Source organism: Serinicoccus profundi, assembly GCF_008001015.1.
Classification (GTDB): domain Bacteria; phylum Actinomycetota; class Actinomycetes; order Actinomycetales; family Dermatophilaceae; genus Ornithinicoccus; species Ornithinicoccus profundi.
The window spans coordinates 563,934-676,474 of the sequence record NZ_CP042862.1 but is presented as its reverse complement, the minus strand read 5'-3'; the positions used below and the strand labels follow the sequence as shown (position 1 = coordinate 676,474).

The 112,541-nt window shown below is 72.6% G+C and carries 109 protein-coding genes, 4 tRNA genes, 1 pseudogene and 1 riboswitch (2 of these 115 cut by a window edge); of the genes and pseudogenes, 40 read left to right on the top strand and 74 right to left on the bottom strand.

Going from position 1 to position 112,541, the window contains the following annotated elements:
• The 4 genes from FA582_RS03210 to FA582_RS03195 all read left to right on the top strand — a co-directional run.
• Positions 1-1,398: the 3' portion of an alpha/beta fold hydrolase gene (locus FA582_RS03210; protein ID WP_010149227.1), read on the top strand. The gene continues 1,335 nt to the left of window position 1, outside the view; the window shows 1,398 of its 2,733 coding nt (coding positions 1,336-2,733); the start codon falls outside the window, past its left edge; the stop codon is at positions 1,396-1,398.
• A gap of 68 nt (positions 1,399-1,466) precedes the next feature.
• Positions 1,467-2,465 carry an NAD-dependent epimerase/dehydratase family protein gene (locus FA582_RS03205; RefSeq protein ID WP_033229491.1) on the top strand — a complete coding sequence of 333 codons (999 nt, stop codon included), beginning with the start codon at positions 1,467-1,469 and terminating at the stop codon, positions 2,463-2,465.
• Positions 2,466-3,076: 611 nt separating this feature from the next.
• Entirely contained in the window at positions 3,077-4,300 is a 1,224-nt protein-coding gene (locus FA582_RS03200) for an acetyl-CoA C-acetyltransferase (RefSeq protein WP_010149229.1), read from the top strand.
• Positions 4,301-4,468: 168 nt separating this feature from the next.
• A complete protein-coding gene (locus tag FA582_RS03195; protein ID WP_010149230.1) occupies positions 4,469-5,434 on the top strand; it encodes a DUF808 domain-containing protein in 966 nt (321 codons plus the stop codon).
• Between the two features lie 193 nt (positions 5,435-5,627).
• Here the strand turns inward: FA582_RS03195 and FA582_RS03185 are convergent, their stop codons facing one another.
• Positions 5,628-5,945, bottom strand: coding sequence for a hypothetical protein (locus FA582_RS03185; protein ID WP_033229464.1), 318 nt, complete (start codon positions 5,943-5,945; stop codon positions 5,628-5,630).
• A gap of 23 nt (positions 5,946-5,968) precedes the next feature.
• A complete protein-coding gene (locus tag FA582_RS03180; protein ID WP_010149232.1) occupies positions 5,969-6,850 on the bottom strand; it encodes a Bax inhibitor-1/YccA family protein in 882 nt (293 codons plus the stop codon).
• A gap of 199 nt (positions 6,851-7,049) precedes the next feature.
• Here FA582_RS03180 and FA582_RS03175 point away from each other — a divergent pair, with 199 nt between their 5' ends.
• From FA582_RS03175 to FA582_RS03165, 3 genes are all read left to right on the top strand, one after another.
• On the top strand, positions 7,050-9,542 hold the full coding sequence (locus FA582_RS03175) for a M14 family zinc carboxypeptidase (protein ID WP_147899731.1): 2,493 nt from the start codon (positions 7,050-7,052) through the stop codon (positions 9,540-9,542).
• A gap of 65 nt (positions 9,543-9,607) precedes the next feature.
• Positions 9,608-9,684, top strand: a tRNA-Leu gene (locus tag FA582_RS03170).
• 15 nt (positions 9,685-9,699) lie between these two features.
• Positions 9,700-10,527 (top strand): uracil-DNA glycosylase, encoded by an 828-nt coding sequence (locus tag FA582_RS03165; protein ID WP_147899730.1) that lies wholly within the window; start codon positions 9,700-9,702, stop codon positions 10,525-10,527.
• 23 nt (positions 10,528-10,550) lie between these two features.
• Here the strand turns inward: FA582_RS03165 and FA582_RS03160 are convergent, their stop codons facing one another.
• From FA582_RS03160 to FA582_RS03130, 7 genes are all read right to left on the bottom strand, one after another.
• Complete coding sequence (locus tag FA582_RS03160) at positions 10,551-11,711, bottom strand: M14 family zinc carboxypeptidase (RefSeq protein WP_010148056.1); 1,161 nt, start codon at positions 11,709-11,711, stop codon at positions 10,551-10,553.
• A 575-nt stretch (positions 11,712-12,286) separates the two neighbouring features.
• Positions 12,287-13,255, bottom strand: coding sequence for a Ppx/GppA phosphatase family protein (locus FA582_RS03155; protein WP_010148057.1), 969 nt, complete (start codon positions 13,253-13,255; stop codon positions 12,287-12,289).
• Positions 13,252-13,890: a DUF501 domain-containing protein gene (locus FA582_RS03150; protein WP_010148058.1), complete on the bottom strand. Its 639-nt coding sequence runs from the start codon at positions 13,888-13,890 to the stop codon at positions 13,252-13,254. The genes FA582_RS03155 and FA582_RS03150 overlap by 4 nt, the downstream gene beginning before the upstream one ends.
• A gap of 24 nt (positions 13,891-13,914) precedes the next feature.
• Entirely contained in the window at positions 13,915-14,457 is a 543-nt protein-coding gene (locus FA582_RS03145) for an FtsB family cell division protein (RefSeq protein ID WP_010148060.1), read from the bottom strand.
• Positions 14,458-14,682: 225 nt separating this feature from the next.
• The gene (gene eno, locus FA582_RS03140; RefSeq protein WP_010148061.1) at positions 14,683-15,963 is read right to left on the bottom strand and encodes a phosphopyruvate hydratase; all 1,281 of its coding nucleotides are present in this window, start codon (positions 15,961-15,963) and stop codon (positions 14,683-14,685) included.
• A gap of 113 nt (positions 15,964-16,076) precedes the next feature.
• A complete protein-coding gene (locus tag FA582_RS03135; RefSeq protein WP_010148062.1) occupies positions 16,077-17,096 on the bottom strand; it encodes a nucleoside triphosphate pyrophosphohydrolase in 1,020 nt (339 codons plus the stop codon).
• Positions 17,072-17,608 carry a hypothetical protein gene (locus FA582_RS03130; RefSeq protein WP_010148063.1) on the bottom strand — a complete coding sequence of 179 codons (537 nt, stop codon included), beginning with the start codon at positions 17,606-17,608 and terminating at the stop codon, positions 17,072-17,074. Before FA582_RS03130 ends, FA582_RS03135 begins: the two co-directional genes overlap by 25 nt.
• A 55-nt stretch (positions 17,609-17,663) precedes the next feature.
• Between FA582_RS03130 and FA582_RS03125 the strand changes: the two genes are divergently transcribed.
• The gene (locus FA582_RS03125) at positions 17,664-18,104 is read left to right on the top strand and encodes a DUF6918 family protein (protein ID WP_029541183.1); all 441 of its coding nucleotides are present in this window, start codon (positions 17,664-17,666) and stop codon (positions 18,102-18,104) included.
• A 77-nt stretch (positions 18,105-18,181) separates the two neighbouring features.
• On the opposite strand, the gene FA582_RS03120 is transcribed toward FA582_RS03125, so the two are convergent.
• Entirely contained in the window at positions 18,182-18,616 is a 435-nt protein-coding gene (locus FA582_RS03120; RefSeq protein WP_010148065.1) for an NUDIX hydrolase, read from the bottom strand.
• 227 nt (positions 18,617-18,843) lie between these two features.
• Between FA582_RS03120 and FA582_RS03115 the strand changes: the two genes are divergently transcribed.
• Together FA582_RS03115 and FA582_RS03110 are read left to right on the top strand one after the other, a co-directional pair.
• Complete coding sequence (locus tag FA582_RS03115; RefSeq protein WP_010148066.1) at positions 18,844-19,299, top strand: hypothetical protein; 456 nt, start codon at positions 18,844-18,846, stop codon at positions 19,297-19,299.
• A 110-nt stretch (positions 19,300-19,409) separates the two neighbouring features.
• Positions 19,410-19,643 carry a YlcI/YnfO family protein gene (locus FA582_RS03110; RefSeq protein ID WP_010148067.1) on the top strand — a complete coding sequence of 78 codons (234 nt, stop codon included), beginning with the start codon at positions 19,410-19,412 and terminating at the stop codon, positions 19,641-19,643.
• Between the two features lie 480 nt (positions 19,644-20,123).
• Here FA582_RS03110 and FA582_RS03100 read toward each other — a convergent pair whose 3' ends face one another.
• The 3 genes from FA582_RS03100 to mfd all read right to left on the bottom strand — a co-directional run bounded on the left by FA582_RS03100 (position 20,124) and on the right by mfd (position 24,564).
• On the bottom strand, positions 20,124-20,534 hold the full coding sequence (locus FA582_RS03100) for a type II toxin-antitoxin system VapC family toxin (RefSeq protein WP_010148069.1): 411 nt from the start codon (positions 20,532-20,534) through the stop codon (positions 20,124-20,126).
• The gene (locus FA582_RS03095) at positions 20,521-20,751 is read right to left on the bottom strand and encodes a FitA-like ribbon-helix-helix domain-containing protein (RefSeq protein ID WP_010148070.1); all 231 of its coding nucleotides are present in this window, start codon (positions 20,749-20,751) and stop codon (positions 20,521-20,523) included. The genes FA582_RS03100 and FA582_RS03095 overlap by 14 nt, the downstream gene beginning before the upstream one ends.
• A 102-nt stretch (positions 20,752-20,853) precedes the next feature.
• On the bottom strand, positions 20,854-24,564 hold the full coding sequence (gene mfd, locus FA582_RS03090) for a transcription-repair coupling factor (RefSeq protein ID WP_010148071.1): 3,711 nt from the start codon (positions 24,562-24,564) through the stop codon (positions 20,854-20,856).
• 134 nt (positions 24,565-24,698) lie between these two features.
• Between mfd and FA582_RS16590 the strand changes: the two genes are divergently transcribed.
• The 4 genes from FA582_RS16590 (at position 24,699) to FA582_RS03070 (ending at position 30,288) form a co-directional block, all read left to right on the top strand.
• Positions 24,699-26,783, top strand: coding sequence for a TPM domain-containing protein (locus FA582_RS16590; protein WP_010148072.1), 2,085 nt, complete (start codon positions 24,699-24,701; stop codon positions 26,781-26,783).
• 117 nt (positions 26,784-26,900) lie between these two features.
• On the top strand, positions 26,901-27,617 hold the full coding sequence (locus FA582_RS03080) for a PspA/IM30 family protein (protein WP_010148073.1): 717 nt from the start codon (positions 26,901-26,903) through the stop codon (positions 27,615-27,617).
• 29 nt (positions 27,618-27,646) lie between these two features.
• Positions 27,647-29,305, top strand: a complete 1,659-nt coding sequence (locus FA582_RS17375; RefSeq protein WP_010148074.1) for a TPM domain-containing protein — start codon at positions 27,647-27,649, stop codon at positions 29,303-29,305.
• Positions 29,306-29,436: 131 nt separating this feature from the next.
• Entirely contained in the window at positions 29,437-30,288 is an 852-nt protein-coding gene (locus FA582_RS03070) for a TPM domain-containing protein (protein ID WP_158640851.1), read from the top strand.
• 78 nt (positions 30,289-30,366) lie between these two features.
• Here FA582_RS03070 and pth read toward each other — a convergent pair whose 3' ends face one another.
• From pth to glmU, 4 genes are all read right to left on the bottom strand, one after another.
• Entirely contained in the window at positions 30,367-30,966 is a 600-nt protein-coding gene (pth, locus tag FA582_RS03065) for an aminoacyl-tRNA hydrolase (protein ID WP_010148077.1), read from the bottom strand.
• Between the two features lie 98 nt (positions 30,967-31,064).
• Positions 31,065-31,763, bottom strand: coding sequence for a 50S ribosomal protein L25/general stress protein Ctc (locus FA582_RS03060; RefSeq protein ID WP_010148078.1), 699 nt, complete (start codon positions 31,761-31,763; stop codon positions 31,065-31,067).
• Between the two features lie 177 nt (positions 31,764-31,940).
• On the bottom strand, positions 31,941-32,921 hold the full coding sequence (locus tag FA582_RS03055; protein WP_010148079.1) for a ribose-phosphate diphosphokinase: 981 nt from the start codon (positions 32,919-32,921) through the stop codon (positions 31,941-31,943).
• Complete coding sequence (gene glmU / locus FA582_RS03050; RefSeq protein ID WP_010148081.1) at positions 32,921-34,477, bottom strand: bifunctional UDP-N-acetylglucosamine diphosphorylase/glucosamine-1-phosphate N-acetyltransferase GlmU; 1,557 nt, start codon at positions 34,475-34,477, stop codon at positions 32,921-32,923. Before glmU ends, FA582_RS03055 begins: the two co-directional genes overlap by 1 nt.
• Positions 34,478-34,569: 92 nt before the next feature.
• Between glmU and FA582_RS03045 the strand changes: the two genes are divergently transcribed.
• The 4 genes from FA582_RS03045 (at position 34,570) to FA582_RS03030 (ending at position 36,867) form a co-directional block, all read left to right on the top strand.
• Positions 34,570-35,178, top strand: coding sequence for a TetR/AcrR family transcriptional regulator (locus tag FA582_RS03045; protein ID WP_033229086.1), 609 nt, complete (start codon positions 34,570-34,572; stop codon positions 35,176-35,178).
• Between the two features lie 38 nt (positions 35,179-35,216).
• A tRNA-Gln gene (locus FA582_RS03040) sits at positions 35,217-35,295 on the top strand.
• Between the two features lie 140 nt (positions 35,296-35,435).
• Positions 35,436-36,308: an aldo/keto reductase gene (locus FA582_RS03035; RefSeq protein ID WP_010148083.1), complete on the top strand. Its 873-nt coding sequence runs from the start codon at positions 35,436-35,438 to the stop codon at positions 36,306-36,308.
• Between the two features lie 55 nt (positions 36,309-36,363).
• Positions 36,364-36,867 (top strand): MarR family winged helix-turn-helix transcriptional regulator, encoded by a 504-nt coding sequence (locus FA582_RS03030; protein WP_010148084.1) that lies wholly within the window; start codon positions 36,364-36,366, stop codon positions 36,865-36,867.
• Between the two features lie 15 nt (positions 36,868-36,882).
• Here FA582_RS03030 and FA582_RS03025 read toward each other — a convergent pair whose 3' ends face one another.
• From FA582_RS03025 to FA582_RS02990, 8 genes are all read right to left on the bottom strand, one after another.
• Positions 36,883-38,772, bottom strand: coding sequence for an ABC-F family ATP-binding cassette domain-containing protein (locus FA582_RS03025; RefSeq protein WP_010148085.1), 1,890 nt, complete (start codon positions 38,770-38,772; stop codon positions 36,883-36,885).
• Positions 38,772-39,785: a 4-(cytidine 5'-diphospho)-2-C-methyl-D-erythritol kinase gene (locus FA582_RS03020; protein WP_010148086.1), complete on the bottom strand. Its 1,014-nt coding sequence runs from the start codon at positions 39,783-39,785 to the stop codon at positions 38,772-38,774. Before FA582_RS03020 ends, FA582_RS03025 begins: the two co-directional genes overlap by 1 nt.
• 77 nt (positions 39,786-39,862) lie before the next feature.
• The gene (rsmA, locus tag FA582_RS03015; RefSeq protein WP_010148087.1) at positions 39,863-40,834 is read right to left on the bottom strand and encodes a 16S rRNA (adenine(1518)-N(6)/adenine(1519)-N(6))-dimethyltransferase RsmA; all 972 of its coding nucleotides are present in this window, start codon (positions 40,832-40,834) and stop codon (positions 39,863-39,865) included.
• 276 nt (positions 40,835-41,110) lie between these two features.
• Positions 41,111-41,956: a TatD family hydrolase gene (locus FA582_RS03010; RefSeq protein ID WP_010148088.1), complete on the bottom strand. Its 846-nt coding sequence runs from the start codon at positions 41,954-41,956 to the stop codon at positions 41,111-41,113.
• A 19-nt stretch (positions 41,957-41,975) separates the two neighbouring features.
• The gene (metG, locus tag FA582_RS03005; protein ID WP_010148090.1) at positions 41,976-43,808 is read right to left on the bottom strand and encodes a methionine--tRNA ligase; all 1,833 of its coding nucleotides are present in this window, start codon (positions 43,806-43,808) and stop codon (positions 41,976-41,978) included.
• A 195-nt stretch (positions 43,809-44,003) separates the two neighbouring features.
• Entirely contained in the window at positions 44,004-45,395 is a 1,392-nt protein-coding gene (locus tag FA582_RS03000; RefSeq protein ID WP_147899729.1) for a hypothetical protein, read from the bottom strand.
• Positions 45,396-45,419: 24 nt separating this feature from the next.
• A complete protein-coding gene (locus FA582_RS02995; protein WP_010148092.1) occupies positions 45,420-45,749 on the bottom strand; it encodes a hypothetical protein in 330 nt (109 codons plus the stop codon).
• Positions 45,742-46,227, bottom strand: a complete 486-nt coding sequence (locus FA582_RS02990; RefSeq protein WP_010148093.1) for a SigE family RNA polymerase sigma factor — start codon at positions 46,225-46,227, stop codon at positions 45,742-45,744. The genes FA582_RS02995 and FA582_RS02990 overlap by 8 nt, the downstream gene beginning before the upstream one ends.
• Positions 46,228-46,338: 111 nt before the next feature.
• Between FA582_RS02990 and FA582_RS02985 the strand changes: the two genes are divergently transcribed.
• The 3 genes from FA582_RS02985 to FA582_RS02975 all read left to right on the top strand — a co-directional run bounded on the left by FA582_RS02985 (position 46,339) and on the right by FA582_RS02975 (position 48,010).
• On the top strand, positions 46,339-46,809 hold the full coding sequence (locus tag FA582_RS02985) for a helix-turn-helix domain-containing protein (RefSeq protein WP_029541193.1): 471 nt from the start codon (positions 46,339-46,341) through the stop codon (positions 46,807-46,809).
• 10 nt (positions 46,810-46,819) lie between these two features.
• Positions 46,820-47,263 (top strand): VOC family protein, encoded by a 444-nt coding sequence (locus tag FA582_RS02980; RefSeq protein ID WP_010148095.1) that lies wholly within the window; start codon positions 46,820-46,822, stop codon positions 47,261-47,263.
• A 135-nt stretch (positions 47,264-47,398) separates the two neighbouring features.
• Positions 47,399-48,010: a DUF4126 domain-containing protein gene (locus FA582_RS02975; RefSeq protein WP_010148096.1), complete on the top strand. Its 612-nt coding sequence runs from the start codon at positions 47,399-47,401 to the stop codon at positions 48,008-48,010.
• A gap of 13 nt (positions 48,011-48,023) precedes the next feature.
• Here FA582_RS02975 and FA582_RS02970 read toward each other — a convergent pair whose 3' ends face one another.
• The 5 genes from FA582_RS02970 to FA582_RS02950 all read right to left on the bottom strand — a co-directional run bounded on the left by FA582_RS02970 (position 48,024) and on the right by FA582_RS02950 (position 52,919).
• Positions 48,024-48,452, bottom strand: a complete 429-nt coding sequence (locus FA582_RS02970; protein ID WP_010148097.1) for a hypothetical protein — start codon at positions 48,450-48,452, stop codon at positions 48,024-48,026.
• A 126-nt stretch (positions 48,453-48,578) separates the two neighbouring features.
• Positions 48,579-49,418, bottom strand: a complete 840-nt coding sequence (gene rsmI, locus FA582_RS02965; protein WP_010148098.1) for a 16S rRNA (cytidine(1402)-2'-O)-methyltransferase — start codon at positions 49,416-49,418, stop codon at positions 48,579-48,581.
• A 62-nt stretch (positions 49,419-49,480) separates the two neighbouring features.
• The gene (locus tag FA582_RS02960; RefSeq protein WP_010148100.1) at positions 49,481-50,227 is read right to left on the bottom strand and encodes a succinate dehydrogenase/fumarate reductase iron-sulfur subunit; all 747 of its coding nucleotides are present in this window, start codon (positions 50,225-50,227) and stop codon (positions 49,481-49,483) included.
• Positions 50,224-52,209, bottom strand: coding sequence for a fumarate reductase/succinate dehydrogenase flavoprotein subunit (locus tag FA582_RS02955; protein WP_029541198.1), 1,986 nt, complete (start codon positions 52,207-52,209; stop codon positions 50,224-50,226). Before FA582_RS02955 ends, FA582_RS02960 begins: the two co-directional genes overlap by 4 nt.
• Before the next feature lie 8 nt (positions 52,210-52,217).
• The gene (locus FA582_RS02950) at positions 52,218-52,919 is read right to left on the bottom strand and encodes a succinate dehydrogenase cytochrome b subunit (RefSeq protein ID WP_010148102.1); all 702 of its coding nucleotides are present in this window, start codon (positions 52,917-52,919) and stop codon (positions 52,218-52,220) included.
• A gap of 120 nt (positions 52,920-53,039) precedes the next feature.
• Here FA582_RS02950 and FA582_RS02945 point away from each other — a divergent pair, with 120 nt between their 5' ends.
• Positions 53,040-54,650: a dolichyl-phosphate-mannose--protein mannosyltransferase gene (locus tag FA582_RS02945; protein ID WP_010148103.1), complete on the top strand. Its 1,611-nt coding sequence runs from the start codon at positions 53,040-53,042 to the stop codon at positions 54,648-54,650.
• Positions 54,651-55,246: 596 nt separating this feature from the next.
• On the opposite strand, the gene FA582_RS02940 is transcribed toward FA582_RS02945, so the two are convergent.
• The 10 genes from FA582_RS02940 to FA582_RS02895 form a co-directional block, all read right to left on the bottom strand.
• A complete protein-coding gene (locus tag FA582_RS02940; RefSeq protein WP_010148104.1) occupies positions 55,247-55,717 on the bottom strand; it encodes a hypothetical protein in 471 nt (156 codons plus the stop codon).
• A gap of 1 nt (position 55,718) precedes the next feature.
• Entirely contained in the window at positions 55,719-56,282 is a 564-nt protein-coding gene (locus FA582_RS16970) for a tetratricopeptide repeat protein (protein WP_010148105.1), read from the bottom strand.
• 7 nt (positions 56,283-56,289) lie between these two features.
• Positions 56,290-57,963, bottom strand: a complete 1,674-nt coding sequence (locus FA582_RS02930) for a PH domain-containing protein (protein WP_010148106.1) — start codon at positions 57,961-57,963, stop codon at positions 56,290-56,292.
• A complete protein-coding gene (locus FA582_RS02925; protein WP_010148107.1) occupies positions 57,960-58,490 on the bottom strand; it encodes a PH domain-containing protein in 531 nt (176 codons plus the stop codon). The genes FA582_RS02930 and FA582_RS02925 overlap by 4 nt, the downstream gene beginning before the upstream one ends.
• The gene (gene argF / locus FA582_RS02920) at positions 58,487-59,491 is read right to left on the bottom strand and encodes an ornithine carbamoyltransferase (RefSeq protein ID WP_010148109.1); all 1,005 of its coding nucleotides are present in this window, start codon (positions 59,489-59,491) and stop codon (positions 58,487-58,489) included. The genes FA582_RS02925 and argF overlap by 4 nt, the downstream gene beginning before the upstream one ends.
• 150 nt (positions 59,492-59,641) lie before the next feature.
• Positions 59,642-59,714: transfer RNA gene (locus FA582_RS02915), tRNA-Ala, on the bottom strand.
• Between the two features lie 61 nt (positions 59,715-59,775).
• Complete coding sequence (locus FA582_RS02910) at positions 59,776-60,792, bottom strand: hypothetical protein (RefSeq protein WP_010148111.1); 1,017 nt, start codon at positions 60,790-60,792, stop codon at positions 59,776-59,778.
• A 110-nt stretch (positions 60,793-60,902) separates the two neighbouring features.
• A complete protein-coding gene (locus FA582_RS02905; RefSeq protein WP_010148112.1) occupies positions 60,903-61,529 on the bottom strand; it encodes a GNAT family N-acetyltransferase in 627 nt (208 codons plus the stop codon).
• Entirely contained in the window at positions 61,526-62,002 is a 477-nt protein-coding gene (gene moaC / locus FA582_RS02900) for a cyclic pyranopterin monophosphate synthase MoaC (RefSeq protein WP_010148113.1), read from the bottom strand. Before moaC ends, FA582_RS02905 begins: the two co-directional genes overlap by 4 nt.
• Positions 61,999-63,297, bottom strand: coding sequence for a molybdopterin molybdotransferase MoeA (locus FA582_RS02895; protein ID WP_010148114.1), 1,299 nt, complete (start codon positions 63,295-63,297; stop codon positions 61,999-62,001). Before FA582_RS02895 ends, moaC begins: the two co-directional genes overlap by 4 nt.
• A 37-nt stretch (positions 63,298-63,334) precedes the next feature.
• Here FA582_RS02895 and FA582_RS02890 point away from each other — a divergent pair, with 37 nt between their 5' ends.
• A complete protein-coding gene (locus tag FA582_RS02890; RefSeq protein WP_010148115.1) occupies positions 63,335-63,964 on the top strand; it encodes a 5-formyltetrahydrofolate cyclo-ligase in 630 nt (209 codons plus the stop codon).
• Positions 63,965-64,012: 48 nt separating this feature from the next.
• Here FA582_RS02890 and FA582_RS02885 read toward each other — a convergent pair whose 3' ends face one another.
• A complete protein-coding gene (locus FA582_RS02885; RefSeq protein WP_010148116.1) occupies positions 64,013-66,697 on the bottom strand; it encodes a penicillin acylase family protein in 2,685 nt (894 codons plus the stop codon).
• Between the two features lie 60 nt (positions 66,698-66,757).
• Between FA582_RS02885 and FA582_RS02880 the strand changes: the two genes are divergently transcribed.
• The 3 genes from FA582_RS02880 to mscL all read left to right on the top strand — a co-directional run bounded on the left by FA582_RS02880 (position 66,758) and on the right by mscL (position 68,458).
• Positions 66,758-67,207 carry an FmdB family zinc ribbon protein gene (locus tag FA582_RS02880; protein WP_141567657.1) on the top strand — a complete coding sequence of 150 codons (450 nt, stop codon included), beginning with the start codon at positions 66,758-66,760 and terminating at the stop codon, positions 67,205-67,207.
• Positions 67,208-67,323: 116 nt separating this feature from the next.
• Positions 67,324-67,890, top strand: coding sequence for an SAF domain-containing protein (locus FA582_RS02875; RefSeq protein ID WP_010148118.1), 567 nt, complete (start codon positions 67,324-67,326; stop codon positions 67,888-67,890).
• Between the two features lie 160 nt (positions 67,891-68,050).
• Positions 68,051-68,458 (top strand): large conductance mechanosensitive channel protein MscL, encoded by a 408-nt coding sequence (mscL, locus tag FA582_RS02870; RefSeq protein WP_010148119.1) that lies wholly within the window; start codon positions 68,051-68,053, stop codon positions 68,456-68,458.
• 102 nt (positions 68,459-68,560) lie between these two features.
• Here mscL and FA582_RS02865 read toward each other — a convergent pair whose 3' ends face one another.
• The 4 genes from FA582_RS02865 to FA582_RS02850 form a co-directional block, all read right to left on the bottom strand.
• Positions 68,561-68,821, bottom strand: a complete 261-nt coding sequence (locus FA582_RS02865) for a hypothetical protein (protein ID WP_010148120.1) — start codon at positions 68,819-68,821, stop codon at positions 68,561-68,563.
• A 1-nt stretch (position 68,822) separates the two neighbouring features.
• On the bottom strand, positions 68,823-72,398 hold the full coding sequence (locus FA582_RS02860) for a DUF4011 domain-containing protein (RefSeq protein ID WP_010148122.1): 3,576 nt from the start codon (positions 72,396-72,398) through the stop codon (positions 68,823-68,825).
• A 71-nt stretch (positions 72,399-72,469) separates the two neighbouring features.
• Positions 72,470-73,738 carry an MFS transporter gene (locus tag FA582_RS02855; RefSeq protein ID WP_010148123.1) on the bottom strand — a complete coding sequence of 423 codons (1,269 nt, stop codon included), beginning with the start codon at positions 73,736-73,738 and terminating at the stop codon, positions 72,470-72,472.
• Positions 73,739-73,792: 54 nt separating this feature from the next.
• The gene (locus FA582_RS02850; protein WP_010148124.1) at positions 73,793-74,137 is read right to left on the bottom strand and encodes a UBP-type zinc finger domain-containing protein; all 345 of its coding nucleotides are present in this window, start codon (positions 74,135-74,137) and stop codon (positions 73,793-73,795) included.
• 71 nt (positions 74,138-74,208) lie between these two features.
• On the opposite strand from FA582_RS02850, the gene FA582_RS02845 reads away from it, so the two are divergent.
• On the top strand, positions 74,209-75,300 hold the full coding sequence (locus FA582_RS02845) for an ABC transporter ATP-binding protein (RefSeq protein ID WP_010148125.1): 1,092 nt from the start codon (positions 74,209-74,211) through the stop codon (positions 75,298-75,300).
• A gap of 8 nt (positions 75,301-75,308) precedes the next feature.
• Here FA582_RS02845 and FA582_RS02840 read toward each other — a convergent pair whose 3' ends face one another.
• On the bottom strand, positions 75,309-76,094 hold the full coding sequence (locus FA582_RS02840; protein ID WP_010148126.1) for a DeoR/GlpR family DNA-binding transcription regulator: 786 nt from the start codon (positions 76,092-76,094) through the stop codon (positions 75,309-75,311).
• Between the two features lie 128 nt (positions 76,095-76,222).
• On the opposite strand from FA582_RS02840, the gene FA582_RS02835 reads away from it, so the two are divergent.
• Together FA582_RS02835 and FA582_RS02830 are read left to right on the top strand one after the other, a co-directional pair.
• Entirely contained in the window at positions 76,223-77,233 is a 1,011-nt protein-coding gene (locus tag FA582_RS02835; protein ID WP_033229089.1) for a Gfo/Idh/MocA family protein, read from the top strand.
• Positions 77,230-78,111, top strand: coding sequence for an SIS domain-containing protein (locus FA582_RS02830; RefSeq protein ID WP_010148128.1), 882 nt, complete (start codon positions 77,230-77,232; stop codon positions 78,109-78,111). The genes FA582_RS02835 and FA582_RS02830 overlap by 4 nt, the downstream gene beginning before the upstream one ends.
• Positions 78,112-78,223: 112 nt before the next feature.
• Here the strand turns inward: FA582_RS02830 and FA582_RS02825 are convergent, their stop codons facing one another.
• The 4 genes from FA582_RS02825 to FA582_RS02810 all read right to left on the bottom strand — a co-directional run bounded on the left by FA582_RS02825 (position 78,224) and on the right by FA582_RS02810 (position 80,108).
• A complete protein-coding gene (locus FA582_RS02825) occupies positions 78,224-78,550 on the bottom strand; it encodes a hypothetical protein (protein ID WP_010148129.1) in 327 nt (108 codons plus the stop codon).
• A 208-nt stretch (positions 78,551-78,758) separates the two neighbouring features.
• Positions 78,759-79,313, bottom strand: coding sequence for a HEAT repeat domain-containing protein (locus FA582_RS02820; protein WP_158640850.1), 555 nt, complete (start codon positions 79,311-79,313; stop codon positions 78,759-78,761).
• A 124-nt stretch (positions 79,314-79,437) separates the two neighbouring features.
• Positions 79,438-79,510: transfer RNA gene (locus tag FA582_RS02815), tRNA-Arg, on the bottom strand.
• A gap of 133 nt (positions 79,511-79,643) precedes the next feature.
• Positions 79,644-80,108 (bottom strand): SRPBCC family protein, encoded by a 465-nt coding sequence (locus FA582_RS02810; protein WP_010148132.1) that lies wholly within the window; start codon positions 80,106-80,108, stop codon positions 79,644-79,646.
• An 87-nt stretch (positions 80,109-80,195) separates the two neighbouring features.
• Here FA582_RS02810 and FA582_RS02805 point away from each other — a divergent pair, with 87 nt between their 5' ends.
• Entirely contained in the window at positions 80,196-80,663 is a 468-nt protein-coding gene (locus tag FA582_RS02805; RefSeq protein WP_010148133.1) for an OsmC family protein, read from the top strand.
• A 43-nt stretch (positions 80,664-80,706) separates the two neighbouring features.
• On the opposite strand, the gene FA582_RS02800 is transcribed toward FA582_RS02805, so the two are convergent.
• The 4 genes from FA582_RS02800 to FA582_RS02785 all read right to left on the bottom strand — a co-directional run bounded on the left by FA582_RS02800 (position 80,707) and on the right by FA582_RS02785 (position 85,691).
• Complete coding sequence (locus FA582_RS02800) at positions 80,707-83,526, bottom strand: AAA family ATPase (protein WP_010148134.1); 2,820 nt, start codon at positions 83,524-83,526, stop codon at positions 80,707-80,709.
• On the bottom strand, positions 83,523-84,797 hold the full coding sequence (locus FA582_RS02795; protein ID WP_010148135.1) for a metallophosphoesterase family protein: 1,275 nt from the start codon (positions 84,795-84,797) through the stop codon (positions 83,523-83,525). Before FA582_RS02795 ends, FA582_RS02800 begins: the two co-directional genes overlap by 4 nt.
• A gap of 106 nt (positions 84,798-84,903) precedes the next feature.
• The gene (locus FA582_RS02790; protein ID WP_029541211.1) at positions 84,904-85,281 is read right to left on the bottom strand and encodes a fluoride efflux transporter FluC; all 378 of its coding nucleotides are present in this window, start codon (positions 85,279-85,281) and stop codon (positions 84,904-84,906) included.
• On the bottom strand, positions 85,278-85,691 hold the full coding sequence (locus FA582_RS02785; RefSeq protein ID WP_010148137.1) for a FluC/FEX family fluoride channel: 414 nt from the start codon (positions 85,689-85,691) through the stop codon (positions 85,278-85,280). The genes FA582_RS02790 and FA582_RS02785 overlap by 4 nt, the downstream gene beginning before the upstream one ends.
• Before the next feature lie 124 nt (positions 85,692-85,815).
• On the opposite strand from FA582_RS02785, the gene FA582_RS02780 reads away from it, so the two are divergent.
• Positions 85,816-87,273, top strand: coding sequence for a hemolysin family protein (locus tag FA582_RS02780; RefSeq protein ID WP_010148138.1), 1,458 nt, complete (start codon positions 85,816-85,818; stop codon positions 87,271-87,273).
• Positions 87,270-88,364, top strand: a complete 1,095-nt coding sequence (locus tag FA582_RS02775) for a hemolysin family protein (RefSeq protein ID WP_147899728.1) — start codon at positions 87,270-87,272, stop codon at positions 88,362-88,364. Before FA582_RS02780 ends, FA582_RS02775 begins: the two co-directional genes overlap by 4 nt.
• A 186-nt stretch (positions 88,365-88,550) precedes the next feature.
• Here the strand turns inward: FA582_RS02775 and FA582_RS02770 are convergent, their stop codons facing one another.
• The 8 genes from FA582_RS02770 to FA582_RS02735 form a co-directional block, all read right to left on the bottom strand.
• Positions 88,551-89,408 carry a C40 family peptidase gene (locus FA582_RS02770; protein WP_010148140.1) on the bottom strand — a complete coding sequence of 286 codons (858 nt, stop codon included), beginning with the start codon at positions 89,406-89,408 and terminating at the stop codon, positions 88,551-88,553.
• A riboswitch (cyclic di-AMP (ydaO/yuaA leader) is annotated at positions 89,406-89,550 on the bottom strand. (Overlaps the previous gene by 3 nt.)
• A gap of 225 nt (positions 89,551-89,775) precedes the next feature.
• Positions 89,776-90,471, bottom strand: coding sequence for an iron-dependent transcriptional repressor DtxR (locus FA582_RS02765; protein ID WP_010148141.1), 696 nt, complete (start codon positions 90,469-90,471; stop codon positions 89,776-89,778).
• A 49-nt stretch (positions 90,472-90,520) separates the two neighbouring features.
• Positions 90,521-91,210 (bottom strand): pyridoxamine 5'-phosphate oxidase, encoded by a 690-nt coding sequence (pdxH, locus tag FA582_RS02760; RefSeq protein WP_010148142.1) that lies wholly within the window; start codon positions 91,208-91,210, stop codon positions 90,521-90,523.
• Positions 91,207-91,605 carry a hypothetical protein gene (locus FA582_RS02755; RefSeq protein ID WP_010148143.1) on the bottom strand — a complete coding sequence of 133 codons (399 nt, stop codon included), beginning with the start codon at positions 91,603-91,605 and terminating at the stop codon, positions 91,207-91,209. The genes pdxH and FA582_RS02755 overlap by 4 nt, the downstream gene beginning before the upstream one ends.
• A 52-nt stretch (positions 91,606-91,657) precedes the next feature.
• Positions 91,658-93,481, bottom strand: a complete 1,824-nt coding sequence (locus FA582_RS02750) for a gamma-glutamyltransferase family protein (RefSeq protein ID WP_010148144.1) — start codon at positions 93,479-93,481, stop codon at positions 91,658-91,660.
• 86 nt (positions 93,482-93,567) lie between these two features.
• The gene (locus FA582_RS02745) at positions 93,568-94,848 is read right to left on the bottom strand and encodes an MFS transporter (RefSeq protein WP_033229093.1); all 1,281 of its coding nucleotides are present in this window, start codon (positions 94,846-94,848) and stop codon (positions 93,568-93,570) included.
• Positions 94,845-95,318, bottom strand: a complete 474-nt coding sequence (locus FA582_RS02740; RefSeq protein ID WP_010148147.1) for a MarR family winged helix-turn-helix transcriptional regulator — start codon at positions 95,316-95,318, stop codon at positions 94,845-94,847. The genes FA582_RS02745 and FA582_RS02740 overlap by 4 nt, the downstream gene beginning before the upstream one ends.
• A gap of 52 nt (positions 95,319-95,370) precedes the next feature.
• Entirely contained in the window at positions 95,371-96,834 is a 1,464-nt protein-coding gene (locus FA582_RS02735; protein WP_010148148.1) for an NCS2 family permease, read from the bottom strand.
• Between the two features lie 18 nt (positions 96,835-96,852).
• Here FA582_RS02735 and FA582_RS16700 point away from each other — a divergent pair, with 18 nt between their 5' ends.
• Positions 96,853-97,143 (top strand): hypothetical protein, encoded by a 291-nt coding sequence (locus FA582_RS16700; protein ID WP_010148149.1) that lies wholly within the window; start codon positions 96,853-96,855, stop codon positions 97,141-97,143.
• A 4-nt stretch (positions 97,144-97,147) separates the two neighbouring features.
• On the opposite strand, the gene FA582_RS02725 is transcribed toward FA582_RS16700, so the two are convergent.
• The 4 genes and pseudogenes from FA582_RS02725 to FA582_RS17480 form a co-directional block, all read right to left on the bottom strand.
• Positions 97,148-97,894 carry a DUF3027 domain-containing protein gene (locus FA582_RS02725; RefSeq protein ID WP_010148150.1) on the bottom strand — a complete coding sequence of 249 codons (747 nt, stop codon included), beginning with the start codon at positions 97,892-97,894 and terminating at the stop codon, positions 97,148-97,150.
• A gap of 5 nt (positions 97,895-97,899) precedes the next feature.
• Positions 97,900-98,301, bottom strand: a complete 402-nt coding sequence (locus FA582_RS02720; RefSeq protein ID WP_010148151.1) for a cold-shock protein — start codon at positions 98,299-98,301, stop codon at positions 97,900-97,902.
• A gap of 98 nt (positions 98,302-98,399) precedes the next feature.
• Positions 98,400-99,431, bottom strand: coding sequence for an ATP-binding cassette domain-containing protein (locus FA582_RS17485; RefSeq protein ID WP_010148152.1), 1,032 nt, complete (start codon positions 99,429-99,431; stop codon positions 98,400-98,402).
• 205 nt (positions 99,432-99,636) lie between these two features.
• Positions 99,637-100,266, bottom strand: a pseudogene (locus FA582_RS17480) (ABC transporter transmembrane domain-containing protein); the annotation flags it as partial.
• Between the two features lie 103 nt (positions 100,267-100,369).
• On the opposite strand from FA582_RS17480, the gene FA582_RS02710 reads away from it, so the two are divergent.
• On the top strand, positions 100,370-100,807 hold the full coding sequence (locus FA582_RS02710; protein WP_010148156.1) for a MarR family winged helix-turn-helix transcriptional regulator: 438 nt from the start codon (positions 100,370-100,372) through the stop codon (positions 100,805-100,807).
• Between the two features lie 114 nt (positions 100,808-100,921).
• Here FA582_RS02710 and FA582_RS02705 read toward each other — a convergent pair whose 3' ends face one another.
• Together FA582_RS02705 and FA582_RS02700 are read right to left on the bottom strand one after the other, a co-directional pair.
• Positions 100,922-102,190 (bottom strand): ammonium transporter, encoded by a 1,269-nt coding sequence (locus tag FA582_RS02705; RefSeq protein WP_010148157.1) that lies wholly within the window; start codon positions 102,188-102,190, stop codon positions 100,922-100,924.
• 172 nt (positions 102,191-102,362) lie between these two features.
• A complete protein-coding gene (locus tag FA582_RS02700; protein ID WP_051125181.1) occupies positions 102,363-103,388 on the bottom strand; it encodes an o-succinylbenzoate synthase in 1,026 nt (341 codons plus the stop codon).
• A 107-nt stretch (positions 103,389-103,495) separates the two neighbouring features.
• Here FA582_RS02700 and FA582_RS02695 point away from each other — a divergent pair, with 107 nt between their 5' ends.
• From FA582_RS02695 to FA582_RS02670, 6 genes are all read left to right on the top strand, one after another.
• Entirely contained in the window at positions 103,496-103,906 is a 411-nt protein-coding gene (locus tag FA582_RS02695) for a VOC family protein (RefSeq protein WP_010148159.1), read from the top strand.
• A gap of 148 nt (positions 103,907-104,054) precedes the next feature.
• Entirely contained in the window at positions 104,055-104,984 is a 930-nt protein-coding gene (locus tag FA582_RS02690) for a 1,4-dihydroxy-2-naphthoyl-CoA synthase (protein ID WP_010148160.1), read from the top strand.
• A gap of 85 nt (positions 104,985-105,069) precedes the next feature.
• Positions 105,070-105,690 (top strand): hypothetical protein, encoded by a 621-nt coding sequence (locus tag FA582_RS02685; RefSeq protein ID WP_010148162.1) that lies wholly within the window; start codon positions 105,070-105,072, stop codon positions 105,688-105,690.
• A 9-nt stretch (positions 105,691-105,699) separates the two neighbouring features.
• Positions 105,700-106,827, top strand: a complete 1,128-nt coding sequence (gene menE / locus FA582_RS02680; RefSeq protein WP_010148163.1) for an o-succinylbenzoate--CoA ligase — start codon at positions 105,700-105,702, stop codon at positions 106,825-106,827.
• An 18-nt stretch (positions 106,828-106,845) separates the two neighbouring features.
• The gene (locus tag FA582_RS02675; protein WP_010148164.1) at positions 106,846-107,124 is read left to right on the top strand and encodes a PLD nuclease N-terminal domain-containing protein; all 279 of its coding nucleotides are present in this window, start codon (positions 106,846-106,848) and stop codon (positions 107,122-107,124) included.
• 11 nt (positions 107,125-107,135) lie between these two features.
• On the top strand, positions 107,136-108,011 hold the full coding sequence (locus FA582_RS02670) for a 1,4-dihydroxy-2-naphthoate polyprenyltransferase (RefSeq protein ID WP_010148166.1): 876 nt from the start codon (positions 107,136-107,138) through the stop codon (positions 108,009-108,011).
• A 26-nt stretch (positions 108,012-108,037) separates the two neighbouring features.
• Here FA582_RS02670 and FA582_RS02665 read toward each other — a convergent pair whose 3' ends face one another.
• The 6 genes in view from FA582_RS02665 to FA582_RS02640 are tightly spaced (each overlapping or abutting the next) and all read right to left on the bottom strand, a layout consistent with a single transcriptional unit that may run on beyond the window.
• On the bottom strand, positions 108,038-108,286 hold the full coding sequence (locus FA582_RS02665) for a DUF4229 domain-containing protein (RefSeq protein WP_029541214.1): 249 nt from the start codon (positions 108,284-108,286) through the stop codon (positions 108,038-108,040).
• Positions 108,283-109,311, bottom strand: coding sequence for a c-type cytochrome biogenesis protein CcsB (gene ccsB, locus FA582_RS02660; protein WP_010148168.1), 1,029 nt, complete (start codon positions 109,309-109,311; stop codon positions 108,283-108,285). Before ccsB ends, FA582_RS02665 begins: the two co-directional genes overlap by 4 nt.
• On the bottom strand, positions 109,308-110,975 hold the full coding sequence (gene resB / locus FA582_RS02655; RefSeq protein ID WP_010148169.1) for a cytochrome c biogenesis protein ResB: 1,668 nt from the start codon (positions 110,973-110,975) through the stop codon (positions 109,308-109,310). Before resB ends, ccsB begins: the two co-directional genes overlap by 4 nt.
• Entirely contained in the window at positions 110,976-111,743 is a 768-nt protein-coding gene (locus FA582_RS02650) for a cytochrome c biogenesis CcdA family protein (RefSeq protein WP_010148170.1), read from the bottom strand. It lies immediately after the preceding gene.
• On the bottom strand, positions 111,740-112,381 hold the full coding sequence (locus tag FA582_RS02645) for a TlpA family protein disulfide reductase (RefSeq protein ID WP_010148171.1): 642 nt from the start codon (positions 112,379-112,381) through the stop codon (positions 111,740-111,742). Before FA582_RS02645 ends, FA582_RS02650 begins: the two co-directional genes overlap by 4 nt.
• Positions 112,378-112,541 carry the final stretch of a histidine phosphatase family protein gene (locus tag FA582_RS02640; RefSeq protein ID WP_010148172.1) on the bottom strand. Its footprint extends 547 nt past the window's final position, so 164 of the gene's 711 nt are visible here — the last part of the coding sequence; its start codon lies beyond the right edge, outside the window; the stop codon is at positions 112,378-112,380. Before FA582_RS02640 ends, FA582_RS02645 begins: the two co-directional genes overlap by 4 nt.

Sequence of the window (112,541 nt, the reverse complement as noted above, 5' to 3'; positions counted from 1 at the left end):
GGAGCCGGTCCGCGCCACGTCATCGGGATCCGGACGGCCCTCGTGCTTGCGGCCGCGACCCGCGTGCCGGGGCAGCGGCTGCTCGTGACCCCCGACGGCAGCACGCTCGACGAGCTGGCCGCCGAGGGCGTGCCGGGCGGTGAGCAGGTCTCGCTGCCGGAAGAGAGCGAGCTCGACCCCGACGCCGACGGTGCGGTGCTCTTCACCTCCGGGGCGACCGGCCCGCCCAAGGGCGTGGTCTACACCCGGCGGCGGCTGGGCGCGCAGGTCGCGCTGCTGCGCGAGGCCTTCGGCTTCGGGCCGCAGGAGCGCTTCGTCGCCGCCTTCGCGCCGTTCGCGCTCTACGGGCCGGCCCTGGGGCTGCCCAGCGCCGTGCCCGACATGGACGTCACCGCGCCACATACCCTCACCGCTGCGGCCCTCGCGGACGCGGTCGAGGCGGTGGACGCGACGATGGTCTTCGCCGCGCCCGCCGCGCTGCGCAACGTCGTCGCCACCGGTGGTGGCCTCACCGACGGGCAGCGTGCCGTGCTGGCGCGGCCCCGGCTCGTGCTGTCGGCGGGCGCGCCGGTGCCGGTCGAGCTGTTGCGCCAGGTCAAGTTGCTGCTGTCCTCGGCGCAGACCCAGACGCCCTACGGCATGACCGAGGCGCTGCCGGTGGCCAGCCTGGACCCGACCACCCTCACGGCGGCCGAGGCGCAGGGCCAGGCGGGGGTGTGCGTCGGCCGACCGCTGCCGCGCGTGGAGGTGGCCATCGCGCCGCTGGACTCCTCCGGCGCGCCGGCCGAGGAGCTCCGCACCGAGGCCGGGGTGGTCGGCGAGATCGTCGTGCGCGGGCCACACGTCAAGGAGCGCTACGACCGGCAGTGGGCGGCGCAGCGGGCCAGCGAGCGACCGAGCGGGTGGCACCGGACGGGCGACGTCGGCCAGCTGGACGCTGCGGGCCGCCTGTGGGTGCACGGCCGTCTCGCGCACGTCCTGACCACGGCGGACGGCCCCGTCACGCCCTACCCGGTCGAGGACCGCGTGCGCGCCGTGCCCGGCCTGGCCGACGTCGCCGTCGTCGGGGTCGGGCCCCGCGGCGCGCAGCTCGTCGTGGTCGTCGTGGTGCCGACCGAGCGCGCAGGGATGCTCACCCGGGTGCGCGGGTCGGCCTCCGGGCCGCGGGTCCTGGCGCCGGCCGGCCTGGCCGAGCGGGTGCGGGAGCGGGCCGGGGTGCCGGTCGCGGCCGTCCTCGTGCGCGACTGGCTGCCGGTCGACGTGCGCCACGCGAGCAAGGTCGACCGCGGCGCGCTGGCGGACTGGGCCGACGGCATACTCCACGGTCGCAGCCTGCGTGAGCGCCTGCCCGGCGCGGCGGGGCGTCCGGTTCGCGCGCCCCGGACGAGAAGCCGTTGATGACCGGGCCGCAGCCACCTGGCCCCCGACCGGACGCAGGGACGACCGACGGGGGCACCCCACCCGAGATGGGCGCTCGAGAGGCCGGCGCTGGCGCCGGACGTCGGGTGCTCGTCACCGGTGCGAGCGGCATGCTCGGCGGCGCCGTCGCCGACCTGCTCGCCGAGCGCGGGTGGGACGTGACCGTCATGCAGCGGCGCACGGCCGGCCGGCGGCACCGGGAGTCGCTCGGGGATATCCGGGACGCCGAGGCGGTCGCTCGGGCGGTCCGTGGTCAGGACGCCGTCGTGCACCTCGCCGCCAAGGTCGACGTGGTCGGCCCCTGGCGCGACTTCGTCGACGTCAACGTGCGCGGCACCCGCCGGGTCATCGAAGCCCTGCGCTCGCAGGGCGGCGGCGCGATGGTGCAGGTCAGCTCGCCGTCCGTGGCCCACACGGGGCGGTCGCTGGCCGGGTCCGGCGCCGGGGCGGCCACCCCGATGCGCGCGCGGGGACACTACGCCCGCACCAAGGCGGCGGCCGAGCTCTTCGCGCTGGAGGCGGACAGCACCGACCTGGCCGTGACCGCGCTCCGCCCGCACCTCGTCTGGGGCCCGGGTGACACCCAGCTGGTGGGTCGGATCGTCGAGCGCGCGCACCAGGGCCGGCTCGCGCTGGTCGGCTCGGGCACGGCGCTCGTGGACACGACCTACGCCGACAACGCGGCCGCCGCGATCGTCGCCGGGCTCGAGCGGATCGAGGTCGCCCACGGCCAGGCGCTCGTCGTCACCAATGGCGAGCCGCGCCCCATCGGTGAGCTCATCGCCGACATCTGCCGGGCCGTGGGTGCGCCTCCCCCACGTCTGCACCTGCCGGCCGGCCTCGCCTGGGGCCTCGGCGCGGTCGTCGAGGGTGCGGTGGCGCTCTCCGAGCGGGTGCCGGGCCTGCCGGCCATCACCCAGCCGCCGATGACGCGCTTCCTCGCCGAACAGCTCTCGACGGCGCACTGGTTCGACCAGCGGCAGACCCGCGAGGTCCTCGACTGGCGGCCGACCGTGAGTATCGACGACGGCCTCACGAGGCTCTGAGCCGCGCGAGTGTCCGGCCCTGGCTCGGTGACGATGGGGGCGCGTGCACCGATCCTCCGCGCCCAACGGCCCTGGCCCGGCGAGCATGGCTGCGCGTGCACCGATCCTCCCCGCCCAGAGCTCAGGGACTCTGGCGAGCCATCGTCAGCTTCGCGAAGGGCACCGGTCTGATCTCCGCACGGGTGCGCGACTGCAGGGGGTATGTCGCGTCATGGGTTGATCTGGCGGCACAACCGGTGCACTCGCTGAGTGTCAGCGGCGTGCACTGAGCCGCGCAGCCTGACGCCGCTGAGGAGGATGGGGGCGCGTGCACTGATCCTCCCCGCCCAACGGCCCTGGCCCGGTGAGGATGGGGCCGTGTGCACCGATCCTCCCCGCGCAACGGCCCTGGCCCGGTGAGGATGGGGGCGCGTGCACCGATCCTCCCCGCGCAACGACCCTGACCCGGTGAGGATGGGGGCGCGTGCACCAATCCTCCCCACCCAACGACCCTGACCCGGTGAGGATGGGGGCGCGTGCACCGATCCTCCCCGCCCAACGGCCCTCGCCCCCGAGGGCGCCGCACCGCTCATCTAGACTCACGGCATACCGCTCGCGTCAAGGAGGACACCATGGCTGAGGCCGTCATCGTCGCTGCCGCCCGCACCCCGATCGGGCGCGCGTTCAAGGGGTCGCTGACCTCCGTCCGCCCCGACGACCTCGCGGCGGGGGTGATCCGGTCGGCGCTGGAGCAGGTCCCGGGCCTGGATCCGCACGACGTCGAGGACCTCTACCTCGGCTGCGCCGAGCCCTGGGGCGAACACGGCTTCAACATGGCCCGCATCGTCAGCGTGCTGCTCGGCCTCGACGACGTGCCGGGCGCGACGGTCAACCGCTTCTGCGCCAGCTCGGTGCAGACGACGCGTCAGGCGTTCCACGCCATCAAGGCCGGCGAGGGTGACATCTTCATCAGCGCCGGGGTCGAGTGCGTGTCGCGGTATGCCGACTTCTCCGGCGCCGGTGGCGGCAAGGAGAGCTGGCGCAACCCGCTGTTCGGCGACGCGGTCGCCCGCACCGAGGCGATGGCCGCGAGCAACGACACCTGGACCGACCCGCGCGCCGAGGGACTGCTCCCCGACGCCTACATCGCGATGGGCCAGACGGCCGAGAACGTCGCCACCTCCCTCGGCATCTCCCGCGAGCGCCAGGACGAGTGGGGCGTGAGCAGCCAGAACCGCGCCGAGGCCGCCATCGCGGCCGGCGTCTTCGAGCGGGAGATCGCGCCCGTCACCCTCGCCGACGGCACCGTCGTCAGCACCGACGACGGGCCGCGCGCGGGCGTCACCCTGGAGAAGGTCAGCCAGCTGCAGCCGGTCTTCCGCGAGAACGGCACCGTCACCGCCGGCAACTGCTGCCCGCTCAACGACGGCGCCGCGGCGCTAGTCGTCATGAGCGACACCCGCGCGAAGGAGCTCGGGCTCACCCCGCTGGCCCGGGTCGTCTCCACCGGCGTCTCGGCCCTCTCCCCCGAGATCATGGGCCTGGGTCCGGTCGAGGCGTCCCGTCAGGCGCTCGCCCGCGCCGGGATGTCGATCGGAGACCTCGACCTCTACGAGATCAACGAGGCCTTCGCCGTGCAGGTCCTGGGCTCGGCCGACGAGCTCGGGATGGACTACGACAAGCTCAACGTGCACGGTGGCGCGATCGCGCTGGGGCACCCGTTCGGCTCCACCGGCGCCCGCATCTCGACCACCCTCATCAACGCCCTCCAGACCCGTGACGGGCAGTTCGGCCTCGAGACGATGTGCGTCGGCGGCGGTCAGGGCATGGCGATGGTCATCGAGCGTCTCTCCTGACCGACCGCACGGTATGACGCCCCTCGCGGCTGCGAGGCTCGCGCGGGCTCCCTCACCGGCCGCCCCCAGCGCACCGACGGTCGGCCAGCGGGCGCGAGATACGGCATACCGGTGCTCCTGCGGGTAGCCTGACGCCGATCTGTTCCACGCACTTTCCGAGGTGACCTCATGGCTGCTGGTCTGGCTGCCCTGCTCGACGACATCGCGGCGATCGCCCGTGTCGCTGCCGCGTCCGTCGATGACATCAGCGCGGCCGCGGGCCGCGCGGGAGCCAAGGCTGCCGGGGTCATCGTCGACGACGCCGCGGTGACGCCCCGCTACGTCACCGGCGTGGACCCCAGCCGCGAGCTGCCGATGATCAAGACGATCGCCATCGGCTCGCTGCGCAACAAGCTGCTCTTCATCGTGCCGGTGGCGCTGCTGCTCAGCATCTTCCTGCCGTGGCTGCTCACCCCGATCCTCATGCTCGGCGGGTGCTACCTGTCCTACGAGGGCGCCCACAAGGTGCTGGAGTGGATGGGGGTGGGCCACGACTCCTCGCACGACGAGCCCGCAGTGGAGAAGGGTCCGGAGGCGGAGAAGAAGGTCACCTCCGGGGCGATCCGGACCGACTTCATCCTCTCCGCCGAGATCATGGTCATCTCGCTCAACGAGGTCGCCGACGAGCCGCTGCTCAACCGGGCGATCATCCTCGTGGTCGTGGCGATCGCCATCACCGCGCTCATCTACGGCGCCGTGGCCCTCATCGTCAAGATGGACGACATCGGTCTCAACCTCGCCAAGCGGGAGTCCGAGGGCGCGCAGAAGTTCGGTCGCGGCCTGGTCAAGGCGATGCCGATCGTCCTCAAGACGCTGTCCATCGTCGGCGTCGTCGCCATGCTCTGGGTCGGTGGCCACATCCTGCTGGTCGGCATCGACGAGCTGGGCTTCCACCCGATCTACGAGTTCGTGCACCACGCCGAGGAGGTCGTCGCGGGCTGGATCCCGGCGATCGCCGGCGCGCTGGCCTGGCTGACCAACACCTTCTTCTCGGCCATCCTCGGCCTCGTGGTCGGCCTGCTCATCGTCGGCATCGTCTCGGTGCTGCCGATCGGCAAGAAGGACGACGAGCACGCCACCGCCGAGGCGCACTGACGCCACTCCACGCCCTCTCCCGGCCAGCCGTTGTCGTCACCGCGGGAAGGGTCCTGCGCGGAGCGCCGAACGTCATCCAGGTGGTCCCACTGACGAGCACGGTCCGCACGAGCGCGGCGGGGGTCGGTGGGGCGGTCGTCCTGACCGAGATCCGCGAGACGCTGGCACTCCTCCTGGATCTTGAGATGCACCCCTAGGGGAGGCTGCGCCGCAGGTCGGTGAGGCGGGCGGCGAGGTCCGGCTCGGCCAGGGCCCCCTGCCGGCCGTCGTAGACCATGACCCGCAGCTGGTCCATGACGACCCCCGGGCCCAGGTCGGGCACCGCTGCGCGGTCCTGGCCGGTCGCATCGGCCACGGCGTCCGCGAGCGCCTGGACCACGGCCCGCACGCCCGGGTATGCCGTGAGCGCGCGGTCGAGCGGCAGCTGCTGCCAGCGGCGAAGCACCCGCTCGAGCTCCGCGTCGATGACAGCAGACGGCCCGCCAGCAGTCGAACTGCCAGCGGGCCGCATACCGGTCACGTCGTGGGGTGGGGTCAGTCGCTGCTCTGGAGGATGGAGAAGAGCCGGAGGAACTCAATGTAGAGCCACACCAGGCTGGCGACGAGGCCGTGACCCAGCAGCCAGGAATACTTCTCCGGTGCGCCGCCGCGGACCGCGCGGTCGATCGAGTCGAAGTCGATGGCCAGGCTGTAGGACGCCAGACCCACGCCCAGGAGCGAGACGAGGATGCCGAGCGGGCCGCTGTAGATGCCCCACTCCCCACCGAAGCCGAGGAGGGAGGCGCCGATGTTGACGAGCAGGAAGACCATGTAGCCCATCGCCGCCATGCCGAAGATGCGCCGCGACTTGCTCGTGACCTTGATGAAGCCGGCCTTCCAGCCGATGAACATGCCGACGAAGGTCGCCATGGTCGCCACGACGGCGGTCGTCACCACCCCGTCGTAGAGGTAGTTGAAGGTGACGCTGACCGCGCCGAGGAAGAGGCCCTGCAGCACGGCGTGGGCCATGATGAGGCCGACGTTGACCTTCTTGCTGAAGCCGATGGCGAAGCTGAGACCCAGCGAGCCGAACATGCCGAGCAGCCAGATGGGCATCGCCACCTCGGGCCGGGGCCCGACGTACATCCAGGTGGCGGCGGCGACGGCGAGCACGACCCCGAAGATCATGAGCGACTTGACGACCACGTCGTCGAGGGTGAGCCGCCCGGTCTGCGCGGGGCCGGCGGGAGCCTGGTCGTACATGTCCTCGAGCTGCCGGTCGGACATGCTCTCGCTCGGGCCAGGCTGGTAGCCCGCGGGGATCGTGGGCTGACCCTGGGGCGCGGGGTAGCCGCCGGGCTGCTGGCTGCCGAAGCCGGCGTAGCCACCCTGGGCGGACTCCCGATCGATGCGGTTGAAGACCGGATTGACGGCCATGGAACCTCCACGTGTGTCTTGGCACCGGGGTCGTGCGACACCGGTGTCTGGTGTTATCAGCATAAACGTGCGAGGCCCACGGGAGATTCCGGATCGTGCGCGACGGTCACGACCGGGACGGGCGGGGCGTGGAGGGCGACCCCTGGCTGCCGGAGCCGGCCTCGGCTATCCTGACCTGCGCCCCACGACGAGGAGAGGTATGTCGCACCGCACCGGCACCGCCGCGCTCACCGGAGCCCTGACCCTGGCCCTGAGCACCGGACTGGCTGCCGCCCCGGCACCAGCCGCGCCCTCCGCCCAGGTCGCCGGCGCGGCCCTGGCCGCCCACCCCATCAGCGACGCGGCCTACCCGCAGCAGGAGCCCCTCCCCGAACCCCCGGTGGACGAGGCGGACGCCGCCCTCAAGCCCGGCCTCACGGCATACCACGACATCTCGCGGCGTCTCAATGCCGCGATGGAGCGCTCGAACCGGGTCTCGGCGCAGGTGCTCACCGAGACGGTCGGCGGGCGGCAGGTCTACCTCGTGACGCTCACGGCCAAGGAGAACGCCAACCAGGCCCGGCGGCAGGCGGACTACCGCGCGCTCATCACCGAGGACCCGGCGGCCGCCGCGAGGGACACCCGCCTGGCCCAGCAGTACAAGACGCCGATCTTCCTCAACGCCAACATCCACGGCAACGAGTTCGAGGGCACCGATGCCGCGCTGCGCCTCGTCGAGGACTACGCGACGAGCAAGGACCCGCAGGTCACCCAGCTGCTCAAGCGCTCGCGCATCCACCTCATCATCTCGGCGAACCCCGACGGGCGGCACGACAACACGCGCCGCAACCAGGCCGGCTTCGACCTCAACCGCGACTTCGTCACCGCGACCCAGCCAGAGACCGTCGCGATCCGCGACGTGCTCATCCACACCCAGCCGCTGCTCATGCTCGACCTGCACGGCTACGTCAACGGCACGCTCGTCGAGCCCACGACGCCGCCGCACGGCGAGAACTACGAGTACGACCTCTTCATCAAGCACGCCTACCCCAACGGCCTGGGCATGGAGGAGGCGATCAACGGCCTCGGCTACGGCGAGGAGGACGGCGTCGACCCCGTGCAGGTGCCGCTGCGCGACTGGGACGAGGGCTGGGACGACTGGCCACCGATCTTCACGCCGCAGTATGCCGCGCTGCACGGCGCGGTCGCGCACACCATCGAGATCCCGTTGCGGGTCAACAACGCCAGCTACGACCTGCCGGCGCAGGAGCTGCGCCGCCGGTCCGCGATCAACACCGACATCGCCCACGCCGCGATCACCGGGACGCTGGAGTATGCCGCGGAGCACCGCGCCGAGCTCCTCGCCGACCACATCGAGATCTTCCGGCGGGGCGAGGCGGGCGAGCCGCAGACCCCGGTCGAGGAGGGGCTCTTCGACGGCGTCATCGGGCCGGAGGACGTCTACACCACCTCCTACCCCCGGGCCTACGTCATCCCGGTCGGTGACGGGCAGCGCTCGGGCCCCGCTGCGGCCCGGCTCGTCGACTTCCTCGTGGCCAACGACGTCGAGGTGACCCGGCTGGACCGCGAGCGCCTCATCGCCGGTCGCTCCTACCCTGCCGGCAGCTACGTCGTCGACCTGCAGCAGGCCAAGCGGGGCATGGCCAACACCATCCTCGGTCGCGGCACCGACATCTCCGACCGCGTCGACGCGATGTACGACATCTCCGGCTGGAGCCACGCGCTGCTCTGGGGCGCCGATGTCGACACCGTCCCCGACGGCGACCCGCTGCGCATCGACGGCGACCTCATCGAGGGCGCCGACCCCACCGGAGCGCTGGCCGACAGCACGACGGGCTGGCTGCTGCCGATGGAGGACCCGGCCGACGTGCAGGCCGCCAGCCTGCTCCTGGAGCAGGGGGTGCCGGTCGAGCTGCTCGCCGACGGCTCGCTCCTGCTGCCCGCGGACTACCCCTGGGCGGCGACCAATGTCGTGGAGTCCGTCGGGGTCGAGCTGGCCGCCGCTCCGGCCGACGCCGCCGGTGAGCCCCTCGAGGCCTTCGACCGGGTGGTCGGCGTCTCGGCCAGCCCCGAGGAGCGCTGGGCGCTCACCGAGATGGGCCTCAGCGTCCGCGAGGTGAGCACCGATGCGCTCAACGAGGGCCTTGACCTCTCCGACCTCGACGCGCTCTACGTCTCCACCGGGCTCGACTGGGCCGACCTGTCCGACGACGCCCGGGCCGAGGTGCAGGACTTCCTCGCCGACGGTGGAGGCCTCGTCGGTCGCGGCATCGCCGGTGCGCGTCTCAACGACGCCGTCGACCTCGTCGAGGCGACCCCCGTCCGGGGCCGTGGTGACGCCAACGGCGTGGTGCGCGTCGACAACGACGAGGCCAGCCCGGTCTCTGCGGCTGCGACGCCGCACTCCTTCGTCTACTCCCCGCTGTGGTTCACCGACCTCGGCGAGGGCGTCCGGGTCGACCAGCGCCTGGGCGACGAGCCGTTGGTCAGCGGTCACTGGCGGGCCACCGAGAGCGGCGAGGGCGGACCCGAGGCGGCCGCCGGCCAGGCCATCGTCGTCAGCGCCGAGTCCGAGGGGTCGCGCGGTGTCCTCCTCGGCACCGAGCCGCTCTTCCGGGCCCACCCCAAGGGGCAGTTCGCCCTCGTGGCCCGGGCTCTGCTCTGGGCCGGGTCCGACGCCGCCGCCGAGTAGGACCGAGGGCGGCCCGGCCCGCCGGGCCGCCCTCGGCTCTGTCGCTGGGCACCCGCCCTGCGTCAGCCCCCGTAGCCCAATCGGCAGAGGCAGCCCACTTAAAATGGGCACAGTGCGGGTTCGAGTCCCGCCGGGGGCACCAGGCAGGATGAGGGGTATGCCGCCGCGCACCGACCCGCACCCGCTCACCGGCGAGCCCTTCCCCTCCCCCGTGCCGGCCGGGTCCGGGTGGCCGCAGGACCCCGCACGGTCGGGCACCCGAGTGGCGCGGTCCGAGGCCGGGGTCCGACGGCTCGCGGGCGGCGCCCGCGACCTCGCCACCCTCGACGCCCGCGTCAGCGTGTGCTCGGCCTGCCCACGGCTGGTGGCCTGGCGCGAGGAGGTGGCCCACACCCGGCGCGCGGCCTATGCCGACCAGCCCTACTGGGGCCGTCCCGCGCCCGGCTTCGGGGACCCGGCGGCGCAGATCCTCGTCGTGGGCCTCGCCCCGGCCGCCCACGGCGCCAACCGGACCGGCCGGATCTTCACCGGAGACCGCTCCGGAGACTGGCTCTACGCCGCGCTCCATCGCGCCGGCTACGCCTCCCAGGCCTCCTCCACCCACGCCGGGGACGGCCTCTCGCTGCGCTCCGTGCGCATCACCGCAGCCGTCCACTGCGCGCCGCCCGGCAACGCGCCGACGGCGAGCGAGCGGCATACCTGCGGCGCGTGGTTGCGGCGCGAGCTGGACGTGCTGGACCCGACGCTGCGCTCGGTGCTGGCGCTCGGCGGCATCGGCTGGGACGCCTTCCTCACCGGTGCCCGCGACGCCGGCTGGCGGGTGCCGCGTCCGCGGCCTCGCTTCGGCCACGGCGCCGAGGCCCACCGGCATACCCCCTCGGGGCGCCCGGTCCGGCTGCTGGGCAGCTACCACGTCAGCCAGCAGAACACCTTCACCGGCCGGCTCACCGAGGCGATGCTCGATGAGGTCATCGCTCGTCTGTGAGCCGGCCGGTCCGCGACCGAGGGTCAGTCGGCGGGCAGGTAGACGCGGTTCGGGATCTGCTCGTAGTCCTCGGCGTCCACGGAGTCGATGCTGTCGTCGGCGACGGCGACCAGCAGACCCTTGAGCCCGATCTCGACCTGCTTGGTGAGGTAGCCGTTGCGCTTCTGACCGTCGTACTGCGTCTGGCTCGAGGTCTCGAAGAGCACCGTGGCGCTGCCACGCAGCGCGAACGACCCGAGCGCGGTGCCCGGCAGGTTGGTGTCCTGCGGGTAGAGCGTCAGGTGACCGAAGCCGGAGTTGCCCTGGCCCTGCAGCGCGTCGTAGACCGCGACGTTGGCGCGGCGGGACGCGTCGTAGTCGAACTTCGGCCAGTCACCGAACTCGCTGGGGTCGTCGATGAAGCGCCCCGAGATCGACAGGCTCGACATGTTGTCGGTGCCCTCCTGCTTGTAGCAGGACCACTGGTTGTGGAGGTCGACGAAGTAGTCGACCGTGCCGAACTCCTGCTCCAGACCGCGGTAGACGTCGCGCGAGGTCTGCGCCTCCGGCGTGATGTACCACCCCGTGTCGGCGCTGTTGCCCGGGAAGTCCTCCGGCTGCGGCACGTAGTCCAGGTCGGGGTTGAAGTCGCGGTTGACGTCGAAGCCCGGCACCGACTCACGGTAGTTCCAGGACGGCTCGGCCCCGGCGAGCTGCGGGAAGGCCTCGACGACCTCGGCCCAGGACTGGGCGTTCTGGCGGGTGTCGTTCTCGCCGCCGTCGACGTTGAGGCGGGGGATGCCGACGAGCGTGATGTTCTCGCGCAGCTCCTGAGCCTCCGGGGTGTTGCCGCCCATCTGGCCGAGCAGGTTGAGCAGCGCCTCGGTGCCGTGGTTCTCGTTGCCGTGGATCTGCGTCTGCACGTAGACGACCGTGTCGCCCTCCCCCACGCGCGCGACGTAGATGTCGCGGCCCTGGTTGCTCTGCCCCGCCACCTCGACGTCCACCCGCCCCTGGCTGGTCCGCTCGAGCTGCTGCACCGCCCGGGTGAGCTGCGCGTGGTTGACGAAGGCGTCGTTGTTGTTGCCGGGCTCGGTGCCGCAGTGCGAGGTCTCCGGGACGGCCTGCGCGCTGAGCGGCAGTCCGCCGGCGAGGACGACGGCGAGCATCGCGGCGCCGGTGAGTGCAGGGGTGGACTTCCTCATAGGTGTCTCCTTCGACAGTGGGGGGGTACCCCCACGACACCCGCTACCGCCCGGTGGGACAAGCGCTTACCGCAGACTTGACCGAACCCTTACCCGGTTGGCCCCCGGCATACCCGGCACACAGGTGAGGGGCCCTCGACAGTATGAGTGTCAAGGGCCCCTCAGCGGCTGACCGGTGCCACCGGAGTGACGCCGACCGGAGCCGGTGTGAAGCCTGCCTGCCGACGAGCGGTGGCCTGGCCCCACGGCGACCGGGCGATGTGACGTCCCGATCGACCCGCGGAACGGCGGTGGTCCCGTCGACCCCGTCACCGGGTCGGACGTGGTGGCCGGAGCCACCAGATCCCGCGACCGAAGCCTCGGGTGGACCACGTCGTTGCCGTGGATCCCGCCTCCCTCTCGGGTGGCGTAGGACCATGTCTACGCCCCGCGACGGGGGCGCGCAAGGGATCTGCGCACATCCGTCGGCGTGTCCGTGGTGCTCGGCGTGTCCTCCCCAGGCGCAGCGTCGCGGTGCACAGGTTGTCCCCCGGTCGTCCACCGTGCCGTCCACAGATCCTGTGGACGAGCAGACCTCAGGCCTGGGAGAGCGCGATGCCGTCGAGGATGTCCGACTCCGAGGCTCGCACGGTGCGCAGGCCCGCGTCGTGCGCCACCCGCTGGATGACCGTCCGCCACACGAGCGCGCCGGCGCCGATGACGTCGGCGCGCCCCTCGTGCATGAAGGGCAGGTCACGGCGGCGGCTCCGGGGGCGCAGGAGCAGGTCGGTGCAGGCGTCGACCACCTGCTCCACGGGCAGCTCGGCGCCGTGGATGCGATGGCGCTCGTAGGCGGGCAGCCCGAGCGCGTGCGCCGTCACCGTGGTGACCGACCCGGCGAGGCCGACGAGGGTGCCGACCTCGGAGAGGTCGACGGTGCTCGCGGCGTCGTCGACGGCCCGGACGATGTCGGACAGCGCCGCCCACACCTGGTCCTCGGTGGGCGGGTCGTCGTGCAGGTGGCGCTCGGTCATCCGCACGCACCCGATGTCGACCGACCGGGAGGCCACCACCGTCGTGTTGGTGGCGTCACCGAGCACGAACTCGGTCGACCCGCCGCCGATGTCCACGACGAGGTAGGGGCCCGGGGCACCGGCGTCCCGCAGCGGGCCGGTGGCCCCGGCGAAGGAGAGTGCCGCCTCCTCCTCGCCGCTCACGACCTCGGGGGTGACGTCGAAGGACCCGAAGGCCTCCTGCACACCGGCGACGAAGTCAGCCGCGTTGGAGGCGTCCCGCGACGCCGACGTGGCGACGAAGCGCACCCGGTCGCATCCCGCCTCCCGGCACTGCGCGGCATACCCCTCGGCGGCCGCGAGGGTGCGGGACATGGCGGCCTCGCTGATCGCGCCGGTCGAGTCGATGCCCTCGCCGAGGCGCACGATCTGCATCTCGCGGGTGACCTCGCGCAGCAGCGGTGCCCCGCCCGGGCCGTCACCCGGCACGAGGTCGGCGATGAGCAGCCGGATGGAGTTGGTGCCGCAGTCGATGGCGCCGACCCGCGTCATGCCGCGGACCCGCCCGCCCGGTCCTCCGGGTCCTCGGTCTGCTCGCCCTCGGCGGCCGGGGGCTCGGGCAGCGGGTGGTGCTTGGGGCAGGAGTCGCAGCGCTCGTCGTCGACCGCGGACAGGCCCGAGCAGCAGCCGCCCTCCCACCAGTCGGGCAGCGCGGCGATGGCTTCGTCGCCCAGCGGGTTGACGCCCGGACCGGCCGCCAGGCTGTGCGCGACGAGCACGTGCAGGCACTTGACCCGGTTGGGCATACCTCCTGCGCTGATGCCGGCGATCTCCGGCACGTGGGCCAGCTCCTCGCGGCGGCGCAGGTAGTCGTCGTGGGCCTGGGCATAGGCCCAGCGCAGACCCTCGTCCTCCGCCAGCCGCTTCGACATCGCCTTCATCAGCCCCTCGCTCTCCAGCGTCGAGATCGCGCCGGTGAGCTTGGGGCAGGTGGCGTAGAAGCTCGTGGGGAAGGGGGTGCCGTCCGGCAGTCTCGGCTCGGTGCGGATCACCGTGGGGCAGCCGCAGGGGCAGCGGTGCACGATCGAGACGACCCCGCGCGGCTCACGGCCGAGCTGACGGGTGATGACCTCGAGATCCTCCTCGGTGGGAGTCTCGTCGAGCGTGGTGCGGTCGAGTTCGCTCATGTCCTTCTCTGCGGAGCCGTGGGCTCACGGCTCCGTGGTCTCGGGGAGCCCCTCGTTCGCGATCGTCACGGATTCCCACACCTGGCCGTACCACGGGCTGTCGGCAATCACGTCATCACTCACCGGGGCCATTCCTGGCAGCGTCTCAGTGTAGTCGCTTCCCGTGTCGTCGATGACCGTGAAGGCGGTCTCGCCCTCCTTGACGAAACGCAGCCGCTCGCGGGCCTGCTGCTCGACGTAATCCTCGTCGCGCCACCGCGCGAGCTCCTGCTCCAGCGCGGCGATCTCTTCCTTCTCGGTGGCGATCTCCTGATGGAGCGCGCCGATGTCGGCCCGCTGGCGCAGGTAGCCCGACAACGCCGGCGCCACGACGAGGGCCATGACGACGAGCAGGACGCCGAGGGTCAGCAGCCGGCGCACGTGGACGGGGGTGGGCCGCTGCCCCACCGCCGGGGTCGCGGTCGCCGAGCGGCCTCCCGGGCGGGCCGAGGTGCGGCGCGCGGGGCCGGTGGGTCGGCTGCCGGCGCGGGAGGTGCGCCGGTCGCGCGGGCCACGGGCCGTGCTCATCGGGCTCCTTGTCGATCAGGTGGGGTCGGTGTGACGGGTGAGGCCAGGGTATGCCGACCGCTCGCGGGCGCGCCGGACGCCGCGCCGAGGGGCTCGTCGGCCCGGGCCGAACCTGTGCACGTCATCGGGCCAGGGCGCAGAGCACTTCCTGCGCCCTGGCCCGATGACCGTGACCAGGGTGTCATCCGAGGGCGGAGGCCCCCAGAGCTCTGGCCAGGTGGGGCCTCAGCCGCGGAAGCGCGGGAAGGCGCCGGCCCCGGCATACACCGCGGCGTCGTCGAGCTCCTCCTCGATGCGCAGCAGCTGGTTGTACTTCGCGACGCGCTCGGAGCGGGCGGGTGCGCCGGTCTTGATCTGGCCGCAGTTGGTGGCCACGGCGAGGTCGGCGATGGTGACGTCCTCGGTCTCGCCGGAGCGGTGGCTCATCATGCACCGGAACCCGTTGCTCTGCGCCAGCGCGACGGCGTCGAGGGTCTCGGTGAGCGAGCCGATCTGGTTGACCTTGACGAGCAGCGCGTTGGCCGCGCCGTCGCTGATGCCCCGCTGCAGCCGCTCGGGGTTGGTGACGAAGAGGTCGTCGCCGACGAGCTGCACCCTCGTGCCGAGCTGGGTGGTCATCTGGACCCAGCCCTCCCAGTCGTCCTCGTTGAGCGGGTCCTCGATGGAGACCAGCGGGTAGGCATCGACGAGCTCGGCGTAGTACTTCACCATGTCGGCGGCCTTGCGCTTCTTGCCCTCGAAGGTGTACTTCCCCTTGTCGAAGAACTCGCTCGCGGCGACGTCGAGTGCCAGCGCGATGTCCGAGCCCGGGGTGTAGCCGGCCTTGGTGATGGCCTCCATGATGAGGTCGAGCGCGGCCCGGTTGGACTCGAGGTTGGGCGCGAAGCCGCCCTCGTCCCCCAGCCCGGTGGACAGGCCGCGGTCCTTGAGCACGCGCTTGAGCGCGTGGTAGACCTCGGTGCCCCAACGCAGGGCCTCACGGAAGCTCGGTGCCCCGATCGGGGCGATCATGAACTCCTGGATGTCGACGTTGGAGTCGGCGTGCGAGCCACCGTTGAGGATGTTCATCATCGGCACCGGCAGGACGTGCGCGTTGGGGCCGCCTACGTAGCGGAAGAGCGGCAGCCCGGCGGAGTCGGCGGCGGCCTTGGCCACGGCCAGCGAGACGCCGAGGATGGCGTTGGCGCCGATCTCACCCTTGTTGTCGGTGCCGTCGGCGGCGAGCATCTCGTTGTCGACGAGGCGCTGCTCGGAGGCGTCGAAGCCCAGCAGGCGCGGCTCGAGGTCGTCCATCACGGCGGCGACAGCATTCTCCACCCCCTTGCCGAGGTAGCGGCTCGCGTCACCGTCGCGGCGCTCGACCGCCTCGAAGGCACCGGTCGAGGCGCCGGAGGGGACGGCGGCGCGGGCGACGGTGCCGTCGTCCAGGCCCACCTCCACCTCCACCGTGGGGTTGCCTCGGGAGTCGAGGATCTCGCGGGCGATGATGGCGTCGATGGCAGCCATGTGCGCTCCTTTCACGGGGCGTCTCGGGGTCGTCCGGCAGCACTGACGGGCTCTGTCGCCGCTCAGCCTAGCGTCGCGCGGTCCCCACGGCCCGGTCGCACCCTGACGTCGGGTCAGTCGGCCTCGTCGCGGGCCGCCGACTCCACCACCCGGAGGGTATGCCGTAGCGCGGCATCCGGGTCGACGCCCCGCTCGCGCAGCTCGAGGACGGCGCGCAGCAGCGGTGCGCCGGCGTCACCGTCGGACTCCAACGCACCGACCTGCTCAGCGAGCCGTTCGCCCTGCCCGGCCCGACCCAGTCGGGAGGCGACCTTCGCCGCGCGGGCGAGCGGCGGCATACCAGTCGGGATGCCGTCGAGCGGGTGCTCGCGGGCGCCCGCCCCCGAGGCGGCCCGCTCGTCGGCCTTGATCTGCTCCCAGTTGCGGGCGACGTCGGCCGCCCCGTCGACCTCGACGCGGGCGAAGACGTGCGGGTGGCGACGGACGAGTTTGGCGACGAGCCCGGCGGCGACGTCGTCGACGTCGAAGGGTTCGTCGGCATGCTCGGCCCCGACCCGGGCGTGGAAGAGCACCTGCAGCAGGACGTCGCCCAGCTCGTCGATCGCGTGCTCGCGCGGAGCGCCGGTCGCGGCGTCCAGCCCATCGAGCACCTCGGCCGCCTCGTGCGCCTCCTCGATGAGATAGGGCGTGAGGCTGGCGTGCGTCTGCTCGGCGTCCCAGGGGCAGCCACCGGGTGAGCGGAGCCGGTCCATGACGGCGACGGCGTCGAGCAACCGGGCGCCGGGGGTGTCCCAGGAGCCGACGAGCAGCTCCAGCGTCGGCGGATCCTCCTCCGGGAGCTGCACCGCGAGCGCCTCGGCGAGACCCGGGTCGCCGTCGGGCGAGCCCACCCACACGACGCGACCGGGCAGCCCCAGCAGCTCCTCGGCCCGCTCCCCCGGCGTGGCTTCCGCGCGCCCGGGGCGCACCTCGACACCGGCAGCGCGCAGGGCGCCCGGCACCGGCGCCTCGGCATCGGCGGCCAGGACGTGATCGGCCGAGCGCACGATCTCCCAGGCCGACGCCGACATGAGCCCCGGCGCCACCCGGGGGGAGGTCAGCAGCAGGCTCAGCTCTCGGGCTGGACGATCCACTCGGGCACCTCGGGCACGATGCCCTGACCGGCCGGGCCCCAGGAGCCGAAGCGCGGGTTGACCTCGACCGGCAGCGCGCCGATGTCGTCCTCGGTCAGGGACTGGAGCTCGGCGAGCACGGGCGCGAGTTCCTCGCTGGACATCGCGGCCTGGTCACCGGTGAGGGCGGCATAGCGCTGGAACTTCACGGCCTCGACGGTGAGGTCCCCGGCCTCGTCCTCGAGCCCGGCGTCGGACAGCTCGCTGCGGATCTCACTGTCGGTGATCTCATAGCTCGTGCCCTCGAACCAGCCGCTGAGCAGCGGCGCGAGGCCGGCCTGATAGATGGCGCCCGCGGTGTCGACCGGCTCGGGCGACACGACGCTGAGCTGCTGGCTGGCCTCCTGCACCTCCTCGACGCTGTAGCCGGTGCCGTCGATGACGACACCCTCGGTCATGCCGACCCCGCTGCACCCGGCCAGTGCGACCGCGGCGATCGAGGCTGCGAGAGGGAGGGAGTGTGCGCGCTTCACGATGGTCATCATCGCATGACGCGCCCGAGGCTCCCGTCGTGGCATGCTCGGCTCCATGAGCACCCTGAGCACCGCAGTCCTGGACCCGGCGACGCGACCCCGGGTCGTCGACGCCCTCCTCGTCCTCGCCGACGCCGAGGTCTCCACCAAGAAGGGCATCTCCGGCACGATGCTCAAGACCGCCTTCGCGGGGGCCAAGAGGGCCAGCGAGAGCAACGTGCGCAAGGGCGTGGACCGCCTCCTGCCCGGCCTGGCCCGCGCGCTCGACCCGCACTACGACGCCAAGGGCGACCTCCCCTTCGGCACCTACCTCTCCGACCCGGCGCGCTCGGGCCAGGTCGCCGACGAGCTCCTCGCGGTCGCCGACTCCGCCTCCGCCCGGGTCGAGGGCAACCCCCTGGGCCGGGTGTATGCCTCCTTCCGCGGCAAGGCGAAGGAGCACGTCGTCGCGGCCCTCCCCCGGCTCGGCGCCACCCTGGAGACCTTCGTCCACTGAGGGCGGGCCTGGCTGTCGGACCCAGGCGGGCCCGTGCAGTCTGGGGCGGTCACGACGATCACGCAGCCCCGCAAAACTCAGGGAACGACGCACCCTAGAAGCGCGCCGAGTCCGCCCGACAGGACGTGCCCCTGCTCCAGCGGGATCCAGTAGCAGTCGAACACCGGACCGCGTCCTCCACCCTCGGGGTCGGGCTCCCGACTGGGCCACCGGTCATCGACAGGGCAGTCCGTGGTGAGCTCGAAGAAGTGTCGGTGCATGACCACCGGGCGATAGGGAGTGATGTCGTAGTCCGCCTCACCAAGCTTTCGGAGCACCCTGAGATCGCCGAGGCCCGTCTCCTCGGACGCTTCCCGGAGTGCGGCGGCGGCGGGGTCCTCTCCTGGTCTGATACTCCCGGCTGGCACCTGTACGCCCACCTCGTCGAGGGGAAGATCACGGTGGGTGAAGACGAGGAGACAGCCCGCCGAGACGATGTAGCACACCACCTTGTCCGTCTGTACCTTCTCCACGGGTTCACCGTAGCGATCTCCCGACGTAGCCTGCCCGGATGGAGATCACGGAGACCGAACCCGGCACGCGCTGGTCGGCCACCGACGGGACGCACGCGGCCCAGGCCTTCATCGGGCGCCCTCAGCCGCTCCTTCGGTTGGCTGAGCGTCGATGAGCAGGTGCCGGTCGAGGCGACCCGCGAGCTCGCGACGGCACTCCGCGACGCGGCGGGGATGCCGTCTTCCAGGTGTGCCCGCCGTCGGAGGTGGACGGCGCGGAGCCGACCAATGCCGCCTGGGCGGACGAGAGCCTGCCTGCTGGGGCCACCCTCGGCGAGGTCGACGGGCTCGACGCGCAGGAGATCCTCGATCTCTGGATCCGGGTCTACACCTGGGTCCACGCGGGGTGGTCGCCGCTCGAGGACGAGGTCGCCGCACGCGAGATCTTCGGGCCGATGCTGGCCGAGGACCTGGCGCCCGAGCTGAGCGTGCTCATCCTGCGCGACGGCATACCCACGGCGGTGGCCTTGAGCTTCCGCGAGCCGGAGGGCCCGGTGTGCGTCGTCACCGAAGCGGTCGACCCCGACGCGCCGAGTGCACTGGAGGACGTCCGCGCAGCGATGCGTGCGGCCGTGCGTCGCACCGCAGACGCCGGGGAGCCGATGTTCTTCGACGGGCACGTCAGCGACCCGCACTACCCTTGAATCCTCGAGACCATCCCGCACGTCACGGGGGCCGGCCTGCACCTCCTGCGCTTCACCTGACCACGCCCCGTCGCATCCCATATCGGGATGCGTAGCGGTATGCTGGGTGCATGACCACTCAGATCGCGGTTCGGCTCCCAGACGAGATGGTCCGCTTCCTGGACCGGAGCGTCGCCAGCGGCAAGGCGCCCAGTCGTGCCGCACTGGTGGCTGCGTCCCTGGAGCGCGAGATGCGTCTGCAGGCTGCAGAGCAGGACGCACAGACCCTCGAGGACACGGGCGCGGCCGATGACCTCGACGATCTCGTCGCGTGGTCCGCGGCCCACGCGACGCTGGACGACTGATCTGTGCGCGAGATCTGTCTGGCGCGGCTGGACAAGACCCGCCCCGTTCTCGTCCTGACCCGGGATGCTGCGCCCGGTCATGACGAAGGTCACCGTGGCCCCCATCACGTCGACCATCAAGGGACTGTCCAGCGAGGTGCCGGTCGGACCGGTCAACGGGCTGGACCACGACAGTGCCGTCTCGGTGGACAACGTCCTCACCATCCCCGTCGACCTGCTGGGGACGGACGTTGGGTTTCCTCACGTCCGAGCAGGAGCGTCGTCTCGCCAGGGCCTTCGCGCTCGCCTACGACCTCGACATTCCCTTGCTGGAGTAGCCGCGGTCGGCCGAGTCGGATGCTCCGCATCCACGTGCGGCTAGGAAGAGAAGTCCCGTGCATCGACGATGCGATATGTCGACCTGAGGTGGGTCACGTTTCTGCGGCGAAGGCCAGCGGCAGTGCATCAGAGGCCACCCAGCCACCCCCAGGCCTGCATGTCTCAGCGCGGGCGCGAGGGCGGCCTGGCGATCTCGATGGCGCATCTCGGGCCGGGGGCCCGAGCGATGCGCCGATCCCCCGTGAGCAAGGTTGTCTGCAGCGCCTCAGCCAGGGCGACGTAGGAGGCGTCGTAGATCGTGAGATCCTCCCGCAGCTCCCAGGAGCGGACGACGAGTGTCTGGTGATCGACCCGCTGCAACGGCAGGGCGCGCAGGTCGTCGAGGGCAGCAGCGACACGTCTGGCGTCTAGCTGGCCACCACGGGCCAGGCCTCGCCACACCGACACGACGTCCAGGTCGACCAGGCTGGGTGCTGCCAGGTCCTCACCGCGCAGCCGTGCCCGAAGGTGGTCCCCGTCCGGCCCGGCGTCCAGAAGGGCGACGGCGAGGACGCTGGCATCAACGACGAGCACGCTCGAACCGCAGGGTGCTCACGGCGTCCGTCAACGGCAGGGAGGCTCCGTCCCGTCTGGCGGCCCGGTCGAGCACCTCCTCCAGCGTCGGCTGCTGGGCCTCACTGATGAGACGGGAGAGAAGGTACTCCTGGAGTGACTGGTGGGCGTGCGCCGCGCGCTGCCGCAGGACGGCGTGCGTCTCTTCCGGCACGCCCTTGATCTGGATGTTGGGCATGGCTCCATTATGGCTCCACATCCCGCCGTACGGAACCCCTGTGTAGGTCAGCGTCGAGCTGGAAGCAGCCGAGCGCCGCCCGAGGCCCCGCCTCGGCGAAGGTCAGCGTGCGGCGGCGAAGTCGTCGAGCAGGATGCCGCGGACGAGCTGGCTCGCCCAGTCGAGGATCTCCTGGTCGCGCAGCGGCTTGCCGCCGATCGGCGCGGTTTTGGGCACCGGCACGAGGATCTGGCGCAGCGCGGGCTTGATGATCGTGCCCTTGTAGACCCGGGTGAGCCTTAGCTGCTGGCTCTCGCGGAGGTTCTCCACCGGGGCGAAGCGGATCATCTGGCCCTGGATCGCGATGTCGCTGATGCCGGCGGCACGCGCCACGGTGCGCAGCCGGGCGACCTCCAGGAGCGTCTGCACCGGGGCGGGCGGCGCGCCGTAGCGGTCGACCAGCTCCTCGCGGATCCGTTCCAGGGAGTCCTCGTCGGCCACCTGCGCGAGCTTGCGGTATGCCTCCAGCCGCAGCCGCTCCCCCGGCACGTAGTCGTGCGGTAGGTGGGCATCGACCGGCAGCTCGATCTTGACCTCCGCGGGCGGGGCCTCGCCCTCACCCTTGAAGGCCGCCACGGCCTCGCCGACGAGCCGGACGTAGAGGTCGAAGCCGACGCCCTCGATGTGACCGGACTGCTCACCGCCGAGCAGGTTGCCGGCACCGCGGATCTCCAGGTCCTTCATCGCCACCGCCATACCGGCCCCGAGGTCGGTGTTGGCGGCGATCGTCTGGAGCCGGTCCACCGCCGTCTCGGTGAGCGGCTTCTCGGGCGGGTAGAGGAAGTAGGCGTAGGCCCGCTCCCGGCCACGACCGACCCGGCCCCTCAGCTGGTGCAGCTGGGAGAGACCGAAGGTGTCCGCCCGGTCCACGACGAGGGTGTTGGCGTTGGAGATGTCCAGCCCGGTCTCGACGATCGTCGTGCAGACCAGCACGTCAAAGCGCCGCTCCCAGAAGTCGAGGACCACCTGCTCCAGACGGTGCTCACCCATCTGCCCGTGGGCGGTCTCCACGCGGGCCTCGGGCACGAGGTCCCGCAGCCGGGAGGCGATCTTCTCGATCGAGCTGACCTTGTTGTGCACGAAGAAGACCTGCCCGTCACGCAGCAGCTCGCGCCGGATCGCCGCCGCGATCTGCTTCTCGTCGTAGCCGCCGACGAAGGTCAGCACCGGGTGCCGCTCCTCGGGAGGCGTGGCCAGGGTCGACATCTCCCGGATGCCGGTGATCGCCATCTCCAGGGTGCGCGGGATGGGCGTCGCCGACATCGCGAGCACGTCGACATTGGTGCGCAGCGCCTTGAGCTGCTCCTTGTGCTCGACCCCGAAGCGTTGCTCCTCGTCGATGATGACCAGCCCGAGGTCCTTGAAGCGCACGGTGGAGCCGAGGATGCGGTGGGTGCCGATGACGAGGTCGACCGAGCCGTCCGCCAGCCCGTCGATGACCTCCTTGGCCTCCTTGTCGCTCTGGAAGCGCGACAACGCCTTCACCGTGACCGGGAACTGCGCATACCGCTCGGAGAAGGTCTGGAAGTGCTGCTGCACGAGCAGGGTCGTGGGCACGAGCACCCCGACCTGCTTGCCGTCCTGGATCGCCTTGAAGGCCGAGCGCACGGCGATCTCGGTCTTGCCGTAGCCGACGTCGCCGCTGATGAGGCGGTCCATCGGCACGGTCTTCTCCATGTCGGCCTTGACCTCCTCGATCGAGACGAGCTGGTCCGGGGTCTCGACGTAGGCGAAGGCGTCCTCGAGCTCGCGCTGCCACGGCGAGTCGGGGCCGAAGGCGTGCCCCTTGGTCGCCTGGCGCGCGGAGTAGAGCCGGATGAGCTCGGCGGCGATCTGCTTGACGTGCTTGCGCGCCCGCGACTTGGTCTTCTGCCAGTCCGCGCCACCGAGGCGGTGCAGGGTGGGCGCCTCGCCGCCGACGTACTTCGTCAGCTGGTCCAGCTGGTCGGTCGGCAGGTAGAGCCGGTCGCCGGGCTGGTTGCGCTTGGACGGGGCGTACTCCAGCACGACGTACTCCCGGGTGGCGCCCTGCACCTGCCGCTGCGCCATCTCGACGAAGCGGCCCACCCCGTGCTGCTCGTGCACGACGTAGTCGCCCGGCCGCAGCTGCAGCGGGTCGACGCCCTGGCGCCGGCGCGAGGGCATGCGTCGCATGTCCTTGGTGCTGCCCCCGGTGGCCTGGCTGCCGGTGAGGTCGGTCTCGCCGAGCAGGACGAGCCCGACGTCGTCGAGCAGGAAGCCGCGACCCACCCGGCCGGTGGTCACCGTCAGCCGGTCGGTCGGCAGCGGGTCGTCACCGAGGTCGGCCAGGCTGTCGACCACCTGGTGGGCGACCTCGCGCTCGCTGAGCACCTCCCCGACGCGACGCGCCAGGCCGTGACCCTCGAGCGCCACGACGACCGGGCGCCCCTGGGCGAGCCAGCCGCGCGCGTCAGTGACGAAGGCATCGACGTCGCTGCGGTATGCCGTGACCGGGCTCGAGGGCACGTCGAGGGTGGGGGGTGCGTCGTCCGGTGCACCCGCAGCGCCCTCCGGCTCCTCGCGTCCCTCGCGGGCCTCACCATCCGGGGTGTCGTGCCGGACGAACTCCTCCAGCGACTCGTCCGCGGCGAAGGTCGACAGCGACCACCACGACCGGCCGGAGGACAGGGTGTGGCCGCGCATGTCCGCCAACGACCACGAGGAGGCGGTGCCGAGCACCTGCTGCAGGTCGATCGGCACCGCGGCGCCGCCCCCGGCCGCGGCGGCCCACCCGGCCCGCATGAACTCCTCGCTGGTGCGGACCAGGTCGTGCGCGCGGGTCCGCACCCGCTCCGGGTCGAGCACGACGACCCGGGAGGTCGTGGGGAGCACGTCGACCACCGTCTCCATGCCGTCGACGAGCGCGGGGGCGAGCGACTCCATACCCTCCACCGCGATGCCCTCGGCGATCTTGGCGAGCATGTCCTCCGCACCGGGCAGGACGTCGACGAGCTCGGCCGCCCGGGCGCGCACGTCATCGGTGAGCAGCACCTCCCGGCACGGCGGGGCGTAGAGCCCGTGCCCGGCGATCTCCAGGCTGCGCTGGTCGGCGACCTTGAACCACCGCACCTCCTCGACCGTGTCGCCCCAGAACTCCACCCGCACCGGGTGCTCCTCGGTCGGCGGGAAGACGTCGAGGATCCCGCCGCGCACGGCGAACTCGCCGCGCCGCTCGACCATGTCGACGCGGGTGTAGGCCGCCGCCGCCAGCGCCTCGACCACCTCGGTGAGCGGCCGGTCGTCGCCGGCGCGCAGGGCCACGGGGACGAGGTCACCGAGGCCCTTGACGAGGGGCTGGAGCAGGGCACGGACGCTCGCGACCACGACCCGCACCGGGCCGGTCGCCGGGTCCTGACCGGTCAGGTCGGGGTGGGCCAGCCGACGCAGGGTGGCCAGTCGGTGACCGACGGTGTCCGAGCGAGGGCTGAGCCGCTCGTGCGGGAGGGTCTCCCAGCTGGGGAAGCCCGCGACGTCGTCGGCGCCGCCGGGCAGCAGCTCCCCGAGCATCCCGACGAGGTCGTCGGCCTCCCGGCCCGTGGCGGTGACGGCGAGCAGCGGCGCGGGCGCGGCATCACCAGCGTCCCCACGGGCCCCCTCGCTGCCCTCCCCCGCGGCGAGCAGCGCCAGCAGTGCCGGGTGCAGACCGGGTGCTGCGGACACCTCGAGCGCGGCCTCGCCGCGGGCCGCGGTCTCCAGCACGGCGGCGACCGCCGCCTGGGTGCGCAGGGCGGCGAGGAGCGGGAGGAGCGGCATACGGGAAGGCCTCACGGGAGAGTCGGGGAGAACGACGATCCAGTCTAGATCCGGCGACCGACGGACGTGCCCCGCGCGAGCCCGGACGACCCCAGGGTGGCGCCCACCAGCGCCGTCAGGCAGGATCAGGAAGCGTGAGCCAGTTGACACATCGCTCCAGGGCGGCGCGGGCGGGGGCGGCCAGCCGCATCCTGGCCGTCGGCGCCGCGATCGCCGTCACCCCGCTGCTGGCGGTGAGCGCCGCCGCGGAGGAGCCGAGCTATCTCGAGGAGTCGGTCTACGACCCGGCCGACGTGCTCAGCGACGAGGAGGAGGCCGAGGCCGCCGAGCAGATCGAGGCGTTGCGCGAGGAGACCGGCCTTCAGCTCTTCGTCGCCTACGTCGACACCTTCACCGACGCCTCCGGCGAGACGGTCGACGGGCCGCAGTGGGCCGAGCTCACCTCCGAGGAGTCCGCGATGGGCACCGGCGACCTGCTGCTGGCGGTCGCGGTGGACCAACGCGCCTACGGCGTCGGGGACGTCGGCGGGAGCCTGTCGGACGACCAGCTCCAGACCGTGCAGCTGGAGGACATCGAGCCGCGGCTGGCGCAGGACGACTGGGCGGGAGCCATCGAGGGCGCGACCGAGGGCTTCGCCCGGGAGTATGCCGGCGGCTCCTCGGGCGGGGGCGTGAGCGTGCCCGACGACGAGTCGGTCTATCCCAGCTCCTCCGGCGGGCTGGGCGGCGCCTTCCCCCTGCTCTTCTTCGCCCCCCTCGTCGTCGGCGGCGTCGCCATGGCCGCGGGCCGGCGCAAGCGACGGCCGGACCCGGGCGCCCCGGTCCCCCCGCAGGCCCAGGGCCGCAGCCTGTCCGAGCTGCACCGCGAGGCGGCCGAGGCACTCGTGGGCATGGACAACGCCGTGCGCTCGGCCGGTGAGGAGCTCGACTTCGCGCAGGCGCAGTTCGGCACGCAGCGGACCGAGGCGTTCACCGCGGCGCTGGCCCGAGCGCGGGCCGCGGCGAAGGAGGCCTTCAGCCTGCGCCAGCAGCTCGACGACGACACCGAGGAGCCGGAGAGCGTCCAGCGCGGCATGCTCGGCCGGATCCTGGAGCTCACCGGGACCGCCCGGGCCGAGCTGGACGCCCAGACCCAGGAGTTCGCGCGGCTGCGCTCGTTGCAGGACCGCGCGCCGCAGTTCCTCGCCGAGCTCGCGACCAGGGCCCGCGAGACCCGCGACCGGCTGCCGGCGGCAGGGCAGGAACTGCGCGGCCTGGAGGCGCGTCATCCGGCCTCCGCGCTGGCCACGGTGCGGGGCAACCTCGACCAGGCGACCAACCTGCTCGACTCCGCCGACGGATTCGTCACGGCGGGCCGTCAGTCGCTGGAGCGCGACGACCGCGCCTCCGCCGTCGCCGCCGCGCGTGCCGCGGAGGAGTCCATCGGCCAGGCGGCCGCCCTGCTCGACCAGATCTCGACCGCCGACGCCGAGCTGCGCGGGGCCGGTGAGGCGATCGCGGGCGGCATCGCCTCGTTGTCCGCCGATCTGCAGGACGCGCGGCGGCTGGCGGGCAGCGAGCCCACGGTCACCCAGGCGGTGCAGCGGGCCCGGGCCGCGATCGAGCAGGCCCAGGCCAGCCGTGAGGGCGGCGACCCGCTGCGGGCGCTCGCGGAGCTCGACGCCGCCGAGCACGACCTCGACGCCCTGCTGGAGCCGATGCGCGAGTCCGACCGTCACGCGGCCAAGATGCGCGGCGACTTCGACACCCGGGTGAGCCGGGTCGGAGCCCGGCTGCAGAGCATCAACCAGACCATCGCCACTCGTCGCGGCGCGGTGAGCAGCGGCGCCCGCACCCGGATCTCCGAGGCCCTCCGGCTCTACGACGAGGCGGTCGCCCAGGCCTCCGACTCGCCGACCGCGGCCATGGACCTGCTGACCCGCGCCGAGCAGCTCGGGGAGCAGGCGCTCACCGAGGCCCAGCGGGACGCCGACCAGTGGGGCGGCCCGGGCGGCCTCGGCGGCCCCTACTCCGGTCGTGGCTCCCGCGGCATCGACCCGTGGTCGGTGCTGCTGGGCGGCATCCTCTCGGGCGCCGGCAGCTCGCACCGCCACAGCGGCGGCTGGGGTGGTGGAGGCTCCTTCGGCGGGGGCGGCGGGAGCTTCGGCGGCGGGGGCGGCTTCAGCGGAGGCGGCTTCGGCGGCGGCGGAGGGGGGAACTTCTCGGGCGGCCGATTCTGAGCAGACCCAGGCCCGGGCCGGGACGCTCGCAACCGCGAACGGCGCGGGCACGTCATACCCTCGACCTCTGACCAGCAGGACCCGCGGATCACCGCGGGTGGAGAAAGGACAGCACACATGACCCAGAAGCAGACGATCCTCGGCCGGGTGAGCCAGCTCGCGCGCGCCAACATCAACGCGCTGCTGGACCGCGCGGAGGACCCGGAGAAGATGCTGGACCAGCTGGTCCGGGACTACACCAACTCCATCGCGGAGGCCGAGGAGGCCGTGGCGCAGACCATCGCCAACGTGCGGATGGCCGAGGCCGACCTGCAGACCGACCGCGAGGCCGCGGCGGAGTGGGGCCGCAAGGCTGCTGCCGCCTCGGCCAAGGCGGAGGAGATGCGGGGCGCGGGCGACCCGGACGGCGCCTTCAAGTTTGACAACCTCGCGCGGGTGGCGCTGGGCCGTCAGATCCAGCACGAGAACGACGTCAAGACCGCCGAGCCGACGATCGCGCAGCAGAACCAGACCGTCGAGCAGCTCAAGACCGGGCTGGTCACGATGAAGACCAAGCTGGAGGACCTCAAGTCCCGCCGCAGCACGCTGGTCGCCCGCGCCCGCTCGGTCGAGGCGCAGGAGAAGGTCCAGGACGCCATGTCCTCCATCGACGTCATGGACCCCAGCAGCGACCTGTCCCGGTGGGAGGACAGCATCCGCAAGCAGGAGGCCATGGTCGCCGGCCGCGCGGAGGCGCAGTCGGCCAGCCTGGAGGACCAGTTCGCCGAGCTGGAGGCCGGGGACGGCGACGCCGAGATCGAGGCCCGGCTGCAGCAGCTCAAGAGCCAGGGCTGACGGCCCGGGCCCTGCCGGGGACGTTCGCCGTGAGGCGACCGCAGCCTGCCCTGGCGCTCGCCGGCGTCGTCCTGAGCCTCGGGCTCGGGGCGGCGTCGGCCTCGGCCACCCCTCCGCTGGACGACCTCTCGCCGCTCGTCGACGAGGCCGGGGTCCTGTCGTCGTCGACGAGCGCGGACGTGGAGGCCCAGATCTCCGCGCTGTCCGCAGAGCACCAGGTCGACCTTCACCTGGTCTTCGTGGACAGCTTCGACGGACTCCCTGGCCCGGAGTGGGCGGACCAGACCTTCGACCTGGCCGGTCTGGAGGACGGCGACATCCTCGTCGCTGTCGCCGTGCAGGACCGCCGCTACGGGTACGTGGAGCAGACCGAGCTCAGTGACGGGCAAACCCAGAGGGTGGCCGTCGAGAAGATCGAGCCCGCCCTGCGCGAGTCCGACTGGGACGCCGCCGCCACCGCCGCGACGACGGGGTTCCAGGACGCCGTCACCGGCTTCAACTGGTGGCTCTTCGGCGGGATCTGGGCGGCGGTCCTGGGCGTCCTCGGCGGTGTCGGGGCAGCCGTGCTCGGTCCGAGGGTCGCGCGGCGACGACGGGACCGGCGGGCGCGCGCCGAGCAGGTGGACGCCGAGCGCGCCCGGGTCGCCGAGCTCGTGGGTCGGACCCGTGAGCTCGCGGACCGGGCCGAGCAGGAGCAGGCCTTCGTCGAGCTGCAGCTGGGGGACGCGGAGGCCGAGCGACTGCGCACCACGGCGACGGAGGCGGCCACCAGACTGGATCGCGGTGTCCTCGAACTCGGCACCGTCCCCCGGCAACAGAGTGGCCGGCTCCCGGCTCAGGCGACCCTCGGCCAGTGGCAGAGCTCTCTGCACTCGGCCCGGCAGTCCCTCGAGGACGCCCACCGCAGGCTGTCCCTCGCCTTGGAGCACGTGGACCTCGCCCGTTCGATGCAGCAGGACACCTCCCGGCTCGACGACCTCACCGTCACCGTCGAGGACCAGGTGGCGAGGGCCGACGCGGTCGAGTCGCGGATGGCGGAGCTCGACCAGGCGTGGTTGCGCGGACGGGTCAGCCAGCTCCTCACGGAGTCCAGGGAGTCGCTGCGCCAGGCCCGGTCGGACCACGCGGCGTCGCTCGCCTTCGTGGGTCAGCAGCACTTCGGGAAGGCCGCCCACAGCCTGCTGAGCGGTGAGCAGGCACGCCAGAGCGCACAGACGCTGCTGGACCGGGCAGAGCACCCCGCGGCAGAGCTGGAGGCGGCCCTGCGGGAGCTCCGCCCCCAGGAGACCTCCTTGCGTCGGGCACTGGACGAGGCCCGACGGCACCGCGCCAGCCTCCAGACCCACCTCGACCGAGGTACCCGCCTGGGCCTGGAGCAGGTCGCTGCCGTGGACGCAGCCGGTGTGGACCGCGCCATCGAGAGGGCGACCTCGGCCCTGCAGTCTCATCCGCACGACCCCCCGGCACGCGCCGAGGCCATCCAGGCGGCGGCAGGTCAGCTCCAGACCGTCATGGCACCCGTGCTGGGCCTGGTGGCCGCCGTCGCCTCCAGCAGCGGCGGCCGCTCTCAGGGGGCACGCGCCGCGCGCCGGCGCTCGGCACGCCGACGGTCCTCCGCGAGGCGCTCGGCACGACGGCGATCCTCGCGGGGCCGGTCCTCGCGAAGCCGCGGCGGGGGTCGCTTCTGATGCTGCGGCGGTCAGCGGGCCACGCACGGAGACCGACGGGCCCGCCGAGCTCACGGCACCGCCTCGCCTGGGCCGCCCTCCTGGCCGTCATCGCCGGTGCCCCGCTGATCGGCCCCCTCCGTCCTGCTGAGGTGAGCGCCCAGGAACCCTTCGACCTCCCGGACGAGCTCGTGGACCAGGCCGAGGTGCTCACCGGGACCGAAGAGCTGACATCGGCGCAGGACAGGTTCACCGAACGCACCGGGCTCCAGCTCTTCGTCGTCGTCGTGGACGACTTCGCGGGGCAGGAGGGCGCGGACTGGCTCGCGCAGACGGCGGAGCTGTCAGGGCTGGGCGAGCAGGACCTGGCCGTCGCGGTCAGCGTCGACGACGCGGACGCCTCCGCCCTCGTCCCCCCGGCGGCCGGCCTCGATCCGGACGCGGTCTCGGCCATCGTCGAGGAGCTCACCGCCCAGGCCCGGGCGCAGGACGCACCCGGCGCCGTGCGCACTGCCGTCGTCGAGATCACCGCCCTTGACCCTGTGGACACCGCGCAGCAGACGCGCACCGCGGCAGCGTGGGCCGTGGGCCTCCTGCTGGCGCTCGCCGTCGTCCTCGTCGCCATCACCGCCTGGCGTCACCGGCGACGCGCGTCCGCACGTGCCGCCGAGGCGCGACGACGAGCGCAGGAGCTGAGCCGCCTCCTCGGGGGTGACGTCGTCAGCCTGGACCAGGACCTCGCGGACACGCGGATCCTCATCGAGCTGGCGGAGGCCGAGGTGGAACGGTCGCAGACCGCACCGGCCAGGGCCGAGCTGTCCGACGCGGAGGACCTGGTGCTGGAGGTGCACCGGGCACGCGCCGGTCTGTCGACCGGCGCGACGGACGACCTCACCTGGACCCTCCCCGCCGACGTGGTGGTCAAGGAGCTCCAGCGGCTGCGGTCCCTCGTCTCCTCCGCCCGCGATCACCTGGCCGACGCACGGTCCGCGCTGCCTCGTTGACCGCCTCCCAGCCGTGACCCGACCGTCGCGCGGAGAGTGCGGGCACTCCGTCCGTCGCCGGCTCTTCGCTCGACCGGGTCAGCGGGAGTGGAAGCGCTGCTGCGTCGCCTCGAGCCCCAGGTGGGCCAGGTCGACCACGGCGTCGACGCCGTCACCGACGAGCAGCTCGGTCTCGACCCGGTCCTTGGTCGGGAAGTCGGAGAGCACGTAGTCAGCCGGGTCCTGGCGACCGGGCGGACGCCCGATCCCGAGCCGCACCCGCAGGTAGTCCTTGCTCCCCAACGACTGGCTGATCGAGCGCAGCCCGTTGTGGCCGCCCTCGCCCCCACCGCGCTTGAGCCGCACCTGACCGGGCTCGATGTCGAGCTCGTCGTGCACCACGACCACCTGCTCGGTCGGGATCTTGTAGAACGTCGCCAGGCCGGAGACCGGGCCCCCCGAGACGTTCATGTAGGTCATCGGCCGGGCCAGGACGGCGCGCGGACCCGGCAGCCCGCCGGGGGCCGTCCCCAGGCGCACCTCAGCCGCCCACGCCTGACCGGCCTTGTGCTGACGCAGGCTCGCCCCCGACTGCCGGGCCAGCTCCTCAACGACCATGGCGCCGACGTTGTGCCGGTTTCCGGCATACCTCGTCCCGGGGTTGCCCAGGCCCACGACCAGCCACGGTGCCTCAGTCATGCTTCCTCGTTCCTGCTCTCGTGACACGGCGTGGCCGCGCCGGATGACACCGGGCGCGGCCACGATCACGCTGGGTGCGGGCGGATGCCCGCGCCGGATCACTCGTCCTTGGCGTCGGCGTCCTCGCCCTCGGCGGACTCGCCGTCGGCGTCGCCACCCTCGGCAGCCTCGGCCTCGGCGGCCTCCTCGTCGGACTCGTCCTGCTCGATGCCGGCCTCGGCCTCGGCCTCGGCGAGCTCGGCCTCCAGGGCCTCTTCGGAGATCGCCTGCGACACGTTGACTACCAGCGCCTCCGGGTCGGTGACCAAGGTGACGCCCTCGGGCAGCTCGACCTCGCCAGCCAGGATCTGGGTGCCGGCCTCCAGGCCCTCGACGGACACGGTGAGCCACTCGGGGATGCCAGTGATCGGGGCCTCGACCTCGAGCACCGAGTGGTCGGTGGTGACGACGGTCTCCGGAGCGGCCTCGCCCTCCAGGTGGACGCCGACCTCGACGGTGACCTTCTCGCCCTTCTTCACGACGACGAGGTCGACGTGCTCGATGAAGCGCTTGATCGGGTCGCGCTGGACGTCCTTGGCCAGGGCCATGTGGGACTCGCCCTCGACGTCCAGGGTGAGGACGGCGTTGGAGTGGCGCAGCGCCAGCATGGCCTCGTGGCCCGGCAGCGACAGGTGCAGCGGCGGGGTGCCGTGACCGTAGAGCACGGCCGGCACCTTGTCGGCGCGGCGGATACGGCGGGCAGCGCCCTTGCCGAACTCCGTGCGCTTCTCGGCGGAAATCTTCAGCTCGTCAGCCATGGGATAGGACCTCGTTCAGGGGTATGCGGTGGGATCTGGTCGGGCCTCGACGCGGGGCAGCAACCACCGTGAGCTCTTCGTCGATGACGGACACCACGCAGCATCCCTCGCCGAGGCAACGTCGCTCAGTCTATCGCCGCGGCCCCCGGGCGGCGAAATCGTCCGCAGGTGCCTGGGTCAGGCGCGGCCCTCGAACATCGAGGTGACCGAGCCGTCCTCGAAGACCTCACGGATGGCCCGGCTCAGCAGCGGCGCGATCGAGAGCTGGGTGAGCTTGTCCATCGCCAACGCCTCGTCCGAGATCGGCAGCGTGTTGGTGACGACGACCTCGGTGGCCACCGAGTTGGTGAGCCGCTCGATGGCCGGCTCGGAGAAGATCGCATGCGTCGCGGCGATGACGACCTCCTGGGCACCGTCCTTCATGAGCGCCTCGGCGGCCTGGCAGATGGTGCCTCCGGAGTCGATCATGTCGTCGACGAGGATGCAGGTGCGGCCCTGGACCTCACCGACGACCCGGTTGGCGACCGACTGGTTGGGGCGGGTGACGTCGCGCGTCTTGTGGATGAAGGCCAGCGGCACGCCGCCGAGCTTGTTGCTCCACCACTCGGCGACCTTGATGCGCCCGGCGTCCGGGGAGACCACCGCGAGCTGACGGTCGCCATACTTCTGCTTGATGTGCTCGGACAGGATCGGCGTCGCCATGAGGTGGTCGACGGGGCCGTCGAAGAAGCCCTGGATCTGGGCCGTGTGCAGGTCGACGGTGAGCAGCCGGTCGGCGCCCGCGGTCTTGAACATGTCGGCGATGAGCCGGGCCGAGATCGGCTCGCGGCCGCGGTGCTTCTTGTCCTGACGGGCATACCCGTAGAACGGCAGCACCACGGTGATCCGCTTGGCGGACCCGCGCTTGAGCGCGTCGACCATGATGAGCTGCTCCATGATCCACTCGTTGACCGGAGCGGTGTGGCTCTGGATGACGAAGGCGTCGCAGCCGCGCACCGACTCGTCGAAGCGAACGTAGATCTCGCTGTTGGCGAAGGTGTGCGCCTGCATCGGCACGAGGTGGGTCTCGAGCTCGTCGGCGACCTCCTCGGCCAGCGCGGGGTGTGCCCGGCCGGAGAAGACCATGAGATTCTTCTCCGTCGTCTTGTGGATGCCCATCAGCTCTCCTGTGAACTCTGGTCGCGGTGCTGGCCGCCGGTCTGATCGGGTATGCCGTCAGCCGGGTCGTCCGTGCTGCGCGCCCCGTCGGTCTCCTGCCGGGAGAGCGCCTCCTGCGCGGCGGTCGCGGTCGGGGTGCCGGCACGGCGCCGGGCGACCCAGCCGTCGACGTTGCGCTGCCGCCCGCGCGCGACGGCGATCTGCCCGGCCTCGACCCGGCCCTCGATGGTCGAGCCGGCGGCGACGTAGGCCCCGTCGGCGATCTCGACCGGCGCGACGAGCACCGAGTCGGAGCCGACGAAGCTGTGGCGTCCGACGGTCGTGTGGTGCTTGGCGACTCCGTCGTAGTTGGCGAAGATCGTGCCGGCCCCAATGTTGGCGCCCTCGCCGATGGTGGCGTCGCCGCAGTAGGTCAGGTGGGGCACCTTGGCGCCCGGGCCGATGTCGGCGTTCTTGGTCTCGACGAAGCCGCCGATCTTGCCGCCCTCACCGAGGATCGTGCCGGGCCGCAGGTAGGAGAAGGGTCCGACGCTGGTCCGCGGACCGATCTGCGCGTGCTCGGCCTGGGTGCGCACCACGCTCGCGCCGTCCCCGACCTCGCAGTCGCTGATCGTCGTGTCCGGCCCGATCGTGGCCTCGCTGCCGATGGTCGTGGCGCCGAGCAGCTGGGTGCCGGGCCGGATGACGGTGTCCTGGCCGATCGTGACGTCGGCGTCGATCCACGTGGTGTCGGGGTCCACGACGATGACGCCGTCGCGCAGGTGCTGGGTGACGACGCGCCGGTTGAGCTCCTTGCCGAGCGCGGCGAGCTGCACCTTGTCGTTGACCCCCTCGGTCTGCTGGAGGTCGGCCAACGGGTGGGCGACGACGGTGCGGCCCTCCTCGCGGGCGATCTTGATGACGTCGGTGAGGTACTTCTCGCCCTGGGCGTTGGCCTGCCCGACCTGCCCGAGGGCACGCCGCAGCACCTCGACGTCGAAGGCGTAGATGCCGGAGTTGTACTCCCGGATGTCGACCACGTGGGAGTAGTCGGGGTCCCCCGCCTCCCGACGCTGCTTCGCGTCCTTGAACTCCATGATCTCGGCCAGCTCGCCGTCCGCGTCGCGCACGACCCGGCCGTAGGTGCCGGCGTCGTCGACGACCGCCGAGAGGAGGGTGACGGCCGAGCCGCGCTCCTCGTGGACCCGGGTCAGCTCGAGCAGGGTGTCGCCGGCGAGCAGCGGCACGTCGCCCATCGTCACGAGCACGGTGCCGGTGAGGTCGGCGGGAAGGGCATCCAGGCCGCACTCGCAGGCGCGGCCGGTGCCGGGCACCTCGTCCTGGTCGGCGACGACGGCCTGCGCGTCGAGCTCGGCGACGTGGGCGGCGACCCGCTCCCGCTCGTGCCGGACGACCACGGCGAGGTGCTGCGGCCCGGCCTGGCGGGCGGCATACATCGCGTGACCGAGGAGGGAGCGGCCGCCGATGCGGTGCAGGACCTTGGGGATGGCGCTCTTCATGCGCGTGCCCTGGCCGGCGGCGAGGATGATGACGGCGGAGGGGTGATGGGTCGTCACGTCACCGACTGTACCTCTGCACCTGCGGCCCACGGACCAGCGCTTGGCATGATGGGGTGGTGACCCCCAGCGCGAAGACCTCCCGACACCGGATGACCGGCCCCCAACGGCGCCAGCAGCTCATCGAGGTGGGGCGCTCGCTGTTCGCCGAGCGCGGCTTCGAGGGCACGAGCGTGGAGCAGATCTCCGAGGCGGCGGGCGTCTCCAAGCCGGTCATCTACGAGCACTTCGGCGGCAAGGAAGGGTTGTATGCCGTCGTCGTCGACCGGGAGATCCAGGCCCTGCTCGGGCAGATCACCGACGCGCTGACCGAGCACGAGGGCAACGCTCGGGCCCTGCTCGAGGCCGCGGCGATGGCGCTGCTGGACTACATCGAGACCTCGACCGACGGCTTCCGCATCCTCGTGCGCGACAACCCGCCCGGCCAGTCGACCGGGTCCTTCGCCTCGCTCATCAGCGACATCGCGACCCAGGTCGAGCACATCCTCGCCGCGGAGTTCAAGCGCCGCCGGCTCGACCCCAAGACCGCGCCGCTCTATGCGCAGATGCTCGTCGGCATGGTGGCGATCCCCGGCGGCTGGTGGCTGGACTCGCGCCGGATGAAGAAGGAGGACGTCGCCGCGCACCTGGTCAACCTCGCCTGGAACGGCCTGGCCGGCATGGAGGCCAAGCCTGTCCTGCGCGCCCGCACCTCCGGCTGAGCCCTCCCCGTTAGGCTGGTCCGGGTGCCTCCGCACGATCCCCGGTTGCTCTGCTGGTAGGGGCCGCCTGACTTTGAATCAGGATTAGCGACGTAGGTTCGATTCCTACCCGGGGAGCCCAGGGCCCAGCCGTCACAGACGCACCGGACTGCCGGGAAATCCGGATCTGCCCGGTGTGATGCGCCGCGCAGATCCGCACGACCTGGCAGCGTGATGCGGGTGTGACACCCGGGAGGCCCGCGCCTAGGCTCGCCGGTATGCAGACCCGTCAGCTCGGCCCGTTCACCGTCTCCGCCATCGGCCTGGGCGCCATGCCCTTCTCGATGGCCAAGACCCCCGCCCCGAGCGAGGAGCAGTCGGTGGCCACCGTGCACGCCGCGCTCGACGCCGGCGTGACCTTCATCGACACCGCCGACATCTACGCCCCGAGCTGGGACCAGATGGGCCACAACGAGCGGATCGTCGCTCGGGCCCTCGCGTCCTACGGCGACACCAGCCACGTCGTCGTCGGCACGAAGGGCGGCATCACGCGCGCCGAGGGCGAGGCGTGGGGCCGCGACGGGTCGCCGGCCTACCTGCGACGCGCGGTCGAGGCCTCCCTGCGCGCGCTGGACGTCGAGGTCATCGACCTCTACCAGTGGCACCGCCCGGACCGCTGGCGCCTCTACGGCGAGGTCGTCCAGACCTTCAAGGACCTCCAGGACGAGGGCAAGATCAAGGCCGTCGGCATCTCCAACGCCAATGTCGAGGAGATCGACGTCGCGCTCGAGGTCCTCGGCGAGGGCGGCCTCGCCTCGGTCCAGAACGAGTTCTCCCCCCGCTTCCGCTCCAGCCGCGATGAGCTGGAGCACTGCGTTCGGCACGGCGTGGCGTTCCTGCCGTGGTCGCCGCTGGGCGGGTCGGGGTCGGCCAGCGAGGTCGGCGCCACCTATTCCGCCTTCCACGAGATCGGGCAGGAGCGCGGCGTCAGCGCCCAGCAGGTCGTCATCGCGTGGGAGCTCGGGCTCGGCGACCACGTCATCCCCATCCCGGGCGCGAGCCGCCCGCAGTCGATCACCGACTCGGCCCAGGCGGTGCACCTCGACCTCAGCGAGGACGAGGTGGCCCGGATCGAGGGGCAGTTCCGCTGATCAGCAGGTATGCCGTCGCGCCGGCGCAGCGGGCGCGGCTCGCTACCCTGACCCCATGAGTGAGCACCCGGGCGACGAGGTCGACCGCATCGTCGCCGCGTGGGCGCGCGAGCGGCCCGACCTCGACGTCAGCCCGCTGGAGGTGCTCTCGCGGGTCTCCCGGCTGGCTCGGCACCTCGACCTGGCCCGACGGACCGCCTTCGGCGCGCGGGGCCTGGAGTCGTGGGAGTTCGATGTGCTGTCGGCACTGCGCCGCGCGGGCGACCCCTATGAGCTCACCCCCACCCAGCTGGTCCGTCAGACCCTGGTGACCAGCGGCACGATGACCAACCGGATCAGCCGCCTCGTCGAGCGCGGGCTGGTCGAGCGGGCCGCCTCAGCCGCCGACCACCGATCGGTCCTGGTGCGGCTCGCCCCCGAGGGGCGCGAGGTGGTCGACGGCGCGATGGCCGACCTCGTCGCCGACGAGCGCCGCCTCCTCCAGGGGCTGCCCCCGGCTCGCCAGGCCGAGCTCGCCGCCCTGCTCAAGGGCTTGCTCGAGCCCTTCGACGAGGCCTGAGCGAGGCGACGGGACTCAGCCCTCGGCCGCCTCCGAGGCCTCGAGCCACTCCAGCTCCAAGGCCTCCTCCTGCTCACCCAGCTCGGCGTTCTTTGCCGTGAGCCGGGCCAGCTCGTCGGGATCCGTTGCGGCAGCGGCCATCTCGTCGTGCAGTCGCGTCTGCTGCGTATGCAGCCGGTCCAGGGCCTTCTCCACCCGCGCCAAGGTCTTGCGCGCCTCACGCACCTGCGCCGGGGTGAAGCGCGACGCTGCAGATGACGTTGTGCCAGAGGACGATCCGCCGCCGGTGGACGCAGCCCCGGAGCCGGCCGACGGCATACCCGCGCCACCCCGTGCCGCTCCCACCCGTCCAACCGTGGGGTGCGGACGCTGGCGACGCAGTCGGAGGTACTCCTCCACCCCGCCGGGCAGGTCGCGCAGCGACCCGTCACCGAGCAGGGCGATCTGCCGGTCGCTCATCCGCTCCAGCAGGTAGCGGTCGTGGGAGACGACGATGAGGGTCCCGGCCCATCCGTCGAGGACGTCCTCCATCGCCGTGAGGGTGTCGATGTCGAGGTCGTTGGTCGGCTCGTCCAGCAGCAGCACGTTGGGCTCGTCCATGAGCAGGCGGACGAACTGCAGCCGTCGCCGCTCCCCGCCCGAGAGGTCGCCGACCCGCGACTGCTGCCGCCCGCCGGAGAAGCCGAGCCGCTTGGCCAGCGAGCTCGCCGAGACCTCCTTGCCGCCGATGACGGTGAAGCTGCGCACCTCGGTGATCGAGTCGATGACCGACCAACCCGCCACCCGGTCGAGCTCGCGCAGCTCCTGGGTGAGGCAGGCCATCCGCACGGTCTTGCCCGTCTTGAGCTTGCCGGCCGCCAGCGGGTGCTCGCCCTGCAGCACCCGCAGGAGCGTCGACTTGCCCGCGCCGTTGACGCCGACGACCCCGAACCGGTCACCCGGCCCGATCCGCCAGGTGACGTCGGTGAGCAGGTCACGGTCGCCGACGCGCACGGTGGCGCCCAGCAGGTCGAGCACGTCCTTGCCGAGCCGGGTCGTCGCGAAGCGCACGAGCTCCACGCTGTCGCGCGGCGGCGGTTCGTCCTCGATGAGCTCGGTAGCCGCCTCGATGCGGAACTTCGGCTTGCTCGTCCGCGCCGGAGCGCCCCGCCGCAGCCAGGCCAGCTCCTTACGGGCGAGGTTGGCGCGCCGCTCGTGGGTCACCCGGGCGACCCGCGAGCGCTCGACCTTGGCCAGGACGTAGGCGGCATACCCGCCCTCGTAGGTGTGCACCTCCCCGTCCGAGACCTCCCACGTCAGCGTGGACACCACGTCGAGGAACCACCGGTCGTGGGTGACGACGACGAGCGCGTTGCCCGGTTGCGGCCTCCGGCCTGAGAGGTATGCCGCCAGCCAGGCGACACCCTCGACGTCGAGGTGGTTGGTGGGCTCGTCCAGGACGAGCAGGTCCGGGTCGGCGATGAGCAGGGAGGCGAGGGCGAGGCGGCGTCGCTCCCCTCCCGACAGCGGCCCCACGGTGGTCTCCCAGCCGCCGACGGCCTGCGCCCCGGTGCCGCCCAGCAGGCCCTCCAGGACCTCCCGCACGCGGGCCTCACCGGCCCACTCGTGCTCGTCCATGTCACCGAGCACGACCTCGCGCACGGTGGCCTCGGGCGGCAGCACGTCGGTCTGGCTGAGCATGCCGACGGTGACGTCGCCGGTGCGGATGACCCGGCCACCATCGAGCTCGCGTCGCCCGGTGAGGACCGAGAGGAGGGAGGTCTTGCCGCCGCCGTTGCGGCCGACGACGCCGATCCGGTCGCCGTCGAGCACCCCGACCGAGACCGCGTCGAGGAGCACCTGGGTGCCGGCCAGCAGGTGCGCGCGGTCGAGGGTGACGAGGCTGGCGCGGGCGGGTGCCGCCATCAGCCGACCACCGGGCCGAGCGGCCCGGGGCGGTCGGGGTCGGGGCGCGGCCGCGTCGGCTCGGGTCCGGTGCGCTGGTGGATGATCTGTGCCCCCGGCACCGGGCCGACGGCCCGGACGATGTCGCCGGTCGGTCCGTTGGCGGCCAGCCCGACCGAGAGGTCGATGGCCTCGGTCTGCGAGCCGACGAGGAAGGCGACGGTCGGACCCGACCCGGACACCAGGGCCCCGCGGGCACCGAGGTCGAGCCCTGCGGCCAGGGCCTCGGCGAGGACCGGCTGCAAGGAGATCGCCGCCTCCTGCAGGTCGTTGTGCAACGCGTCGGCGACCTCATCGGTGTCCATCCGGCGCAGCGCGGTCATGAGGGCACCCGAGGGCTCGGGAGCACTCGCCTGCTCGTCGCGCCCGGCGCGCAACCGGTCGCACTCGGCATACACCTCCGGCGTGGAGAGGGAGAGGTCCTCCCCGGCCCACAGCACCCAGTGAAGCTCGCCGCGGGCGAGCACCGGCGTGATCTGCTCGCCGCGGCCGCTGCCGATCGCGGTGCCGCCGTGGAGGAGGAAGGGGATGTCCGAGCCGAGGCTGGCCGCGACGATCTCGAGCAGGTCGTTCTCGAAGTGGTCCAGGGCCCAGAGCTCGCGGCACGCCACGAGAGCCGCGGCGGCGTCCGCGCTGCCACCGGCCATGCCTCCGGCCACGGGGATGTGCTTGTCGATGTCGATGCGGACCGGCTCGACCTTGGCCTTGCGCCCGCGGCGCTTGGCCAGCGTCTTGGCGGCGACGAGCGCGAGGTTGCTGTCGTCGACCGGGACGCGCTCGCCCCACGGGCCGGTGACGTGCACGGACCAGGAGTCGGCGGGCTGCACGGTGAGGGTGTCGTAGAGGCTCACGGCGTGGTAGATCGTCGACAGCTCGTGGTAGCCGTCCTCCCGCAGCGGGCCGACCGACAGTCCGAGGTTGATCTTGCCGGGCACCCGGACGGTGACGGTCTGCGCCTGAGTGCCCGTGGTCATGGCCTCACCCTATGGGGTCGCCCCGTCGGGCTGTCGTGGGGCGTCGGCCCTCGCGGTCCATGGCGCGGACCCGGAGATCAGGGGCGCTGACCTGCGGCGGCGTCCGCGATGCGGGTGAAGTCCTCGACCGTCAGCACCTCGCCGCGGGCGCGGTGGTCGACTCCTGCGGCCGCGAGGTATGCCTCCGCCTCGGCCGGTGACCCGGCCCACCCGGCGAGCGCCGCACGCAGGGTCTTGCGACGTTGGGCGAAGGCCGCGTCGATGACGGCGAAGACCTGCTCCCGGCTCGCCGTGGCCGCGGGCGGATCGCGCCGGACCATCCGCACGAGCCCGGAGTCGACGTTGGGCGCCGGCCAGAACACGTTTCGGCCGATCTTGCCGGCGCCGGTGACCTCGGCATACCAGGCCGCCTTGACGCTGGGCACGCCGTAGACCCGGCCACCGGGGCGCGCGGCCAGGCGTTCGGCGACCTCGAGCTGCACCATGACGAGGACGGTGCGCAGGGTGGGGACCGTCGCCAGCAGGTGCAGCACGACCGGGACGGCGACGTTGTAGGGCAGGTTGGCGACCAGCGCGGTGGGGGGCGGGCCGGGGAGCTCGGTGACCCGGAGCGCGTCGGTCTGCAGCACCTGCAGGCGGTCCGCCAGGTGCGGGGCGTGCTCCGCGACGGTCAGCGGCAGCTGGGCGGCCAGGGCCGGGTCGATCTCGACCGCCGTGACGTGCCGGACCTGCGCGAGCAGGCCGAGGGTGAGTGAGCCCAGGCCGGGCCCGACCTCGAGGACGACGTCGTCGCCACGCAGGTCGGCCGCCCGGACGATCCGGCGCACCGTGCCCTTGTCGATGACGAAGTTCTGCCCCCACTGCTTGGTCGGCCGGATGCCCAGCGTGTCGGCGAGAGCGCGGATCTGCGCCGGCCCGAGGAGGGCGTAGTCCGCGTCGGCCGGGCCCCCAGGGACGGCATGGTCATAGCAGTCGGTCGGCTCCGCCGGGGGCAGGCCTTCGGGGTCACCGCGATCAGGGCTGCCCATCGCCTCGGTGTCCGCACTCACGTCCGGCATCCTCCCATGGCGGACCCTCTCGCCCCGGACGCCGTGGCCCGTCCACGGTCCGGACGAGCTGGCGTTGCGCATCCCCCACCTGGACAAGCCGACGTTGCCGCTGCGCAACCTGAGCAAGCTGGGTCCGCACGATGCACCATGGCCATGGTGCATCGAGGGCACTCACCTTGCCTATACCTCGCGCCGGCATCGCCCCCTTGCCCAGATCCAGCAGGAGCCGAGCGGCGCCGGACGACATTCCTCAGCGCCCGGCTGCGACAGCTGCGCTCACCAGGGGCCGTAGACCGCCTCGCTGTTGGCCGAGAGCGCCTCGCACAGCTGGGGCACCGAGGTGTTGAGCGTCGCGGCCATGGCGCGCACCGTCAACGGCACGAGGTATGGCGCGTTGGCCCGACCGCGGTGCGGCGTGGGCGTGAGGTAGGGCGCGTCGGTCTCGACGAGGAGGTGCTCGACCGGCGTGACGGCCAGGGCGTTGCGCAGGTCCTTGGCGCTCTTGAACGTCACGGTCCCGGCGAAGGACAGGTAGTAGCCGCGCCGCACGCACTCACGCGCCATCTCCATGTCGCCGGAGAAGCAGTGCAGCACCGTCTTCTCCGGGGCGCCCTCCTCGGCGAGGATCCGCAGCACGTCGTCGTGGGCATCCCGGTCATGGATCTGCAGCGCGAGACCCAGTTCCTTGGCCAACGCGATGTGCCGACGGAACGAGTGGTGCTGGGCCGCGACCCCCTCCGGCCCGGTGCGGAAGTAGTCGAGCCCGCTCTCCCCGATGACCCGGATCCGCGGATGCCGGGCGAGCTCACCGATCTCGTCGATCACGGCATCGAGGTCCCCGGCCGCCTCGTGCGTGGGTGCCTCGTTGGGGTGGATCGCCACGCCGCCGAGGAGCGCCGGGTGCTCGTCGACGATCTCGTGGGTCCAGCGCGCCGACTGCAGGTCGCAGCCGATCTGGACGAGCCGGTCCACCCCCACCGCCGCCGCCTCCCGGACGATGTCGGCCACCGGGCGGGCCGGGGCGTCGTCGCGGGAGATGTCGAGGTGGCAGTGGTTGTCCGCCACCGGGATCGGCAGGGGGTCGGGGGCCGCCGGCCGCTCCGTGCCGCGGTCCTCGCTCATCGGGCGCAGGCGAGCGACGTCATACCCCTGCGCCCGCCGCGTCGTCGACCAGGCCGAGGCGCGCCCGCTCCTCCTCGACCACCGACGGGTCGAGCTTGGTGAAGATCGGCGACGGCTTGGCGATCGCGGCGCCGACGACGACCGGGCGGTGCTCCCAGCGCGGGGCGGAGGAGTAGTCGCCGGTGATGATCGGGTAGTCCGGGCGCGACGGGTCGTCGAGGTCGGCCACGGTCGACAGCTGCGGCATCGGCTGGAAGTCGCCCTCGCCGCCCAGCGCCCGGTGCACCGCGCTGGAGGAGTGCGGCAGGTAGGGCGAGAGCATCGTGTTGAGGTCGACCACCGCCTGGGCGAGGGTATGCAGCACGGTCGCCAGGCGTTCGCGCTGGTCATCGCTCTTGAGCTTGAACGGCTCGGTGGTGGAGACGTAGGCGTTGGCCTCGCCCACCAGGCGCATCGCCTCGGCGAGCGCGGCCTTCTGCTTGTGCGTGGCGATGAGCCGACCGACGACCTCGAAGCCCTCGCGGACCTGGTCGAGCAGGGCCCGGTCGACGTCCTCCAGCTCACCCGGCCGGGGGATCTCACCGAAGTTCTTGGCGATCATCGAGGCCGTGCGGTTGACGAGGTTGCCCCAGCCCGCGACCAGCTCGGTGTTGGTGCGCTTGACGAACTCCGGCCAGTTGAAGTCGGAGTCCGCGGTCTCGGGAGCCGCCGCGGAGAGGAAGAAGCGCAGCGCGTCGGGCTGGTAGCGCTCGAGCACGTCGCGGACGTAGATGACAATGTTGCGCGAGGTCGAGAACTGCCGACCCTCCATCGTGAGGAACTCGCTGGAGACCACCTCGGTCGGCAGGTTGAGCTCACCGAACGGCCCGACTTCGCCGCCCTTGGCGCCCTGCCCGTTGTGCGCGAGCAGCTCGGCCGGCCAGATCTGGGAGTGGAAGGTGATGTTGTCCTTGCCCATGAAGTAGTACGTCAGGGCTTGCGGATCGTTCCACCACTCGCGCCAGCGCTCGCCCTGGTCGCCGGGCAGCCGCCGCGCCCACTCGACCGAGGCCGAGAGGTAGCCGATGACGGCGTCGAACCAGACGTAGAGCTTCTTCGTCGGGTTCTCCGCCCAGCCCTCCAGCGGGATGGTGATGCCCCAGTCGATGTCGCGCGTCATCGCGCGGGGGCGGATCTCCTCAAGGATGTTGCGGGAGAAGCGGATGACGTTGGGCCGCCACAGCCCGCTCGCCTCCCGACCGGCCAGCCACTCGCCCAGCGCCTCGGCGAGCGCCGGCAGGTCGAGGAAGAAGTGCTCGGTGTCGCGGAACTCCGGCGTCTCCCCGTTGATCTTGGAGCGCGGGTCCTTGAGGTCGGCCGGGTCGAGCTGGTTGCCGCAGTTGTCGCACTGGTCGCCGCGCGCCTCGGCATACCCGCAGATCGGGCAGGTGCCCTCGATGTAGCGGTCCGGCAGCGTCCGTCCGGTGGACGGGCTGATCGCGACCTGCTGGGTCTGCTCGAGCATGTAGCCGTTGCGCCAGCAGGCGAGGAACATCTGCTGCACGACGTCGTCGTGGTTGGCCGTCGTGGTGCGGGTGTAGAGGTCGTAGCTCACGCCGAGGTCGGCGAGGTCCTGCGCGATGAGCGCGTGGTTGGCGTCGATGAACTCCTGCGGGCTCTGCCCGGCCTTGTCCGCCTGCACCAGGATCGGGGTGCCGTGCTCGTCGGAGCCGGACACCATGAGCACCTCGTGCCCCGCCATGCGCATGTAGCGGCTGAAGACGTCGGAGGGCACGCCGAACCCGGCGACGTGGCCCAGATGGCGCGGGCCGTTGGCATACGGCCAGGCGACCGCGGACAGGACATGACTCATGGGTCACCAGTCTAGGTGCGCGCCGCCGGCTCCCTCCCGGGCCCGCCCCTCTCCCCCACCGAGCGCCGCAGATGGTCGCCCCCGACCCCACCGAGCGCCGCAGATGGTCGCCCCTGCCCCCACCGAGCGTCACAGATGGTCGCCCACGACCCCACCGAGCGCCGCAGATGGTCGCTCGGTATGCCGTCTCGAGCGTCAGGGCGTCGGACCCTGGACGGTGAGGGGCAGGTCGACGCTGCCGTCGCCGTCGGTGTCGAGGCCGGCGAGAGCGTCGCGGATGTCGTCGCGTCCCGGTGCCTGCAGCGTCAGCGACCACCAGCGCACGCCGCCGCTCTCGGTGACCTCGCCCATGGGCTCCTGCACCGTCATACCCTCCTGTGTCGGCACGAGGACCGGATCACCCACGGAGCCCTCCGGCAGCCGGGCCACGAGGTCCCACGTGTCGTCTCCCCGTGGGGTCGCGGTCAGCGCCGGGCTCTCCATCTGAGTGGACCCATCCGCCACCGAGAGGACCGCCACGACCGGCACGTCCACGGTGGTCCCGCCGTCGAGACTGAGGCCGACATCCGGGCCCACCAGGCCGGACGCCGACTGCGCTACATCGAAGTAGACGACATGGGGCCCCGTTCCGTCCGCGTTCATGGCGCCGCCGGAGTCCCCGACCCGAGACGCTCCAACCAGGCGGACCTCGCTCCCTCCGGGCGAGATGGCTGCAACCACCGTCGACGCGGTTGCGGACTGCTCCACCGCGATGGCACCGCCCCCCTGCACCGTGACCAGGGGCCCAGAGGGGTCTCCTCGGTGCGCGACCCAGAGGTCGGTGTCCCCTGACGAGGCCACCCAGATGTCGTCATCGGCGCCCGCCTCGAGGGCGACTGGCTCTGCCCCCGCCATGGTGATCGCGTCCTGGCCCTGTGCGGACTCATCGACGATCAGGGCACCACCCACCACCGCGTCCGTCTCGAGGAGCACTGCCGGTAGCCGTTCACCCCCGACCGTGAGCCGTCCTTCCACCTCGTCGGTCGCAACCGCGGCTCCCCCGGGACGCAGCAGGAGGGGGTCCACCCTGACCGATCCCCCCTCGAGGGTCGTGTCCACGACGACCAGCACCCGACCGTCCGACAGGTCCCAGGCCCAGACGCCCTCAGGACGTTGCCCGGCCGCCCGCTCCAGCTCCCGACCGTCCAGGAGGGCCCTGGCTCCGTCGGCAGTCCGTGCCAACTCCAGGCGACCTGCCACGTCTATCGACCTTTGCAGGTCCACGTTCAGCGGCTGGAAGGACATGGGAGTGTCGGCGACCCCGTCTCCCGTGGTGTCCATCCCCGTGATGCAGTCCTCGACGTGGCCATCACATCTGAGCCACGTCACTCCGATGGCGAACCCAGGATCCGGTCCGTCCTCCAGGGAAACACCCCCCGTTCCCTGACTCTCGGACGACAGAACGGAACCCTCTGACGTCGTGATCGGGGTGCCGGGCCGGGAACGGATCCCGTCCTCCATCGCCGACTCGCGGCCCACGCGGACCACGGCAACGCGGCCAGCCTCCATGGGGAGCACCACGCCAGGTCCCTCGACACGACCGTCCATCAGCACCTCACCCTGCTCCGGGTCCTAGGCAACCCAGGCGTCCTGCTCCTCACTCACGCCGACCGTCAGACTTTCCATGTGCCAGGTCTCCAGATCGGGTGCCTGGGTCACGGGTGATGTTCGCTGAGCAGGCGGACCAGCCGGCCCAGTGCCGGTGACTGACGGCATACCGGGGCCGGCACCCAACCACACCGCTCCCGCAAGGGCGAGCGCACCGACGGCCGAGCCCACCCCGACAGCTCGCCGCCGGCGCACCCGCGCGCGACCGGCCGCCACCATCTGCTCGCCGGTCAGCCGCGACCCGGGGGCCTGCCCGACCGCCCGCTCCAACATGGTGCTCAGCTGCTCAGACATGGCGCTCCTCCCGCAGCAGCGGCCGCAGTGCGGCCAGGCCCTTCGACGTGTAGCTCTTGACCGCCCCGACGCTCACGCCCAGCGTCGCCGCGGTGTCCTTCTCGGACAGGTCCAGGTAGTGCCGCAGCACCACGCACTCGCGTTCGCGCGGCGAGAGCTGCTGCAACGCCCGCACCACGTCGACACCGGCGGTCTCCTCACTGCTCCGGTATGCCGTCTCCGGCACCTCGTCGGTGAGCCGCTCCCGGCGACCCTTGCGCCAACGATCGGTGTGCAGGTTGCTCATGACCCGACGCGCATACGCGAGCGGTTGCCCGGAGGAGACCCGGCGCCACTGGACGTACATCCGCACGAAGGTCTCCTGCAGGAGGTCCTCCGCGCCGTGCGCATCGGCGGTGAGCAGCCAGGCGTAGGCGTGCAGGGTCGGTCGGCTGGCGGTCACGAAGTCGACGTAGGCCTGCTCGTCGCTGCGTCGCACGCGCCGCTCCCTCCGGTCCGGTCCTAGTATCCCTTCGAGAACGGGCCGGACCCCGGAAAGGTTGGGGTGCACCCGCCGAGCCAGGCGACCCAGGAGAGGGAGGGCACCACCATGGGCGAGCCGCAGCGCGCGCCGGGCGACGTCCTCGTCCACCTGCGGCGCGCCCGCGACCACGTGGATCGCCACTACCGCGAGCCGCTCGACCTCGACATGCTGGCGGGCCTCGCCGGCCTGAGCAAGTACCACTTCCTGCGCCTCTTCCGAGCCACCTACGGCCGCACCCCGGGCGTCTACCTCTCCGAGCGGCGGGTCGAGCGCGCGCAGGACCTCCTGCGCGGCACCAACCTCAGCGTCACCGAGGTCTGCCATGCCGTGGGCTTCAGCAGCCTGGGGTCCTTCAGCAGCCGCTTCCGGCTCATCGTTGGGGAGTCCCCGAGCGCCTTCCAGGCACGGTATGCCGCAGCCGGCGCCCCGCGCATCCCCGGCTGCTACGTCTTCATGTGGGGCCTGGCCGAGCGCGCCCCGAGCCCCGGAGATGACGCCGCAATCCAGGAGAAGCGCACCGGAGCGGCCCCCGACTAGCGTCGGGCCCATGATCACCAACGTCTCCCTCGTCAGCGTCTGGGTCACCGACCTGGACGAGTCCCTCGCCTTTTACACCGACGTCCTCGGCTTCCAGAAGGCCGACGACGTCCAGCTGGGCCCCGACTTCCGCTGGCTCACCGTCATCCACCCCCAGCAGCCCGAGCTGCACCTGCACCTCACCACCCCCGGGGAGCCGCTCTCCCCCGAGCTGGTCGAGGCGATGCGCCGGGCGCAGGCCGACGGCGGTCTGCCCGGGGTCGGCCTGACCGTCGACGACTGTCGCGCCACCCACGCCGAGCTGGTGGCCAAGGGCGTGGAGTTCCTCCAGGAGCCGACCGAGCGCCCCTACGGCGTCGAGGCGCTCATGCGCGACAACTCCGGCAACTGGATGGTCCTCGTGGAGCGCAAGGACTACGACCCGGAAGCGATGACGCTGGACGACCTGGCGTGAGCGGACCCCGCGGCATACCTGATCGGCGCTCCTGGCGCCCTCGGCCGCGTCTGCCGGGAAGATCGCAGGTATGCCGCGTGGTTGACTGGTCGTGAGCGCTCCCGCCGGGAGTCGCCCGAGTCAGGAGGCCATGACGTGCTCGCTGCCCTCACCGGTGCCGGACTGTCGGCCGCGGCGGGGCTGAACGCCTACATCCCGTTCATCCTCGTCGCGCTCATCGCCCGCTTCACCGACGTCATCAACCTGCCCCACCAGTACGCCTGGATCGAGTCCAACTGGGCCATCGGCATCGCCGCCGTGCTCCTGCTCTCCGAGGTCGTGCTCGACAAGGTGGCCATCGTCGACCACCTCAACGACGCCGTCGGCACCTTCGTGCGCCCGGCCACAGGGGGCCTGATCTTTGCCGCCACGACGGCCGCGGAGGACTTCGAGCAGGGCTCGAACTTCATGCAGGACAACCCCTGGGTGGGTGTGCTGCTCGGCATCATCACCGCCGGGATCGTCCACACCGGCAAAGCGGTGAGCCGGCCGGTCGTCAACACCACGACGGGTGGCCTGGGCACCCCGGTCGTCTCGGCGGCGGAGGACGGCGCGGCGCTGACGCTGTCGCTCGTCGCGATCTTCCTGCCGGTGCTCGTGATCTTCCTGCTGCTGCTCCTGCTCTGGGGCGGCTTCGTGCTCTGGCGTCGCGGCCGTCGACGCCGGGCGCACCGCGACCAGCTCATGGCGGACGCCGGCTACAGCTGAGCACCGGCGAGCGTCAGGCGCGGGCGGGCCTCTCCACGGCCGGCGACTGCACCCGCAGCAGCGCCGCGGTGAGGCCGCAGACCGCCGCGAGCATGATGAGGCCGCCGCCGAGCATGAGGATCCCCCCGACGACGAACAGCCCGGTCTCATCGAGCGGGCCGACGACACGGGCCCAGGCATACGTCCCGATGACCGAGCCGAGCAGGCTGGTGAGGGCGGCGATCCCGCCGAGTCCTCGGGCCCGGCGCGCGTTGACGAGCCACCCGGCGGCGACACCGAACACCCCGCCCACGGCGGCGACCACGGCGGCCCAGAGCATGTCGGTCACGCTGTAGTCGGCTGAGGCGGCGGGCAGCACCTGGGTCGTGGCGTAGCCCGCGACGAGACCGGCGAGCACGCCGCCGACGAGGCCGCCCAGGATCGCCTGCCAGTTGTAGGTCATCGGTGTCGTCCTCCGTCACGGGGGCCCGCTGCTCTGCGGCGCCGCGGACAGTCAACCATGCCCGCCGCGTCTGTCAAGGGCGCCACCTCGCGGGCCGCCCCGCAGCGACGTAGCCCGAGCACCGGGTCAGCGGGCCTGGACGGCGGCGTCGTAGAGCGTCCTGCTCGACAGCCCGCTGCGTGCGGCGACGTCGCGACACACGTCCTTGAGCCGTTCCCCGGCCCCGACGCGCTCGAGGATCTCAGGTATGACGTCGGCCGGGTCGACGTCGCCTGCGGCGGCCGGTGACCGCCCGGCCACGACGACGGTGATCTCCCCCTTGACGCCGTCACCGGCCCAGGCGGCGAGGTCGGCGAGCGGCCCGCGGTGCACCTCCTCATAGGTCTTGGTGAGCTCGCGGCAGACGGCTGCGGGACGGTCCTCGCCCAGGACACCCGCCATCGACGTCAGGGTCGAGGCCAGCCGGTGGGGCGCCTCGAAGAAGACCATGGTGCGCGGCTCGTCGACCAGGGCCCCGAGCGTGCGCTCGCGCTCCCCCGTCTTGCGCGGCAGGAAACCCTCGAAGCAGAACCTGTCCACCGGCAGCCCGCTGACGGCCAGCGCCATGAGCACCGCCGAGGGCCCGGGCACGCAGGTCACCGGCAGGTCGGCGGCGACACAGGCCTGGACGAGGCGGTAGCCGGGGTCGGAGACCGAGGGCATCCCGGCGTCGGTGACGAGCAGCACCCGCTCACCGGCGCTGATGCGCTCGACCAGCTCGGGGGTACGGGCGGCCTCGTTGTGCTCGTGGTAGCTCACGACCTCACCGGACACGGTGATCCCGAGGCGATCGGTGAGCCGGCGCAGCCGCCGGGTGTCCTCGGCGGCGACCACCGGCGCCTGCTCGAGCTCGGTCAGCAGCCGCGGGCTGGCGTCGCGGCTGTCGCCGATGGGGGTGGCGGCGAGGACGAGCGCGGCTTCAGGCATACCCCCCACGGTAGGCGAGGGTGCGGGAGAGCGACGCACTCCCGCAGGTGGCGGGCCTGCCGTCAGCCGCGCCCGCCGTAGCCCGCGTGCCGGTAGTCGGCGTTGAGCTGGCTGATGACGTTGAGCGGGATGCCCTTGGGGCAGGCGCGGGTGCACTCGCCGAGGTTGGTGCAGCCACCGAAGCCCTCGAGGTCGTGCTGTTCGGTCATGGCCAGCACCCGGGCCTCTCGCTCGGGCTGGCCCTGGGGCAGCTCGCCGAGGTGGGTGACCTTGGCACCCATGAAGAGCATGCCCGCCGCGTTGGGGCAGGCCGCGACGCAGGCGCCGCAGCCGATGCACTCGGCGGCCATGAAGGCGCGGTCGGCGTCCTCCTTGGGCACGGGGGTCGCGTGCGCGTCGGGCGCCGAGCCGGTGTTGGCGGAGATGAAGCCGCCGGCCTGGATGATCCGGTCGAAGGAGCTGCGGTCGACACAGAGGTCCTTGATGACCGGGAAGGGGTCGGCGCGCCACGGCTCGATGATGATCTCGTCGCCGTCGTCGAAGCTGCGCATGTGCAGCTGGCAGGTGGTGGTGCGCTCCGGGCCGTGCGCCTGGCCGTTGATGACGACGCCGCACATGCCGCAGATGCCCTCGCGACAGTCGGAGTCGAAGGCCACCGGCTCCTCTTCCCGGGCGATGAGCTGCTCGTTGAGCAGGTCCAGCATCTCCAGGAAGGAGCTGTCCTCGCTGACGTCGTCCAGCTGGTAGTCGACCATGCGGCCCTCGTCGGTCGGCCCGTCCTGGCGCCAGATCTTGAGCGAGATCCTCACTTGTAGCTCCTCTGCTTCAGCTCGATGAAGTCGTAGACGAGGTCCTCCTTGTGCAGCACCGGGGCCCCGTCGTCACCGCCCCACTCCCACGCGGCGACATAGGCGTACTCGTCGTCGTGCCGCAGCGCCTCGCCGTCCTCGGTCTGGCTCTCGGCGCGGAAGTGCCCGCCGCAGGACTCGCGCCGGTGCAGCGCGTCGATGCACATCAGCTCGCCCAGCTCGAGGAAGTCCGCGACGCGACCGGCCTTCTCCAGGCTCTGGTTGAGGCCCTCCGCCGAGCCCAGGACGCGCACGTTGGTCCAGAAGTCCGCGCGCAGGGCCCGGATCTCCTCGATGGCCTCACGCAGCCCTTCCTCGGTGCGCTCCATTCCGCACTTCTCCCACATGATCTTGCCGAGGGCCTTGTGGTAGGAGTCCACGGTGCGGGTGCCGTTGATCGACATGAGCCGCGCGACCCGGCCCTCGACGCTCTCCCGGGCCTCCGCGACCGCCGGGTCGTCCTCGGCGATCTTGGTGAACGGCCCCTTGGCGAGGTAGTCGCGGATGGTGTTGGGCAGCACGAAGTAGCCGTCGGCCAGGCCCTGCATGAGCGCCGAGGCGCCGAGCCGGTTGGCCCCGTGGTCGGAGAAGTTGGCCTCACCGGTGACGAACAGCCCCGGGATGGAGGACTGCAGGTCGTAGTCGACCCAGAGCCCGCCCATCGTGTAGTGCACCGCCGGGTAGATCCGCATCGGGACCTCGTAGGGGTTCTCCCCGGTGATCTGGGCATACATGTCGAAGAGGTTGCCGTACTTGCTCCGCACGGCCTCCTCACCCAAGCGCTCGATGGCGTCGCCGAAGTCGAGGTAGACCCCACGGCGGACCCCGTCGACGGCCGGGCCGACGCCGCGGCCCTCGTCGCACATGTTCTTGGCCTGCCGGGAGGCGATGTCACGGGGCACGAGGTTGCCGAAGCCGGGGTAGATCCGCTCCAGGTAGTAGTCGCGGTCCTCCTCGGCGATCTCGCGCGGGTTCTTGTCGCAGTCCTCGGAGTTCTTGGGCACCCAGATGCGGCCGTCGTTGCGCAGCGACTCGCTCATGAGGGTGAGCTTGGACTGGTGCTCGCCGGTCTGCGGGATGCACGTCGGGTGGATCTGGGTGTAGCACGGGTTGCCGAAGTAGGCGCCCTTGCGGTGGGCACGCCACGAGGCGGTGACGTTGCAGCCCATGGCGTTGGTCGAGAGGAAGAAGACGTTGCCGTAGCCGCCCGAGGCGAGCACGACGGCATCGGCCAGGTGGGTCTCGATCTCACCGGTGACCATGTCGCGGGCGATGATGCCGCGCGCCTTGCCGTCGACGACGACGAGCTCGAGCATCTCGTGACGGGCATACATCTCGACCGTCCCGGCGGCGATCTGCCGCTCCAACGCCTGGTATGCCCCGATGAGCAGCTGCTGGCCGGTCTGGCCACGGGCGTAGAACGTCCGCGACACCTGCACGCCGCCGAAGGAGCGGTTGTCGAGCAGGCCGCCGTACTCGCGGGCGAAGGGCACGCCCTGCGCGACGCACTGGTCGATGATGTCGGCGCTGACCTCGGCGAGGCGGTAGACGTTGGTCTCGCGGGAGCGGTAGTCGCCACCCTTGACCGTGTCGTAGAACAGGCGGTGGACCGAGTCGCCGTCGCCCTTGTAGTTCTTGGCCGCGTTGATCCCGCCCTGGGCGGCGATGGAGTGCGCGCGCCGGGGGCTGTCCTGGTAGCAGAAGGACTTGACCTGGTAGCCGGCCTCGCCGAGCGTCGCGCCCGCCGAGGCGCCGGCCAGGCCGGTGCCGACGATGATGACCGACAGCTTTCGGCGGTTGGCCGGGTTGACCAGGGCCGCCTCGAACTTGCGGGTCGTCCACTTGCCGGAGATGTCGCCGGCGGGGGCCTTGGTGTCGGTGATCGGCGCGCCCTCGCGGTAGACGCCGTCGATGAGGTCGGGGCTGTTCACAGTCTCAGTCATGGGTGCACTCACTCGATGAAGCCGAAGAGGATGGCGAAGGGCGGGATGAGGAAGCCGACGACGACGATCGTCGCGAGCAGGATCGAGACGAACCTGATCTGCTCGGCCCGCTGCAGGGAGGTGTTGAGACCCAGCGTCATCGCGGCCCCCCACACCCCGTGCAGCAGGTGCATCCCGAGGAAGACCATGGCGACGGCGTAGATGAGGACCGCCCACCACACGCCGAAGCTCGTGATGACCCGCTCGGCCGGGCTCGCGTGCTCGCCGGCGATGGTCACGGTCTGGGTGGTGAAGTGCAGGATGTGGAAGACGACGAAGGCGAGCAGCGCCAGCCCGCCCCACCGCATGGCCTTGGCGTAGAAGGTGCCGTAGCTGGTCTTCGGCTTCGCGGCATACCTGCTGCTGCGGGCGCTGCCGGCCCGGCGCCACAGCGTCATGCTCGCCCAGATGTGCAGCAGCACTGAAGCCAGCAGACCGATCCGCGCGACCCACAGCAGACCACGCTCGGGCAGCATCGGCTCCCCGAAGGTCCGCAGGTGGTGGGCGTACTCGTCGAAGGCCTCGGGTCCGCTGAGGATCATGAGGTTGCCGTACATGTGCACGAGCACGAAGAGGATGAAGAACACCCCGGTGACCGCGACGACGGTCTTCAGCAGGATGCTCGGCGGCCCTTTGCGGGCCGCTCGCGCGGGAGCAGTTGACGTGGCCACGCCCCCGACTCTACCGCCCGCCCCGCGCAGCCTCAGCGCGACCCTCCCACCGTCGCACCGTCCTCCGGCGCCGGCGCCGAGCCGCTGGTGACGTGCAGCTCAGCGCCTACGATGACGGGTATGACGTCACTGCGGGAGCGCCTGCTCGGCCCGGCGCCCGCAGCACTCGCCCGGCAGCGTCGCGTGGCCGCCCTCGGCATCGCCCTGGTGACCCTCATCGGTGGTGCCCTGCGCTTCTGGCGGCTGGGCTACCCCGACCGGCTCGTCTTCGACGAGACCTACTACGTCAAGCAGGCCTGGTCCCTCGTGCGCTTCGGCCACGAGCGCGAGATCAAGGCCGGCCTGGAGGAGCCCGACGAGCTGTGGACGGCCGGCAACCCCGACGTCTTCGGCAACCAGCCCGACCTCGTCGTCCACCCGCCGGTGGGCAAGTGGATGATCGGCCTCGGCGAGCTCGTCACCGGGCCGGAGTCGCCCTTCGGCTGGCGGTTGTCCGCCGCCACGATCGGCACCCTGTCGATCGCCGTCCTCGGCGTCGTCGCCTGGCTGCTGTGGAAGAACGCGCTGCTGGCGATCAGCGCCTCGACGCTGCTGGCGGTGGACGGTCACCACTTCGCCTCCTCCCGGATCGGTCTGCTCGACCTCTTCCTCATGTGGTGGGTGCTGCTGGCCTTCCTCGCCCTGCTGCTGGACCGGGAGCAGGGGCGACGCCGGCTCGCGGACCGGTGGGGGCCGTGGTGGGAGGCCACGCACGGCTCGGGCACAGGGGCGCCGCGCTCGGCGTGGGCCCGCGCCCGCCGCTGGTGGGGCCCCTCGCTGGGGATCCGGTGGTGGCGGCTGGCGGCGGGTGTCTGCCTGGGCCTGGCGATCGGCACCAAGTGGTCGGGGCTCTACTTCCTGGCCGTCTTCGGCCTCATGACCGTCGCCTGGGACCTCGGGGCCCGCCGCGCCGTCGGGGCGCGCGACTGGCTCGCCGGGACCGTGGTGCGCGACGGCATACCCGCGTTCCTGCTCATGGTGCCGACCGCTCTGATGACGTATGTCGCCAGCTGGGCCGGGTGGTTCGCCACCGAGGGTGGGTGGAAGCGGCAGTGGGGTGCCGACAACCCGGCGACGTCCGGGAGCCTGGCCGCGCTGGTCCCCGACCCGCTGCGCTCCCTGTGGGCCTACCACGTGGAGCAGTGGAACTTCCACATCGACCTCGCCAACGAGCACGCGTGGAGCTCCAACCCGTGGAGCTGGACCGTGCAGTGGCGACCCACGCTGTTCTACGCCGAGTGGCCCAAGGAGGGCGAGAAGGGCTGCGAGGTCGCCGAGTGCGTCGAGTACATCGCCTCCCTCGGCAACATCGTCCTCTGGTGGGGCGCCACGATCGGGCTGCTCGTCGTGCTCTTCCTCTGGCTGCTGGGCCGCGACTGGCGCGCGGGGGCGGCGCTCGCGGGGATCGCCGCGGGCTGGCTGCCGTGGTTCCTCTACCAGACCCGCACGATCTACAGCTTCTACGCCGTCGCCTTCGTGCCGTGGCTCGTCCTGGTCGTCGTCACCTGCCTGGCGCTCGTGCTCGGCCGCGCCGACGCGAGCCCGGAGCGGCGCCGCTGGGGCGCGGTCGTCGTCATCGGCTACCTCACCCTCGCCATCGCCGCCTTCGCGTGGTACTGGCCGGTCCACACCGCCATCACCATCCCGCGCGAGGCCTGGAACCTGCGGATGTGGTTCGACTTCTGGACCTGAGCCTCGCCGGTGGGGAGGATCCGTGCAGGCGCACCCATCCTCACCGCTGGCAGCGGCATACCCGAGGAGGATCCGTACACGCGCGCCCATCCTCACCGCTAGCAGCGGCCTACCCGGGGAGGATCCGTACACACGCACCCATCCTCACCGAGCGTCGTAGATGGTCGCCGGCGACGGCTTCCGGGAACGGGGGTATGCCGTCAGCGGGGAGGATCCGTACACACGCACCCATCCTCACCGAGCGTCGCAGATGGTCGCGGGCAACGGCTTCCGGGGACGGGAGGTATGCCGTCAGCGGGGAGGATCCGTACACGCGCAGCGATCCTCACCGCTGGCAGCGGCATACCCGAGGAGGATCCGTACACGCGGACCCCTCACCGCTGGCAGCGGCATACCCGAGAAGGATCCGTACACGCGCACCCATCCTCACCGCTGGACGCGGCAAACCCGAAGAGGATCCGTACACGCGCACCCATCCTCACCGCTGGCAGCGGCATACCCGAATTGGACCCGTGCACGCGCTCCTCCTCACCGAGCGTCGCAGAGCCGAGCGTCGCAGATGGTCGCTGGCGACGTGAGGTATGCCGTGCCCTCCCTCAGCGAGGGCCGCCCACCGCCCGCCATGTGCGGGCCACGAGCAGCGCGCACCCGAGCACCACGAGCACCCAGAGGACGGCAAGGACCGTGAGCAGCGTGACGACGGCGTACGGCCCCCAGGCGGGGGTGAGCCACAGGAAGAGGGCGCACTGGAGCAGGCCGGCGGCGGCCGCGAGCAGGAGCAGCACCACCCCCGAGCGCCGCTGGCGACGCAGGCCATGCCCACCCCAAAGTCCCAGGCCCAGCAGGACCGGCAGCGCCACGAACGCCAGGAAGGTGGCGGCGAAGAGCGCATAGCCGTGGGGATCCCCGGAGGGGACGTCCGCGGGGGCGCCCTGGCCGGGATCGGCGAGGAGCAGCGTCACGTGCAGGGCCCCCACGACGCCCGGGCTCAGGACGAGCAGCCGGCCGGCGATGCGACCACGGCGCAGGTCGGTCGTGCGCGCCTGCGTGCCGGGCCGCTCGTCCACGCTAGGCCTCCAGGCCCATCGCCTCGGCGATCTTGAGGTGCGGGGCGCCCTCCTCGGCGCGGCCCGCGCGCTGCAGGGTGCGGGCCAGGACGAGGTGGGCGTAGGCCTCGCTGGGCCAACGCTCGAGGAGCGCCCGGAGCTCGGTCTCGGCCCGGCCCAGCCGCGCGGAGTGGTAGTAGCTGCGGGCCAGCAGTAGCCGCACCTCGGCATTGCCCGGGTCGGCCTCGGCCAACGGTCCGAGGAGCGCGGCCGCCCGCAGGTAGTCCTTGGTCTCGAAGGCGAAGGTGGCGCGGTCGTAGCGGGCGTGGTCGTCGAGGTCCGCGTCGTCAGCCATCCGCACCCCGGACGCCGAGGTCAGGTCCACCGCTCCGTCGCCGCCCGGCCCCTCGGCGTCGGTCGCGGAGCCCTCGCCGCCCGGCACCTCGGCGTCGGTCGCGGAGCCGTCGCCGCCCGGTACCTCGGCGTCGGTCGCGGAGCCCTCGCGGCTCGCACCGTCGCGGTCCCCGGCCGCCTCGGGCGCCCCACCCTGCTCGGCCAACAGCTTCTCGATGTCGAAGTCACCCATGCCTGCTCTACGCCCGCCAGCCCGCCAGCATTCCCGGGGTCGTGGCGTCGGCGAGGTCGAGCGCGACGCCGAGCGGGATGTTGGGGGCGACGACGCTCTCCGAGCCCGCCGCGGTGGTCGCCGTGAGGTCGGCCAGACCCAGGCGACGCTGGAAGAAGCCCTGGTGCACCACCCAGCCGATGACGCCCGCCCGCTCGAGCACCTGACGGGTCCGGATGACCGCTCCCGTCTGCACGACGAGGTGGCGCTCGGTGAGGCCGTGCCCGAGGTTGCGCCAGGCGCTCTCGGCGATCGCGGCGTTGATCAGGCCGGAGACGGCGAGGACGGCCAGCGGCACCCACCACGGCCAGCTCGCGAACCACCAGACGTCCAGCCAGTAGGTCGGCACCGCCACGACGACCGCCAGGAAGAGCGACCCCCACTGCTCGCTGACGTGGATGCGGCGCCTGGCCCGGCGGCCGTGCCCGGTGAGGATCATCGTGAGCGGGCCGTCCTCCTCCAGGAGCGCGTGGCCGACGGACTGCACCACGGCCCGCGGCGCCGGCGGCAGGAGCTTGGCCGTCCCCTCGCTGCCCACCCCGGTCGCGAGCGCGGTGAGCTCGGCACCGCGCACGAAGCGCAGCAGGAACTGCTCGGTCATGACGACGCCGCGGATCTTGGAGCTCTCGATGGTCTGGCTCCGGGTGGTGAGCAGCCCGCGGGTCGTGCGGATCTTGCCCCCCGCCTCGCGGACCAGGCGAAGGTTCCACCAGTTGAGCACGTAGGACGCCGTCGACACTACGAGCCACACCACCACCAGCACGAGCAGTCCACCGGCGAGGAGCAGCACCACGGCCTGGGCCACGACCCACGCCCAGGCGTCTTCCACCACGCCGATCTCGTCGATCGGGAGGTCGTCCCCGAACTGCCCGAGGACACCCAGCGCACCGGCGACGACGACGAGGCTGGAGAGGCTGAACGGCGCATACCGCAGCCAGCCCCAGTCGATCCGGGCGAGCTCGGTGTCCTGCTGGCCGCCGAGCTCGCCCTGAGGCGCGCTCTCCGGTCCGCCGACGCCTGGTGCGCCTCGAGGCATCTCCCCCGGGTCACCCGCGTGCGGACCGGCGCTGCCAGCCACCTCCCCCGGGGCAGCGACGCCCCGGTATGCGCCGGGGGCGGCCGCCTCGCTGCGGCGCAGCAGGTAGGTGCGCAGCTCCGAGCCCTGATCGCGGGTGAGGCCGTCCAGCTCGATCTGGGTGTCGTCCACCCCGGTGCCCACCTTGGCCTTGGTGAGGCCGAGGATGCGGTGGATCGGCGTGGACTCCAGGTCGACGCTGCGGATGCGGTCCAACGGCGCGGTGACGACCTTGCGACTCAGCACCCCGGTGCGCAGCTGCAGCTGCTCCTGGGTGAAGCGGTAGCGGGTGTAGAACCACGCCAGCACGCCGAAGAGCACGGCCAGGACGGCGAAGACCGGCGCGGCCCAGAACCAGAAGCTGTTGCCGTCGCCGCGGCTCACGCCGAAGATCACCAGCGCGATCGGCACGATCATCGAGCGGATGGCCCGGACCGGGTGCACGAGGAGCATCCGGGGGCTGAGGCGCTGCCAGTCCTGCGCACCACCGACCCCGGCCGGCACCGGCGGCGTGCCCGGCGCCGTGGCGGTGCGCGGCTCCCCGGTGGGAGGGGGCAGGCCGCTCACGTCGCGTCGCCGGCGGTCTGGCCGGTGACCCGGGCCAGCTCCGCGGTGACCCGGTCGGCGACATCGGAGTCCAGGCAGGTCAGCCGGATGGGCCCGGCCGCCGACGCGGTGGTCACGGTGACGTTGGCGAGGCGGAAGAGGCGCATGAGCGGGCCGCGCTCGGTGTCCACCGTCTGCACCCGGGACAGCGGCGCGATGCGCTGGTCGCGCGAGAGCCACCCGGTCTGGGCGAAGACCCGCTCACCGGTGACCTCCCAGCGCGTGCGGCGGTAGCGGATCCCCGGCTCCAGCGCCTGCTCGACCACGGTGTAGACGAGGATCACCACGAACAGCGGCCCGAGCCAGCGCGCCACCCCGTCGGGGATGAACCAGTGCACGAGGAAGAAGGTCACCCAGAGCAGGAGCGCCCCGATGAACCCCTGGACCGCCCAGTAGCGCACGGCCCGTGGGCTGACGCGGTGCTCAGGCTCGCGCAGCGGCGGGCCGCCCGTCGCGGCGTGCGGGATCTCAGGCTGGGCCACCGTCATCCGAGCGTCGCCACCATGAGGGCCTTGATGGTGTGCAGACGGTTCTCCGCCTGGTCGAAGACGATGCTGGCCGCGGACTCGAAGACCTCGTCGGTCACCTCGAGTCCGTTCTTGAGCTCCGGATTGGTCGACATGAGTTGCGTCCCCACCTCGGTGTCGGTGTCGTGGAAGGCCGGCAGGCAGTGCATGAAGACCGCCCCCGGGTTCCCGGTCGCCTCCATCATCGCGCGGTCCACCTGGAAGGGCAGCAGCAGGTCGATCCGCTCCTGCCAGGCGCTCGCCGGCTCGCCCATGGACACCCACACGTCGGTATGCACGGCGTCAACGCCCGCGACGGCCTCGCGGGGGTCCTCGGTGATCGTCAGCCGGGCACCGGTGGTGGCGGCGACCTCCTCGCACAGACGCACGACCTTGGGGGCCGGCTGGAGTCCCTCCGGGGCGCCGATCCGCACGTCGCACCCCAGCTTGGCCCCGAGCAGCAGCAGCGAGTGGCCGGTGTTGTTGCGGGCGTCCCCGAGGTAGGCGAAGGACATCTGCGCCCAGGGCTTGCCCACGTGCTCACTCATGGTCAGGGCGTCGGCGAGCATCTGCGTCGGGTGCCACTCGTCGGTGAGGCCGTTGTAGACCGGCACCCCGGCATACCGGTGCAGCTGCTCGACGGTGGCCTGCGCGGCGCCGCGGTACTGGATGGCGGCATACATCCGGCCCAGCACGCGCGCCGTGTCCTTGATCGACTCCTTGTGCCCGATCTGGGTGCTCTTGGGGTCGAGGAAGGTGGTGTGCGCGCCCTGGTCCGCGGCTGCGACCTCGAAGGCGCTGCGGGTGCGGGTGGAGGTCTTCTCGAAGATGAGGGCGATCGAACGACCGACCAGGCGTCGCTCCTCCGTGCCGGCACGCTTGGCCGCCTTGAGCTCGGCGGCGAGGTCCAGCAGCGCCTGGATCTCCTCCGGCGTCTCCTCGACCAGGGACAGCAGGCTGCGACCTCTCAGGTCAACGGCCATGGGTGGCTCCTTCGTGGCTCGGGCACGTCGGGTGGTGCCAGGTGGTCCGGTCCTCGCGGATCAGCCTAGTGCGGGCGGCTGAGGCCCCCACGCCAGCCCGCGGACGCGAAAACGGCCCCGCCAGTGGCGAGGCCGTTTCCGGTTCACGGGTGGAGCTGAGGGGAATCGAACCCCTGACCTTCTCATTGCGAACGAGACGCGCTACCAACTGCGCCACAGCCCCGTGTGCGAGACGCAACTATACAGACCGGCGCCGCGACGACCCAAACGGCCGGGCCCTGCGGTCAGCCCACGCGGTCGATGCGCGGGAGGTCCTCGAACTCCTCATCGAGAGCCATCTCGGTGCCGTCCGCGGGCAGCTGGGTCGAGCCCGTGGGTGGCTGGGCGGTGCCGCGGTAGGCCTTGGCCTTGAGGGTGTAGGTCGGGGGCGGGACCGGGGTGGGGCTCCACGACCCGGGGGGTGCGACGAGGGCCTCGTCGGCGACCGCGACCTCGGGTTCGACGGCCGGCGCGAGACCGGCCTCCACCTCGTCGATGTCGAAGAGGGAGGGGCGGGCGGGCTCCAGGTCGACGACCCGGCGGGCCGGGCGGGCCGGGCGGGCCGTCATCGTGCCGGCGGCCGCGCGAGCCTGCGCGGCCAGCGGGGAGTCCTGCGCCGCCGGGGTGGTGGTCAGCTCGGCGCCGTCGGTGTGCGGTGCGGCGACCTGCTGGCGCGGCGTCGTGGCGGACGCGCGAGGCGCCGTCCGGGCCGTCGTGACGCGGCGGCGAGCCTGCTGGCTGATCGCCGAGCGGCGCACCAGGAGCAGGGTGGCGCCGAGCACCCCGACACCGGCGAAGCTCCAGCCCCAGTGCAGGACGGGGCTCACCCCGAGCGCGACGAGCGTGACCATGACGCCGGAGGCGGCGAGGAGCACGACGGCGCGCACCTGGGCGGCCCGGCGCGCGCGGCGGACCCCGGGAGCCGGAGCGACCGCGGTGGCACCGACCGGTTGGCGGGCGACCGCCGGGCGGGAGCCGGCCGGACGGGCCACGGGGGCGGCGCTCGAGGTCGCGCCACGCTTGACGGTCACCTCGGGGCGGGCCGGGCGCAGCGGGGAGACCGTGTAGGCCGCGGGTGCGGGGTCGGCCACGTCGGGGCGCGGCAGCGCCCGGCGCCGCTCCAGCACCCGCATGGCCTCGGAGAAGCGGTCGACCGACCGGGCGGTCGCCAGGTGCTCACGGCGGCGCACCCAGTGCTGGACGAGATAGACAGCCCAGACCGCCACGATGACGACGAAGATCAGGCTGCTGAGCGGGGGCACGGGAATCACGGTATGCGCCGCGTCCGCCCGATCCGATGACGTCGCCGGAGTGTCGCAGGAGTTTCTGCTGTGACTCCCGTGATTGGCCCCCGGCCGACCCGGACGCGTGCTCAGCCGGCGCGGCCGTGGAGGTGGGCGACGAGCCCGCCGGGGGCATACCCGCCGGGCCTCAGATCCTCGGCGAGCACGGCGAAGGCGCGGTGGTCGGCCCACCCGCCGTCCACGTGCATGAGCCCCCGTTGCCGGCCCTCCTCGGGGAGGCCGAGCCGGCCCACCACCGCGAGCGAGGCGGCGTTCTCCGGCCGGATCGCCACCTCGAGGCGGTGCAGCCCGACCTCCAGGAGCGCGTGGTCGACGAGCGCGGCGAGCGCCCACGTCGCCACCCCGCGACCGGTCGCCTCGCGGGCCAGCCAGTAGCCGGCCCAGCCCGAACGGCGCGCGCCCCAGAGCACGTCGAAGAGCTGCATCTGGCCGACGAGACGCCCGTCGACCTCGATGACGAAGGGCAGCAGCATCCCGTCGCGGGCTCCCCGGTCCAGCACCCGTCGCATCTGGTGGAAGGGCAGCCGGCCCGAGCGGTCGCCGGGCGTCGTCGACTCCCAGGGCGCCAGCCACGCCTCGTTGCGGCTCCGCAGGTCCTCCCACGCCGCCCGGTCTGCGCGCCCCAGGCCCCGCAGGACCAGCCGCCGCCCGTCCGGCAGCACGTGCCGCACCTGCGTCGGCCAGGCCCAGCTCACTCCTCGCGCACCCAGTCACCCGAGCGGCCGCCGGACTTCGCCACCACCCGGACGTGACCGATGACGGCGAGCTTGTCGACGGCCTTGATCATGTCGACGAGCGCGAGCGCGGCGACGCTCACGCAGGTCAGCGCCTCCATCTCGATGCCGGTGCGGTCCGCGGTGCGCACGGTCGCGGAGATCTCGACACCGGCGTCGTCGACCTCGAGGTCGACCTCCACCCCGTGGATCGCGATCGGGTGGCACAGCGGCACGAGGTCGGGGGTGCGCTTGGCGGCCTGGATGCCGGCGATCCGCGCCACGCCGAGCGCGTCGCCCTTGGGCACCGTCCCGCCGCGCAGCGCCGCCACCGCCTCCGCGGAGAGATCGACCCGCCCCCGTGCCGTGGCCGTCCGGGCGGTGACGTCCTTGCCGCTGACATCGACCATGTAGGCCGTGCCGTCGGCGCGCAGGTGCGTCAGCCGGTCAGTCATCGCGACCCCGGGCGTCCGGCCGCCTCGACCGTGACAGCGTCGCGCTCCGCCTCGGCGTCCAGTCGCGCGTCGATCTCGGCGCGGGGGCGCAGCAGGAGCAGCTCCACCTCGGACCCGGCGGTGACCTCGGTGGCCTCCGGCGCCGACACCGCCAGGGCGTCGGCCATCGCGAGCGGGGCCACGAGGTGGGAGCCGGCCCCGCCGGCGGGCGAGACGGCATACTCCCCGGTCGCGTCGCGGTCGAGGCGCACCCGGGTGTAGGCCTGGCGGTCCGGGGAGCTGCGCCACCCGGTCGTCGCCAGCCCTCGTGCCACGCGACCACCCTCACGCCGCCCGCCGCGCCGCTGCAGCGCGGGCCGCACGAAGACCTCGAAGCTCACGAGCGTGCTCACCGGGTTGCCCGGCAGGGTGAAGACCGGCACGTCCCGGCGCCCGAGCACCCCGAAGCCCTGCGGCTTGCCCGGCTGCATGGCGACCTCGACGAACTCCATCGACCCCTGCCCGGTGAGGACCTTCTTGACGATGTCGAACTCCCCCTTGCTCACCCCGCCGGTCGTGATGATGACGTCGGCGTGGTCGAGCATCCGGTGGATCGTCCGCGTGGTCGCGCTCTCCTCGTCCGGCAGGTGCCCGACGTGCACGACGTAGGCCCCGGCCTCCCGGACGAGCGCCTCGAGCATGGGCCCGTTGGAGTCGATGATCTGGCCGGGGCCGACGGGGTCGCCGGGGCGCACGAGCTCGTCCCCGGTCGACAGGATCGCCACCCGGACCGGTCCGATCACCTCGACCTCGTGGATCCCCGCCGAGAGCAGCGCGGCGATCTCCCCCGCGCCGATCCGGCTGCCGGCCGGCAGCACGAGGTCGCCGGTGCGCACGTCCTCACCGGCGCGGCGGATGTTGGCGCCCTCGTCGGGGTGGACGCGCAGCTGGGGCTCGCGCGGGTGACCGTCGGTGTCCTCCACCTTGACCACGGCGTCGGCACCCTCGGGCATCGGGGCGCCGGTCATGATCCGCCACACCTGCCCCGGCTCCAGCACGTGCCGCGCCTGGTCCCCGGCGGCGACGTCCCCGGTGACCGGCAGCACGACCGGGCTCTCGCCCGAGGCGCCCTCCAGGTCGGCCCGGCGCACGGCATACCCGTCCATCGAGGAGTTGTCGAAGCGCGGCAGGTCGGCCTGGCTGTGGACGTCGGTCGTGGTGACCAGCCCGAGCGCGCGGCGCACCGGCAGGGTCACGGTGGCGACCGGCTCGATCTGAGCCAGCACGGCGTCCAGGTGCTCGTCGACGGATCTCATGACCCCAGCCTAGGAGCATGCGCCACAATCGGGCGGCATGAGTCACCCGCTGCCCGCATACCGTCCCAGCGGCGACGTCGCCGCCGACAAGGCGAGCTGGCGGACGCTCGTCCGCGCCGCCCGCCGCGAGCTGGTCGACGGCTGGCCACCGGAGGCGCGCGCCGGTGTCGCGCACGCCCTGGGAACCGCCGGCCTCGAGCACCTGCGACAGTATGCCGCGAGCCGGGGCCGGGCTGACGTCGCCGGGATGACGGTCACGGCCTACGAGCCGATGCGCACCGAGCCACCGGTCGACGGGCTGACCGCGGCGCTGCGCGCGGCGGGGGTCAGGGTGCTGGTGCCGCTCACCCTCGAACGACCCCGGCTCGACTGGGCCGACCTGGAGGATCCGGACCGGTCCCCCCTCGGGGAGGTCGCCCTGGGGGGCGTGGATCTCGCCTTCGTGCCGGGCCTGGCGGTGTCGCGGGACGGCGTGCGGCTCGGCCAGGGCGGGGGCTACTACGACACCGTGCTGCCCACGCTGCGGACGCTCTCCGCCGGGGCGCCGGTCGTCATCGTCCTGCACGACCACGAGGTGGTGCCGCAGGTGCCGGCGGCCGGGCACGACGTCGTCGTCGACGCGGTGCTGCGTCCGACGAGCGGGGTATGCGCCGTCCCCGTCGAGTGAGCACTGCCCGACACCGCGGGGCGCCCGCAGCGGGTGCGGTCGGGTCGCTCAGCCCTCCTCGGGCTGCAGGATGAGGGTCTGGACGCCCGCCTCCTCCACGGCGGCGCGGGTGAAGGCCCACGGATAGGTGCGCCCCTCGAGCCAGGCCTGCGTCTGGTCGTCGTAGTTGGCGTGGAAGGGGTGTCCCGAGGTGCCGGTCTGGTTGACCCAGGTGGAGGCGTCCAGGTCGGCGAGGTCGACGACCATCCGCATCGAGGGCGCCGAGGAGACGTCGAAGCTGCCGGTGCTGGCGTCCCAGTTCATGGCGTTGACCATGGCACTGCTGCCCGCGACGGGGTAGGGCCCGCGGTTGACGATCCCCTGCACGAGGGCGGGCACCCCCTCCTCACCGAGCACCTGGTGCCGCAGGTGCGCACGGTGCAACTGGCCCCAGCTCCAGTCGCCGGGGTCCTTGGAGATCTGCCGCGTGAGGTCCAGGCGCGCGTCGACGAGCGCGCTGCGCAGCACCTCGTCACGTGACTCGATGACACCCGGTGTGCGCTGGTCGTCCCACCAGACGCTCTCCGGGGAGGCCATGAGCTCGGCCATGATCTGCATCGAGCGGGAGTTGCCGGTCGCGCCGAGATCGGGGGGCAGCTCGTCGTCGAAGACGGCCTCGAGCAGGTTGTCGTAGACCGCGTAGAAGTAGGCCGCCGCGGCGGCCTGCTCCCCCTGCGCCGGCGAACTGCCGTCCCAGTCCTGGAGGAGGTCCTGCGGCTCGGTGTAGAACGCGCCGTCCAGCTCGACGTCGGTGAGGTAGGGCACGACATCGAGGGCGAAGGTGCTCGTGTCGTCGAGCTGGATCTCGCTCATGTCGGCGCTGGTGAGCGGCCCTTCCCCGAGCCGTTCCTGGAGCAGGTCGAGGATGCGGGTGGAGCGGTAGCCCTTGTCGTACTCGGTCGTGAGGAAGGGCGTCGAGCCGCGGACGACGGCCTGGTTGGCCGCGACGACGATGCCGTCCTCGGGGTTGTAGGACGAGGGGAGGTCCTCGAAGTCGACCCACCCCTGCCAGGCGTACTGCTCCTCCCAGCCCGGCGCGGGGTAGAACCCCGGCGGGGTCGCGTGGGTGGAGCTGCGGCGGATGGGCACCAGGCCCGGGGCCTGGTAGCCGATGTTGCCCTCGGTGTCGGCATACAGCAGGTTCTGCGAGGGGACCGCGAAGAGCTCGGCAGCCCCCTGGAACTCCTCCCAGTCGGTCGCGGCGTTGAGCGCGAAGACGGCCTCGGCGGTGCGCGAGGGCTCCAGCCCGGTCCAGCGCAGCGCCACCTCGAAGTCCCGGGAGGTGTGGACGCCGTCGAGCGGGCCGTTGTCGCCCATGCGCCCGACCTCCTCGAGCACGTCGGAGACGATGGGGCCGTGCGAGGTCTCGCGCACGTCGATCTCCACGTCGTCGCCCCCGGCGACGCGGATCGTCTCGGTGCGCACGTCCATCGGGACGTAGTCGTCCTCGCGCAGCACCGTGTCCTCCACGGTGTCCTCGAGGTAGAAGTCGGTGACGTCCGGGTCGAGGTTGGTGAAGCCCCAGGCGATCGACTGGTTGTGCCCGATGACCACGCCGGGGAAGCCGGCGAAGGTGAACCCCGTGACGTCGAAGGGGCACTCCTCGCTCAGCTCCCGGCAGTGCAGACCGCTCTGCATCCAGATCCCGGGCTGGGAGATCGCGAGGTGCGGGTCGTTGGCGAGCAACGGCATACCGGAGGCGGTGTGCTCGCCGGAGACGACCCAGGAGTTGGAGCCGATGCCCTCACCGTGACCCATGAGCTCGGGCACCGCCGCGAGGACCGTGCTCGTGTCGTCGAAGGCCCCCTGCGCCGACCCGGCCATCCACTGGTGCGTCTCGTCCGACGTCGGACCGTCCGGCGCGACGGGCTCCCCCAGCCCGGCGAGGTCGGCCGCGTCCGTCTGCCCGGGCACCGGCGCGAGGAGCGTGCCGCGGGTGCCGCCCCGGCTGTCCGTGACCCCCGCGGGAGGCGGCGTCGGCGCCGTCCACTCGCTCCGGTCGAGGATGGGCGGGTGCTCGTCGAAGGGGTAGTCGGGGTAGAGCGCGTCGAGCTGGTCGAGGGAGACCTGGCCGACGAGGCGCCCCCGGGCCAGCTCGTCCGCGTAGTTGCCACGCAGGTCCCAGGCCATCGCCTTGAGCCAGGCCAGGGAGTCCACCTCGTCCCACGGCCGCACGGTGTAACCGGGGGCGCTCGAGGCGAGGAGGGGGTACTCGACCCCCATGGCCGAGGGGCCACCACGGCTGTCGATGTAGGCGTTGACGCCGGCGGCGTAGGCGGACAGGTAGGTCCGCGCCTCCGGGGAGAGCAGGGAGAGCTCCTGCTCGGCGACCCGCCGCCACCCCAGCGTGCGGATGACCGTGTCGGTCTCCAGCCCGCCCTCCCCGACGAGCTCGGAGAGACGACCGCTGACGATGTGACGGCGCAGGTCCATCTGGAAGAAGCGGTCCTGCGCGGCGACGAAGCCCTGGGCCCGGAAGAGGTCCTCGGCGGTGTCGGCGTAGATGTGCGGGACGCCGAGGTCGTCGCGGATCACCTCGACCTCACCGCTCAGACCGGCCACCTCCAGCTCCCCCGAGACCTGGGGAAAACCCCGCCGGGTCAGACCCACCCCGATGACCGCGGTCGCGACCACCACGACCACGAGGATCGCGGCGATCGGCACGGCCAGACGCTGCCAGAGGGGGCGGGACACGGCTCCCAGCCTAGGTGACGGTGCACGGGCCGGGTGGGAGGCGACGTAGAATCCGGCCTCGTGCCCACGTATTCATATGCCTGCAAGGACTGCGGTCACGCCTTCGACATCCAGCAGGCCTTCACCGACGACGCGATGACGGTATGCCCCGAGTGCGAGGGTCGGCTGCGCAAGGTCTTCAGCGCGGTCGGGGTCGTCTTCAAGGGGTCGGGTTTCTACCGCACCGACTCCCGGGGATCGGGCAGCTCCTCCTCGGGGGGTTCGGGCGGCTCGGGCAGCTCCGGCGGCTCCGGCTCGGGCGGCGACAAGGGCGGGTCCGACACGGGGAGCTCCGGCTCGAGCGGCTCCGGGGCCTCGGGCTCCGTCACCTCCGGGACCTCGACCTCGGGTGGGTCCGGCTCGGGTGGGTCCGGCTCGAGCGGGTCGACCTCGACGGGCGGCACCGGCAGCTCCGCATCGTCGTCCACATCCTCGCGCGGGTCCGGCTCGTCCTCCACAGGCTCCTCCTGAGCCCTGGCTGAGCCGGGGTCGCCGGCCCTAGCGTCGGTGGGGTGAGACGACCTCCTCCACGATCCGACAGCCCCCGACGGCGTCCGCGCGCGGTGCGTCGGCTCAGTCATGCCTCCGTGCGACGCTGGCTCGCCGCCGCCCTGGCCGCCGTCGTCGTCGGCGGTGGGCTGCACCTCGTGCTCTCCCAGCCCCGGCCCGAGGACGTCCCTGTCGTCGTCGCGACCCGGCTGCTGCCCGTCGGGACGCCCCTCGGACCCGGCGACACCGAGCTGCGGCACCTCCCCCCGGACGCCCTGCCCGCCGGGGCCCTGGAGACCGCCCCCACCGGCTCCGCCCACCTGGCCGTGCCGCTGCAGCAGGGAGAGGCCCTCACGAGGGCCGACCTGCGGACCTCCGGACTGCTGGCGGGGGTCGACGACGCCGTGGCGGTCTTCGTGCCGCTGGCCGATGCGGCCGTGGCCGAGGCCACCGGCGCCGGCGACGAGGTGGACGTCCACTCACCGGTCGACGGCGCCGTGGTGGCCCGGCAGGCGTTGGTCCTGCAGGCCCGCACCGGCGACCAGCCGGGGCTGTGGCTGGCGGTCGAGGAGGACACCGCGGCGGGCCTCGCGGCCGCTCGCGGTGCCGACCCGCTCGGGGCCGCGATGCTCGTGGCGGTGCGCCCCCCACAGGGTGACCGGTGAGTCACCTCACCGTGGCGGACTCCCCCGAAGGGGTGAACCCCCCACCCGGATGTGTCTATACTTCGTGGTTGGCCCCAGGGGAGCGGCACGACGAGGGGCCCACAACCAACCATCACACCGCGCATACTCCCCTGCCCTGCGCGGACAGAAAGGAGGAGCCATGCTCAGCGGCTTCAAGGACTTCATCATGCGCGGCAACGTGGTCGAGCTGGCCGTCGCGGTCGTCATCGGCTCGGCCTTCGCCGCCGTCGTCGACACCATCGTCTCCAGCGTCATCACCCCGCTGCTCAACGCCGTGGGTGGCGCGGAGGCGTCGGGCCTCGGCTTCCACATCATCAGCGGCAACGACGCGACCTACATGGACTTCGCGGCGATCATCAACGCGCTCATCGTCTTCCTGCTCACCGCGGCCGTCGTGTACTTCGTCATCGTCGCCCCGATGAACAAGGTCACCGAGCGCATCAACCGCCACAAGGTCGTCGAGGAGGTCGCCGTCACCGACGAGGTGGCCACCCTCCGCGAGATCCGCGACCTGCTGGCGCAGCGGCGGGCGGACGGCACCCTCTGACCTGAGGTGACACCCCGGCGGGACACCGCCGGCACGCAGCAGGACCCCGGCACGGATCACCGTGCCGGGGTCCTTATGTCGTGCGGTGCGTGAGGTGGTCGCTCAGTCCCAGTGGGGCGGGCGCTGCTCGAGGATCCAGCTGTCCCGTGGGTCGAGCCGGACCGGGGCGCGGCGCTGGTGGTCACCGGCGCGACGGGCCGGGGCAGGGACGTCATCCGACTGGTCCGCCGCGGGGTTGGTCGGCGGCGCCACGACCCGCCTGCGGGTCGACCGCCGCACCGGCGCCGCGCCCTGCGCCCCCGGCCCACCGGTCTGCTCCGCGTCGCTGCCCGCACCGTGGGTCGCGCCGCTCGCCGCGTCCACGTCAGCGCCGCGGCTGCTCGCGCAGGGCGTGCAGGACCCGCGCGACCTCGCGGGCCGGGTCGGTGAACACATCCGTCGTCCGGACCTTGACCGGCGCCCAGCCCATGCGGGTGAGCTGCTCGTGGCGGAGCCGCACGTCATCACGGCCCGGCAGGCTCGTCGCGCCGGTCTGGACGTCACCGTCGACGGCCACGGCATACCTCGTCTCGTCGTCCTCGGCCACCACGGCGAGATCGATCGCGTGCGGGCCGTGGCCCACACCCTGCTTGACCTCCAGGCCCTCCGAGCGCAGGCGGCGCACGAGCTCGGCGAGGACCGCCGAGCCGTGCCCGTGCTCCTCGACATCCGCGACGAGCGCGCGACGCACGAGGTGCGCCCCGTGGTCGGGGCTGTCGGGCCAGCTGTCGACGGGAGTCGCGGTGACGAGGTCCACGCTGCGGCGCGCCGCAGCGAGCACCGCCCCGGCGCTCTCGGGTCGGGCGACGCTCTCGGGCGACCCCAGCCAGACGACGCGGTCCCGCGTATGCCCGGCGACCCGGTGGACGGGCAACACGAGGAAGGCCTCGCTGTCCTGCTCGTCGTCGGAGAGCGAGGCGGGCAGTCGCCCTTCTCCCATGGCCTCGCGCAGCGCGATGCCGGCGTCCTCGGCCCCCGCGTCGTCGTCGGTGACCAGCAGAAGGCTCTCGGGGCCGGAGCGGGCGTGCCGGAGGACGAGTCGCACGGCAGCCTCGACCTGCGCGCTCACGTGTCCCACGACGACGTGCTCGCGCACGCTAGGGCCACGCTCGACGCCCGGGAAGGAGTGGACCGGGCGGGGCATGAGCGGAGCCAGCGGTGCGACGAGGCCCTGGTCGAGGGCGCGGTAGTGGACCGTCAGGTGCCGGACGGGGAGCACCGCGGAGGCGTCCCGCAGCAGGGACGACGTCGCCGTGCCGTCCGGGATTGGATCGGCGCGGGGGTCGGCGACGACGGAGAAGTCACGCGGCCCGGGGCCGCCGCTGTCGCCGACGACGAGCACCTGGCGCCCGCGGGCCAGGGCCGGTGCCGACCGGGCCGTGGTGGTGCGGCCGGCGCGGTCGATGACGACGAGGTCGACGGTGAGGTCCGGCGGCAGGACGGCCGGGACGGCGAGCGGGCTCGCGAGGATCACCGGCGCCGCGGCGAGGACGACGTCCGGTGCTCGGCTGATGATGTCGCGTGAGTCCACCGCCCCCACCCGGCTGGCCTCCAGCGCACGCTGCCAGGCGCCGAGCTGTGAGGCATGACCGGCCAGGGTGCGCCGCAGTCGCCGCAGCGCGGCGCGGCGGGCCCGCAGCGCGTTGCGGTGCAGGTGGGCGCGGTCGGCGGCACGGAAGGAGCGTTCGGCCTCCCGGACCGCCTCGCCACCGACCTGCTGCGGCACCGCGTCGGAGGTCAGGTGGTCGAGCACCGAGCTGCGGTGCACGAAGCGCACCTCGGGGGCGACCCGGTCGGCGGGCACGCCGCGTCGGGCGAGGTCGTCGACGAGCTCGCCGAGGCCGCGCTCGCGCAGCGGCGCGAGCAGGGGGTGGGCCTGCGCCGCCACGGCGGCGCGCTCCGAGCGCGCGTCGAGGCGCACGAGCCGCTCGAGCACGGTGTCGAGATGGGTGGTGGAGAGCTCGTGACCGGCGGAGGTGCCGGTCAGCACCTGCTCCAACCAGGCCAGGTCCTCCCCGAGGGGGGTGTGCGCGGTGAGCGCCTCCTCCCAGCCCTCCGGGGCCGTGGGGCGAGCGGCCTTGCCCGCGACCTCCTCCCACTCGCGACGCTCGTCACGGGCCATCCGGACCCGGTGCGCGAGGTCCGGCGGGGGCGTGCCGGGCCGCAGCTGCTGGCGGACCTGTCGGCGCAGCCGCGCGCGGGCGACGGCTCCGGGGCGCTGCGCCACGGCGTCACGGTCGGCGGTGGCGGCGACCATGTCGTCGAGCGGGGCGTCGTAGATCCCCGGCGAGAAGTGGTCGAGGGTGTCGCTCGCCCGGGCGATGAGGCCCAGCCGGTGGGACCACTGCGCCAGGGTGGCCGGCACCGGCATACCGGCGGCGCGGCACACGGCGTCCGCCTGCTCGCGGGCGGTGCTGAACTCCCCCGCCACGAGGCGTCCCACGATCTCGGTCGCGCGGGCGGCGTCGTCCTCGCTGGCCAGGCGGGCGGCATACCACGGGTCCTCGGTGCGCGCCGCCGACCAGGCGCCGCAGTCGGCCGCCTCGATGAGCGCGTCGGTGACCTCGGAGAGCTCGTCGTCGGTGAGCTCGGTGAGGACGTCGAGGGGCAGCCGGACCCGGGAGGCGGGCGGCTGATCCAGCGTCGCGAGTGCGGACAGGTCGTCCTCGGTCCGGGCCAGCGTCAGCGCCCAGGGCGCGTGCTCGCGGTGCAGCACCTCCTGCTCGCGCCGCAGCACCGAGAGGGCGTCGGCGCGCGCCGGCAGGGGGTCGGGACCGAGGTCCGGCTCCTCCTCGTCGGGCAGGTGGTCGAGGGTATGCCGCACGCCGGCCAGGGTGCGGCGCATCGACGCGGGGTCCTCGGCCAGGTGCAGGCACAGATCACCCAGGCCGACGTGCTCGAGGCGCCGGCGCAGCGCCTGCAGCGACGCGCGGTCCTCCGAGCAGACCATGACCGTGCGCCCCTCGGACAGCGCGCCGACGACGATGTTGGCGATCGTCTGCGTGGCGCCGGTCCCCGAGGGCGTGTCGAGGACGATGTTGCCGCCGTGCGACACCTCGTCGACGACGAGGCGCTGGGAGGCGTCGGCGTCCAGGGCGCTCAGCTCGCGGGCCGGGTCCTCGGCGCGCTCCGGGTCGGGCTCGCTCACCTCCTGCTGCACGTCGGCGCCGGCCATCGCCGCGACGACGTCGTGGGCGGCCAGCGGCTCGGGGTCGCCGGTGTAGGACGTGACCAGCGGCAGCTTGGCCCAGGGGAAGGTGCTGATGACCATCTGCGGGCCGATGGCGAAGCCGGCCATCTCCACGCAGATGTCCTCCAGCGCACGGTAGGTCAGCCGTGGGTCGAAGCCGTGGCTCTGCGAGGACAGCCCCGCGAGCAGCGCCGGGTCGGGCTGCAGGTGGGCCTCGCTGCGCAGGTAGTGCTCGAGCACGGGGTTGAAGACGACGTCCTCGTGCAGCTCGAGGACGAAGTCGGAGTGCGCGGCGTCGGTGGGCGTGATCGTGCAGGCGCGCAGCAGCACGGGAGCCCTCGGCGGCACCGGCACGCGGTGCAGGGTCCAGGTCGCCAGCCCGATCGCGAGGAAGCTCGTCTCCAGGCCGTGCTCGCGGCGCATCTCGGTGACCTTGTCGCGGATGCCGCCGAGCCGGCGCGCGGCGTCGGTGAAGGCCACCTGCTCCCGGACGAGGTCCGACAACGGGGTCGGCCGCCCCGACAGCAGCTTGGCGACACCCCCCGGGTGCGCCAGGTTGAGGTCGAAGGTCCCGGTGAGGGAGGTGCGGTGCCACAGCAGGGTGTTGGCCCCACCGAGCTCGGCGACCTCGTGCCGCCAGCGCGTCCGGGCGCGCTGGACGGCCTCGACGCGGGCCTCGTCGAGGGTGTGGGGGGGACGCAGCGAGCTCACCGGCCCAGGCTAACGACTCCCGGACACCTCGCCGTCCTCCGCCACACCTCACCCGGCTCTCGTCCGGCGGTCTACACCCCGACGGGGCGTCGTTCGTGGTCCTCCCGCAGCAGGGTGTATGCCGCGAGCGTCACCGCGGCGAGGGCCGCGACCGCGCACAGCACGGCATACCCGAAGACGTCCATGACCACCCCGGCGAGCGCGCCCCCGAGGGCCGCGGTCAGGCCCATGACCAGGTCCGCAGCGCCCTGCACGGAGGCCCGCTGGCCGACCGGCACCGAGCCCGCCACGGTCCCCGAGCCCGCGACGAAGGTGCACGACCAGCCCAGCCCGAGGAGGAAGAGCGCCACCGTGAGGCCGCCGGAGAAGCCGTCGTGACTGAGGGCGGCCAGCGCGCAGGCCAGCACGAGGAGTCCGACCCCGAGGAGCGCGACGGGGCGCGGCCCCAGTCGGTCTGTGAGCTGACCGGTGACGGGCGCCAGGCCGTACATCCCGAGGATGTGCAGGCTGATGACCAGCCCGATGAGCTCGATCTCGGCCTGCCCGTGCCGCATGTGCAGCGGTGTCATGACCATGACGGAGACCATGACGACGTGCCCGACCGTGACCACGGCGGTGCCCCAGAGTGCCGTCGGGGTGGCTCGGATGAGGCGCAGGCCGTCGGCGACGTTGCCCTGCCGACCGGCGGGCACGTCGGTGTCCACGCCGGCGAGTCGGCGGGCGGTGAGCAAGGGGTCGGGCCGCAGCGCCACGTGCAGCAGCACGGCCGCGAGGACGAACCCGAGGAAGGAGAAGACCCACGCCCCTGCGAGCGGTGGCAGCCCCAGCACCTCCGCCACCGCCCTGCCCGGGCCGACCATGTTGGGCCCGAGGACCGACCCGATGGTCGTGGCCCACACCACCCAGCTCAGCTGCCGCCCGCGGCGCTCGGGCACGGCGAGGTCGGTCGCGGCATACCTCGCCTGGCTGTTGGCGGTGGTCGAGGCCCCGAACAGCGTGGTGCCGACGAGCAGCAGCCAGAAGGCACCGAGGGTCGTGGCGGCGATCGCGAGCGCGGCGCCGACGCCACCGATGAGGTAGGCCGTCGCGAGCCCGAGGCGACGACCATGGCGGCCCATGAGCGCGGCGACCGGGATGGTGAACAGCGCCCCGCCCAGCACCTGCGTGGTCGTCGCGAGACCCGAGAGCGCGTCGCGTCCGCTCACGTCGGCGGCGACGATGGCGCCCACGGCGATGCCGCTGGCCACCCCGATCCCGCCGAGGGTCTGGCTGCCCATGAGGGTCAGGACGGTGCGCGACTGCACCGCGGTGGTGTCGGGCGCGGGGGCGGCATCCGTCATGCGAGCACTATCGCAGCAGCGCCCGTGATGCGGTCCGCCGTCCCGACGCGGGGCTCAGTGCAGCTGGGAGCGCCAGTTCGGGGGCACCGACCCGGCCGGGCCCGGCACCGGCTGGTCCTCCGGGCGGCTCGTCGGGGCGGCGAGCTGCGGCCCCAGCACCCCGGTGGCCTTCTCGTAGTCCCAGAACCAGTCCTCCCCCGGCTCGAAGCTCTGCACGACCGGGTGCCCGGCGCTCGTGGAGTGCTCGGTCGCGTGCTGGGCCGGGGAGCTGTCGCAGCACCCGACGTGGCCGCAGGCGGCGCAGCGGCGCAGGTGCACCCACCATCCGCCGCCCTCGAGGCACTCCACGCAGCCGGTGCCGCTCGGCGGGACGGTCGGATCGATCGCTTCGGTGCTCATGGCGTCCTCTCGGAGGTGGGTCTCAACTCGTCCGGAGGACGCGGCCCCTGGCAGACAGTCCTGGAGGATGCATGTCCCACGCACACCGCACCGGCACGTTGGGTGCCCTGATCGCCGTCGATCTGGTCACCAGCTCCTGCTCGTTCGACGACGCCGGCGAGAGCACCGGGCTGCAGGGCGTGACCAAGCACTACCCCGTGCACCGCCCGCTGCCCCTCGGGCCACGACGGGTCGTCCAGGCCCTGGACGGGGTCGATCTGTCGGTCCGGCGTGGCGAGACCCTCGGGGTCATCGGCGAGTCCGGATGCGGCAAGTCGACGCTGGCCCGGGTGATGACCGGGCTGGAGCGGCCCACCGAGGGCCAGGTGATCTTCCGCGGCCACGACCTGGCGTCGGCCTCCCGCTCCGAGCGACGGGAGATGGCGCGACACATCCAGCTGATCTTCCAGGACCCGTTCAGCGCGCTGGACCCGCGCCAGACCGTCGGCCAGATCGTCGCCGAGCCCCTGGTCATCCACCGCGACCTCGTGCCCCGCGCCCAGCACGAGCGCCGGGTCAAGGAGCTGCTCGAGCTGGTCGGCCTGCGGCCCGAGCACGCGCAGCGCTACCCGCACGAGTTCTCCGGCGGGCAGCAGCAGCGCATCGGCATCGCCCGGGGCATCGCCCTCAACCCGAGCCTGCTCGTCTGCGACGAGCCCGTCTCGGCGCTCGACGTCTCGGTCCGCGCCCAGGTGGTGAACCTGCTCAAGGACCTCCAGGCCGAGCTGGGGCTGAGCTACGTCTTCGTCGCGCACGACCTCCAGGTGGTCCGGCACATCGCCGACCGGGTCGCCACGATGTACCTCGGGCGGGTGGTCGAGCTCGGTGACTGCGAGCCGGTCTACACCCGCACCGCGCACCCCTACACCCGGTCGCTGCTCGCGGCCGCCCCCGAGCTGAGGTATGGCGGGGAGCAGCGGTCCGCGCCCCTCGTCGAGGGGGACCCGCCCTCCCCCATCGACCCACCCTCGGGCTGCCGCTTCCGCACCCGGTGCCCGTTGGCCGTCGAGGCCTGCCAGGAGACCCCGCCCCCGCACGAGATCTCCTCGGGGCATACCGCCGCCTGTCACTTCGCCGACTCAGTGAGCACCCGGTCCGCCGGCGAGCTCCGGGTGATCTCGTGAGCGCCGCGTCAGCCAGCGACGGCGACCTCGACCCCGCCCTCCTCGAAGCCGCGCAGCTCCTGCTCCTGCGGTGCGGCGTCGGTCACGAGGGTGTCGACCTCATCGGCGCCGCAGATGCGGGCGAACGCCCGCTGCCCGACCTTGGTGGCGTCCGCCACGACGACGACCTTCGAGGCCTGGGCCGCCAGGGCGCGGTTGGTGCTGGCCTCCCCCTCGTTGTGGGCGGACGCGCCGTGCCGGGCGCTGACCGCGTCGACCCCGAGGAAGGCGATGTCGACGTTGAGCTGGCCGATGAGGGGCATGGCGAGCGGGCCGAAGACCTCGTAGGACTGCGGGCGCACCGTCCCGCCGATGACGACGATCTTGACGTGCGGCCGGACGGCCAGCTCGGTGGCGATGTTGAGGGCGTTGGTGACGACCGTCACCGCCGGTGTGCCGCCCTGCGCCAGGTCGGCGCGGCTGGCGATGGCCCGCGCCACCTCGTTGGTCGTCGTGCCACCGTTGAGCGCCACGGTGTCACCCGGCCGCACCATGGCCGCCGCCATCGCCGCGATGCGCTGCTTCTCCTTGGCCTGACGGGCGATCTTGTACTGCAGCGGCAGGTCGTAGGAGCTGCTCGTGGACACCGCTCCGCCGTGCGTCCGGGTGATGAGCTGCTGCTGGGCCAGGTGGTCGAAGTCGCGGCGCACCGTCGCGGTGGAGACGCCGAGCGCCTCGGCGGCCTGCTCCACGTCGAGGCGGCCCTCGGTCGAGAGCATCGCGAGGATCTCGTTCAGGCGCTGGTGCCGGGACATGCGCCACCTCCGGCCAGCGTCGACCAGCCCACCAAAACACACATCCGCATGCACTTCATTCCGCCAAAATACACAAAACCGATCACCGACACCGCGCGGGCCCACCGCGCCGAGGAAGAGGACTCCCCATGACGACATCACTTCGGATCGGCCTGGTGCTCACGACCCCGGACGACACGCACGAGGCGCTCGCGGTGGACTTCCTCGGGGCAGGCATACCCGTCTTCGTCGACAAGCCGCTGGCGATCACGACCGCCGGGTGCGACCGCGTCCTGCAGGCCGCCCACGACTCGGGCACGCCGGTCTACGTCGGCCACAACATGCGGCACATGCCGGTCATCACCGCGATGCGGGACCTCATCCACCAGGGCGCGATCGGTGAGGTGAAGGCCGTCTGGTGCCGCCACTTCGTCGGCCACGGCGGCGACTTCTCCTTCAAGGACTGGCACGCCGACCGTCGACGCACCACGAGCCTGCTGCTGCAGAAGGGGGCGCACGACATCGACGTCATCCACTGGCTGGCCGGGGGGTATACCGCTCGCACCAGCGCGCTCGGGACGCTGGCCGTCTACGGAGATATCACCGACCGCGGCGGCCAGGGGGACGCCACGATGATGGAGTGGTTCGACCCGAGCCGGTGGCCGCCGCACACCCTGACCGGGCTCAACGACACGGTCGACGTCGAGGACATCTCGATGATGACGATGGAGCTCGACAACGGGGTGCTGGCCTCCTACCAGCAGTGCCACTTCAGCCCCGACTACTGGCGCAACTACACCGTCATCGGCACCCACGGCCGGCTGGAGAACTTCGGCGACTCCGCCGGCGCCCAGATCAAGGCGTGGAACTCGCGTCGCAGCGGCTACCGGGACGACGCCGACCTCACCGTGACGGTGCCGGAGGAGACAGGCGGGCACGGTGGTGCCGACCCCCGGCTGCTCGCGGAGTTCGTCCAGCACGTCACCACCGGGGCCCCGACCCTGACCTCACCGCTCGCCGCCCGCCAGGCCGTGGCGGCCGGATGTGCCGCCACTGAGTCGCTGCGCGACGGCGGACGACCGGTCGTGGTCCCGCCGGTCCCCGCCGGCCTCGGCGAGCCGCTCGCCTGGTCCGGCCTGGGACAGCAGGTGGCCCGATGAGCACCTACGTGCACGAGGAGATCGAGAGCCAGCCCGCGTGCTGGTCCCGCGCGGCGGAGATCGGCAGCGCCGGAGGCCCTGGGCTCCCCCAGGCCGGCGAGACGGTCGCCGTCGTCGGCTGCGGGACGTCGTGGTTCATGGCCATGGCGTATGCCGCGCTCCGACAGGTCGCCGGCCAGGGCCGCACGGAGGCGTTCACCGCCTCCGAGGTACCGCCGCACCGTGAGTTCGACCGCGTCGTCGCCATCACCCGGTCGGGGACCACGACGGAGGTGGTGCGACTCCTGGAGGCCTTCGAGGGCACCCCGCGGACGGTCATCACCGCGGCACCCGACGGCCCCGCCCTGGCTGCGGCCGACGAGGGGGTCGTGCTGCCCTTCGCCGACGAACGCTCGGTGGTCCAGACCCGCTTCGCGACCTCGACCCTGGCTCTGCTCCGGGCCCACCTGGGCGAATCCCTCGTCGAGGCGGCTCGGGACGCGTCCCGCGCTCTCGAGGTGGACCTGCAGCCCTATCTCGACGCCGACCAGGTGACCTTCCTGGGGTCCGGGTGGACCATCGGGCTGGCGCACGAGGCGGCGCTGAAGACGCGGGAGGCCGCGCAGTTCTGGGCCGAGTCCTACCCGGCGATGGATTACCGCCACGGACCGATCGCCATCGCCCAGCCCGGACGCCTCGTGTGGTCGCTCGGGGCAGGTCCCGACGACCTGGAGGGCGAGGTGGCGGCGACCGGCGCGACCTGGGTGCACCACGACCTGGATCCGCTCGCCGGGCTCGTCGTCGCCCAACGCCTCGCCGTCGCGCTCGCCGAGCGTCGCGGGCTCGACGCCGACCGCCCCCGTCACCTCACCCGCGCCGTCGTCCTCGACGGGGTCTGAGCCAGGCAGCCCTCGTCTTCGAAGCCTCGGCTGGTGGCTGAGGGCCCTCAGCCACCAGCCGTCCTTCGCGTCGGCCGCGCTCAGTCGCAACCGTCCTCTGCGTCGGCGCCCCTCAGTCGCAGCCGTCCTTCGCGTCGGTGGCCCCGGCGCGGAGGCTGAACTGCTCGCGGTGGCCGGCCTGGTCGGTGAAGACGAGGGTCGCATCGTCGACACGGGTGATGGTGCCCTCCTGCTCCGGGTTGTCCCAGCCTTCCGGAGGGTTGCCGGAACCGTCGTCGAGAGAGCCGCCGACGCGCTCATACCACTCCCCCTCGAACGTCAGCTCGTCGATGCCGCAGTGCGTCAGGAGGGTGAAGTCCTGCCCTTCCTCCCGGTCGCAGGCGCCGAGGCTCCCGCCGAGCAGAACCAGGATCACCAGCCCCCACCGACGTCTCTTCACCACACCCTCCTCTGCAGGTGCCAGCACTCGGGGTCCGTGACCGGAGGACGCTGAGTGGACATGCGCGACTGCAGCGAGTATGCCGCGCGCCGGCCCCTTCTGGCAGCACAACCGGTGCACTCGCGCACCTTCGGCCCCCCTGAGGTGAGCCGGGCGGCGACGCCTGCTCGAGGGTGCTCCGGCCCCAGGATGGGCCCTCGATCGACGCTCACGCGCCGGAGCGGGCGAGGTACTCCAGAGCTGCGGCACGAGGACCGGGGCGCTTGTCGAACCCCTTCCTCGCGATCTTGCCCAGAGCCTCGATGGCCATGGCCTGGGTATCACCGTCTGTGGCGTCGGAACGAATCAGCCTCGCGATGGCCGGAAGGGCGGCCCTACTTCGCATCTGACCCAGGGCTTGCAGCAGCGTGTCGCGTTCCTCGTGGGTGGCTGCGTGTTCCAGGGTGGCGATGAGGGTGGACTGGACTGCGGGGTCCGTCTCACCGATCTGTGCCAGGCCGGCGGCGCCGTCAGCGCGCGCTTCGGGGTCCGGATGGTGGAGCAGGTTGACCAGATGGGCGACGGCATCCTTCCCCCGGGCGATGAGCCCCCACTGGCCTTCCACCCGCTTGTGGAAGTCGAACTCCTCGACGCCCTCGAGATGCAGTTGCGCGTAGAACTCTGCTGACCGGTGGAAGGTGCGCAGGTCGGGCCGTCCTCGGCTGTCCACGGGGTGCTGCTCAACGCCTCCGGTGTCACCGCTTGCCCGCCCCGAGCCATCCATCGTGCCAGGGTAGCGCCCCATCCAGCCGATCGCTCCCGGATGTCGGCCAGAACTCGGCGCAGGGGTCCGGGCAGGCCATCGAACGTGCTGGGCCTCGCTCTGCCCGAGGCGGTCGACCGCACTGTGCCCCCGGCAGGATTCGAACCTGCGACACCCGCTTTAGGAGAGCGGTGCTCTATCCCCTGAGCTACGAGGGCGTGCCGACGCCAGAGCGCCGGACCCGGCCCATCCTCTCACGTGCGGGGAGGGGCGGACGGGTCTGGTGATGCTCTCGAACGGCGACGCCCGCCACACCCCGAGGGGTCCGGCGGGCGGTCGGTCGCGTGAGGGTCAGCTGTTGCTGGCCGCGGCGAGGTTGTTGAGGCTGTCCTCCAGCTGGGACTCCTTCACCAGGGGGAAGCTGACCTTCTTGAGCAGGGCCTGGTCGGTGACCTTGGCCCAGTCGTAGGTCAGCCGGACCTCGGTGCTGTCGGGGCCCTGCGGGGTGAGCTCCCAGACCCACTCCCAGCCGGGGGGCTGGGTGCCCGCGGGGGCGGTCTGCCACGCGAGGAGGTGGTCCTTGTCATAGCCGGTGACGTGGTTGTCGGTCTGGTAGTCGCCGCCCATGTGGTCGCCGGTCATGTTCATCGTGAACTTCTGGCCGGTCTCGGTGATCCGGTCACCGTGGTCGACGGACTGGACGAAGCCCGAGCCGTCGATCGCGACGTGGTTCTCCGGGAGGGACAACACCTCGAAGACGTCCTTCGCGGACGCATCGATGGTGCGGGTGACACTGATGCTCGTCTGCTCTGTCATACCTCCGACGCTAACGAGGGCTGCCGCGTAGCGCGACCCGAGACGGGTATGCCGTCGCTCACCTCGCCCGCGTGCCACGCTGGACGCATGGCCACGCACACCTACGAGCTGGAGCTCACCTGGACCGGCGACCGCGGCACGGGGACGTCCGGCTACCGCGACTACGACCGCAGCGTGCTCGCGCGCAGCGCCGGACGGCCCGAGCTGGAGCTGTCCGCCGACCGCGCCTTCCACGGCGACCGCGCACGCTGGAACCCCGAGGTGCTGCTCGTGGCCGCGTTGAGCGAGTGCCACCTGCTCTCCTTCCTCCACGTCGCCGTGACGCACGGCGTCACCGTCGTGGGCTACGAGGACAGCCCGGTCGGCACCATGGAGCAGGCCGGCCTCGGCGGCCACTTCACCCGGGTGCTGCTCCGTCCGACGGTGACGGTGGCGGACGCCGCGCACGTGGACCTCGTGCCGCAGCTGCACGCGGAGGCCGCGGGCGCCTGCTTCATCGCCGCGTCGGTGAACTTCCCCGTCGCCCACGAGCCCACCACCCGCGTCGCCGACTGAGGCTGGTGCCGCTCAGGGCGCGGGTCCCGCAGGGCCTGCCTCGTCAGGACGCCTGGAGCCGCACGGTGTGGGCACCGGGGATCGTGGCGTAGCGGTCCGGGGTGCAGGTGAGCAGGATGACCTGCACGTCACCGTCCTCGCCGGCCGCGCCGTCGGCGAAGATCCGACCCATCTGCTCTAGCCGCTGCGGGTCGGAATAGCCCAGCGCGTCGTCGATGACGACCGGCACCCCCTGAGCAGGGTCGACGAGGTGGGCCACCGCGATGCGCGCGAGGATGCCGAGTTGCTCCTTGGCGCCGCCAGAGAGCTCCTCGAAGGGCACGGTCACCCCGTCGAGGGTCCGGGCCCGCACACTCAGCTGCTCGTCGATGGTGACGGCGAAGGACGGGCCGTAGACCTGGCGGCCCAACCGCTCCAGGGCCGCCGTGAACGGCCGGACGTAGGCGCGGTGCGCCGACTCGCGGTGCTCGTGGAGCGCTCCCCGCAGGTGGCGCACGGCTCGCGCCCGCCGGTCCAGGCCGGCGAGGCGCCGCTCCGCGTCATCCAGCGCCGCCTCGGCGAGGGCGTAGAGCTCCTGGCGACCTTCGCTCGCGGCGAGCTCGACCTGCCCGGTGAGGGTATGCAGCAGCTCGCGGGCGCGCTCGTGGTCTCGGCGTGCGGCGGCCAGGGCGCTCTGCCCCTCCCGCACGCGGGTGGTGAGCCCCTGGACGTCGGCCGTGCGCAGCGCGTCTTCGGCCTCGGTTGCTGCGTGCTCGGCGACCGCGAGCTCCTCGCCCAGGCGACGGGCGTCGTCGGACAGGGCGTCGTCGGTGTGGTCCGAGCGCTCGCGGAGGAGGTCGGCCTCGTCCTGAGCCAGGCGCTCGCGCTCGCTCTCCAGCTGCCCGTGCAGCCGGTCCAACGCTGCCATGACCTCCCTGGCCCGGTCTCGCGACGTGGACCACGCGCTCGACGCGGCCCGGCGGGCCTCCCGCGCCGCGCGCAGCCGCTCCCCTGCGGTCTGCTCAGCCTCCGCGGCGCAGGCGGCAGCCTCGGTGACGACCAGCTCGTCGTCCCGGCCGGAGTCGTCGGCACGAAGGTCTGAGGTCGCCTGCTGACCCGCGTGCATCGCCGCTCCCCCCTGTCCTGCGGCTCCCGGGAGGTCGGCCACAGGCGAGGTCGGATCACGCCGCAGGTCGTCCTCGAGACCTGCCACCCGCCGACGGCAGGCGTCGACGCGCTCCTGGAGCCGGGGCGGGATGTCTCCGGAGGAGAGCGCCTCCTGCTGGTCGCGCCCGGTGATGCCGTGAGCGGCCAGCATCGCACTCAGGTCGCGCTCGGCCTCCTGCAGTCGCCCGGTCGCCTCGGCAGTCCGTGCCGAGGCCTCCTCGACCTGCCGCACGTCCTCGCAACCCAGCCGTTCCAGCGCGGTCGTCAGCGCCTCCCGCGCCGTCCCGAGCTCGGCGCGCCGGCGCGCCCCGTCGGGGGAGCGCACGACGACACGCACGGCGCCCGGCACGACGACCTCGAGGTCGTCGGTCGCGGCCAGCTCACGGGTCTCGTCGCGCGTGAGCACCTCAGGACCGTCGCCCTCCACCGAGCTGAGGCGCACCTCGGCCCCCAGGGACTCGACCGACACCCTCGCACTGGCGCTCTCGTGCCGGGCCTCCAGCACGGCCACCTCCTGGGCGAGCCGTTCGACCGCGCGCCGTTGCGCCTCACTCACCGGCGACCCCGGCAGAGCCCGCCTCTCCCGCTGCACCTGCGCGGCCAGCCCACGCAGGCTCGCCACTGCGCGCTCGAGCTCGTCGAGCTCCGCACGCCGCTCGCCCACCTCCCGCCGCGCGCGAGCGTGCTCGAGGGTCGTCTCGGCCACCTCCACCGCCGACTCGGCGGCGACGAGGGATTCCTGGGCCTGCGCGAGCTCGGCCTTCACCGAGGCCCCCGTGCCCGCCAGGCCGGCCAGCTGCTCCTCGTGCTCGGCCACCACCGCAGCCAGCCGCGCCACGGCGTCAACACGCTCCCGTCGCAGCCGGAGGGCCTGCTCGGCCGCCCGGGCCAGCGTGCGCGCCTCCCGGAGCCGGTCGGCGGCCCGCTCGTGGGCCGTCACGATCTCCGCGACCGCGTCCGCCGCCTCCTCGGCGCCCCGGAGTGCGCCCTCCCGACCACCGACCTGATCGTGCGCGTGCTCGGCAGCCTGGCGCGCGCGCTCCTGCCGCGCCAGCAGCTCCTCCGCCTCGACGAGTCGGCGGTGCGCCTCGGCGACGTCCGCCTGGGCCGCGTGGTAGGCCTCGATGGCGAGACGGTAGTCACCGGTGGGTCGGGCCGTGCGAGCGGTGAAGTAGCGCAGGAACTCCTCCTCGACGAGCTCCAGCACGCGCTCACCACCGCCGTCGTGCAGGTGGGCGTCGGCCGCTGCGTCGAGCGCCTCCTGCAGGACGCCGCTGGACATGAGCGGGACGAGGGTGCCGTCGCCGCTCTGCGCCAGGCGCAGTGCATCCCACAGGGTGCTGTCGAGGCCAGCGACGAGCTGGTCGAGGCGTGCCTGCGCCGCGGACCCGGTCAGGTGCTCGGGCCGGTCGCCGAGGATGTCGAGCTCGGTGCGGGCGCCGCGCAACCACTGCTTGGCCAGCCGCACCCGCTGCCCGCCGAGGGTGAACTCGGCCTCGACGAAGGGCCCGACGTCGCGCCCGATCGGCTGCAGAGCCTGCGCCCTGGCACTCTTGGACGTCGCCTTGAGATCCAGCAGCCGGTCGAAGGCCTCCAGCAACGTCGACTTGCCGATCTCGTTGGGCCCCTCGACCACGACGACGCCGCGGTCCGGGAAGCGGACCGTGCGCTCGGTGACGCCGCGCACGTCGCGCAGCGTGATCTCGTGCAGCCTCATGATCGGCTCCTGCTCAGCCGGTAGAGCAGCGACAGCGCGTCGCGGGCGCTCTCGTCGTCATCGGCCCGGCCCACGACGAACCCGCGGCGCGGCTCCTTCCCACCGACGGCCCGACCTTCGCGCCGCAGCGCGGAACGCCCCGCCCGGTCCGCGAGGGGGTCGACCTCGGCATCCTCGGCCGCCGACCCCTGTGCCTGTCCCTGGATCTGGTCGACGGCGCTCGCGAGGTATCCACCGAGCCCGAGGTCGCGCCATACCTCCTCCTCGGAGACGACGCTCACCTCCCGGTGCTGCTCCCGCTCGACGAGCGCGCCGAGGTGGTCACGATGCCGCTCCCGCACCTGCTCCAACCGGGCGTGCTGAGCCACGCCCAGGGTGCCGCGCAGGTTGAGGAAGACGACCGTGCGGTCCTTGTCGTGGAGAGCACCCAGCTCCGCGTCGAGCGCGTCGAGGTCGGTATCGCTGTCGACCTCGCGGTCGAGGACGAGGAAGCGCCAGGTCGCGACCGGATGGGCCGCCACCTGGACCCGCTCCCCTGCCGTGCGAGCCGGGTCGACCTCGACCACGAGGACCTGCCCGGGGTCGACCTCGGTCTCCCGGGTGGGCTCCGGGGCACCGGGGTAGTAGATGTCGTCGCGTCCCGCGACGGCGGTGAAGGAATGGCGGTCGCCCAGTGCGACGTAGTGGACCCGGCCCTCGTCGAGCGCTGCGGTCAGCGGGCCGGTGCGGATGGTCGCGGCGTCGCGCCACTCCGGGTCGAAGTCGTCGACCCCGCCGTGGCCCACGAGCACCCGGACGACGCCCTCCGGCGCGGGCCCCTCGGGCAGCGTCATGAGGGCCTCGCCCACGAGGTCGCGGCCGGGGTGCTTGCTCTCCCAGGGCGCGGCCACCAGCTCGACCCCGGGTGTGACCTCGTGCGCCCCGGCGGTGTCGAGGACGTGGACGTGCGCGGGACGCTCCTGCGCGAAGACGTCGGAGCGGTAGATCGACGCGGCGTCGAGGGGGTCGTGGTTGCCGGGCAGGAGGTAGACGGGCACCGGCACCGAGCGCAGCGCCTCCAGCGCGCGACGCACGGTCTGGCCGGTGAGGTGGTTGCTCTCGAAGACGTCGCCGCAGACCACGACGAAGTCGCACCGCTGCTCCACAGCCACTCGTCCCACCTCGCGGACGGCCTCGGCGCGGGCCGCGGTGAACCTCGCCTGCGCCTCCGGCTCGAGGAAGCGACGGGTCATGCCGATCTGCCAGTCGGCCGTGTGCAGGAAGCGCACCACGTGTCCCGCCCTCCTCTCGTCTCCGGTCGGGATGTGGCTTCCACCGTAGGAGAGGGCACCGACAGACCTCGGGAGATGCGGGTCGTGTCGGTGATCCCGCCGGGGGTCACGGGCCGACGAGGGCCGCGGTGAGGGCCAGGGCGAGCAGCGCGGCCGGCACGCCGAGGGCGAGGTTCAGGCCGAGGTATGCCGCCGCTCGCCGCGGCGAGCACCGCCCGGTCTCCCAGGTCTGCACCGCGAGCGTGCTCCAGGTCGTCAGCGCCCCGCACAGACCCGTCCCGAGGAGCAGGAACAGCCAGGGCGCGAGGGTGTCGGCCAGCCCGACGAGGACGCCCAGCCCGGCCGCCCCGGCCACGTTGACCGCCAGCACCCCGCGGAACGGCCCGAGCGGCGGCCGTGAGGCCAGGTGGCGCAGCACCGCGCCGGCCGCGCCGCCGACCGCGACGCACAGCACGGCGACGAGCACCGGCACACCCCCGGTCATCGGCGACCCCACCGCCGGGCGGCTCCCCCGGCCAGCGCGGCCGCGAGGACGCACAGCGCGGCCGTGGCCAAGAGGTAGAGCAGGGCGAGCGCCGGCGTCCCCGACCCGATCACCGCGACCTGCACGGCATACGTCGAGAAGGTCGTGAACCCGCCGAGCAGCCCGGTGCCGACGGCGGGGCGGACCCAGGACGGGTGGTGGCGGCGGTCGCCGTGCACCACCAGCCACGCGAGGGCCGCGCTGCCGAGGACGTTGGCCAGCAGGGTCGCCCAGGGCCAGGCCGTCTGCTCCGTGGGGAGCGCCAGCTCCAACCCCCACCGCAGCAGCGCCCCCACCGCCCCTCCCAGCGCGACGCTCATCAGGGTCGCCGGGTGCAGGGGGTGCCGGGCGGCGCCTGTGGACGATGACACGGTGCGACCCTACCGGCGGTCGTACACTGGTCCGCATGGATCGACCGTGCTCTGACGCGCAACCTCCGAGTCCCTGGCCGGGCGGCACCATCGCCCGGCTGCCCAGAGGTGCGGGGGACACCTCATGCTGATCGTCAGCGGCGTCGTCGTCATCGTCGTCCTGACCGTGATGACGGGCTACTTCGTCGCCCAGGAGTTCGCCTACGTCAGCGTCGACCGCGGCAAGCTGCGCCAGCTCGCCGACGAGGGTGACGCGCCTGCACAACGCGCGCTCAAGGTCACCTCCCGCCTGTCCTTCACCCTCTCGGGCGCGCAGTTCGGGATCACCGTGACCGCACTGCTCGTCGGCTACCTCGGTGAGGCCCTGCTCGTGCGCGGGTTGACCGATGAGTATGCCGACGCCGGGCTGCTCGCGCGCGCCGCCATGATCTCGCTCTTCTCGATAGGGACGCTCGTCTTCTCCACCATCCTGCAGATGGTCATCGGCGAGCTCGGCCCCAAGAACTGGGCGATCGCCCGCCCGGTGCCGCTGGCCCGTGCCCTCTCGCGCAGCACCCTGCTCTACCTCACCGTGCTCGGGCCGGTCATCAACCTCTTCGACAAGGCCTCCAACGCGCTGCTCCGCTCGGTCGGGATCGACCCGGTCGAGGAGCTCCCTCAGGGCGCGACCCCGGAGGACCTCACCCGGATCATCGCCGAGTCGCACAGCGGGGGCACCCTCGACGAGGACCTCTCGACCCTGCTGGAGCGGGGCCTGGCCTTCCGTGACCGGGTCGCCGAGGAGGTCATGACGCCGCGCACGTCGGTCGAGACGATCCAGGCCGACGTTCCCGCCGCGGCGGTGCTCGAGGCGCTGGAGACCGGCCACTCCCGCTTCCCGGTCATCGGCCGCGACATCGACGACATTGTCGGCGTGATCGGTCTGCACGACCTTCTCGAGGTCGAGCCGGCCGCACGGCATACCACCCTGGTGCGCGACCTGGCCGATGACGCGGTGATCCTGCCCGAGTCGCTGCCGCTGCCCAAGGTGCTCGAGGCGCTCCGCGAGAGCCACCAGCAGCTGGCCGTGGTCGTCGACGAGTACGGCGGGTTCGCCGGGATCGTGACCTTCGAGGACGTCGCCGAGGAGGTCGTGGGCGAGATCTGGGACGAGGACGACGACGAGCAGGCCACCAGCGCGGCCCGCGCCAACGGCATCTGGGACCTCTCGGCCCGGCTGCGCATCGACGAGGTCGCCCAGCTGACCGGGATCGAGCTGCCCGAGCACGAGCACTACGACACCCTCTCCGGCCTGATCCTGGACCAGCTGGGCCGGACGGCCGAGGAGGGCGACAGCGTCGTCGTCACCTGGACCACCCGCGACGGCGAGGGCGAGGAGTACGTCCACCTCACCCGGATCGACGTGGTGAGCACCCAGCGCTACGTCCCGGACGTCGTCATGATGCACCCGCTGGTCACCCGCACCGCGCAGGACTGGCACGAGCTGCGTGCCGAGGAGCGCGAGCAGCTCGGCGACGGCCTGGTGATCGCCACCGACGACGAGACCCACGCATCCGCACCGCAGCTGGAGGCAGCCCGATGAGCACCACCCAGGCCCTGCTGCTGAGCGTCGTGCTGCTCGTGGCCAACGGCTTCTTCGTGGCCGCGGAGTTCGCGATCGTCGCGGCCAAGCGGCACCGGCTCGAGGAGCGCGCCGAGGAGGGCAGCCGCGCAGCGCGCGCCGCGGTGGACGCCTCCAAGGAGCTGTCCCTCATGCTGGCCGGCGCCCAGCTGGGCATCACGCTGTGCACCCTGGCGCTGGGCGCGCTGGCCAAGCCGGCGCTCGCCTACCTGCTCGAGCCGGTGTTCTACGCCCTCGGCGTCCCGGACGTCATGGTGCACGCGATCGCCGTGGCCATCGCGGTCTCGGTCGTGGTCTTCCTGCACATGGTGGTCGGCGAGATGGCGCCCAAGTCCTGGGCGATCTCGCACCCGGAGAGCTCGGCGATGATGCTGGCGCTGCCCTTCCGCGCCTTCACCTGGGTCATGCGCCCGGTGCTGTGGCTGATGAACGCCCTGGCCAACGCCCTGCTCAAGCTCGGCGGGGTCGACCCGGTCGATGCCCTCGGCAACACCCAGACCCCCGCCGACCTGCAGCTGCTGCTGGCCCAGTCCTACGAGCACGGCGTGCTCGAGGACGCCGACCACCAGATCCTCACCGGCGCCCTGCGCCTGGAGGAGGAGAAGGTCGCCTCGGTGATGTTCCCGACCACCCGGGCGGTGACGATCCCGCGCACCGCCACCGCGGCCGACGTCGAGCGGATCAGTCGCGAGAGCGGCCGCAGCCGACTCTTCGTGGTGGAGCCGACCGGCCGGGAGGGTCAGCGGCGGATCCGCGGGCTCGTCCACGTCCGCGACGCCATCCTCGCCTCGGCGCAGGGGCGCGGGGAGCGCCCGCTGGGCGACTTCCTGCAGCCGGTCGCCTCGCTGCCCTCGGACATGCCGCTCATCGACGCGGTGTCCAGCCTGCGGCAGCAGCGCGGCCAGTTGGCGCTGGTGCGCGACGAGCACGGGCGCGTGGTCGGCATGGCCTCGATGGAGGACATCCTCGAGCAGATCCTCGGCGAGTTCGACGACGAGTCGGACGAGGCGAGCACCGAGCCCTCCCCCGACGACGCCCTCGCCGCCCGCTGAGGCGGAGCGGCAGCAGACCGGCGGGCCGGGCCGGGTTGTCCCCGCACCCCTGTTCCGAGCGCCCCGGGTGCTGACGCGGGGGCGCGGCGTTCTGCCCCGGGTATGCCGAAAGGCCCCAGGTATGCCGAAGGGCCCCGTCCCGCGCGATGCGGTACGGGGCCCTTCGGGCAGTGCTGAGGTGCTGGGTCAGCCGACCCGGCCGTAGCCGGACACGCCGTCGAAGACGGGGCGCAGATCGAGCACCTTGCCCGGCCGCGGGGAGTCGTACATCATGCCGTCGCCAGCGTAGATGCCGATGTGGTAGGCCGGGTAGCCGTAGAACACCAGGTCGCCCGGCTGCGGGTTGCTCACCGGGGTGGCGAAGGCCTGCTGCTGCGCAGCGGTCCGCGGCAGGGAGATGCCGACCTGGGCGAAGACGTAGCTGGTGAATCCGGAGCAGTCGAAACCAGCCGGAGTGCTTCCGCCCCACTGATACGGGGTCCCGGTCAGGCCGGCGGCCACACCCAAGACACCGCCGCTGGGGGCGGGAGCGGCGGGCTCCGGCTCGGGCTCGGCGGCGACGACCGGCTCGGCCTCGACGACGGGCTCCGGGGTGGCGGCACGCTCGTTGGTGCGGCTGGCGCTGGTCTCCTCACGGGTGGAGACCTGCTCCTGGACCGGGGCGGCAGCCTGCTCCTCGACGGGGGCAGCGGCCTGCTCCTGCACCGGGGCGGCCTCGGCGACGACCGGAACCTCGACCTCGACCTCGGGGGTGTAGGCGGTGAAGCCACCGATGCCGAAGGACTCGAGCTCGACGTCGGACGGGGCCGCGACGGCCTGGGCCGGACGGTCCACGGTGACCGTGCGGTCGGCGCTGACGTCCATGCCGAGACGCTGGATGGCCTCGCGGTCCTTGGCCACCTCGGGGGTGGCGTTGGCGCTCAGCGCCGCTCCGGCCAGCAGGCCGGTCGACGTCGCGGCGACGGCCGCCGTGCGGGTGAGGGTGGAGCTGGTCGTGCGGAGACGACCGGGCCGACGGTGGCGGCCGGTGATGCGCTGGGTCATGTAATCCTCCAGTGCCTGCGGGGTGAGCTGTCGGGCTTGGGCTGGAGTGCCCCTAGGCCGATCGCATCGGCCCTGCGCCCCAAGGAGCCGCGGGACGGCTCCAGAGGTGGTTCCCCCGCTCCTGTCAAAGCGGTTCGTACGTGCCACGGCCCCGTTTGCGCGCGGACAGGACTAGGCAGTCACGCTCGGGGATCCCCCCAGGGAGGAGGACTCTTCGAGGTTACACAGGGCGGCGGTCAAATGTCACGCTCAGGTAACGACGTTGTGGATAGAACGTGAAGGCCACACCCGTCACAGGTCATCTGACCTGCACGTATGCCGGTCTCCTTGCCCATTCTCCCAGCGCCGGAGTGACCCATCTCACAGGTCACGACGCGGGGGTCACGGCGCAGAACACGTGGCCGGCCACGTCGTGAGGCAGGGAGACGGCCTCTCCGTCGACCGCGCCGACGATGGTCCGCCCCTCCTCGCCCCAGATCTCCACGGCGGCGCCCGGGCGGATGCCGGAGTCGAGCAGCAGCGCCAGCACCTCGGGGTCGACCTGCACGGGTTCGCCGAGGCGCACCACGCGCGCCGGGGTGCGTCCGGGCCGCTCGGCGAGCTCGCTGCTGGGCTCGCCCCGCGGGGGCGGCGCGTCGTCGCGGCCGAGCTCGCTCAGCCCGGGCACGGGGTTGCCGTAGGGCGAGCTGGTGCCGTCCTCGACGAGCTCCAGGATGCGCCGCTCCACCTGCTCGCTCATGACGTGCTCCCACCGGCACGCCTCCTCGTGGACGAAGGCGGGGTCGAGCCCGATGACATCCATGAGCAGACGCTCGGCCAGGCGGTGCTTGCGCATGACGCGCACGGCTGCGCTGCGACCCTCCGTGGTCAGCACGAGGTGCCGGTCCTCTGCGAGCTCGAGCAGACCGTCGCGCTCCATCCGCGCGACCGTCTGGGAGACGGTCGGCCCGGACTGGCCCAGCCGCTCGGCGATGCGGGCGCGCATGGGCAGGACGCCGTCCTCCTCCAGCTCGAAGATGGTCTTGAGGTACATCTCCGTCGTGTCGATCAGATCGCCGCTCACGTCATCATCCTACGGTCGTGGTCGGCCGCGCCGGCGTGCCGAGCGGTGCTCATGGCTGGATCCGCCCCCGACGCCAGGCCTGCGGGTCACCCAGCCCACCGGGCCCGACCCTGGTCCACGCCAGGCGGTCGTGGAGCCGGTTGCGCCGGCCCGCCCACACCTCGACCTGCTCGGCCACGATCCGGTAGCCGCCCCAGTGGGCGGGCAGCGGCACGTCATCGGGGTCACCAGTGTCCGGCCAGCGCTGCTCGCACGCCTGGTAGGCCTCCTCCAGCGCGGCGCGGTCGGCGACCGGGTCGCTCTGGGCCGAGGCGTGCGCGCTGATCCGGGAGCCGTAGGGGCGGCTGCGGAAGTAGTCGGCCACGAGGTCGTGCTCGAGGGCCGCCGCGTGCCCCCGGAACCGGACGGCCCGGAACATCGAGGGCCAGGTGAGGGCCGCGGCGACCGCGTCGCTCTCCCGCAGCTGTCGTCCCTTGGCGGACGCGGTGTTGGTGAGGAACCCGGGGCCCGCGTCGTCGAGGAAGCGCATGAGGACGGTCCGGACGTCCGGCATACCCTCGCCGTCGACGGTCGCGATGGAGATCGCGGTCGGCTCCGGCACGTCGCCCTGCTCCGCCTGCCGGGTGATCGCGGCGTCCAGCCAGGCCTGCACGAGCGGCAGCGGGGCGTCCGGGGCGTCCGCCTCGACGATCCCCTCCCCGCTGTAGTCGGTGCGGCCGCCCAGCGCGTCGCCGCTCATCGGCGCGCCCGCCTCGGCAGGTGCACCGTGCGGCGCAGCGCCTCGGGGGTCTGCCGCTTGCCGGGGTCGGCGTTGAGCAGCAGCGTCTCGAAGGGCGCGTCGGTGAGCGGGTGCACGCCGACCGGCTCGTTGCGCGAGAAGACCACCCAGTAGGCCTGGCCGCGGTGGAAGACCTGCTGCAGCGACCCCTCCACGACGGTGTCGGCGTGCGCGAGGGCGTGCTTGCGCGGGTTGGTGCGGGCCCGCGAGGCCTGGTCCTGGACGAACTTCGTCGCCGGCTCCCGCTGCTTGAGGAGCTGGTCGACGACCTGCGGGCCGTACTTCTGCGCCATGGCGTAGACGACCGGGCCGTACTTGATGGCCTGCTTGGCCAACCGTGTCTTACCACCGGGCACGGGTCCTCCTGTGGTGATCGGGGTGCACCGTCAGCGTAGGCGGTGCACGAGGTCAACGCCCGACGGCATACCCCTGCATTCCCCGAGGGTTGGCAGCACCGCTCAGGACGCCGGTCTCCGGGTCGCGGGCGACGGCGCACATCCGGCCCAGGCTCCAGGGCCCCTGGTCGAGCACCTCGTGGCCGCGAGCCCGCAGCCCGGCCAGGACGCTCTCCCCCAGCCGGGACTCGGCCACGAGGACGCCGGGCTCGCTGGCGCGCGGGTGGAAGGAGCCGGGGAAGCTCGTGGTGTGCACGTTGGGGGCGTCGATGGCCTCCTGCAACCCCAGACCGCCGGCCAGGTGGCGCAGCAGGAAGACGCTCTGCCACTGGTCCTGCTGGTCGCCGCCCGGGGTGCCGCACGCGAGGACGGGTATGCCGTCGCGCAGCACCATCGTCGGCGTGAGGGTCGTGCGCGGCCGGGCGCCGGGGACCAGAGAGCTGGGCAGACCCTGCTCGAGCCACATCATCTGCAGCCGGCTGCCCAGGGCGAGGCCGAGCTCGGGGATGAACGGGCTGGACTGCAGCCAGCCGCCGCTGGGCGTCGCCGAGACGAGCATGCCCCACCGGTCGACGACGTCGACGTGGCAGGTGTCGCCCCGGGTGGCCCCGTCGCGCTGCACCGTCGGCTCGCCGGCCGTGGCGTCGTCGGGGTCCACCTCGGCGCCCTCGACGTGCAGGGCCTGCGCGGCCAGGCGCGGGGTGCGACCCCCCGGGGAGCCGGGGCGCAGCTCGCGGCTGGCCTGCTCGAAGATGAGCGCGGCGCGCTGGGCGAGGTAGTCCGCGGCGAGGAGCTCGGCGACCGGCACGTGGAGCTCGGAGCCCTCCTCGACGCTGTCTCCCAGCCACGCCTCCCGGTCGGCCATGGCGAGCTTCCAGGCCTCGACGAGGGTGTGGAGCCCCTCGACGGTGTCGAGGTCGACGTGGGCCTCCGGGCCGCCGGCGACCTCGTCGACCATCGCGAGGACCTGCAGCAGCGCCGGACCCTGCCCCCACGGGCCGGTCTTGGCGATCGTGTGCCCCCGCCACTGCATGGTGACGGCGTCCTCCCAGGTCGCCTCGAAGCCGGCGACGTCCTGCGCGGTGATGACGCCGGGGAGCACGGCCCCGCCGCTGTGCCGGAAGGCCTGCTGCGCGAAGGCCCCGATGGCCTCGGCGACGAAGCCCTGCCGCCAGGTGCGGAGCACGGCGTCGATGCCCCCCTCGCGGGAGGCGCCACCCTGCACCGCGGCGCGCTCGGCCTCCAGGAGGCGCTCGAGGGTGTGCGCCCAGGCCGGGTTGGTGACGATGCTGCCCGGCGCGGGGGCCTCACCGTCGATGAGCCACTGCTCGGCAGAGGTGTGCCAGTCGGAGGTGAACAGCTCGCGGACCGACTCGATGGTCGAGCTCACCCTCGGCACGATCGGGTGCCCGTGGCGGGCGTAGTGGATCGCCGGCTCGAGCACCTGCCGGGCGCTCATCGTGCCGCGGTCGCGCAGGAGGGTGAACCACGCGTCGACGGCCCCGGGCACCGCCGTGGCCAGCGGTCCCGACCCGGGCACGCGGTCGAGGCCTGCCTGCGCGAAGTGCTCGGGGGTGGCACCGGCGGGGGCCGGGCCCTGCCCGCAGAGGACGCGGGGCGTGGGGTCCTGGACCGAGGAGACGATGAGCGGCAGGTCCCCTCCGGGCCCGTTGAGGTGCGGCTCGACGACCTGGAGGACGAAGCCGGCGGCGACCGCCGCGTCGGCGGCGTTGCCGTCGAGCTCGAGCATCCGCATACCGGTCGAGGAGGCGATCCAGTGGGTGCTCGAGACCATGCCTAAGGTGCCGGTGAGCGTGGGGCGCGTGGTGAAGGTCATCGGTCAGCCCAGGGTCGCCAGGACGGGGACGAGGATCAGGGCGGCCAGGGCCACCAGGACGACGATGCGGCGGGTTCGGGCACTCATCAGGTCACCTTCTCAGGGAGGGGTTCGGTCATGCGCACCAGGGCGACCGGGCGGGGCCAGGTGGCGCGGAAGCGCAGGCGGAGGTGGTCGTGGCGCATCACGTGGAGGGTGGCCAGGAGGGCGGTGCCGCCGCACATGAGGGTCGAGATGAGCACTGTCGGGCGCGGGCCGAACTCCTCGGCGAACCAGCCCAGGAAGGGCGCGCCGAGGGGGGTGCCGCCCATGAAGACCGCCATGTAGAGCGCCATGACCCGACCCCGGACCGCCTGGTCGACGGTGAGCTGCACCATCGCGTTGGCGCTGACCATGACGGTGAGGGCGAACAGCCCGGTGGGCACGAGCAGCAGGGTGTATGCCGTGAAGGTCGGTGCGAAGGACAGCAGCCCCGTGCAGACGGAGAAGGCCGCGAGCGAGCCCAGCAGCAGCCGCCAGCGAGGGCGGTCCCGGCGGGCCGCGAGCAGGGCCCCGGCGAGTGAGCCGATGGCCATGACCGAGCCGGTGATCCCGAACTCGGTGACGTCCTTGTCGAAGGCCTCGGTGGACATGAGCGCGTTGAAGATCTGGAAGTTCATCCCGAAGGTGCCGTGCATGAAGGCGATGACGAGGATGAGCTGGATGTCCGGCCGGCTGCGGACGTAGGCGACCCCTTCGCTGACCCGGCCACGGGGGCCGGTGCGCGGTTTGCTCGCCAGCTGGCTGGTGTCCATCGCCAGGAGCGCGACGAGGACGGCGACGAAGGTCAGGGCGTTGAGGAGCAGGGTCGGGCCGGTCCCGAAGGCGGCGATGAGCAGGCCGGCGACACCCGGGCCGAGCAGGCGCCCGGAGTGGAAGGAGGCCGAGTTGAGCCCCACCGCATTGGTGAGCTGGGCCTTGGGCACCATCTCGGAGACGAAGGACTGACGCGCGGGGGCGTCCACCGCGGCAGCCGTGCCGGAGAGGAAGGAGAGCACGAACATGTGCCACAGCTCCATCTGCCCGGTGAGGACCGCCACGCCCATGACGATGGCGAAGAAGGCCATGGCCGACTGGCTGACGAGCATGACCCGGCGCTTGGAGAAGTTGTCGCTGATCGCGCCCGCGACCGGGGTGAAGAGCAGGATCGGCAGGAACTGCAGCCCGGTGACGATGCCGAGCGCCTGGGCGGAGTTGTCGGTCAGCTCGGTGAGCACGACCCAGTCCTGGGCCACCCGCCCCATCCAGGTGCCGGTGTTGGAGATGATCGCGCCGGTGGCGTAGATGCGGTAGTTGCGCACCGAGAGCGCGGAGAACATCGCGCTCATCGGGACTCCCCCCGACGGGCGCGGTCCTGCGCGCGGTCGGCCTCGAGGATGCCCTCGACGAGGTCGGTCGCCCGCCGCAGCAGGGTGCGGTCACGCTCGCTGAGCCCCTCGAGCCGGGCGGCCATCCAGGCGTCCCGGTGCTCGCGCTCGCGCTCCAGGACCCTCCGGCCGTCCGGCGTGAGCGAGAGGCGCACGAGGCGCCCGTCGTCGGGGTCGGGGGCACGCTCGACATACCCCAGCTCGGCGAGCTGTCCGACGCTGCGGCTCATGCTCGGGGCGCTGACCTGCTCGATGGCGGCGAGCTCGCCCAGCGTGCGCGGCTGCTCGTGGAGGCGCACCAGCACGCTGAAGTGGTGCGGGGCGATGGTGTTGTCGGCGTCGAAGCGGACCCGTCGGGCCACCCGCATGCAGGCGATGCGCAGGTCGTGCGCGAGTGCCGCGGTGGCGGGGTCAGGGGTGGCGTCAGGCATACGATCGTTAGTTTATCTCATTACTTGACCTAACGATCGAGGGGGTCCCTCCTCACTCGCCCAGCAGGCCCCGGATCGGGTCGATGCCGAAGTAGATGAGGAAGAGCACGGCGACGAGCCACATGAGCGGGTGCACCGACCGGGCCTTGCCGCGCACCACCTTGAGCAGCACCCAGGAGACGAAGCCCGCGCCGATACCGGCCGTGATGGAGTAGGTGAACGGCATGAAGACGATGGTGAGGAAGGCCGGGAAGGCGATCTCCAGGTCGTCCCAGTCGATGCCGACGACCTGCTGCATCATGAGGAAGCCCACGACGACCAGCGCCGGCGTCGCCGCCTCGTGCGGCACGATCGCGACCAGCGGCGACAGGAAGGTCGTCAGGAGGAAGAGCAGGCCGGTGACCACGGAGGCGAGACCGGTCCGGGCGCCCTCCCCCACGCCCGAGGCGCTCTCGATGTATGACGTGTTGCTGCTCACCCCGCCGGCACCACCGGCGATCGCGCCGATCGAGTCGACGACGAGGATCTGCCGGGTGCGGGGCGGGTTGCCCTCTTCGTCGAGCAGGCCGGCCTCGGCGCCGACGGCGACCATCGTGCCCATGGTGTCGAAGAAGTCGGCGAGCATGAGGGTGAAGACGAGCAGGAAGACGGCCGTCACCCCGATCGCCTCGACCGACCCGAGCAGGCTGAACTGCCCGAGCAGCGAGAAGTCGGGGGCCGCGACGACGCTGTCCGGCAGGGCCGGCACGCCGAGACCCCAGCCGGTGGGGTTGCTGCCGTCCTGGGTCTGCGGGCCGATCTCGAAGACCGCCTCGACGAGGATCGCGAGCAGCGTGCCGCCGACGATGCCGTAGAGGATCGCGCCCTGCACCCGCAGCGCCATGAGCACGGCGATGGCGAACAGTCCGACGAGGAAGACGACGGTCGGCCAGCCCGCGAGGAAGCCGCCGACGCCCAGCTCCACCGGCACCGGACCCCCGGCGGGCTTGCGGACGATGCCGGCGTCGACCAGGCCGATGATGGTGATGAACAACCCGATGCCGACGCTGATGGCCGTCTTGAGCTGGGTCGGCACCGCCCGGAAGACCGCCTCGCGGAAGCCGGTGAGGACGAGCACGAGGATGATGAGCCCCTCGAGCACGACCAGCCCCATGGCGTCGGCCCAGGTCATCCCCTCCAGGCTGGCGATGCCGTAGGCGACGAAGGCGTTGAGGCCGAGCCCGGTCGCGAGCGCGAGCGGGTAGTTGGCGACCACGCCCATGAGGATCGACAGCAGGCCCGCGACGAGGGCGGTGCAGGCGGCGATGACGGCGAGGTCGCCGCCGGCGAGCAACTCGCCGGTGCCGTCGGGCACCGTGCCGATGATGAGCGGGTTGAGCACGACGATGTAGGCCATCGTGAAGAAGGTCGCCAGCCCGCCCCGCAGCTCGCGCGCCAGCGTGGAGCCGCGCTGCGAGATCTGGAAGTAGCTGTCGAGGAAGCCGGAGGAGCGCGTGTCCCGCGCGGTGGTCGACATGCGGGTTAGCGTAGTGGGGTGAGCAGCCCCACCGGCAACGGCGACCAGCAGCCCCTCGGCGACCCGGCGGGAGCGACCCCGGGCACCACGGCCGTCGTCCACCCCCCGGAGGTCACGCTGCGCACCATCACGCTGGTGCGGTGGGGCGTCCTCGCGTGGGTCGTCGTGCTGGTCGTCCTGCTGGCCGTGCCGGGCCTGCGCACGGGAGAACGCGACTGGTGGGTCTGGGTCCCCGTCGCCGGGATCGTCGGCGGCGTGCTGGGGTATGCCTACCTGCGCCGCGGCAAGGGCAACGCCGCCGACGCGTGAGCGCTCAGCGCTCGGTGAAGACGATCTCGCTCTCGTCGTCGAGCACCGGCGGGTCGATCTTCTCGCTGGGCCGCTCCTCGACGTCGACCTCGCTGTGCGCGCCGCAGCCGAAGTCGAGCGCGACGACGGCGCCGTCGGCGGGCGACCACTCGTTGGCGCAGACGCCGAAGACCGAGCGCAGCGCCCCGGACATCGGCACGAAGTAGCCACAGGTGCGGCAGGGCGCGGGGGCCTTGCGGGCGCCCTCGCTCGCGGGCCCGTGGTCGCCGTCGACCCAGCGGGTCGCGGCGGCCTCCCGGCCCTCGGCGGAGAGCACCCGGGGTCGACCCAGGCCGAGCTCCCAGAGCGCGACGGCGTCGACGTCCTCCTCGCCGGTGGCCTCGAAGCCGGCCTCCAGCCGGGGGTCGTCCTCGACGAACGCGGTGCGGTCGCCGGGGCCGATGTCGCCCGGCGCGAGGCGCTCGGCATACGGCAGCCACTCCGGCGCGAGCATCGCGCCCTCTCCGGGCAGCAGGTGCACCTCGCTGACCGTGGCCTTGCGGGCCCGCGGCACCCGCGACAGGGTGACGGCCCAGCGCCAGCCGGGGTAGGCCGACGCGGAGCACCCGAAGTAGTGCGTCGCCAGGCGGTCGCCCTCGAGGACGACCTCCTGGTGCTCCCCCACGGTGCCGGGCTCGGCGATCTCGAGCGCAGCGGCGCGCGCGACCTCGATGGCCCCGGTGAGGACGGCGTCACTCCTGGGTGCGGGCATGCGGCCTACTTCCCTGCCTCGAACTGGTCGGCGACCGCGCGCAGCGCCTTGGCCATGGCGGCCCCGTGCGTCCGGTCCGGGTAGTGGCCCTTGCGCAGGGAGGTGGACGCCTGGTCGAGCAGGGTGATGAGGTCCTCCACCACGACCACCATGTCCTCGGCCGGCTTGCGGTCGCGGATGGACAGCCCGCGGGAGACCGAGGGCGCCGGGTCCAGCAACCGCACGTGCAGCGCCTGGTCGCCGCGCTTGCCCGCGACGATGTCGAACTCGACCTTGCTCCCGCGCTCCAGCGCACCGACCCCCTCGGGCAGCGCGGAGCGGGGCACGTAGACATCGTGGCCCTCGTCGCTGGACAGGAAGCCGAAGCCCTTGTCCTCGTCGTAGAACCTGACCTTGCCGGTGGGCACGGGGCACCTCACGGGGTGTGTGGGGGATGAACGGGATCGCCCTTGAGGATATCCCGCATGGGGGCGCGGGTCGAATGCCTTCTCAGGAGGGGTATGCCTCACGCGGCCAGGGCGGCCGGTGCGCCCGGGCGGGCGCCACCGGCGGCGAGGAGGGCGGCATACCTCCCGTCGAGGTCGAGGAGCTCCTCGTGGGTGCCCTGCTCGACCACGCGCCCGGCCTCGAGGACGACCACGAGGTCGGCGTCGCGGACCGTGGAGAGCCGGTGCGCGATGGTGACGACGGTCCGGTCGCGACCCAGCCGGTCCAGCGCCTCCTGCACCGCCCGCTCGGTGCGGGTGTCGAGGGCGCTCGTCGCCTCGTCGAGGATGAGGACCTGGGGGTCGCGCAGCAGGGTGCGGGCGAGGGCGAGCCGCTGCTGCTCCCCGCCGGAGAACCGGTGACCGCGGGCGCCGACCACGGTGTCGTAGCCGTCGGGCAGGGCGGTGATGACGTCGTGGATCTGGGCGTCGGCGGCGGCCCGCTCGATCTCGGCGTCGGTGGCCTCCGGGCGGGCGAAGCGGAGGTTCTCCCGGACGCTGGCGTGCAGCAGGTAGGTCTCCTGGGTGACGACGCCGAGCACGGAGGCACGCGCCGCCGAGGGCAGCGACCTCAGGTCCACCCCGTCGAGGGTGATGCGGCCGTGGGTGGGGTCGTCCAGCCGGGTCAGGAGGGAGGCCAGCGTGCTCTTGCCGGACCCGGTGTGACCGACGAGCGCGACCGTGGCACCGGCCGGGACGGTGAGGTCGATGTCGCTCAGGGCGGCCGGTCCGCTCCCGGCGTCGGGGTGGCGGTAGGTCACCCCCTCGAGGCGCAGCTCGCCGCGCACCGGCTCGGCGAGCGCCCGCTCCTGCCCACCGGTGGGCTCGGCGACGGTCAGCGGGAGGTCGAGGTACTCGAAGATCCGGCTGAAGAGCGCCATCGACGCGGTGACCTGCACCCCGATCGAGAGCAGGCCCATGATCGGGCGGAAGAGCCCGGCCTGGAGCGCGGTGAAGGCGACGAGGGTGCCGATGGTGATGCCCTCGCCGGTGACCGGCAGGCCGGCCACGAGGTAGAGCGCGGCGGGCACCACCGCGAAGACGATGCCCATCGTGGCCTGCCGCCAGCGGCCGGCGATCTGGGCTGCGACCTCGAGGTCGAGCAGGCCCTCGCTCGTCGCGATGAAACGGTCGGCCAGCTGGTCGCCGGCGCCGAGGGTCCTGCTGAGCCGGGCCCCGCTGACCGAGAGCGACTCCCTCGACCTGGGAGTGCAGCCCGGCGAGCGCCCGCTGCCGGCGCTCGGTGGCGTCCCGGCGCAGCCGGGCCACGGAGCGGGTGATCAGCACCGAGGGCGGGATGACGACGAGGGAGAGCAGCGCCAGGGTCGGGCTGAGGGCGAGCATGGCGACGAGGGTGCCGACGACGGTGGCGGCATTGCCGGCCAGCGAGGTCGCGGTCGAGGTGACGACACCCTGCAGCCCGGAGACGTCGTGGGTGAGCCTCGACTGCACCTCACCGGCTCGGGTGCGGGTGAAGAAGGCCAGCGGCTGCCGCTGCAGATGGGTGAAGAGCTGGCTGCGCAGCTGGTGCATGATGCGCTGGCCCATCGTGGTGGACAGCCAGGTCTGGATGACGCCGAGGACTGCGGTCATGACCGCGACGCCCACCATGAGGCCGACGAGCACGAGCAGCAGCCGGACGTCCTGCTCGGGGATCGCGACGTCGACGATCTCCTTGGTGAGGAAGGGCGTGGCCAGCCCCAGCGCGGAGCTGGTGACGATGAGGCCCAGGACCACGGCGATCGTGGCGCGGTGCGGGGCGAAGAGCGCGAGCACCCGTCGGGCGCTCACCGGGTGGGCGGCCAGCTGGGCGGTGTCCTTGGGGTCGACGCGTGCGCCGGACCGGCGGGACCCGCCGTCGCCGCGCGGGTGGGTGAGGTCGTCCATGCAGGACCCCCTGTCGTGGTGCGGAGCGGGCGGACCCGCTGATTCAGAGGTGACAATATAGTGAGGTTGCCTCTTTATTCGGCTACCTCGCTAGGATGGGGGTATGCCGTCCGATCCCGCCCCCGACGACCTCACCGAGCTCGACCTGCTGATGCGCGTCGCCCGCCAGTGGCGGCATACCGGTGCGCGGGCGGCGGCCGGGCACGGAGGCGGACTGACCCCCCACCAGCAGCGTGCCCTGCTCTCGCTGCACCGCCATGCGGAGGAGGGCGTGCGCGTCTCCGGGCTGGCCGAGCACCTGGGCATCACGCCGCGGTCGGCGACCGAGGTCGCCGACGCCCTCGAGGCCGCCGGCCTGCTGACCCGCTCCCCCGACCCCGCCGACCGCCGCGCGGCGCTCCTGCGGCTCAGCACGCAGGGGCGCCGACGCGCCGAGCAGGTCCGGGTGCACCGCACCGAGGCGGCTGAGCGCGCGGTCTCCCGGCTCGACCCGGCCGACCGGCGCGAGCTGCGGCGGCTCCTGCTCGCCCTGCTCGACTGAGGCGCGCGCCCGAGCGGCGCCGTGCGCCCGGTGACCCGCACCCTGACAGACCTCACCCCCGGCACCTCGGGAGAGGCACCGGGGGTGAGGCAGCTCGCGCGTCGCCCCGAGCGACTAGACGCGGGCCTCCTCGGCAATGGGGTCGTAGGAGGCATCCCCCTCACCGAAGGCGTAGGCGGACTCGCTGTGCTCGGACAGGTCCACGCCGCGGGCCTCGTCCTCCGCGCTGACGCGGAAGCCGATGGTCTTGGCGATCGCCAGGCCGATGATCGCGGTCATCACGCCGGTGAAGACGAGGGTGAAGAGGGTGGCCACGACCTGCGCGACCAGCTGGCCGGCGCCGCCGCCGTAGAACAGGCCGCCGCCCTCGCCGTCCGTCGGCAGCGCGAGGAAGCCGATCATCACGGTGCCGATGATGCCGGCGACGAGGTGGACACCGACGACGTCGAGCGCGTCGTCATACCCGAACTTGTACTTCAGGCCCACGGCGAGCGCCGAGCCGATGCCCGCGACCACACCGATGAGCAGGGCGCCCAGCGGCGAGACGCTGGCGCAGGCCGGGGTGATGGCGACCAGTCCGGCGACGACACCGGAGGCGGCGCCGATCGAGGTGGCGTGCCCGTCGCGGACCCGCTCGGTCACGAGCCAGGCGAGCATCGCCGCAGCCGGGGCGACCATGGTGTTGACCCAGATGAGGCCGGCCTCCTCGGCGGTGCCGGCGGCGCCACCGTTGAAGCCGAACCAGCCGAACCACAGCATCGCGGTGCCGATCATCACGAGCGGGATGTTGTGCGGCTTGTGGAAGCCCTTGGGGCCGAAGTCGCTGCGCGAGCCGATGATGTAGACGAGCACCAGGGCCGCGAGGCCGGCGTTGATGTGCACGACCGTGCCGCCGGCGAAGTCGATCGCCTCGCCGAAGGTGCGCCCGATGGCGCCGTCCGCGGAGAGGAGCCCGCCGCCCCAGACCATGAACGCCAGCGGGCAGTAGACCAGGGTGACCCAGATCGGCACGAAGACCGACCAGGAGCCGAAGCGGGTGCGGTCGGCGACCGCGCCGGAGATGAGGGCGACCGTGATGATCGCGAAGGTGGCGCCGAAGCCGATGCCGATGAGGTCGGGGGTGCCGACGTGGCTCATGAGGCCGAAGTCCTCGGCCGGGTTGCCGACCAGGCCGCCGAGCAGGGCCGGGGCCGAGGTCATGCCGTAGCCCCACAGCGCCCAGACGACGCCGACCAGGCCGATGGAGATGAAGGACATCATCACCATGTTGAGGGCGGCCTTGGCGCGGGCCATACCGCCGTAGAAGAACGCCAGCCCGGGAGTCATGAGCAGCACGAGTGCTGCGGAGACCATGACCCAGACGTCGCTTGCCGTGAGTTCCATCGTTCTGCCTCCAGTGAGTGGTGCGGTGCGCCCGCACTCCCCTGAGTCACGTCATCGGGGATGGGAGTCCGGTCGCTGTGGGCACCAGTCAAGACCCGCGATGTTTCCGGAAGCGGCGCGCGCGTGTAACAAGTGCGTTGCCGATGTTTCCGTCGCGTAAATCTTCTGGTCGTCAGAGGAGGGCGTGAGCCCGGCGCAGGCGCGCGAGCCACCAGGTCTCGCGCTCGGCGTCCACCCGGTATGCCGTGAGCCGCTCCGGGTCGACCTGGTCGCGGACGGCGTCCGCGCGGGTGGCGGTGAGCTCGCCACCTACGGGCAGCAAGGGGTCGGGGACGACGTCCTGGGCCAGCAGGGCTCCGGTGCCCAGGCCGCAGTCGTGCTCGAGCACGGGCAGCGCGGCGGCGAGCCGCACGCCGAGCGCCAGCCCGACCGAGGTGTCGAGCGCCGAGGACACGACGGCCGGCAGGCCCGCGGCCTCGATGATCTCCAGGGCCCGCGCGATCCCGCCGAGCGGGGCCGCCTTGACGACGACGAGGTCGGCGGCGCCGCGTCGCGCCACCTCCAGGGGGTCCTCGGCGCGCCGGATCGACTCATCCGCCGCGACCCTGACATCCACCCCGGCCCGCGCCAGCGCCAGCCGGAGGGCGGTCAGCTCCTCGACCGTGGCGCACGGCTGCTCGGCATACTCCAGCCCCAGCGGCGCGAGCGCCGTGAGGGCCCGGGTGGCGTCGTCGACCGACCACGCACCGTTGGCGTCCACCCGGATCCGAGCCCGCGGCCCGAGGACGCGGCGGACCTCACCGACCCGCTCGACGTCGTCGGTGAGACCCTGCCCGGCCTCGGCGACCTTGACCTTGGCCGTCCGGCGCGCGTCGTAGCGGGCGAGCACCTGCTCCACGTCGCCGGCCGGCACCGCCGGGACCGTGGCGTTGACGCCGACGCTCTCGCGCACCGGCTGCGGCAGACTCCCCCAGCCCGCCTCTACCGCCGCGGCGAGCCAGCGGGCGGCGTCGGCATCGGCATACTCGGTGAACGGCGCCCACTCGGCCCACCCCTGCGGCCCGCGCAGCAGGACCGCCTCCCGCTCGGTCACCCCGCGGAAGCGCACTCGCAGCGGCAGCCGCACCACGTGGGCGGCGGCGAGCAGTTCGTCGAGGTCGGGGGTCGGCGGGGTGGGCACGCAGCCCACCCTAGGCATCGCAGCCCAGGATCACGGACGACGCCGGGCGCCCCTCTCCTCGATCACGGACGGCGGCTGACCGCGAGGTGGAGCAGACTCGGGTCGACCGAGAGAAAGGGCGCCCCATGGCACTCAAGTGGTACACCGTCGTCGTCGACTGCACGGATCCGCAGGCCCAGGCCCGGTGGTGGGCGCAGGCCCTCGACTGGCTGGTGGTCTACGACACCCCGGAGGAGGCCGTGGCCGTCCCGAAGTTCGCCATGGAGGGGCCGGAGCACGAGGTGGACCTCGATGCATGGATGCGGCGGGGTCAGGGCCTGGTGTTCGTGCCGGTGCCGGAGGGCAAGGAGCTCAAGAACCGCCTGCACATCGACCTCGCGCCGCACACGAGCCAGGACCGTGAGGCCGAGATCGCGCGGCTCATCGAGCTCGGCGCGGCCCGCGCGGATGTCGGCCAGAGCGAGGACGTGAGCTGGACGGTGCTCACCGACCCGGAGGGCAACGAGTTCTGCGTGCTGTCCAGCCGGGACGGCTGAAGAGGGCCGTCGGCGCCTCGGACGTGGCTGGAGTTGCTGGTGGTCCCCGACTTCCGGCGCGGCCCGAACGGGCCGGTGGTCTGCGCGCTGGTCAGTTCACCCCTCGCCCTCGGGGCCGCCCCCCTGGTGACAATCTAGGCTGAGCCGCGTGAGCGCGCAGATCCCCGACGGCACCGACCCCTTCGACCCCGCGCAGTGGGAGGCGGTCGAAGGCTTCGACCTCACAGACATCACCTACCACCGGCACGTCGAGCTCGGCTGCGTCCGCATCGCCTTCGACCGCCCCGAGGTCCGCAACGCCTTTCGGCCGCACACGGTGGACGAGCTCTACCGCGCCCTCGACCATGCCCGCATGACTCCCGACGTCGGCGTGGTCCTGCTCACCGGCAACGGCCCGTCGCCCAAGGACGGCGGCTGGGCCTTCTGCTCCGGGGGCGACCAGCGGATCCGGGGGCGCAGCGGCTACCAGTATGCCGAGGGCGAGACGGCGGACAGCGTCGACAGCGCGCGGGTCAAGGCCGAGGGTGGCCGGTTGCACATCCTGGAGGTGCAGCGGCTCATCCGCACCATGCCCAAGGTGGTCATCGCCGTCGTCGGCGGCTGGGCCGCCGGGGGCGGGCACAGCCTGCACGTGGTCTGCGACCTGACCATCGCCTCCCGCCAGCACGCCCGCTTCAAGCAGACCGACGCCGACGTGGGCAGCTTCGACGCCGGCTACGGGTCGGCCTACCTCGCCAAGATGGTGGGCCAGAAGAACGCCCGGGAGATCTTCTTCCTCGGCCGCGCCTACGACGCCGAGCAGATGCAGCGCATGGGCGCGGTCAACATCGTCGCCGACCACGCGGGCCTGGAGACCGAGGCGATCCAGGCGGCCCGCGAGATCCTCGGCAAGAGCCCCACCGCGCAGCGGATGCTGAAGTTCGCGCTCAACCTCACCGACGACGGGCTCATGGGGCAGCAGGTCTTCGCGGGTGAGGCGACGCGACTGGCCTACATGACCGACGAGGCGGTCGAGGGGCGCGACTCCTTCCTGCAGAAGCGTGAGCCCGACTGGGGCCCCTTCCCGTGGTACTTCTGAGCGTCCTCCTGACAGGGCCGCTGCTCGTCCCCGTGAGAGGATGAGCAGGACGGTTCCCGGCCGCGACCAGGGAGGATCCCCCTCGATGCGACGCTCACTCTTGGCCCTGCTGGCCGCCCCCGCTCTGCTGCTCGGCGCCTGCGACGACGGAGCCGAGGTGGTCGAGCCGACCGAGCAGGCTCCCGCGACCGCCGACGCCAACGGCGCAGACGACGCGGCCCAGACGACCAGCCCGGCAGGCTCCTCCGACGACGGTGCCGCCGCCGACGACTCCGCCGTCACGAGTCTGGCCCCCGACGAGGTCGAGGGTGGTGAGGACGGCCAGGCGGCCGCCGACCGGGCCAAGGAGTTCCTGCTCGCGCTGGTCGACGCCGACCCGGCCGCCTGCACCCTCATGCTCTCCTTCACCGACACGACGCAGCCGATGGCGCAGGTGCCCGAGGACCTCGAGCTCTGCCAGCAGCAGCTGCCCGAGACGATGTCCGCGGCGGTGGAGGCCCAGGGCCTCGGCGAGGAGGGCCGCGACATCCTCGGCGCCATGCAGATCTCCGGCGCGGAGGTCAACGCCGAGGGAGACACCGCCGTCATCGACGAGGACAACTACTCCGAGCTCTTCGCGGAGTCGATGGGCGACTCGACCATGACGCTGGTCAAGATCGACGGCGAGTGGTTCGTCGACGTCGAGCGCTTCCTCGAGACCCCCTGAGCACAGGTCGTGCCCGCGCCTGACGACCTCGCCGTCCACCCCGGCGCGGCCTGGGCCGACCTGCGCGGACCGCTGCGCCAGATCCTCACCGGGGAGGTCGATCGACCCGTCGTCGTCGCGACCTCGGGCTCCAGCGGCACCCCCAAGCAGGTGCGCCTGCCCGCCTCCGCGCTCCGCGCGTCGGGCACCGGCACCGCGCAGCACCTCGGCGGGCACGCCCAGTGGCTGCTCACCCTCCCCACCCACCACGTCGCCGGCCTGCAGGTCCTGGCCCGGTCCGCGCTCGCCAGCACCGACCCGGTCGAGCTCGACCCGGGCGAGCCGTTCACCGCGTCCGGCTTCGCGCGGGCCGTCTCCCGGCTCGACCCCGGCGTCCGGCACCACGTCTCCCTCGTCCCCACCCAGCTGCACCGCGTCCTCGGCGACCCGGCCGGGGCGGCGGCGCTGCGCGCCTTCGACGCCGTCCTCGTCGGCGGCTCGGCGAGCGACGACGGCCTGCTACGGCGCGCTCAGGACGCGGGCGCGCAGGTCGTGACGACCTACGGCATGTCCGAGACGTGCGGCGGGTGCGTCTACGACGGCGTCCCCCTGCCGGGGGTCCGCGTCGAGGTGACGCCGCAGGGCCGGATCTGGCTGGGCGGGCCCGTCCTGGCCGAGGGCTACGTCGGCGACCCGGACCGCACCGCGCGTGCCTTCGTCACCGACGAGTCCGGGCGATGGTTCGTCACCGAGGACCGGGGGGTATGCCGCAGCGGTCGCCTCGCGGTCCTGGGCCGGGTCGACGACGTCATCGTCACCGGCGGCCACAAGGTCGAGCCGCGCGACGTGGAGGCGGCCCTGCACGCCCTTCCCGAGGTGCAGGACGCCCTGGTCGTGGGCGTGGAGGACCCCGAGTGGGGGCAGCGGGTTGCCGCGCTGGTGACCCTCGCCCCCGGGGGCGAGGGGCGCGTGGACGGCGGCGAGGGCCTACCCCCGCTGCTGCGCGACGCCCTGCGCCCCCACCTGCCCGCGCACGCCCTGCCGCGAGCGCTGGAGGTGGTCGATGAGCTCCCGCTGCTGGAGAGCGGCAAGCCCGACCGTGCGGCGGCGCGTCGACTGCTCCTGCGGGGTGGCAGAATGGGATCTCACCTGCATTGACGTGGAAGGAGGGGCAGCGTGCTCCGCGTGGTCATCGCCGTGGCGCTGCTGGCGTTCACCGTCTTCTGCATCGTGGATGCGATCCAGACCGAGGAGGGCCAGGTCCGCGGTCTTCCCAAGCCGCTGTGGGTCATCGTCTGCCTCATCTTCCCGGTCGCCGGTGGCCTGGCCTGGCTCATCGCCGGCCGACCGCGCAGCCTCCTCGACATCATCTTCGGCAACCGGGGCGGCCGTTCCGGCCCGCCCCGCGGCCCCCTCGGCCCCGATGACGACCCCGACTTCCTGAGAGACCTCTAAGAGGCATACCCATGGCAACCCTCGCCCAGTGGATCGAGGGAGCGCGCCCACGCACGCTCCCCGCCGCCGTCGCCCCCGTCCTCGTCGGCACCGCCGCGGCGCACGCGCTCGGCGACTCCGACCTGGGTCTCGCGGTGCTCGCCCTGTGCGTCGCCCTCGGCTTCCAGGTCGGTGTCAACTACGCCAACGACTACTCCGACGGCATCCGCGGCACCGACGAGGACCGGGTCGGCCCGGTCCGGCTCGTCGGCCAGCGGCTCGCCGATCCCGCCAACGTCCGCACCGCCGCCTTCGCGGCGTTCTTCGGCGCGGGGCTCTCCGGGCTCGCGCTCGTCGCGCTGTCGGGCACCTGGCTGCTCATCCTGCTGGGGCTGCTCGCGCTCTGGGCGGCCTGGCACTACACCGGGGGGTCCAAGCCCTACGGCTACCGCGGTCTCGGGGAGGTCATGGTCTTCGTCTTCTTCGGCCTCTTCGCCGTCCTCGGCACCACGTGGACCCAGGCGCACGCGCTGGACCTCGGCGCCCTCGGCGGCGCCATCGGCTGCGGCCTGCTCGCGAGCGCGATCCTCGTGACCAACAACCTGCGCGACCTCGAGGGCGACCGGGAGGCCGGCAAGCGCACCCTCGCGGTCCGCATCGGCTTCCGCCGCACCCGCCGCCTCTACGCCGGCCTGCTCATCGGGGCCTTCGTCGCCGTCGGGCTGGCGGCGATCGCCCACCCCCTCGCCCTGCTCGGCCTGCTCGCCGCCCCCCTGGCCTGGAGGCCCTACCGGCTCGTCACCGACGAGGGCACCTTCGGCCCCGCGCTGCTGCCGGCCCTGGCGCAGACCGGCATCCTGCAGCTCGGGTATGCCGTCGCGCTGTCCTTGGGTCTGGCCCTGTCCTGACCGGCCCGCGGCTCACGCCGCCCGCGTCACTCCTCCTCGTCGACCCGCTCGGCGTCCACCTGCGCTCGGCGACGCTCCATCCGGCGCTCGACGCGCCGCTCCAGACCCGCGGCCAGCCGCTGACGGTCCGGGGCGAGCAGGAAGTAGGACACCACCATGGAGACCAGCAACGCCGCGACCGTCGCCCAGAGGACGTCCAGCCGGACGAGGCGGAAGAGGGCGAAGAAGCCGATGAAGATCAGCAGCCGCATCACCGTGTAGCGCGCCGCGATCAATTGGCCACCCCGGAGTAGGAGTGCAGCCCGGTCATGAGCAGGTTGACCACGGTGTAGTTGACCACGATGCAGCCGAAGCCGGCGATGGCCACCCAGGTCGCCTTGCGCGTCGTCCATCCGGAGGTCGCGCGGGCGTGCAGGTAGGCGGCATACACCACCCAGATGACGAAGCTCCACGTCTCCTTGGGGTCCCAGCCCCAGTAGCGGCCCCAGGCCTGCTCGGCCCAGATGGCGCCGGACATCACGGCGAAGGTCCACAGCGGGAAGGCGACGATGTGCACGCCGTAGGTGATCCGCTCCAGCGTCACCGCCTCCGGCAGGGCCGCGAGCCAGCCCCGCACCTCGCCCTTGCGCTGGGCGCTGTCGCGCAGCAGGTAGGCCGTCGCCACCGCCGCCCCGAGCAGGAAGAGGGCGATCGACAAGGTGGCGATGGTCACGTGGATGACCAGCCAGATGTTGTCGAGGGCGGGCATGAGCTGGGAGGCCTCGGTGTACCACCACAGCTTGGCGGCGCCGAGGATGAGCAGCACCGGCACGACGACGAAGGCGCCCAGCCAGAGCCGGTCCTTGCGCAGGCTCCACGCGGAGTAGACCACGAGCGCGAAGGAGGCGGTGAAGAGCGCGAACTCGTACATGTTGCCCAGCGGCGCCCGGCTCACCGACAGCCCGCGCAGCACGGTGCCGCCGACGACGAGGAAGGTGCCCAGCCAGGTGAGCTGGAGACCGATGACACCCCAGCGGCGCGAGGGGGCGGGCCGGTCGGTGGGTGAGGCGGGGACCGTGGTGGCGGAGCCAGGACCCGCGGCGTGGACGTCAGGGGCGTGGGCGGCGTCGGCGTGACGGCTCGCGCCCGCCGACACCGGGACGCCGCGCCGCTCGTCCAGCGTTGGCCGCTCGGCCCGCCGCGTCCTCGCCGAGCCGGTGACCGCGAGGTGCACCGAGAAGGCGAGCATCGCCACCGCCAGCACCACGATGGCGGCCCAGATCGCGATGTCGCTGGCCTGCGCCAGGGAAGCGTTCGTCATACCTCATCCTCGTTGTTGTCTCGTGCGTCGTCGCCCGGCTCGATCAGCCGACCCCCGCAGGCCTCGGTGATTCGCTCGAGGAGCCCGTCGACCAGGTCGTCCAGGCCGGGGTCGGTGCCCTTGGGCAGGGCCGCGACGCTCAGTCCAGTATGCCGCGCCCCCGGGGCCGCGGGATCCCCGGCGGCAGGGTGGACGCGGACGAAGACCCGGCGGCGGCGGACCCCGAGCATGAGCACGAGCCCGACCAGGGCCGTCCCCGCGAAGACCAAGGCGGGGAGCCGGCCCGGGTCGTGCCGGACGAGCATGCCGCCCCACCGGATCACCGTCTCGAACTCGATGGTGCCGCGGTCACCGGGGATCTCGAGCTGGTCGCCGGGGCGCAGCAGCATCCGGCTCGGCTCCCCGTCGTCCTGCATCACCTGGTCGAGGGTCTCGGTCGGTAGGGCGAAGACCGACTGCGAGCGGCCCTCGGGGAAGAGCTCGCCCTCGTAGGCGGTGAGGACCAGGGCCGGGTCGACCAGCCCCGGGAAGGAGGAGGTCATGCCGGTCTCCTCCCCCATCGAGATGGTCGGCAGGAAGCCACCGGCGAAGCCGAGCCCGGGGTCGGCCGCTGGCACCTTGATGACACCGTCGGAGCCGTAGGTGTTGTCCTGCGGCAAGAAGGTCACCGCGTCGGAGAAGAGGATCTCCCCCTCCGGGTCGCGGACGGTGACGACGGGGGCATACCCGTTGCCGAGGAGGTACATCGAGGTGCGCCCGACCGACAGCGGCTGGTTGACCCCGAAGTCGACCTGGCGTTCCGCGCCGTCCGCCTCGACCGTCGCCACCCCCTCGAAGACCCGGGGCTGGCCGAACTGCGCACCCTGTGCCTGGGCCTCGAACTGCACGTCCAGGTCGTTGAGCTCGACGGTGAAGGCGGGGATGTCGGCCTCGTCGACGAGCGGGCCGAGGCTGAGGGTGTCGAAGGTGCCCGCCCCGGAGGTCCAGGACTCGCCCTCCTTGATGATGATCTCGCCGCGCCAGCCGAAGAGGTGACCAGCCGCGACGGAGACGATGATGCCGAGCAGGGCCAGGTGGAAGAGCAGGTTGCCGGTCTCCTTGGCGAAGCCCTTCTCCGCCGCCACGACGAGGGCGCCGTCCTCCTCCTCGCGCAGCCGGTAGCGTCGCCCGGCCAGCTGGGCCCGCGCCGCCGCGACCACCTCGGAGGGCGCGGCGTCCAGGACCACGCGGCGGTGCACCGGGAGTCGCTCCAGGCGCGCGGGGATCCGCGGCGGCTGCGCCCGCACGGCCCGCAGGTGCTGGCGCATCCGCGGCAGCACGCACCCGATGAGGCTGATCATGAGCAGGAGGTAGATCGAGGCGAACCACGGCGAGGCGTAGACGTCGAACATCCCCAGCCGGTCCAACCACCGGGCCAGGTCGGGGTCGTCCTCGAAGTACCGCCGCACCCGAACCGGGTCGACCCCGCGCTGGGGGAAGATCGAGCCGGGGATCGCGGCCACCGCGAGGAGCAGCAGCAGCGCGAGCGCGGTGCGCATGCTCGTCAGCTGCCGCCACGCCCAGCGCGCCCAGCCGACCGGCCCGAGGCGGGGCCCGCCCAGGGCGGTGCGGTCCTTGGGGTAGCTCGCCTCGATCCGCTGCCGCGGCTGCTGGTCGGTCGCCATCTAGAGCACCGTCTCGAAACCGCTGACGAGCTGCGCCTGCACCCAGGCCGTCAACCCGGCCCACACCCCGGTGAGCATGAGTAGCCCCAGCACGACGAGCAGTCCCCCACCGACCCGCTGGATGATCAGGTAGTGGTCGCGCAGCCAGCGCGAGGCCCGGCTCACCCAGCCGACGCCGGCCGCGACGAGCAGGAAGGGCAGGCCCAGACCGAGGCTGTAGGCCGTGCCCAGCACGACCGCGCGACCCAGCTGGCCCTCGCCCGGCAGGATCGAGGTGCCCAGGGTCTGGATCGCGGCGAGCGCCGGCCCCGTGCACGCGGTGAAACCCAGCCCGAAGGCCACGCCCAGCAGCGGCGCACCGGCGAGCCCGGCGGCGGGGCGCCAGCGCACCTGCCAGGAGCTGCCCGGCTGGACGATCATGATCAGGCCGAGGGCGATGACGACCAGCCCGGCCACCCGCAGCAGGAGGCCCTGGTGCTCGATGAGGGTCAGCCCGAGACCGGAGATGGCCACGCTCATGAGCAGGAAGACGGCCGTGAAGCCGAGGACGAAGAGCAGCGCGCCGAGCACCAGCCGACCACGCCCCGGCGCGTCGGCCTCGCCCCTGGCGGCGGCAGCGCCCGGGCGACCGGGCGTCATACCCCCGAGGTAGCCGAGGAAGCCGGGCACGAGCGGGAGGACGCACGGCGAGGCGAAGGAGACGACCCCGGCGAGCGCGGCGACGCCGACGGCCAGCAGCAGCGGACCGGTGAGGACGAGGTCGCTCACCTCGAGGTCCCGTCCCCGCCCGCCTCGACGGTCCCGTCCGCGAGGACGTCGGCGATGAGACCGCGCAACGTGCTGGCCTCGACCTCCCCGCTCACGCGGGCGGCCAACCGCCCCTCGCCGTCGATCACGAGCGTGGTGGGCGTGGCCACCGCCAGGCTGCCGAGCTGGGCGCGGGTCCGGCCGCCGTCGTCCTGCAACGAGGGGTAGGGGATGGCGTACTTCTTCTCGAACGCCCGGGCGTTGGGCACCGTGTCACGGGAGTTGAGCCCGATGAAGGTCACCGGCTCCCCCGCCTCGCGGAACGCGCTCTCGACCTCGACGAGCGCAGGGATCTCGGCGACGCACGGGCCGCACCAGGAGCCCCAGACGTTGACGACGACCACCTCGCCGGCGTGCTCGGTGCTGCTCCAGGGCTCGTCCTCCAGGGTGGTGCCCTCAAGGGTCACCTCCTCGTCGCGGTCAGCAGCGGCGACCTGCTGGATCGACCCGTCGCCCTGCACGTAGCCCTTCTGGTCTCCCTGGCGCATCTGGTCGGTGATGCTGGTGCCGTCGTCGCCGGAGCAGGCGCCGAGCGCGAGGACGAGCATCGCCGTCGCCGGGACCGCCAGGCGGCGGCGAGGGTGACTGCGGCCGCTCACGGCGCCACCGGCTCCGCCGTGCCGGTCACGTCCACCGCGGCCGGGAGCAGGTGGGCGGCCGGCTCGGCATACATCACCCGCACGGGCAGGACCCCGTGGAAGAGCACGGTCGTCACCGACGCCAGGCTGCACTCACGGTGTCGCGGGTGGTGCCAGAGGC

Coding starts and splice junctions, on each gene's coding strand:
- FA582_RS03205 (WP_033229491.1), top strand. CDS start 1,467: ATGGGCGCTCGAGAGGCCGGCGCTGGCGCCGGACGTCGGGTGCTCGTC.
- FA582_RS03200 (WP_010149229.1), top strand. CDS start 3,077: ATGGCTGAGGCCGTCATCGTCGCTGCCGCCCGCACCCCGATCGGGCGC.
- FA582_RS03195 (WP_010149230.1), top strand. CDS start 4,469: ATGGCTGCTGGTCTGGCTGCCCTGCTCGACGACATCGCGGCGATCGCC.
- FA582_RS03185 (WP_033229464.1), bottom strand. CDS start 5,945: ATGCGGCCCGCTGGCAGTTCGACTGCTGGCGGGCCGTCTGCTGTCATC.
- FA582_RS03180 (WP_010149232.1), bottom strand. CDS start 6,850: ATGGCCGTCAATCCGGTCTTCAACCGCATCGATCGGGAGTCCGCCCAG.
- FA582_RS03175 (WP_147899731.1), top strand. CDS start 7,050: ATGTCGCACCGCACCGGCACCGCCGCGCTCACCGGAGCCCTGACCCTG.
- FA582_RS03165 (WP_147899730.1), top strand. CDS start 9,700: ATGCCGCCGCGCACCGACCCGCACCCGCTCACCGGCGAGCCCTTCCCC.
- FA582_RS03160 (WP_010148056.1), bottom strand. CDS start 11,711: ATGAGGAAGTCCACCCCTGCACTCACCGGCGCCGCGATGCTCGCCGTC.
- FA582_RS03155 (WP_010148057.1), bottom strand. CDS start 13,255: ATGACGCGGGTCGGCGCCATCGACTGCGGCACCAACTCCATCCGGCTG.
- FA582_RS03150 (WP_010148058.1), bottom strand. CDS start 13,890: ATGAGCGAACTCGACCGCACCACGCTCGACGAGACTCCCACCGAGGAG.
- FA582_RS03145 (WP_010148060.1), bottom strand. CDS start 14,457: ATGAGCACGGCCCGTGGCCCGCGCGACCGGCGCACCTCCCGCGCCGGC.
- eno (WP_010148061.1), bottom strand. CDS start 15,963: ATGGCTGCCATCGACGCCATCATCGCCCGCGAGATCCTCGACTCCCGA.
- FA582_RS03125 (WP_029541183.1), top strand. CDS start 17,664: ATGAGCACCCTGAGCACCGCAGTCCTGGACCCGGCGACGCGACCCCGG.
- FA582_RS03110 (WP_010148067.1), top strand. CDS start 19,410: ATGACCACTCAGATCGCGGTTCGGCTCCCAGACGAGATGGTCCGCTTC.
- FA582_RS03095 (WP_010148070.1), bottom strand. CDS start 20,751: ATGCCCAACATCCAGATCAAGGGCGTGCCGGAAGAGACGCACGCCGTC.
- mfd (WP_010148071.1), bottom strand. CDS start 24,564: ATGCCGCTCCTCCCGCTCCTCGCCGCCCTGCGCACCCAGGCGGCGGTC.
- FA582_RS03080 (WP_010148073.1), top strand. CDS start 26,901: ATGACCCAGAAGCAGACGATCCTCGGCCGGGTGAGCCAGCTCGCGCGC.
- pth (WP_010148077.1), bottom strand. CDS start 30,966: ATGACTGAGGCACCGTGGCTGGTCGTGGGCCTGGGCAACCCCGGGACG.
- FA582_RS03060 (WP_010148078.1), bottom strand. CDS start 31,763: ATGGCTGACGAGCTGAAGATTTCCGCCGAGAAGCGCACGGAGTTCGGC.
- FA582_RS03055 (WP_010148079.1), bottom strand. CDS start 32,921: ATGGGCATCCACAAGACGACGGAGAAGAATCTCATGGTCTTCTCCGGC.
- FA582_RS03045 (WP_033229086.1), top strand. CDS start 34,570: ATGACCGGCCCCCAACGGCGCCAGCAGCTCATCGAGGTGGGGCGCTCG.
- FA582_RS03035 (WP_010148083.1), top strand. CDS start 35,436: ATGCAGACCCGTCAGCTCGGCCCGTTCACCGTCTCCGCCATCGGCCTG.
- FA582_RS03030 (WP_010148084.1), top strand. CDS start 36,364: ATGAGTGAGCACCCGGGCGACGAGGTCGACCGCATCGTCGCCGCGTGG.
- FA582_RS03025 (WP_010148085.1), bottom strand. CDS start 38,772: ATGGCGGCACCCGCCCGCGCCAGCCTCGTCACCCTCGACCGCGCGCAC.
- FA582_RS03020 (WP_010148086.1), bottom strand. CDS start 39,785: ATGACCACGGGCACTCAGGCGCAGACCGTCACCGTCCGGGTGCCCGGC.
- FA582_RS03010 (WP_010148088.1), bottom strand. CDS start 41,956: ATGAGCGAGGACCGCGGCACGGAGCGGCCGGCGGCCCCCGACCCCCTG.
- metG (WP_010148090.1), bottom strand. CDS start 43,808: ATGAGTCATGTCCTGTCCGCGGTCGCCTGGCCGTATGCCAACGGCCCG.
- FA582_RS03000 (WP_147899729.1), bottom strand. CDS start 45,395: ATGGACGGTCGTGTCGAGGGACCTGGCGTGGTGCTCCCCATGGAGGCT.
- FA582_RS02995 (WP_010148092.1), bottom strand. CDS start 45,749: ATGTCTGAGCAGCTGAGCACCATGTTGGAGCGGGCGGTCGGGCAGGCC.
- FA582_RS02985 (WP_029541193.1), top strand. CDS start 46,339: ATGGGCGAGCCGCAGCGCGCGCCGGGCGACGTCCTCGTCCACCTGCGG.
- FA582_RS02980 (WP_010148095.1), top strand. CDS start 46,820: ATGATCACCAACGTCTCCCTCGTCAGCGTCTGGGTCACCGACCTGGAC.
- FA582_RS02970 (WP_010148097.1), bottom strand. CDS start 48,452: ATGACCTACAACTGGCAGGCGATCCTGGGCGGCCTCGTCGGCGGCGTG.
- rsmI (WP_010148098.1), bottom strand. CDS start 49,418: ATGCCTGAAGCCGCGCTCGTCCTCGCCGCCACCCCCATCGGCGACAGC.
- FA582_RS02955 (WP_029541198.1), bottom strand. CDS start 52,209: ATGACTGAGACTGTGAACAGCCCCGACCTCATCGACGGCGTCTACCGC.
- FA582_RS02945 (WP_010148103.1), top strand. CDS start 53,040: ATGACGTCACTGCGGGAGCGCCTGCTCGGCCCGGCGCCCGCAGCACTC.
- FA582_RS16970 (WP_010148105.1), bottom strand. CDS start 56,282: ATGGGTGACTTCGACATCGAGAAGCTGTTGGCCGAGCAGGGTGGGGCG.
- FA582_RS02925 (WP_010148107.1), bottom strand. CDS start 58,490: ATGACGGTGGCCCAGCCTGAGATCCCGCACGCCGCGACGGGCGGCCCG.
- argF (WP_010148109.1), bottom strand. CDS start 59,491: ATGGCCGTTGACCTGAGAGGTCGCAGCCTGCTGTCCCTGGTCGAGGAG.
- moaC (WP_010148113.1), bottom strand. CDS start 62,002: ATGACTGACCGGCTGACGCACCTGCGCGCCGACGGCACGGCCTACATG.
- FA582_RS02895 (WP_010148114.1), bottom strand. CDS start 63,297: ATGAGATCCGTCGACGAGCACCTGGACGCCGTGCTGGCTCAGATCGAG.
- FA582_RS02890 (WP_010148115.1), top strand. CDS start 63,335: ATGAGTCACCCGCTGCCCGCATACCGTCCCAGCGGCGACGTCGCCGCC.
- mscL (WP_010148119.1), top strand. CDS start 68,051: ATGCTCAGCGGCTTCAAGGACTTCATCATGCGCGGCAACGTGGTCGAG.
- FA582_RS02855 (WP_010148123.1), bottom strand. CDS start 73,738: ATGACGGATGCCGCCCCCGCGCCCGACACCACCGCGGTGCAGTCGCGC.
- FA582_RS02850 (WP_010148124.1), bottom strand. CDS start 74,137: ATGAGCACCGAAGCGATCGATCCGACCGTCCCGCCGAGCGGCACCGGC.
- FA582_RS02845 (WP_010148125.1), top strand. CDS start 74,209: ATGTCCCACGCACACCGCACCGGCACGTTGGGTGCCCTGATCGCCGTC.
- FA582_RS02840 (WP_010148126.1), bottom strand. CDS start 76,094: ATGTCCCGGCACCAGCGCCTGAACGAGATCCTCGCGATGCTCTCGACC.
- FA582_RS02835 (WP_033229089.1), top strand. CDS start 76,223: ATGACGACATCACTTCGGATCGGCCTGGTGCTCACGACCCCGGACGAC.
- FA582_RS02830 (WP_010148128.1), top strand. CDS start 77,230: ATGAGCACCTACGTGCACGAGGAGATCGAGAGCCAGCCCGCGTGCTGG.
- FA582_RS02820 (WP_158640850.1), bottom strand. CDS start 79,313: ATGGATGGCTCGGGGCGGGCAAGCGGTGACACCGGAGGCGTTGAGCAG.
- FA582_RS02810 (WP_010148132.1), bottom strand. CDS start 80,108: ATGACAGAGCAGACGAGCATCAGTGTCACCCGCACCATCGATGCGTCC.
- FA582_RS02805 (WP_010148133.1), top strand. CDS start 80,196: ATGGCCACGCACACCTACGAGCTGGAGCTCACCTGGACCGGCGACCGC.
- FA582_RS02800 (WP_010148134.1), bottom strand. CDS start 83,526: ATGAGGCTGCACGAGATCACGCTGCGCGACGTGCGCGGCGTCACCGAG.
- FA582_RS02790 (WP_029541211.1), bottom strand. CDS start 85,281: ATGACCGGGGGTGTGCCGGTGCTCGTCGCCGTGCTGTGCGTCGCGGTC.
- FA582_RS02780 (WP_010148138.1), top strand. CDS start 85,816: ATGCTGATCGTCAGCGGCGTCGTCGTCATCGTCGTCCTGACCGTGATG.
- FA582_RS02775 (WP_147899728.1), top strand. CDS start 87,270: ATGAGCACCACCCAGGCCCTGCTGCTGAGCGTCGTGCTGCTCGTGGCC.
- FA582_RS02770 (WP_010148140.1), bottom strand. CDS start 89,408: ATGACCCAGCGCATCACCGGCCGCCACCGTCGGCCCGGTCGTCTCCGC.
- pdxH (WP_010148142.1), bottom strand. CDS start 91,210: ATGAGCGGCGACGCGCTGGGCGGCCGCACCGACTACAGCGGGGAGGGG.
- FA582_RS02750 (WP_010148144.1), bottom strand. CDS start 93,481: ATGACCTTCACCACGCGCCCCACGCTCACCGGCACCTTAGGCATGGTC.
- FA582_RS02745 (WP_033229093.1), bottom strand. CDS start 94,848: ATGAGCGCGATGTTCTCCGCGCTCTCGGTGCGCAACTACCGCATCTAC.
- FA582_RS02740 (WP_010148147.1), bottom strand. CDS start 95,318: ATGCCTGACGCCACCCCTGACCCCGCCACCGCGGCACTCGCGCACGAC.
- FA582_RS02735 (WP_010148148.1), bottom strand. CDS start 96,834: ATGTCGACCACCGCGCGGGACACGCGCTCCTCCGGCTTCCTCGACAGC.
- FA582_RS02725 (WP_010148150.1), bottom strand. CDS start 97,894: ATGCCCGCACCCAGGAGTGACGCCGTCCTCACCGGGGCCATCGAGGTC.
- FA582_RS17485 (WP_010148152.1), bottom strand. CDS start 99,431: ATGGGCATCGTCTTCGCGGTGGTGCCCGCCGCGCTCTACCTCGTGGCC.
- FA582_RS02710 (WP_010148156.1), top strand. CDS start 100,370: ATGCCGTCCGATCCCGCCCCCGACGACCTCACCGAGCTCGACCTGCTG.
- FA582_RS02705 (WP_010148157.1), bottom strand. CDS start 102,190: ATGGAACTCACGGCAAGCGACGTCTGGGTCATGGTCTCCGCAGCACTC.
- FA582_RS02700 (WP_051125181.1), bottom strand. CDS start 103,388: ATGCCTAGGGTGGGCTGCGTGCCCACCCCGCCGACCCCCGACCTCGAC.
- FA582_RS02695 (WP_010148159.1), top strand. CDS start 103,496: ATGGCACTCAAGTGGTACACCGTCGTCGTCGACTGCACGGATCCGCAG.
- FA582_RS02685 (WP_010148162.1), top strand. CDS start 105,070: ATGCGACGCTCACTCTTGGCCCTGCTGGCCGCCCCCGCTCTGCTGCTC.
- FA582_RS02670 (WP_010148166.1), top strand. CDS start 107,136: ATGGCAACCCTCGCCCAGTGGATCGAGGGAGCGCGCCCACGCACGCTC.
- ccsB (WP_010148168.1), bottom strand. CDS start 109,311: ATGACGAACGCTTCCCTGGCGCAGGCCAGCGACATCGCGATCTGGGCC.
- resB (WP_010148169.1), bottom strand. CDS start 110,975: ATGGCGACCGACCAGCAGCCGCGGCAGCGGATCGAGGCGAGCTACCCC.